Here is a 115,343-nt window from a genome sequence, read left to right as displayed (position 1 = left end):
CATTGGCACCGGTTTCCCACGGGCGGCGTTTGACCAGGCGCTGCTGGAACGACCGGACGTGATTGCAATGGACGCGGGGTCGACCGACTCCGGTCCCCATTACCTCGGCACCGGCACGACCAAGGCTTCGGCCTCGATACTGCGGGCCGAGTTGCGCGTGTTCATGCAGGCGCGGGCGGAACTGGACATCCCGTTGATCATCGGCAGTTGCGGCACCTGTGGTTCCGACGCAGGCGTCGACCTGATGCGCGGTCTGTGCGAGGAAATCGCCGCCGAACTCGGTCAGGCCGTGCGCATCGCGAGCGTCTACAGCGAGCAACCGGCAAGCGTGGTGAAACAAGCGTTGGCGCAGGGACGCATCAAGCCCTTGCAACTCGATCACATCGACGATGCCTTGGTCGAACGCTGCTCGCGCATTGTCGCGCTGATGGGCGTGGAGCCCTTCATTCATGCGCTTGAAGATGGCGCGGACATCATCCTGGCAGGACGTTCCACCGACACGGCGGTGATGGCTTCGCTGCCCATCCTGCGCGGGGCCCATCAGGGCGCCGCGTGGCATGCTGGAAAGATCCTGGAGTGCGGCGCGTCCTGCACGACCACGCCCGCCAACGCGGTGGTGATGGCCGCGATCGACGACACGGGATTCACCATCAAGGCCATTGGTGAGGGCGCCCGGCTCACCCCGCGTTCGGTCATGGCGCACATGCTGTATGAAAACAGCAACCCCCACGTACTCGTCGAGCCCGGCGGCGTACTGAACGTGGAGGAGGCGGTCTACACCGCGTTGGACGAACAGACCGTGCGAGTCGAAGGTTCGGTCTGGACGCCAAGCGAAGACTACACCGTCAAGTTGGAGGGGGCGGCGCCGTGCGGCTTCCAATCGGTGGTCATGAGCATTGTCCGGGATCCGGAATACGTCGAGCGCTTCGATGAGTGGCTGGCCTATCTGGATTCGGTCATGCGTCAGCGGATCGAAAAGCACCTGGGCATCGGCGCCGATGACTATGACTTGCAGTTCCGCGCCATTGGCAAGGATTCAGCCTTGGGAGCGCTTGAGTCACGGGTGGGCGCGCCCGTGGAAATCGGCGTCATGGCCATCGCGACGTCGGCGACCGCCGAGCGCACCCAGGACATGGTCGCGTTGCTCAATCCTTACCTGCTGCACTTTCCGTTGCCTGGCGACAAAGACCTGCCCACCCACGCGTTTCCTTTCTCGCCGGCCTCGATGGACCGGGGCGTGGTGCATGAGTTCGTGCTCAGTCATGTGATGGTCGTGGCGGATCCGTTGGCACCTTTCCGGTTTTCTATCAAGACAGTCGAGGGCGCGTGAAATGAACACACTTCAAACATTGGGTTATGAGATCCGCTCCAAGAACGCCGGGCCGTTTTCCCTGACCATCGATGTGTTCTGCAAGGACGCGGACACCTTCGCGCAACTGGCCGCGGAGCCAAAGTTGCAAGCCCCGGCGATTGCCGAGCTGTTCCGCAGGCCTGCACAGTCGATCAGCGTTTTTCCCATCGAGGCGTTGAGCGTGATCAAGATCAGCCTGCCGCGTCCAGTGGTTCAGGGCGCCTTGCAGGACCGGGACATGCACGGGGCTCAATGGGCGTTCATCCTGCTGGACGCACTTGGAACCGGTGAGGACCCCCGGCCATGAGTTGCGTTGCAAGCGGGGCGGCGGGTTCACCGCCGCCGGTTCACCCTGACCTGGTGGCCGTGGCCACGACGCTGCGCGAACAAGGGCTGCTACCGGTTGTCCAGGGGGACGTGCAACGTGTCCGGGCGCAACTGGAGCGGATCGATGCCTGGGCGGCGCGCCGCAGCGTGCCGCTGTCCTATGAGCGCACCTTGGGTTTTGCTGTCGATGGCCGAACGGTGGCCTGCAAGCTCTATTGGCCGGAGGGCGATGAGACGCCTTGCTTGATGTTCTACTGCCATGGCGGAGGATTCCGTCACGGTTCGCTCGCCGGCTGGGATGCACCGCTGCGCCAACTGGTGCGTGACAGTGGCCTGGCGGTGCTGTCCATCGATTATGCGTTGTCGCCGGAATATCGTTTTCCGGTGGCGTTCAACGAAGTGGTGTCGATCGTCAGCCGGGTGATCAAGCTCGGGGCTATCACCGATTGCCCGGTGCGCGGTTATGCCTTGGGCGGGGATTCGGCAGGCGCCAACCTGGCCTTGGGCGCTGCACTTGCGCTACGGGATGCAGGGTTTGATGGGCTGCGGCAGTTGCTGCTGTTCTATGGCAGTTACTCGCGCGACCTGGGCTCCGATTCCTGGCGAAGGCTGGGTGGGTATGGGGGGCAGAATCTGTCGGTCGAGACCATGAGCGCCTACTGGGCGAGTTTCCTGGTCGATGATGAGGATGACTGGCGGGTACAGCCGATCATCGCTGACTTGGCCGGCCTGCCACCCGTGCGATTGGTGGTGGGCGAACTGGACCCGTTGCTGGATGAAAACCGGGAGCTGGCGGATCGGTTGGAACGCGCGGGCGTGGCGACCCACCTGCAAGTGCTTGCGAACATGACCCACGGGTTTGTCCGATTCAATGAGGTGGCGCCGGTCGTGCGCGATGTGATCGGTGCGCAGGGCAGCGCTTTGCGCAGGGCACTTTGCGCTCAGGCGAACTTCCCATGAACCTGTTCCGTATCGCGAATTTTGCGCGGATCTGCCTCGGGATATTCAGCGTCATGACGGCCAACGCCTCGGCGGCAGGCACGCTCCCCGTCGGTCCTGACGCGGGAGACAGGGAGCTGTCGGCGTTTTATCGCTGGCCTGAAGCAATGCCCGCGCAGCCCGGTGTACTGCTGCGAAGCGAGACGCTGGCGGTGCCGCCGCAGATGCCCGCCGCCGGGCAGGCTTTGCGCCTGCTCTATAGCTCCACCGACGAGCGCTGGCACTCTGGACTCGTTCCGGTCAGCGGGGCGTTGTACCTGCCGGTTGGACAGCCACCGCCGCAAGGCTGGCCGTTGCTGGCCTGGGCCCACGGAACGCTGGGGATTGCCGACGCCTGCGCACCGTCCTGGGCTGGATGGCGCGAGCGTGATGGGGCGTATATCAATCGTTGGCTGGCGCGCGGGTTCGCGGTGGTCGCCACCGATTACCAAGGCCTGGGAGGGCCAGGGCCGCATCCCTATACGTTCTGGCAGGCCGAGGGACGCTCTGTCCTGGATGCGATTCGCGCTGCGCGTTCCATCAGGCCAGGCCTGATTGCCAATCGCATGTTTTTGGCCGGGCAATCCCAGGGAGGAGGGGCGGCGTTGGGTGCGGCGATCCTGGCCGGTGGTTATGCGCCGGAGCTGCCTATCCGCGGCGCAGTAGTCACGGCCCCGAACAGCACATTTCCCCATGGTCCCATTGCGTTGCCGCCGCGCCAGTCCAATACGCTGTTCCTGGCATTGGCGTCCGGCGGCTTGCGCGAGGACGGGCCACGGGTCGAGGACATCCTTACGACCAGAGGCCTTGAACTGCTAAGTGTTGCCCGGGAGGGCTGCAGTCGCGACATTACCCGCAAATCCAAAGCGTTGCAGATCGATTCGTTTGCCGAGCTTTTGACCATTTCCCCCGAGGCATTGATGGCGGTGCGCATCCCCTCGACCGACATGCCACAGGCATCGATTGGATTCCCGTTATTCATCGCCACCGGCCTGGCTGATCAAACGATCACGCCCGTGCGCCAATATGCGGTCGCCACGGCGTTGTGTGCCGCTGGCAACCCCGTCACCTGGCGGACGTATGAAGGCCTGGGGCATGACGGGGTGCTGCATGGTTCATTGGACGATGCATTTGCCTTCGTCGAGGCCCAACTCGACGGACCGGGCCATGGCTCGAACTGTTCCACACTGCAAAGGCCCGGTCCGCCGGGTGAAAGGGATGCAGCAGCGTCGTTTAACGACGACTGAATTTCCCCTGTGGGAGCGAGCCTGCTCGCGATGGCGGAGGGTCAGTTTGCAGTGATGTTGGATGTGCTGACGCCTTCGCGAGCAAGCCCGCTCCCACAATGGTCCTGAGCTGCATGCAAAGCTCAGGAACACTCAGTATCCCCTGTGGGAGCGGGCTTACTCGCGAAAGCGGTGGGGCAGTTTGCAGCGATGTTGGATGTGCTGACGCCTTCGCGAGCAAGCCCGCTCCCACAATGGTCCTGAGCTGCATGCAAAGCTCAGGAACACTCAATATCCCCTGTGGGAGCGGGCTTGCTCGCGAAAGCGGTGGGGCAGTTTGCAGCGATGTTTGATGTGCTGACACCTCGCGAGCAGGCTCGCTCCCACATTAGATCCGGGTTACGACAGGGAAGGCTTTGCCGAGGCCGCCTTGTCTCAGGAAGCGTCCTGCTGATAGGTGCAGCCCACATAAAGGTCGCTGTCTTTGTTTTCGGTGGAGACCACCCGTAGGGTCGCGCCGTTGTCGAGGTTGCGCTGGTAGTCCACGTAGCCGTCGGTATCCAGGGTCTTTTCCAGTTTCAGGGCGCTGGCGAGTTTTTCCGCATCGGCCTTCGGGTTGCTGCTCTTGGCCTGGAGGAAGAAGCTGAAGCGGTCGGTCATCACCAGGGTGGTCGACGACACGCCGTGCACTGACAGCGCCGCAGTGGCCTGCCAGGCGCCACCGCCCCACGGGGTGTGGGCTTCATCCTTGGCGAGTGACACTTGCTCGGCGTCCACCAGGCCGTTGAATTCGCTGACCTGCTGCACACTGGCCTGGCACTGCGCCAAGGCCTTGAACAGGTCGCTGTGGCTCGCGGTGGCAGCCAAGACAGGGGCGGTGGACAGGCACCCGGCCAGGGCGACGAGACCAAGAGAAATTTTCATGAGGACATCCTTGCTCAGTTGAATAAAAGTCGATGGGTACCCGAGGTGAATGGCAACGGGCATCAGCCATGAACGGCGGCATGGGCGGCTGGGCTGCGGTCGCAAGCTTGCCATTGCGCAGGTGAATAAGCCATCGGGGTGTCTTTGGAAAAACTCAGGGGGGCTCATGAACGCGTCGCGCCAGTCGTAGCCGCTCTCCAAGGAGGGCACCGCTTTTGGGCATCGGCAAAGCGTGGCCGCTAAAGCCCCCTTTCTGGCCCCGCATAACCTCAACGATGGCGCAGCGCTGCCGTAACGTGCACCTGATTGCGCATGTGGAGGGGCGTCCTGATGAACCGTAGAACCTTTATGCTCGGTACCGCGGGAGTGGGGGCCTTGATGGCAGGGGCGGGGGCGCTGTTGCGGCCGGGCGACCGGGGCGGTCCCTACAACGATTACTTCCGCGCGTTGAATCAGGAACTGAAGACCCATGGGCCGATGCGGCCCGTGATGCTGATTGACCTCGACCTGCTCGATCACAACATCAATGTGGTCATGCAATCGGTCAAACGTGCCGGCAAACACTTGCGCCTGGTGGAAAAATCCCTGCCGTCACCGGGGTTGCTGGCGTATATCGCCAAACGCACCGATACCCGGCGGCTGATGTCGTTTCACCAGCCGTTCCTCAACCACGATGCGCTGACTTTCCCGGAATCTGACATCTTGCTCGGCAAACCCCTGCCGGTACGCTCGGCCGAGTTGTTCTATCAAACCCACAAAGGCACCTTCGACCCTGCCAGGCAACTGCAATGGCTGCTCGACACGCCGCAGCGGCTGATGGATTACCGGGCATTGGCCCAGGGCCTGGGCATTCGGTTGCGGGTCAATATCGAGCTGGATGTCGGCCTGCACCGCGGCGGAGTGTCTGATCAAGCAGTGCTCGGCGAGATGCTGACGCTGATCAGTGCCCATGCGCAGCATCTCGAATTTGCAGGCTTCATGGGGTACGACCCGTTTGTCGGCATGGGCGTGCCCCGGGTGCTCGGTTCGTCCCAGGCCTTGTTCGACCAGGTGATGGTCATTTACAACGGTCATGTGAAGTCCGTGCGGGAACACTTCCCGGCGCTTTGGCATGATGGGCTCACGCTCAATACCGCCGGCAGCCCCAGCTACCGCATGCATGGACAGGAACGCTTGAGCAGCGAAGTCTCGGTGGGGACGGCGTTCCTCAAGCCGACTCACTACGACCTGCCATCCCTGGCCGAGCATGTACCGGCGGCCTTTATCGCAACGCCCGTGTTGAAGAGCACCGGCCCGGTGAATTTCCCCGCCCTGAATGGCAAGTCCCGATTGTTCTCCTGGTGGGACCCGAATCAGCGCGGGACATTCTTCATCTACGGCGGCAACTGGATGGCCGAGTTCGAGTCTCCCTCGGGGCTGCAAAGTAACGAGCTCTACGGTCGCAGTTCCAATCAGGAAATGGTCAACGGCTCGCCGACGGTGGGGCTGAATGTCGAAGACCAGGTATTTTTAAGGCCAACCCAGACCGAATCCGTACTGCTGCAATTTGGCGATTTGCTGGCCGTGCGCGGGGGGAAGATTGTCGAAACCTGGCCCGTGTATTGATCGTTGCCTGTGACGTGTTTGGCCGTGATCAAATCTTGCCTCGCAGCAGGAACAACACCAGCGCGACCAGGCAGGCCGTCGCCTGGATCCCACCCAACGTGGTCATCGGCGCGAAGCTCAAGACCGAGGCCAGCCAGGTGGCCAGCGCAGCCGCCCCCATGGAAAGAAACCCCAGCAGGGCGGAGGCCATCCCGGCTTCCTTGCCGAAAGGGCCCATGGCAATGGCCGTGCCCAGTGGATTGGCCAGGCCCATGCCCCAAAGGAACGTGACCATCGAAAGGGCATACCACCACAGCCCGGGCTCAGTCGGACCGACCAGAAGCAGGCCGCCTCCCATCATGGCGCAGGCAATGCCCAGCAACGTGACAATCCGGCCGCCAAGACGATGGGCCAGGCGCGGCGCCGCCATGCCGGCGGCGAACACCACAAAGACCGTCGAGGCGAAGTACAAACCGGTCTGCACCGATGTCAGGCCGAAGCCTTGCATCAGGATGGCGGGCGCCGCCGCGAACGAGGCGAACAGGCCACTCAGCAGCAGGCCCATGGACACGGCTGGGAGGATGAAGCGCTTATCCGCTGCCAGTCGGCAATAGGCGAGTACCACGCTCCTGGCTGAGTGGGGGGCGCGGCGATCGGCGGGATGGGTTTCCCCCAGGTCGCGCACGTAGAAAAACGCCAGTGCAACAGCGGCCAGTCCCACCAGGATGAAGATGGCACGCCAGCCGAGCGTGACGGCCAGGACACTGCCGGCCAGCGGCGAAAAGCCCGGTGCCGCGGCCGTGGCGATCATTGTCAGCGACAGGGCGCGGGCGAGCGTCTCGCCTTCGAACAGATCCCGGGCAATGGCCCGCGACAGTACCGAGGCTGCGCACACGCCCAGTGCTTGCACGACGCGTCCGGCGATCAGGACGTCGAGCGTGCTGGCAAAGCCGGCGATGACGGTGCCGACAACGAACACCGACAGCCCGCCCAGCACCAGCTTCTGGCGCCCGTAGCGGTCGGCCAGTGGCCCGACCACCAGTTGGCCCAAGGCGAAGGTGATGAAGAAGCTGGACAGCGTCAGGCCGAGTTCGCGAGCGGTCACGCCCAGGTCTTCACCGATCGCCGCGAACGCCGGAAGGATGATGTTGGTGGAGAGCATGCTGATCGCCGCCAGGCCGGCGAGCAGCGCGACGATTCTGCCGGTCAACGGTTGGCTGGAGGTGTGTTGCGTACCGGCAATCGCCAATGAAGTTCGGGCTTGCATACGTCATTTCCTGCGCGTGTGATTGACGTGGACAAAACGTTGATGCCCAACGCGCCGACTTCAGTTCGCGAAGCCGTCGTCGAGTTGATATCCACATGATGATCGTAATATTTTTCCTAAATATGATGATCGTCATCTCAATCGTCAAGCTAAATATCGGAATGCGCAGGTGGGGCTGATGAGGGGCAGTGTGTTGCCCCCCTTTGCCAGCTTCATGGCGATGTATCTAGTGGCCTGTGTGGCTAATTCGTGCACTCAACTTCGGCGCCAGAACTTGCCAGTCTGCGTTGCCATTCCTCGCCGTAGCGGGCTACGACTCGTCATGGCGCCTTGCCTGGCAAGCCCTGGCACTCGAATTTGAGTACTCGAATTAACCGTACAGGCCACTAGTCGCAGGTTATTTGTAATGTTGCTCGAACACTGCCAACTGCTCAGGCTTGATCAACTGGAAGGGCACCCAGACGTCCGTTTCCACTGGCTCGCCCTTGATCATCTTGAGCGCCGCCTGGACCGCGCTGGTCGCCTGGGCCTTGGGGTCCTGGAATACCGAGGCGACCAACATCCCGCGCTTGATCGCCGCCAGGCCGTCCGGCAAGCCGTCGATGCCGACAATCGCAACCTCGCCCTTGGCTTTGCCGGCCTGCTGCAAGGCCATGGCGGCACCGATGGCCATCTCGTCGTTGTTGGCGACGATGGCATCGAAACGACTCCCGGCCAGTAACCAGTTGCTGGTCAGGTCCATCCCTTTGTTGCGCTGCCACTCGGCACTTTGCTGCTCGACGATCTTGATCCCGGGATAATCCTTGAGCACCTGCTTGACGCCTTCGGTGCGGTCGTGGGTAGCGTTTTGCGCCAGGTCGCCCATGATGATCGCCAGGTTGCCCTTGCCGCCAAGTTTTTCGGCCAGGTAGCGCATTTGCAGTTGTCCGGCCTCGATGTCATTGGAGGCCACGGTGACGACGCCTTTGGGCAAGGTGCGCTCGTCCGGGTGACGGTTGACGTAGACCAGCGGCATCTTCGCGTCGACCGCGGCGCGGGTGATGTTGGCGGTGGCGGAGGTGTCCACCGGCAGGACAATGACCGCGTCCACTTGCTGGTTGATGAAACCCTGGACCTGGTTGAGTTGGCGCACCACATCGCCCTGGGCGTCTTCGAACTGGATCTGCACGTTTTCCTTTTTCGCGGCCTCGTCCAGGCCGTTACGTACGTAGGTCATGAAGTTGTCGTCGACCCTGGCGATGCTGACGCCGATGCGATAGTCGGCGGCGGCCCATTGGCTGAACAGCAACAGCAGGGTGGCGAAAAGCAGTGTGCAACGACGCATGATGATTATCCTTTTGTTGTTATGGGTTGAAACGTCACCAAGAACTGAAAATCTGCCGCACATGTTGAGTGCGTCGGGGCTTTATCCATCAAGCGTGAAGGCTTGCCTGAAACGCTCGAGCGCGACCTCGCTGTCACCGCTGGCCCAGCCTTCCAGGCCGACGACACCGCTGTATCCCATGCCGAACAAGGCCTTGGCAATGGCGGGGTAGTGGATCTCGCCGGTGCCGGGCTCCCTGCGCCCCGGGACGTCGGCCACTTGGATTTCGCCGATGGCGCTGCCGGCGCGCTGGATCAGTTCGATCAGGTTTCCTTCGCCGATCTGGGCATGATAGAGGTCCAGGTTCATCTTCAAGTGCGGGCTGCCCACGGCCTCGATCAGCGCCAGGGTATCGTCAGCGCGGGCGAAAGGCGTGCCCGGGTGGTCGACCTCGGTGTTGAGGTTTTCCAGCAGGAACACCCGGCCCGCGTCTTCCCCCAGGCGAGCGATTTTTTCCAGCGTCTTGCAGGCGCTCAACCACATGCGGCCGGTGGTCTGGGCCACGGGTTTGACCGGCAAGCCCTGATCGCCCAGGCCGGTGCCGTGCAGGTTCAGGCTTGGGCAACCCAATTGAGCGGCGACGGCCAAGGATTCCTGGGCGCTGTCGAGCAACTGTCGGATATCGTCGGGGTCGGTCAGGTTGCCCGACAGGTAGCCGGTCATGGAGGTGAAGTCCGCGCCCGTCGCCACGAGGGCCTGGATGTCCTTGGTCGCCCAGTTCCATATCTCGACGCTGAAGCCCAGCGCGTGGATGCGTCTGACCCGTTCGGTAAAAGGCAGGTCGAGGAAGACCATCTCGGCGCTGATCGCCAGTTTGAATGGGATGAAACTCATGACAGCGCTCCTTGCACGCGCACCGTCTTGCCCTGTTGGAAGGACTCGATACAGGCGCGGGCAATGGCCAGTGCTGCCCGGGCATCTTCACCGCTGGCCAGCGGTTTTTCGCCGCTGCGCACACAACTGGCGAAGTGATTGAGTTCGGCCACGTAGGCATCACGCAGCAAGTCGGTGTCCATGCGCTGGGTGTCGGCCTGGACCCCATTGGCCAGGTACCGCAGCAAGTCGGAATCGTTGACGTTGCCCATGGTCAGCATGCCGGCGCTGCCGAACACTTCGCCGCGGACATCGTAGCCATACACGGCCTGGAAATTGGCCTCGGCGGTGGCGATGGCGCCATTGTCGAAGCGGATCGTGACCACCGCGGTGTCGAGAAAACCTTTGTCCTTGTAGGCGGGGGCGATCAGGGCATCGGCCATCACAAAGACCTCAACCGCCTCGGCGCCCGGGTTCAGGTAGCGCAGGGTGTCGAAATCGTGGATCAGGGTTTCCAGGAAGATCACCCATTGCGGCGACGCGGCCGGGTTGTTTAGGGCCGGGTCGCGGGTCAGCGAGCGTAGCAGTTGTGGCGTGCCGATCCGGCCGGCCATCACATCCAGATGAGCGGTGCGAAAGCTCTTGGCAAAGCGTCGGTTGAAGCCGACTTGTAGCGTCACCTGTGCATCGGCAGCGGCGGCGATGGCGCGGTCCGCTTCATCCAGGGTGATGGCCATCGGTTTTTCACAGAACACGCTTTTGCCGGCCCGGGCCGCACTGATCACCAGCTCGGCATGGCTGCGCGCCGGCGCGGCAATCAGCACGGCGTCGATGTCCGGGTCATCCAGCAACTGCTGTGGAGCGGTATAGATCTTCTGCACGTCCAGTTCTGCCGCCAGGCGTGCGGCTTGGCCGGGGGTAGGGTCGGCGATGGCGGCGAGGCACGCGCCAGGGATGTGCCGGGCGGCGGTCAGGCCGTGAAAACTGCCCATGCGGCCGGCACCGATGAGGCCCAGGCGGAGGGTCTTGGATGTGCTCATGAATATGACTCCCTTTATTGTTTTTACGACTCGGCGGCAAGAATGTCCTCGTCTGTTCTGCAGGGAGCAAGGGCTGTGCCAATAGTTAACTTATTGATATTTAATGGTTTTTATTTGAATCAATGTTCATGCCGATGACATGTCTATACTGACATGTCGAAAATATGAACATATGGCCGAACCATGGATCAGCAACCCATAGCGTTGAGCGACGAAGACCGCGATTACCTCACCACGCTTGGCCCAGCGTCGTTGAACGACGGGCCGGGCACGGCGCTGGAGGAGGCCTGGCGAGCGTGCTGGCAAGGGCAGACCGAGCGCCCAGTCGGGATCCGCCGGGTGATCTGGGAATCCTGGTTGCGCAGCGTCAGTGCCGGCCTCGATCCGGAAGACGGCGCGTACCGTTTTGTCGCGCCCGCCGACCTGACCGCGACACTGGCTGCCAACCGGGAGCTGATCGCTGCGGCGGCGCAAGTCATGCGCGGTTTGCTCGCCTATAACCCCAGGGGCCATATCAACCTGACCGATGCCGAAGGCACCACGTTGTATTTCTGCGGCCTGGACCTCACCCCCATCGGCAGTCGACTGCTGGAGTCGGTGCAGGGCACCAATTGCACCGGGCTGGCAATCGTCGAAGATCGCTTGGTGTATGTGCTGGCCGAGGAGAATTTCGGGCTTGGCCTGCGCCAGCGCCGCATGCATTGCGCCGCCGCGCCCATCCGCGATGCCCAGGGCCGGACCCTGGGCATGTTGACCTTGACGGCCGAGCCAGGCTGGTTTCACTTTCATACGCTGGGTACCGTCCAGGCCGCGGCCGAGGCTGTCTCCAGGCAGATGACCCTGCAGGCCTTGCTGGAAGAACAACAGACCGTGCTTGAGGTGCTCAACGAGGGCTTGGTGGTATTGGATGAGCGCGGCTGCATCAAGGCCCTCAACCATTACGCCCGGCAGTTGTTTCGCGTCGGCCATGACCTGCTCGGCAGTCCGTTCCAGAGCCTGGGGCAGAGCGAATTGACCGATGCGGTCCTGCTCGGGGGCGGCGACGGGGTGCGTGACTTGGACTGCACCTTTGAACTGCACGATCGCAGCCATCTGGCTTGCCTGGTGTCGGTCTGCCCGTTGGCGCAAGGCGGGCGGATCGTTTCGTTGCGCGAGAACCGACGCATCCGGGAAATCACCCGGCGGATCATCGGCACCCAGGCCAGCTACACCTTTGAAACCATCCTAGGCCGCTCGCAGGCGATCCAGGATGCAATGCACTTGGCGCGGATTGCCAGTCGCAGTGATTCGACCACGCTGATCCTCGGCGAGAGTGGCACGGGCAAGGAGCTGTTCGCCCAGGCTATCCATAACGCCAGCGATCGTCGTGGCGGGCCTTTCGTGGCGGTCAATTGCGGCGCGATTCCGCGAGACCTGGTGCAAAGCGAGCTGTTCGGTCATGTCGAAGGCGCTTTCACCGGGTCGGCTCGCGGTGGGTCGGCCGGCAAGTTCGAACTGGCCGATGGTGGGACAATCTTCCTCGACGAAATCGGTGACATGTCCTTCGATGCGCAGGTCAGCCTGCTGCGTGTCTTGCAGGAAGGTGAGGTGACACGGGTGGGTGCGAAAAAATCGCTGCGGGTCAACGTGCGCATCATCGCTGCCACCCACCGCAACCTGAGCCAGGCGGTGGCCGAGGGGGCTTTTCGCGAGGACCTTTACTACCGGCTCAACGTGTTGAACCTGACGGTGCCGCCATTGCGGATGCGTCGCGAGGATGTGCCGTTGCTGGCGCGGCATTTTCTCGCGCGTTGTGCCCGGTCGCTGCGCAAGACGATGCAGGACGTTTCGCCAGCGGCGCTGGATTTGCTGGGCGCCTATCACTGGCCGGGCAATGTCCGTGAGCTGGAAAACGTCATTGAACGGGCGACGAACCTGGCAATGACCGAACTGATCCAGCCGAGTGACCTTGCGCTGGAAATCAGGCAGCGCGGGCGACCCTCGATCTGGGCAAATGTGCCAGAACCGCGGACGGCGCCGGACCTGGGCACCCATGAAATGAACGCGATCATTGCCGCCCTCAAGGAGACGCGCGGAAACATCCGCCTGGCTGCCCAACGGTTGAACGTGTCGCGCGGTGGCTTGTACAACAAGATGAATCGATTCGGACTCAAGATCGAAACGTTCCGTTCGGGGCTGGATTGACCGGTCATGACCGAGGGAATACCGATTTGAACGGACGGGAAACAGGTGGGGTCTACGCTGTTCAAGGGTCGTGACGGGAACCTATCTGATGCCTCCAATGAGTATCCAGCCTTTGCTCGAAGAATTGCTTCTGGCCCGCGGCCCCGGCGGGCAGGAAGATGAAGTCCGGGAAATATGTCTCAGGGAACTGGGCAAGCATTGTGATGAGGTCGTTGTCGACGAGGCCGGCAACATCCGGGGACTGATCAAGGCGTCGGATGAGTCTTCGCAAGCACAGCCCATCAGGGTCATGGCGCACCTCGATGAAATTGCCATGATCGTGAAGAAGACAAGGCCCGACGGTAACTTGGAAGTCGTGGCGCTGGGCGGTGCCCAGCCCATTTGTTTTGGCGTTTGTCCGGTCGACATACTCGGCGATAACCAATGCCTGCCCGGCGTACTGTCTTATGGTTCCATGCACAACACTGGTGGCTCCGCCCAAGGGCGGGATGTGCTGTCAGGGGCGGTGCAGTGGAGCGACGTCCATGTCATCACCCGCTGTTCCCAGGAGGAGCTGACCGCCGCCGGTATCCGGCCCGGCGTGCGCGTGGTGCTCAGTCGGCACTGGCGCCGGCCGTTCCAGGTGAAAGACACGGTCGCCGCCCACTTCCTCGATGACCGGGCGCCCTTGGCGGCTGTGATCACCACCGCGCAGCAGCTGAAAAACAAAAGGCACGCGCTCAAGCAAGACGTCTGGTTTGTCTGCACGACACTTGAGGAAGAGTCCAACGCCGGTGCGCTTTATGCCGCTGCCCGCGTGCCGGGCGACACCACCATCGCGGTCGAGGTGGGCCCGGTCCTGGAGGAGTACGGAACGGTGTTATCGGCAGACCCGATTATCAACACCGGGGATCAAAAGGGTTATTACACCCGCTCTGTCGTGGATGCCCTGGTCAAGGCTGCACAGCGCTCGGGCTATCACCCACAAGTTGCGCTCCTGGTCGATTTTGCCTCCGATGCGAGTGCGATCATGAGTGCGGGAGTGGCCGCGCGAGCGGGGTGCATCGCCATTCCAACGGAAAATACCCATGGCTTTGAAATGGTGCTTCATGAAGGCATCGTTGCGTGTGCGGCGACACTCACCGAATACCTGATCCATCCCATGGCGTGAAGACGCGCGCCTGGCCGGCCATGCCTACTTCGAACTGGCCGGTCGCAGCCTGCCGCGGCCCTTGCCGGACAGCCCCGAACCGGCCTGCTGACCCAGCGTCGGCTGCTTGGCGATCATTACCTCAACGGCGCTGCGTTGGCCGATGGACAAGGCACTGGTTTGGGCGGGTGAAGGTCCATGTTCGGCGGCGGAGGCAATGCTGTTCGCTTGAGGCTTGAGGCTTGAGGCTTGAGGCTTGAGTCATGAGTCATGAGTCATGAGTCATGAGTCATGAGCCTTAAGGTACGAGCCATTGTGGATGAGTCATTGTGGCGAGGGAGCTTGCTCCCGCTGGGCTGCGTAGCAGCCCCGATGCGGCCATCGAGGGTGCCAGATTACTCGGGCCAACTGGCGCGGGGGGGGCGCTTCGCACCCCAGCGGGAGCAAGCTCCCTCGCCACAGATGTATTCAGTAAGGGGGGGTGTCGACATCAAGGGTGGGGCTGGCGAATGACCACCAGGCTCGTCTCGTTGTAGACGTGGGACTATGATCACCTGAGCGGCAGAAAGAGCTCGGTTACGGCTTCGTTCTCGGCAACGTCCGGAAAGAACGTAATGCGCTGGCAATAGAGCGGGAAATCTCCCGGTTCCTCACCGCTGGCCGGCAGCCAATCCCTGTACAGGTACAGCGCGGCAGGCTCAAGGTTATCGGCGCCACCTTCGACCCGCAGCACGGCGCAACGCCCGGCAGGGATACTGCCGGCCTTGATCGCTTCGCCGTTTGGCGTGATGGGTTGGTCCGTCCCTGCGCATAGATCCAATCGATAGTTTTGCGGTGCAGTCGCGCGCGGGTCGGTATGGAAGACATTGAACGTCGGACTGATCGGTGGGATCAGGCCGACACTGCGTCGCCAGGCAATGAAGCGTTGGATCGTCGTGCCGATCATCGCGGGATCGCCTCGGTGTTCCATGATGGCGACGGGGGTCGCGGGAACGCTACGGATCCGTACATCGCTGGGCTGATAAGTCGTGGGCATGAAACGGTTCCTCGCGTTGTGCAATGGCGTGAAAGTAATGCCCCAATGCTGCCAGTCGGGCGATTTGCGGAAATTCGAGGGTTGTTGGCCCACGCGCTGTCGAAAGGCACGGGCAAAGGCGTCAGGCGCACCGTAACCGGCACCCATGGCAATTTCGGTAATCGTCTCATGTTCGCGAAACGCCAGTTTGTAGGAGGCGCGTTTCATTCGAGCGAGTTGGACATAGCGGTGCAAGGGCAGGTTGAACGTCGCCATGAACTGCCGGTGGAAATGGTATTTCGAAAAAACCGCGACGCCGCTCAATGTATCCAGGTCCAAGCAGTCATCCAGATGCAGGTCGATGTAATCGAGTACCTTCTGCATCCTGGATTGGTAGCGCTTTTGTGTGTCGGTCATGGTCTTTCCCTGTAGAGGACACCAGCATGAGGCCAGCCAGCCCGATGCGCTCGACCGATCTTGCTATCTTGAGCTCGAAACCGCCTGCCGTGCTTCGGTACCCACGACAAGCCAGATGCCGACCCCGGACACGGCCATCCCCACCGCCATCTGCCAGGAAAGTGGTTCGTTGAACATCGCCCAGGCCCAGAGCATGGTAATGGGCGGGCTGAGGTACAGCACGCTGGCGACGCGGGTGGCGGTCGTGCGGCGCAGGCACAGCCAGTAGAGCCCGTAGCCGCCCATTGTCGAAATGCCCGCTGTCCACAAGACGCTCAGTGCAAAGCCGGTGCTGGGTAGCGGGGCCAGGCTGCCATGGACGCCTTCCACCAGGGCGAAGGCCAGGCCCGACACGCAACACTGCAGCCATAGGTTGGGCAGCAGGCCCAGCGATTGTTCGGCGGGCAGGTATTTCTGCCACAGGGTCGCGACGGCGAGCGAGAGCATGCCAAGCAGCGGCAGGCCATAGGCCCACAAGGGTGCGTTGCCCCACGCCAATGCGCCCTGGGTCACCAGCATGACGCCGACCAGGCCGATCAATAGCCCCGCCCAGACCTGCCAGGCCAGCCGTTGCCGGAGTACGCCGGCGGCCAGCAGCGCCAGGCCCAGCGGCAGCAGGTCGGCGACCAGTGCGGCCAGGCCCGCCGGTACACCCAGGGCAATGCCTTGGGTGATACCGCCCAGGTAGCCCGCCATCGCCAAGAGGCCGATGCCGGCGTTTTTCAACAGCGCGACGGGCGAGGTTCGGCGTAGTTGCCCGGCGACGAAGGGCAGCAGGACGAGCGTGACCACGACGCACCGCCAGAACACCACCAGCAGTGCCGGCGCGTAGTCGATGGAAAAGCGCGCGCCAATAAAGCCGGAGCTCCACGACACCAGCAAAGCCGCTTCGAGCAAGGGCAGTGGGATCAGCCAATGCCAGGCGGGCCGGGACCGGGACGTGCAGGTCATCGCTTTATTCGGGTTCATGACCACAGGCTACGGAACCCGGCTAATCTAATAAATCAAAATGAAATGCATTAGTCATTTACGAAGATTGAATCATGACGGCCATACTCGATATCGATTTGATACGTACTTTTCATGCGGTGGCGCGGATCGGGAAATTCAGTGGGGCGGCGGAACAACTGCACAAAAGCCCGGCGGCGGTCAGCGTGCATATCCAGCGGTTGGAGGCGGTGGCGGGCGGGCGGTTGCTCAACCGGGATAATCAATCGGTATCCCTCACCGCGTTGGGCAAGCGTTTGCTCGTGGCGACGACGGAGCTGCTCAATACCCACGACCGGGTACTGGCCGACCTGCACGGCACCCGTCTGGCGGGACGCATCACGCTGGGGGTGCCGGATGAATATGCCGACCATGTCATCCGCGACATCCTCCCGACCTTCGCCGCCGCGTGGCCCAACGTCGTGCTGGAACTCAAGACCGCGCCAAGTTACGCGCTGCGTGACCAGGTGCAGCGTGGCAAGCTTCAGGCAGCGGTGGTTACCCAGCCGAAGGGCCAAGCGGACACAGAAACGCAAGTGCTGGTGTCCACCACGCCGGTCTGGGTCGGGCCAATCCACGGGACGGTGGCCTCGCTGGAGCCGTTGCCGCTGGCGGTGCATGCGGCGCAATGCCCTTATCGGCAAGCGATGATCGAAGCCCTCAGGCAAAGCGGGCGCAGGACGCGCATTGTCCTGGAAAGCCCCTCCAACCAGGCCGTCAAGGCCTGCGTGGAGGCCGGATTGGCGATCAGCCTGATCGACCGTGGGCGGGTGACGGATGCGATGCGGATCCTTGAAGGCCTGCCGGTGATCGAGGAGCATGAGGTGGTGTTTATGCGATCGCAGGCGGCACAGGGTGATGAGGCCGTGGGCCTGCTTGCTCGTGCCATGCAACAGTGTTTCCGGCTGTAGAACCGGTCTGGGGACTGCTGCGCAGTCCAGCGGGAGCAAGCTCCCTCGCCACGGTGTTGCGCCCGTACTCAAAAATGAAGTCGTACGCAGCTTTTGTGGCGAGGGCGCTTGCTCCCGCTGGGTTACGCAGCAACCCCAATGACCGGCTCAAGCCGACAGCGGCGGGGTCCGAGGCGGGACCAGGCGCTTGGAGCCGATCGACTCGAACGCCGATGCCAGTCGCAACAGTTTTGAATCATCATAGGCGCGCCCGGCAAATGTCAGCCCGACGGGCATGCCGATGTCCGCCATGACGCCCATCGGCACGGTGACCGTGGGCACGCCCAGGTGACGAATGGCGAGGTTGCCGTTGGCGACCCAGACCCCGTTGCTCCAGGCGATATCGGCAGAGGCCGGATTGATATCCGCGTCCGCCGGCCCGACGTCGGCGACGGTCGGGAAGATCACCGCGTCCAGGCCCAGCCGTTCCATCCAGTCTTCCAGGTCGATCCGGCGTGTTTCTTCGAGCCCCCGCAACCCGTCGGGCAATGTCGGGATCTGGTCCCAAGGCGTGATGCCGCGTTGGGCCATCTTCACGTACTCATCCATGCCGGCGGCCAGGTCGTCCTCGCGGTTGGGCAGGGTGCCCGGGTCGTGGGGGAAGATCTTCGGTCCATCGACGTCGGCCAGGCGATTCAACTGCGGATCACCGTTGGCCCGCAGGAAATCATCGAATGCCCAGGCCGACAGGTCCCACAATTCATGGTGCAGGAATTCCTTGGAAACCAGGCCACGGGTGAACACCGTCGGCGTGCCGGGACGATCGCCCTCGCAATTGGACACCAGTGGGAAATCCACCTCGACCACTTCGGCGCCACAGGCCTCCAGGGCCTTGCGGGCTTGCTCCCAAAGGTCGATCACCGAGGCGCGAGTGATGATGCGCTGCCCCGTCGGGCCGCCAATGCCGGGGGCCTCGGCCGTGCCGGCTTCAGGGTCGGCATTGATGTACATCCGTGGCACGCCGAACCGAACGCCGGCCAGCGCTCCGGGTTTGCTGGCAAGGCTCGGATACGAAGCGGGACGAACCGAATCGACGCTCGGTATCGGCACCCAGGGCTGCAGGCGCCACAGGTCGCCACGGGTGTCCGGGTCCTCGGCCACCACCACGTCCAGCACTTCGAGCAGGTCGGCCATGGTCCTGGCGAAGGGCACCACGACGTCCATGGTCGGCGTCAACGGCCAGTTGCCCCGCACCGAAATCACCCCACGGGACGGCGTGTAGGCGCACAGGCCGTTGTTCGACGCCGGGCCGCGTCCGCTCGACCAGGTTTCTTCAGCCAGGCCGAATGCCGCGAAACTCGCGGCGGTCGCCGTGCCCGCACCGTTCGAGGAGCCGGAGGCAAAGGGGGCAGTGAGGTAGTCGCCGTTGTACGGGCTTTCCGCCCGGCCATACACCCCGCGCTGCATCCCGCCGTTGGCCATGGGCGGCATGTTGGTCTTGCCCAGGCAGATGGCCCCGGCGGCGCGCAGCCGTTCGATGGTGAACGCATCGCGATAGGCCACCAGGTCCTTGAACGCCGGGCTGCCGGACGCGGCGGTGAGGCCCTTGACCAGATAACTGTCCTTGGCCGTATAGGGAATGCCGTCGAGTGGACCGAGGGTCTGGCCGTTGGCCCGGCGGGCATCGGAGGCCTGCGCTTCCTTCAGCGCATCCGGGTTGCGCACCACCACCGCGTTGAGGGCGGTGGGCGTGTCGGGGCCGTCGTAGGCGTCGATCCTGGCGAGGTAGGCCTGGACAAGCGCTACCGCCGTGGTCTGGCCCGATTCCAGCGCGGCGCGCAGTTGGGCAATGGAAACTTCGGTGATGTCGATCATGCAGTTACCGCCGCGGCAGAAGGATGACGGGGTGTGCGGTCCATTGACGTTGGGGCCTGGCACTTCAGGTCATCTCAAGGTGGATATTTATCGGGTTTTGACTACTGTACTACGGAAGATCGAACAAGGGCAGCCCAGGTTTGACGGGATTTTTCTCGGGCGTGCCAAAATTTCTCCTCCGTCAGACCTCGTTAAGAAACGGCTTCGGCAGGCGTAATGACTCGAGATTCCCAAGTCGCTGGCGCCGACGATGCGGTCACGCCCGCCGATTGGCGTGACGACGCAGGCAGTTTGGATCACTCAGCCGTTGCTGGACACCCCGTGCCGGGTATCCTGACAGGGTGACTGTGCGGACGACGTGTCTGTTTTTGCAAGGAGACCCGACTATGAATCCCCTGTCTTTTGCATCGCCGCCTTATGCCGATCGAGCCGCGGCCGGCCAGCGCTTGATGGAATCCTTGGCCCAGTATCGTGGACGTAGCAATGCGATCGTCCTGGCGTTGCCCCGGGGTGGCGTGCCCGTCGCCTGGGAGGTGGCCGATGCCCTGGGGCTGCCCCTCGACCTGATACTGGTGCGCAAGCTCGGTGTGCCGTCTCATCCGGAAGTGGCGATGGGCGCGATTGCCAGCGGCGCCATCCAGATTCGCAACGACGATGCGTTGCGTGCCCATCACGTCGACCAGGCTGCCTTCGATGCGGTGCTCCAGCGGGAAAGGCAGGAGCTGGCGCGCCGTGAAGCGCTTTATCGCGGCAGCCGCCCACCTATCGACCTGAAACAGCAGGTGGTCCTGCTTGTGGATGATGGCCTGGCCACCGGTGCGTCAATGATGGCGGCGGTCCATGCGGTACGCCTGCAAAACCCTCTTGCCATCGTGGTTGCCGTTCCAGTGGCGCCGGTCGAAACCGCCGAAGCCTTGCGCAGTGAGGTCGATGAGTTTGTGTGTCCGTTGATGCCCGAGTGGATGCGCTCGGTCGGCGATTGGTACGAAGACTTCAGCCAGACCCCGGACGAAACAGTGGTCGCGCTATTGGACAGGGCCTGGAGCAGGCCTCGTTCATAACCGCTGCGCGAGCCTGACGGTTATCGCCAGGGCTGACGTACGGCACAGGCGCCGTTGTCCTTGAAGAGTTTCCTGAACTCGCGCGCTCAATAGCGATCTAGAGTCCATTGAGACCCTGAGCGTTGCAGCCAGGGGGTTTGAGGATGACTGATGTCGAACATTGAAGAGCTCCCCTTGGAAGCCTGTACGCCAAGCGAATACGAAAGCCTGATCGCGATGGGGACGAATGCGCTGGATGCCATTCCCGGTGCGGTGTACCTCTGCGATCACCAAGGGTGGCTCGTGCGGTATAACAGCGAGGCGGCCGAGCTGTGGGGAAGGGCGCCGGCGCTTGGAGAGAACGGCGACCGCTTCTGCGGCGCCCATCGATTGTTCCTGGCCGACGGAACGCCGCTGGCATTCGAGCACAGTCCGACGGCCTCGGCGCTCGATACCGGCATTGCGCCGCGCAATCAGGAAGTGATCATCCAACGTCCGGATGGCTCGCGGTTCGTGGCGCTTATGAACATCCGCGCCCTCAGGGATCGGCGGGGCGTCATTCAAGGGGTGATCAATTGCTTCCAGGACGTTTCGGCGCACCACGCCATGGCCGAAGAGCTTCGGCGCAAAAGTGCCGATCTGGAAGACTTTTTTGAAAACAGCGCGGTGGGCCTGCATATCGTCAGTGGCGATGGCACCATCCTGCGCGCCAACAAGGCGGAGCTGGCGCTGCTGGGTTATTCGGCGCAAGAATACATCGGTCGCCACATCACCGAATTTCATGTCGACGAGCCGGTTATTGGCGACATTCTCACCAAGCTGGGCAGTGGCGATCGCCTGGAGAGCTATCCGGCGCGCCTGAGGGCCAAGGACGGCTCGATCAAGCATGTCACGATCACCTCGAACGGCCGGTTCGAGAACGGAAAACTCTTCAATACCCGCTGCTTCACCATCGACAGGAGCAGCGTCCATGCGGCCGAGGCGGCGCGCCAGGACAGCGATGACCGGCTTTCGGCGACCTACGAAGCGGCGACCATCGGCATTGCCGAGGCCGGCATCGACGGCCGCTTGCTCCGGGTGAACGATGCCCTGTGCAACATGCTGGGCCGGTCGCGGGACGAGCTCCTGGCGATGACCTTCCTGGATTACACCCACCCGGACTGTATTACGCAGGATGCCGGATTGTACGCCCGTCAAGTGGCCGGTGAATTGGATAATTACGTGCTGCGCAAGCGCGCGGTGAAGCCTGATGGCGAGGTGGTTTACCTCGACATCCACAGCTCATCGGTGAGAGACGCCAACGGTACGTTTCGGTATGGCGTGCGGGTGCTGCAGGACGTGACATTGGCGCGGCGCATGGAAAACCAGGTCCGCGAAAGCGAACGGCACATGCGCAATCTCCTCGAAGCGTTGCCGGCCGCGGTGTACACCACCGACGCCGAGGGGCGTATCACGTTCTTCAACCGCGCCGCTATCGAGTTGTCGGGGCGCACGCCGCAGTTGGGTGAGATGTGGTGTGTGACCTGGAAACTGTTCAATACCGACGGAACCGCGCTGCCCCACGATCAATGCCCGATGGCGGTGGCGCTGAAGGAAAATCGGCCGATACGCGGCGTCGAGGCGATTGCGGAGCGGCCCGATGGCAGCCGTGTACCATTCACGCCGTTTCCCACGCCTTTGCATGACGCCGATGGAAACCTGGTGGGCGCCATCAACATGCTGGTGGACATTTCCGAGCGAAAGCAGGCGGAAAACCGGCAGAAGACATTGATTGATGAGCTCAATCACCGGGTCAAGAACACCCTGGCCACGGTGCAATCCCTGGCGGCCCAGACCGCGCGCAATGCCGAGGATGCGAAGGACGGCTACCGGCGTTTCGAGGCAAGGCTGTTGGCCTTGTCGCGAGCACACGATCTCTTGACCAAACGGCATTGGGGCCAGACGCCGCTCGACACCCTGGCCCATGAAGTGCTGATGCCGGTCTTCGGGCATGAGCCTGGCCGTGTGGCGATCGAGGGGGCTGCCGTGGACGTCGGCACCCGCGTGGCGCTCAACCTGACGATGACCCTCAATGAACTGGCGATCAACGCGCTTAAATATGGGGCCATGTCGGTCGAGACGGGCACGCTCGCCGTCACCTGGCAGCTGCAAGCCCAAGGGGACGGAACGCTGTTGACCCTTGACTGGCAAGAGCGAGGAGGGCCAGCGGTCGCCCCGCCGGAGCGGGAAGGGCTGGGTTCGCGCCTGATGAAGCGTTGCATCGAGCGCGACTTGGGTGGCACCTTTGAGCTCACCTTTGCTTCACAGGGCGTTTGCTGTCGCTTTTCGTTCCTGATTGGGGTGGCTGGGGCATGACCCCATTGGCTGGAAACAGGGTGCTGGTCGTCGAGGACGAAGGCGCCATTGCCCTATTGATCGAAGAGATGCTGGAGGAATTCGGATGCGAGGTCGTGGCGTCGGTCGCCCGGCTCGCTAAGGCCTGTGAAATCGCTCGCGCGGTGCAAGTTGACCTGGCGATCCTGGACGTCAACCTGGCTGGCGAGCGCGTGTTCCCGGTGGCCGAGATTCTTCGTGGTCGCCACATTCCCTTTCTGTTCAGCACCGGATACGGCGCGAGCGGGCTGCCGGCCGAATACGCCGGGTGTCCGGTGCTGCACAAGCCGTTTTCGCAAAGCGAGTTGCAGCAGAAAATGGCCGTAACGCTGAAGCAAGCCCGCGCAGGCGGCGTTACATCCAGCATTGATGGCAACTGATCCACCGCTATCGCGAGCAGGCTCGCTCCCACAATGGCCGGCGGTGGACTGTGACTGAGCGGCCGCCACAAATCCCCTGTGGGAGCGGGCTTGCTCGCGAAAGCGGTAGTTCAGCCAACCACGATATCGACAAGTACGCCACCTTCGCGAGCAAGCCCGCTCCCACAGAGATTTGGGCCAGACACGACCTTTACGAATCGCTCGAAAAACTGTGGGAGCGAGCCTGCTCGCGATGACGTTGGCACAGGCAATTCATCGCTGACTGACCCACCGCCACCATCGCCAGCAAGCCCAACCCTTGGCTTTCAAGCAGACCTCTACGAGACGTCGCCGCTGGACTGTGCTAAATCTCTTACCGGCAACCCAACGCCCTAACCATTCAAGGAGTGAACATGAGTCTCCACGGTCATTACGATCCAAAGAACATCTTTGCGCTGATCCTTCGCGGCGATGCGCCGTGCTACAAGATTTACGAAGACGCCGATGTGCTGGCCTTCCTGGATCTCTTTCCGCAATCGCGCGGCCATGTCCTGGTCATCCCCAAGAATTCCCAGGCGCGCAACATCCTCGAAGTCGAGCCCACAGTCCTCGGCGCAATGATGTCGGCCGTGCAGCGCCTGACGCGGATCATCGTGGACGAGCTGCAGCCGGACGGCGTCCAGATTGCGCAGTTCAACGGCGCGGTGGCCGGGCAGACGGTCTACCACATTCACATGCACATCATCCCTCGCTGGGAAGGTGAGGAAGCGGGTGCGCATGGCCGGGGCAAGGCCGATCCCGAGGAACTGGAAAAACTCCAGGCTCGCCTGGTCGCGCGCATTGGCTCAGAGGCCTGACGCTGAGAAAAATCCTCTCGGGGCACAGGGCGTGCCCCACGCATCAGAACGGGCGATCACCCTGCGTCACGCCTGCTCCTGCGCACCGGTCAGCGTGTCATCCTTGATGTCGTTGGCAAACTTGCACATGAGCCGTACCAGGTTCTCTACATCCGCTTCGTCCCACGTGGCGAAAATGGCTCGCCCGATCCGCGCACGTGCCTCGTCGATGCGATCGGTCATCGCCTTGCCTTTTGCGGTAATGACCGACTTGCGTACCCGACGGTCGGCGGTATTTTCCCGAGCGATCAACTCCAGGCTTTCGAGTTTCGTCACCTGCCGACTGACCGTGGTGTAGTCGCGCCCGACGCGATCGGCCAGTTCACCAACGCCGATAGGACCAAGCCGCTCCACGGAGACCAGCAACGGAAACAGCGCGCGATCCAGGGATATTCCGGCCGCCTGCACCATGGCTTCGTCCCGCTGAGGTCGGTTCATCACCCCGACGATCTCCATCAGGGCGCCGTGAAGCTCGCGCAATTGGGCATTAATATGTGCGTTCCGCACATTTTCGATTGACACTGTTCCGGCTCCGTCTAAATATGTGCGTTCTGCACATATGTGGGGTCGTCATGAAAGAGCAATTCGAAATCCAGGTATTGATTTGCGGCGCGGGCGCGGCCGGTCTGGCGATGGCTATCGAGTTGGCGAGAAGGGGAGTTCCCTTTCGCCTGATCGAAAAGGCAGGCCAGCCGTTCAACGGCTCGCGCGGCAAGGGCATACAGCCCAGGACCCAGGAAATATTCGAGGACATGGGGATCCTCGACCGAATCGTCGCAGTGGGTGGAGTCTACCCGACTGAACGTCGATATCGCGACGATGGCAGTTTCACCGACGCTGTCAGCATCGAGCAAAACGAGCCCACGCCAGCGGAACCTCATCAATCGCCGTTGATGGTGCCGCAATGGCTGACGGAACAGGTCATGCGCGAACGCCTGCTTGAACTGGGCCATCGGCCGGAGTTTGGTTGCGAACTGGTGGGGTTCGAGCAGGATGCCGAGGGCGTCAGCGTTCAGTTGGTCGGTAAGGCCGGCGAAGAAACGCTCCGGGTGCGCTGGCTTGTCGGGGCCGATGGCGGCCGCAGTTTTATCCGGCATGCGCTGGGTATCGGCTTCCCAGGCAAGACGCTAGGCATTCGCGCCATTGTGGCCGATGTCTCGGCTACGGGCCTGTCGCGGGACCGCTGGCATCGTTTTGGCGACGGCGACATGCAGCACCAGATATTCCTGTGCCCGTTGGCCGGGACCCAGCTCTTCCAGATCCAGGCGCCGATAGCCCCCGACGCGGACATTGGCCTGGATGCGCAAACATTGATGGACCTGGTAGCACAGCGCACGGGGCGCGATGATATCCATATCCATTCGGTATCCTGGGCATCGGCCTACACCATGAACGCGCGGTTGGCCGATCATTACCGTGTCGGTCGAACGTTTCTCATCGGCGATGCCGCACACATCCACCCACCCACGGGTGGCCAGGGTCTCAATACCAGCGTGCAGGATGCCTACAACCTGGGTTGGAAACTGGCGGCGGTCATCAACGGTGCGCCGGCGGCACTGCTCGACAGCTACGAGCAAGAACGCCGCCCGGTCGCTGCGGCGATGCTGGGCCTTTCCACCCAGTTGCTGGACGCGCACCAGCGCGGCGACATGCGCCGTGGGCGCGAAGTGCACCAACTCGACATCGGCTATCGCGAATCCACGCTCGCCCTTGAACGACCCAACCCTACCAGCGGCCCATTGGCAGGCGATCGTGCGCCGGATGCACCGATGCGCGGGGCGGCCGGTAAACTGCAACGGCTGTTCGACCTGTTCCGGGGGGCGCACTGGACACTGCTCGGTTATGGCGCGGAACGCGATGCCGTAGCACCTCGCCCCGGGCTGCACATCCATGTCATCGGCCCAGGCGGTGATATCCAGGATGACCAAGGACATTTTCGTGACGCTTACCAACCTGCGATGGGCGATTGGGTTCTCGTCCGTCCCGACGGGTACATCAGTGCCTTCGTATCAGCCGGAGCGGGGGAGGCGCTGGAAGACTACCTCGCACGGGTAGGGCTGGACGCCGCAGAGTTGGAGGGTTGATCAAGGGCTACGGCACGCCGCGTTAATCAATGGCCGTTCGGGCAGGCGCGCAGCGATACATTCAGCATCGATGCACGCAGGCCCACCGCCATCGCGAGCAGGCTCGCTCCCACAGGGGATGTCGGGTTGATGGAAAATGGCGGCTGTCCCGGGTCCAAGTGTGGGAGCGAGCTTGCTCGCGATGGCGACAGTACATCCAATAACAGTGCACACAGACCCACCGCTTTCACGAACAAGGTTGTGCACCCCAGCACAAACCCCATCAACAATTCCTACCCAATCCCTTGCCAACCGCTACCATTGCACGCTGACCTCCCGACACCCCCGGACATTCACTTTCATGAAATTGCGCCTGCTGGCCGTTGCCTTGTTGTTCACCTGCACTCTGACTCACGCCGCTGAATCGAAACCCGTTCCCAAAGCCCTGGAAGAACAGATTGGCCGCCTGGTCGCGCTCATCAAGGACAGCTACGCCACCGGCTATCCCGAAGCGACGCTGGTGCAGACCCTGGACACCGGCGAGGACAGCCAGGTCACCCTTGCGGTTTTCACCATCGAGGGTTTCGGCATGGGCAACAACTACAGCCAATACCTGGCCGCCTTCACGCCCGAAGAGAACGAAGAGGGCGTGCCGCACTACAGCCTGTTGGACGTGATGCGCATCGGTGGCGACAGCTGGCGGGCCATCGACAACCTCGATGCCAAGTTGGTCAGCGACCCGACGGGTGAACAGACCCTGATCGACATTCCCGTGATGGAGAATACCGACGAGGATGCGCCGAATTTCCCAAGCCGAGCCGCCGTGATTCACCTGTCCCTGGACGGGTCACAGGCCGTGCGATTGGTTGAGATCAAGTAAGGTGCTTCGCTCAGTCGAATTTATGTGATTACGGTATGAGTGCTATGTAATTGGCGTGGTTTATCGATTAATACCGCAAGGGTAATTTGTTTTCCTACGATTCCCATCGAGAGGAAAGCCAAATCTCCAACTGACGCATCGCCCGGCTCAGCGCCGGTTGCGACATGCCCAACTTGGCCGCGACGCGGGTGAAGCTGCGCTCCTGGGCGACGGCGGCGAAGATGGCGAGTTGGTCGTAGCGTTCGGTGGTCATTGATCCGTCTCTGGTATGAGCAGGCCAGGATTATGGCATCTCTTGTATTGATGGGCTGAACCATTTGAAAGTGGAAAACTGCCAGGAAAATTGACTGCTATAGTTAACTCGCAGCAGCTGATGTAAGTAAAGTTCATAGCACCAAGCTCCATAAAAATGATTTGAGTTGTCTAATCGTTATATCGACAAGAAGAGGCGATATGCGTAAGGCTATAGCGCTGATGGTGCTGTTAATGGGGGTCGCAAATGCACTGTTTGCGAGTCAATTTACGGGAGAATTGAAATTGCTCCCTGAAGGTTGTCAATTTACCAAGGAGCGAAAGTGTCAGTTAGGTTCCATGCTTACGTTTAAATCGCCAAATGGCTTGGTGTGGCAAACCGATATTTGGAAAGCAGGCAATCATGAGTCAGGAACCACGGATGGCGCTTCGATCCCGAAATGGGCGCAACCTATAATAGGTGATGCTTACGACGAGTCTTTCTTGAAGGCGGCAATTGTCCATGATCATTATTGCTACGAAGAAAATCGGGTCCGGTCGTGGGTTGAAACGCATCGGATGTTCTATTACGCGCTAATCGATCTTGGTATTGATAAAACCAAGGCGAAAACAATGTATTTTGCCGTTTTTACTTTTGGTCCTCACTGGAGGGGGATTGTCGCTGGAGAGAAGTGTGGTGAAAATTGCATCAAGACTTTAGCTCCTTCTGGACTGGTTTCAGAAGAAAGTCAGCTCAACGGGGAGCGCTCAATTACGACGACACAAAACTTCAAGGCGGCTCTTGAGGCGGATCCGAGTATGAGTCTCGATGAAATCGAAGCTTATGCCGAGGCGGCCAAGCCAAATGATTTTTACGTCGGTCAGGAGAGTACGTATGTTTCTGAGGGCGTGAATGATCCCAATTTATTACAGAAGTATTAGCTTGGTCAGGATACACGTCACATCGAACCCGTCGCGCAGCGCAGCGCTCCGGTGGTGGAATGGTGAACGGGCTTGTCGTAGGAATTGACGGAGCGAATATTGCCCATTGACTTGCAGGACATTTCCTAGAAAATCCCAGTCCCTTGCGCCTGCTGATTTCGGTGCCTAGTCTTTGCTCACCGCTACCAATCAGCGGTCGGGTTTAGCAGCTCGGAATCACGTTAGGCGCACGGCAACTGCCTTCAGTGCGGGCATTTTTATTGCTCGAATTCTTATGGCGGCTGTGTGCAGGGCATCCTCGGGTGCGCCGGTTTCCTAACGTACCGGTCTGCTAACCTGCGCACGGCTGCCACCCACTCGTTTAGCAGCGAACGTGGCGGCTCCCATAACGTTAGGAGCATTCCATGGACAAACTCATCCCAGACCCACCCGTTCCACCGCTGCACCTGGACATCGCGGCCGACGCCCACGCCGAACGTGTCATCGATTCCTATCTGAACCCCAAACCCGCCCAGCCTGACAAGAAGCCACCTCCGGACCAACTGTTCACCGTCGTGGAGGGCGTCGATGCTGAAAGCCTGTTGGCCAACCTCAGCGAAACGTTAGCCTCCGCCAATGCCATGGCCAACGATTTGGCGTTTGACCTGGAGGATTCTCGACGGCATGTTGCACTGGGGCTGCAACAACTGATTGAACTAGGTCTGCTATTGGCAAACCGGGCGCTGGATGTCATCGACCCTAGGTAAGCGTTTGGTGGAATAGATTCCATTTTTCCCAAGATGGATCGGGTCGGAAGCGAAGGGCTGCTTCCGACCCGAAGCGGACATCAAAATATCTGGCGACTCACGCAGAGGATAAGGTCGTAAGATGCGTGCTTCGTTGTCGATAAGGAAATCGCGATGTCACCGAACAAGGCTTGCCCCGTAATCCTCTCCAGCATTCCTGGCACACACATCCTTCTGTTCCGCCATCCAATAGCAGGCGTACAACTGGTCAAAGGAACAATCGAGAAAGGCGAAACTCCAGTTGAGACCGCTCTGCGCGAATTAAGCGAAGAGTCGGGTATTACGGACGCCTCGGTTGTCAGCGATATGGGCTGCTGGGACGCCGAGCATCTCGACCAGATATGGTCATTTCAGCTGTGTTTCACCCAGGCAACCTTGCCGGAGCAATGGACTCATCTCACGCTCGATGATCATGGCCATTTCTTTAGCTTTTTTTGGGCTCCGCTCGATAATTTGCCGTATGCCGACTGTCATCCGGTCTTCCGTAGAGCGTTAATGTTCCTAACTGCCAGGCTGACAGCGCGAGGTTTTGTGTTGGCTCATGAGCAAAGCAGAAATATGTGATCCGAAGCTTCGACTTTATATCCTCAGACGTCTCTCGATCGACCGCTTCTGGCCGACAGTTGTCGTGGCCTAACCTTCGCGAGGATTGAGTTCGAATAAGCCAAAGCAATCCAGCAATGGCGCGATTCGCTCGACCGTCACGACCCCCGAAGGCAGAACTCTAAGGGCTAGTCGGTCCTGCCTGCTTTCTCGGCATGCGCAAGGCTGGCCGAGGAACGGTGGATTGACATCAGCGATCATTAACCCCGTCCGGTCAGATTACGGGCCACCTACGAGCCACGGATTGGGTTCGTCAAAGCGAGCCGGTGTCGGCATTTTTCCAGCGAAGAAACCCTCAAACACCATGTGGAATCTCTCGCGGGAATCGTAGATCTGCTTTCTTTTCAGGTTTCGGATCTTGAAGCGATCCTTCCGATCGAAGTGGCATCCGAATAGTAGAAAACTGTAGCTAAATATCTCGAACACCCTATGTGAGAGCGGCTGACTGAAGCTTGTCTCTGTTGCGATTTGATAGAGTGCCCACTCCAGCAGCCAGTATTCTTCACGATCCCAGAGTCCCGCTTCATGTAATCGTCCGATGAACGAGGCGTCTTCGTATGCTTCACCCCCAACGAAATTTCTTGCGATCACAGCGTGCGGATCCATGTTAAGCATTTTCCATATCGGATAAGGTCGACAGCGTACCGAGGTGCCCGCTCTCGGACAATCTTCAGCACAACTTCCGCGCCCTACATAGCGGAGCGGTTGGCTAGCCTGTCACCCATGGAGCCCAGGAAATGCAGGTTTTTGAAATCTTACCGCTCGAGGCTATTGGTCCTGTTCGTCTTGGCGCAGCACGCGCTACAGCGAGGCAAAAGATGGCTGCCATCGGATTCCCGCTCGAGCATTCCCATGACCGCGTCGATTATTTTTGCGAGTCCTGCGTGCAGGTTTCCCACGGGCCGAACGATGAAGTCAGCTTCATTGGTGTCTGCGGAAACCCGAACGTTACGTTCATGTTCAAGGGAGTCGATGTCTTTGCGCACTCTGCCACACATGTGTTTTCAGTGATGGCTGCTTCGGACAATTCCGGCCAGCACGAATTCTCATCCTATGAATACCTGTTTCCAACCCAAATCCTGACGCTATGGGATGCGGATGAACAATATGACCGCCAAGGAGGAGAAAGCCGTGAAGTCTGGGGTCAGGTCGGCATCGGAACCAGCGCTTACATGGCGGCTATTCGCGCCATCAAGACAGGCATGTGAATGGATCCCGATTGAATGAGAGATGGTTTACAGGGCCATCTTCGAGCAAAACGCGACCCGTTGGGAACGACAGCTTTCGGCCCAGGCTGTGTGAAAACACATTTTTAGAACGATTCGGCCATGGGGGCATTCGACCAGGTTTTGAGGCACCATATGATCTCTAAGAATCCAGCAGCTCGACGCAGCTCGTAAACCAAATCAGGAAGAATGAATGCCTTCCCGTCGCCGCCTCAGTAGTGTCTGTCAAAGTATTGCGCACCACGCTGCGAGCAGTCTGTCGTACGTACACCCACATCTGTTGCAAGCCCTCAAAGCGACCGGGGAATCGATCGCGACGGTGGATCTCCTGAGTGCGACCCCATACCCGAAGGAGCTTCTCAGTCATCCCCACCTTCCCACCGCCCTCTCTTCACTACGTGATCGTTTTGAACAGATTTTGAAATCTGAAGGATTTTTAATAACCGACCTCAGCGAGGCCAAGCTATTTTTCAAGCCTGATGGCCAATACAGTGACGAGTATTGTTGCGAATGCCACGCAAGGTTGTCTCATCCAAGCGGCCGTAAATACTTTGCGGCAGTCAATTGCATGGGTAAATCCATTGTTCCCCTGCTTGCCCATATCTGACCAATCCCCTCCGGTAATGTCTTCAATCCAGATGAAAAGCGAGCTTTGCTTTAAGGTCAAAAGTCAGAATACGCCGAGGATGATCTAAGCTTTTGTTCGTCTAGATCGTATCGGGGGCGATCATGAAACGATTCATTGAGGGCGAGACTCGGACGCAGGTGACGCTGCTGCCGGAGTGCTTGGACGATTATGTAGCCGAAGAAAATTCAGTGCGAGTGGTCGACGTTTTCGTCGATGAACTCGACCTGGGCGCACTTGGTTTTGGGGGCGTCGATCCTGCCGCAACGGGTCGTCCGGCCTACCACCCAGCGGTGTTGCTGAAGATCTATATCTACGGCTATCTCAATCGGATTCAGTCAAGCCGCCGACTTGAGCGTGAGGCCGAGCGCAACGTCGAGTTGATGTGGCTAACGGGGCGTTTGGCTCCGGACTTCAAAACCATTGCCGACTTTCGCAAAGACAACGGCAAACCCATTCGCAGCGTATGCCGCCAGTTCGTAGTTCTTTGCCGCAACCTCAATCTCTTCTCTCAGTCGATCATCGCCATTGACGGCAGCAAATTCAAAGCCGTCAATAATCGCGACCGCAACTTCACTCAGGGCAAGGTGAAGGCACGCATGCAGCAGATTGAGCAGAGCATTGATCGCTATCTGGCGGCGATGGATTCGGCGGATCGGGCCACGCCCGAAGTGGCCGAGGCCAAAGCAGAGCGGCTTAAAGAAAAGATAGAAACACTGAAAAAGCAGATGCGGAAACTCAAGGAAATCGAGGCGCAGCTCCACGAAAGTCCAGACCAGCAGATCTCCCTCACAGACCCAGATGCACGCTCAATGGCCACGAGCGGCCGAGGCACCGGAACCGTTGGCTACAACGTACAAACAGCTGTCGACGACAAACACCATCTGATCATTGCCCATGAGGTGACCAACGTGGGTAATGATCGTGGGCAACTGAGCAATATGGCGAACCAGGCGCGTGAAGAAATCGAGGCTGAGTCGCTAACGGTGGTGGCCGACCGAGGCTATTACAAAGGTCCGGAAATCCTTGCTTGCGAGCAAGCCGGCATCACTACCTACGTACCGAAACCCCTCATATCTGGCAGCAAAGCCGAAGGCAGATTCGGCAAGCAGGATTTCATTTATCTGATTGCGTCGGACGAGTATCGATGCCCTGCGGGACAGTTTCTAACCAGGCGGCATTCGTCGATGGAGGACGGCATGTTATTGCAATGTTACTACTTCTCGGGCTGCCAGTTCTGCTCAATGCAAAAGCAATGTACGACGGGTAAGGAGCGCCGGGTGAAGCGCTGGGAACATGAGGCGGTAGTCGACGCGATGCAGGTTCGGCTAGAACATGATCCAGCGATGATGAGGGTTCGTCGACAGACCGTTGAACACCCTTTTGGAACGCTCAAGTACTGGATGGGAAGTACCCACTTCCTGACCAAAACCCTGCCGAGGGTGAGCACTGAGATGAGTCTTCATGTGCTCGCCTACAACCTCAAACGAATGATGAGCATCTTCGGCATCGCAGCACTGCTTGAGGCGATCAGGGCGTGAATCCAGCCGCTTGGCTCGCCAGTTAGTAGCCGTTTGGGCCGCTGATGCGGCCCAAACGGCATTACGTACTTCTATGTCACTGACTAAGCTAATTCGCTCTTCCCCTCGCTGATTCCAAAGGCAACGTTCGCGACTCTCAGTTTTCGAGGTGTTTAGCGCGTTTTCACACAGCCTGGGCCAAAAGCAGCCGTTTGGAATAGACTGCTTCCGACCAATTTGGGCTTAGTACGCCAATTTGCGCTGCTAGGTCCGCAGCCAATAGTAGAGGTCGTACTTCGACTTCATGTGTTGAGGATGCTGGTTGTCGGAGTCGGGATCTGGAATGGCGACTCGGCGAGTCCAGAGTGGGAACCACTCACCATCCCGCATATCGCTATCGCTAACCATTCGCACATTCTTCAACATGGTTCGCTCGCAGGCACCGAATTGGACGAAATTGACCTGCGCCTCGAACAAGCTACATCTATTCGGTCCGTCCACCTGGTGAGGGTAATAGAGTTGGAACACATCATCCTCCCAGAAGCAAATTGGGCAAATGTCGTATGACCCTGGGTGTTCCTCGAAGACTGCATATCCGCAGCATGGGCAGGTAAACATCAGTTTTCACTTATGGGTGGCAGTCTATTCTTGGTCGATTTTAGCCACATGCTGAACGGTTGCAATGGGTCGGTGGCTGCCCTTAATGACAGGCCGCAACCGGCCAAGAACGGACGTTTAGAGCAGAGAAATAAATCTGTTCTCTTTTCCCAATGGACATCACTGCGGCGTACGCAGGGCTATCGCGTGGTGCGCGCAACGCTCTCTACAAAGGCACCTGAGCACTTGGCGCCGCGCAATGAGGTGAAGCATGGACTTCGCGTACGCTAACGTTATGCCTGAACCAATGCATTAAAGAACCACTCGTAGGGTGCCCGTGGGTTGTATTGGGGAAAATACACAACTATCACGGTTAAAGTTACAAGCAGCAGCACCACCAACAGCGCGGTAAGTAGCTTTACCGACGTCGAAAGAGGTGGATTGGGCGGGCCGTATTTATTAATCGCTTTACGCCCCGGAAGCATGAAGAGCGGAAGCGTTATCACAAAGCCGATAACAGGGACTACGCTGAGAATTCCCCATATCGGACTCCAGCCTAGATCACGTGCCCTGCGTACCAGTAGAGACACGTTGAGCAGCATGGCAGGAACGACAACGGTGACACCGACTATCAGCAAAACCACCAGTTGATGGCGCAACCCCACCATAAAGAACGTCAGCAAAATGCACGGAAGAACCAGCACCAAGGGCACATGAATCAGCCAGAAGCGCGCCAGAGAAATACGCCCGGAAAAATCCAAAATCTTGGGGGTTGAAAACGTGACAACCTCGTCGTCAATCAGTTGGGCGTCGCCCGGCTGGTATGGGTTTTCGATTTCGCTGCTGATGCTGCCGAAAACGGGTTCTATCCGGGCCATTTAGTGCTATTCCCTTATGTATGATGGTGCTATTCACGTCACAACGTTTACGCCTCATATCTAATCGAAGGCCGGCATCAAACTCAAGAGAAAAGACGCTATCGTGTAAGGGGGGCTGTATGCACCACAGCATGTGTGGGTCTGTCGCAGGGTGCGCGCAGTGCACCTTACTGAAGCCGCTAGTAAAAAGGCGGGTCATGTCCCTACTCTGAACGACGGCTTCTGGGCCGAAAGCTGCCCGTTGTGAAGGACAGCTGACGACCCAAAACACCCACCTGCAGATCCCCCCAGGCCCTTCACGCTTAAACCTGATCCATCGCCTCCGTCACCCACCGATCCTCACCCAGGAACCCGCCACTCTGGTGGTGCCACAGCCGCGCATAGATGTCGTTCTTGGCGAGCAATTGTGCGTGGGTACCCTGTTCAATGATCCGCCCGTCATCCATGACAATCAGCCGATCCATCGCCGCAATCGTCGACAGCCGATGAGCAATGGCGATGACCGTTTTCCCCTGCATCATTTCATCTAGGCTTTCCTGGATGGCCACTTCGACTTCCGAATCCAGCGCGCTGGTCGCCTCGTCAAGGAGCAGGATTGGCGCGTTCTTGAGCATCACTCGGGCAATCGCGATGCGCTGGCGCTGGCCGCCCGACAGCTTTATGCCGCGCTCGCCCACCAAGGTGTCGTAGCCGGAGTGACCTTGGCGGTCGCTCAGTTGGCTGATGAACTCATCGGCCTGGGCATTGGCCGCCGCGCGGCGGACTTGTGCGTCAGTTGCATCGGGTCGGCCGTAGGCGATGTTGTCACGAATGGAACGGTGCAGCAGGGACGTATCCTGGGTGACCATGCCGATGGCGCTGCGCAGGCTGTCTTGCGTCACGCGGGATATGTCTTGCCCGTCGATACGGATCTGCCCGCTGTCGACATCATAAAAGCGCAGCAGCAAGTTGATGAGCGTGGATTTGCCGGCGCCGGAGCGGCCCACCAGGCCGATTTTCTCGCCCGGGCGGATGTCCAGGCTCAGGCCATCGAGCACCTGGCGTTCACCGTTGTAGTTGAAGCTCACGTTGTCGAAGGTGACCGCGCCGCCGGAGGTCACCAGCACCCCCGCGTCCGGCGCGTCCTGCACCTTGGGGCCGCGGGTCAGGGTTGCCATGCCATCTTGCACGGTGCCGATGCTCTCGAACAGCGAGGTCATTTGCCACATGATCCAGTGCGACATGCCATTGATGCGCAACGCCATGGCGGTGATGGCCGCCACCGCGCCGGCGCCGACGTCGCCCTGGTGCCACAACCAAAGCGCATAGCCGCCAGCGGCCATGATCAGCCCCACCACCAACGCTTGGTTGACGATCTCGAACTGGCTGACCAGGCGCATCTGGCGAAAGCCGGTCTGCTTGAAATCCTCCATGGCCGCGCGCGCGAAATGCGCTTCACGGTTGGAATGGGAGAACAGTTTCACGGTGGTGATGTTGGTGTAGGCGTCCGAGATCCGTCCGGTCATCGACGAGCGGGCATTGGCCTGTTCCTGTCCGACTTTGCCCAAGCGGGGCACGAAGTAGAGCATGGCCAGCCCGAACAGCACGATCCAGGCCACGAACGGCAGCATCAGTTTCAGGGCGAAGCCGCCGGCCAAGGCGATGATCGCGATGAAATACACGCCGATTCCCGGGGCGATCTCGATCAGGGTGAACAGCACGTCGCGCACGGCCAGGGCCGTTTGCATCACCTTGGTGGTGACCCGGCCGGAAAATTCATCGGAAAAAAACGAAAGGCTTTGCCGCAGCATCAGGCGGTGGAAGTCCCAACGCAGCCGCAACGGCAGATTGATCGCCAATATCTGGTGCTGCACCATCGTACGCAGCGCCACCAGCCCGACGCTGGCCACCATGACGATACCCATGCCCCACAGCACGCGACTTTCCTGCGCTGCCGCGTCACCCCCGGCTTGCCAGGTCGAGAGCAGATCCACCACCTGGCCGAGGAACGAAAACAGCCAGGCTTCGTAGATCGACACGCCGGCGCTGAGCAGCGCAAACGCCAGGATGTAACCGCGGGCGCCCCGGGTGCAGGCCCAAAGGAACCGAGCCAGGCCGTTGGGCGGCGGGGGGACTTCGTCGGGTGGGAAGGGGTCGAGTCTTTGTTCAAATACGCGAAGCATGGTGGTCTCCGAAACGATCAATGACGGAGATTCTGCCATTTAAAGACTGCTTTGAGGGTTATGTGAAGTGGTGGGTATGGCTCTCTTGGCATGTCGCCCAGGATGTTGGGGCCAGGGAAGGGGCTAAACAGCGTATTGACATATCGAAAAATCTCGATATTCTCGGGGCATGGAATTGATCGAAATATTCAAAGCGCTCTCGAACCCTACACGCCTGCAAATCTTGAAAGGCTTGAAGGATCCCGCAAAGAACTTCCCTCCGCAGGATGAAGGTGACGTTCTCACGGTGGGCGTCTGCGTCAGCAGTATTCAAGAAGGTATCGGACTGTCGCAGTCAACGGTGTCTGGTTACCTTGCAACGCTGCAACGAGTGGGCTTGGTCGAAGTCCGGCGTATCGGTCAGTGGACCTACTACAAGCGCAATGAAGCAACCATCAGCGCGCTTGCCGAGGTCATAGGGAAAGAACTGTAGTTTTTTTTACCGTAATATATCGAGATATCTCGATATTCCTTTTTATAGATGTGAGGAACTACGATGAAAGCAATGGTACTTAAATCATTCGGCGGCTCGGGATCGTTCGAACTGCGCGAGGTGCCCAAGCCTGTACCGCACGCCGGACAAGTCTTGGTCCGAGTGCACGCAACCTCCATCAATCCGTTGGATTACCAGGTTCGTCGCGGCGACTATCCCGACTTGGTGCAACTGCCGGCCATTACCGGACACGATGTATCGGGCGTTGTCGAAGAGGTTGGGCCGGGAGTGACCACCTTCGCTCCAGGGGACGAAGTCTGGTACACCCCGCAAATATTTGACGGGCCAGGCAGCTATGCCGAGTACCACGTTGCCGCCGAAAGCATCATCGGGAAGAAGCCAGCCTCGCTGAGCCATCTCGAGGCGGCAAGCCTGAGCCTGGTTGGCGGGACGGTGTGGGAAGCATTGATCGTGCGTGCGGCGCTCAGGGTGGGGGAAAGCATTCTGATCCACGGCGGCGCGGGGGGTGTCGGGCATGTGGCGATCCAGGTGGCAAAAGCCATGGGGGCAAGGGTGTTCACGACCGTGCGTGAGGCAAACGCCGGGTTCGTGCGAAGCCTGGGAGCCGATGTGGTCATCGACTATGAAAAGGAGGACTACGTCGACGCCATCATGGGGGAAACGGGTGGTCGCGGAGTGGATGTGGTGTTCGACACCATCGGCGGCAATACCTTGTCGCGCAGCCCCGACGCGCTGGCACAGCTTGGCCGCGTTGTCTCGATCGTGGACATTGCGCAGCCACAAAATCTTGTCCAGGCCTGGGGCAAGAATGCGAGTTACCACTTCGTTTTCACCAGGCAGAACCGCGGCAAGCTCGATGACTTGAGCGCATTGGTCGCGCGAGGTCAGCTGCGGCCACACGTTGGCGCCGTCTATTCGCTTGCCGACATTGGGCTGGCCCATGCACGGCTGGAGAGCCCCAACAACGGTGTTCAAGGAAAAATCGCGATAGCGGTCGAGCCTTCGCTGATCCCGTAATTGCGTCCGTTTAACCGTTCAAGCCATTTTCGAGGAATACCATGATTTATGAGATCGCTCTGCTCCCCGTTCACAAAGAACGCACTGAAATGTTCAGGCGTGCATTTGCCGAGGTCGCTCCTTTGCTCACCCGGGCAAAGGGTTACGGCGGTCACTTGCTGGCGCAAGGGATCGAGACCCCCGAGCAATTCAACCTGATCGTGCGATGGCAGTCACTTGAGGATCACACGCCGGGTTTCGAAGCGAGTGAAGACCATCGGGTGTTCATGATGGGCCTAGAGGAATATTTTTCGGAGGAGCCGAGGGTCTACCACATCGAGGGGGCCGCCTCCTGTTCACCGTTTCTGACCGAGCAGTGGCCGAATTGACCACCCTCAGGGATTGGAACTCATCCGGCCCTGGATCGCCGTGCGCAGACAACCCCAGGCGATGAATCCGAGGATCAACACCTCGGCCATGCCCACCAGCATGTGGAATGAAAAGGTCAGCGGTTGTTCGGCCCAGTAGAACGTTGTCATGCCGGTTCGACCGCCGCCGACGCGCAGCCGCCCGCTAAATAGCGCAGGGACCAAGGTGATGACGTGACTCAGCTCCAGGACTGCCAGGAAAACACCCAGTAGAAGGAGCAGGGCGCGTGCGGGCGCGCCGAGTTTTTCAGTGGGCTCATGGGCAGGCGCGAGTTCCTGGGTTCTGCGCTGCCTGGCTTCCCTCACTGCCTTGCCGCTGGTTGGGGCTGGAGCAGGTCTGTAGGCTGGCTTCACAGCCGCCGTCGAACCCGCGACGACTTCAGTAGGCACTGCCACGTTCAGATAGTCGGCCAGTTCACGCAGCCACACGTCGGTGGGTTTACTGCCCGGCACTACCGGAACGTTGTCGGTGGTCAGGCGGTGCTCGGTGCCATCGCGCATCACCAGCCACAGCTGGGTGTAGGCGGGCTCGGCCTCTTGGCGACGACGAAGTTCGAGGCATTTGGGGGTGTCGATTCTAAAGACCGAATGCACACGCTCGCGGCGTCCAAAAAAGTTTCGGGTGCGGCGCTTGCCTTCACCCTCGCGTCGCGATAACAGCAAGGTCTCGCGGACGCCGGTGTACACCATCAAGAGGAGGCCGAGGGCAGGGATCAGCAGCAGTCCCAGCACAATCAGCAATGCGAACAATGGATCGACGTCAGTCTGAGGGAGGCCTCCGTCAGCGATCACAAACACGGCGAACGCCACCGGTGCAATGAAGGCAAGCGCGCCTGTCAGCAGCACGAATGCGCTTTGTACGAGGTTACGGGAGTGGATGTGCAGGTCATCCTGCGCGGTGCGCTCGAACCGATGTCCAATCAACATGCAGAACTCCTGGTGCGTCGCCTTCAGAACGATCAAAGGGTCGTGACAAGCAGTGGCACGCCGCAGGCCTGGATCGTGTTTAACACCGCGCAGAATACCTCATGCCCAGACGTACCCACTGACTTCAATGCGCAGCAGGAACGTTCTGTCTTGGCATGAAAAAACGAGCAAACAGCTCGGATTGGGACTTGATATTCAGTTTTGCGTAAATATTGCGGCGGTGCACCTTTATGGTTTCCGCCGAGAGGGAAAGCTTTCCGGCTATTTCTTTGTTGGAGAAGCCGCTGAGTAATAAACGAAGGACATCACTTTCACGTGCCGTTATCTGCGTGCCCAGCTGGTTGACCGTTTCTGGCCATAGAGGCGGCTCAGCCAGCGTTTTCTCCACGTCAATTTCAAACCCCATGCGCTGATGCATCAATGCAGTCACCCACGGTTTGATAATGTCGAGCAAGGTTATTTGTTCTTGGCTGAAACGGGCTTTGCTGCCAATAGATAGGCACAACGTTCTGTCGGGGTCGAGCTGGACATTGTATTGTGCTTCGTCCATGGAAATGTATTGGGCGAAATACTTGTGGTAATACTCGGTTTCAAGAAAGTATTCCGGTGCAATATCCAACAGGTGGAAGAAACCGCTCTGCGGGTTTTCCCGATTGGCTATATAAAATGGATCCAGTAAATAAAGACCTTTCACGTAGCGATGAATGAAAGCGTCAACTTCTTCCGCATCGGCCACTTCGGGAAGACTGACGACCTGTACCTGTTGGTTGCTGAAAATCAATACCACCCAATTATCGATCTGCACGTATTCATTTAATGTGCGAACCAGTGAACTCCAGAACTCTGGACGGTTCAGTTGCATGATCAGCTTCCCGATCGATCGATGCCAGGCCAGGCTGTGAAGGTCAAACGGCATTTTCTACCCCTTTAGGGTTAGGGCGTCGCAGGTCAAAGGTAAGTATTCGTAGGTATTTACTATTCGGTGGCAGCCGGTATATTCGCTGCCAGGTTTACGATAGCCATGAGGGCATGTCGTCTTGACAAGGATGTTGCATGAGAAAGTCACATTTGCGAACCCTTTTTTCGGCCTCGCTTCTCTGTGTCGGGATAAGCACATCCGTGGCGGCTGTAGAGCCTGGGATGTATCTCTATAACTGGTTCGGGTTGCTGGCGCCTGAGACGCCAAAGGAGTTTGAACAGGAAACTGGCACGCGCGTGCACATGGATGCGTTCGACAGCGCTGAGATCATGCAGAGCAAGGTCATGGCCGGGCGCACTGGGTATGACGTGGTGGTGGCGACCTCCAATGTGTTGCCAGGCCTGATCCAGGCGGGCGTCCTTCAGCCTTTGGATCGTGATCAGCTGAGTAACTTTTCACATATTGACCCTGACATCCTCGCTCAGCTCGCAGTCAATGATCCAGGTAACCGCTACGCCGTGCCTTATTTGTGGGGCACCACTGGCATTGGTTATGACGTGGACAAAGTCAAAGCGGCATTGGGCAATGATGCGCCGGTCAATAGCTGGGATCTGATCTTCAAAGAAGAAAACATCAGCAAACTCCAATCGTGTGGAGTGGCAATGCTCGACTCTCCCAGTGAGATCATCTCGATTGCCTTGAATTACCTTGGACTCCCTAGCAACAGCAAGAACCCGGATGATTACCAGAAAGCCCAAGCCTTGCTGTTGAAAATCCGCCCCTACGTCCTTTATTTCGATTCGTCCAGAATCGACGCCGACCTGGCAGACGGCAATATCTGTGCTGTTGTGGGGTGGGCCAATGGTGCCCTGGCGGCACAGGCCATCAACGAAAAGGCTAACACCGGACGCAAGATTTCCTACAGTCTTCCTCGCGAAGGCGCGCTGTCCTGGTCGGAGAATCTGGTGCTGCTGAAAGATGCGCCCCATCCCAAGGAAGGCATGGCGTTCATCAATTATATGTTGCGACCAGAAATTATCGCCAAGACCTCAAATCACACGCTGTACCCTAACGCAAACAAAGATGCCGCTGAGTTTGTCGAGCAGAAGTTGCGAGACAACCCTTGGATCTATCCCGACAAAAAGACGGTCGCGACACTTATTCCCCTTGAGCCACTGCCATTGAAACTGGAGCGAATCCGCACGCGGATATGGACCAAAGTGAAGAGTGGTGTGTGACCTGACTTGATTGTCGCCTGTTGCTCGTTGCGTGCCTTGGTTATAGGCGGGCGTCGGACGAGCAGCAGGTTTAAAAAGAGAACAGCGGATGTTCAACCCAGCCAATCAAACGCACTTCAGTTTGACCATCGACGGTTTTGCCCACGACTTTCAAGTGCTCGCCTTCACGGGAGAAGAGGCGCTCAGCAGGCCCTACCTGTTCAGCGTGGATTTTGTTAGCGAACGGTCTGACCTGGCGCTTGAAAGCCTTTTCGATCGAGAGGCTTTCCTGACCTTGGACGCGAAGGGCAACGGCATTCATGGACGGGTCTATCACATCGTTCATAGCGCTCATGGTCAGCACTTGATGCGCTACAGCCTGGCCCTCGTCCCGCAGTTGTCCTACTTGCGTCACCGCATCAACCGAAGGATCTATCAACAGTTCTCGGTACCGAAAATCGTGGCCTTGATATTGGAAGAACACGGCGTTGTGGGCGACGCTTATCGGTTTCATCTGGGGGCGACCTACCCAGACCGTGAATACTGTACTCAGTACAACGAAACGGACTTGCACTTTGTTCAGCGCTTGTGTGAAGAGGAGGGTATTCACTTTCACTTCCAACACAGTGCTCAAGGCCATGTGCTGGTCTTTGGTGACGATCAGGCGGCTTTCCCCAGGATTGGACAGCCCACTGCTTATGGGCAAGCGCGCGACAGGGTGGCCAACGAGCCACTGATCAAGCGCATCAACCTGCGTCTGGGACAGCTCACCCGTCGTATCTCACAACAACCGCTGGACATTGAAACAGATGACAGGCTGGAGCGTTTCACCGGTCATGAGCACGGAAAACAGATACGTCTTCGGACCATGGAACGCCGCCACGCGGCTTATCGACAAGCCGAAGGGCAGAGCGACCAGACTCGGTTGGTCAGCGGTCAAGTACTGGACATCTCAGGCCATCCGCGCCAGGAGTGGAATGCCCCATGGCTACTGACCCAGGTCGTCCACGAAGGCCGGCAACCACAGGTAATGAGTGAGCACGTCGCCAGTGGCAACACGGGGAACGAAGATGACTTCCGCCAAGGGTACCGCAACCGCTTTATCGTGCTGCCATGGAATGTGTCCTATCGTCCGCCGTTGGCTCACAAGAAACCGCAGGTACTACGCAAGCAGACCGCTGTAGTCATCGCCCTGGAGGACGAAGAAATCCAGGGTGATCGGCGCTTCGCAAGGATCAAGGTCGAGTTTCCCTGGGACCGTGAAGATCGATTTGACGACAAGAGTCGTTGTTGGCTGAAGAGGGCGTCCGATTGGCGTTGTGAGATGGGGCTGCCCCGGACGGGCATGGAAGTCGTGGTTACATTTCTTGAGAACGATCCTGATCAGCCGGTGATCAGTGGTTGTTTGTGTTGTCGTTAAGGACATCCAAAAAACCATGTCTTGAGCCGTTGCGGACAATCCAGGCCAGGGGCCCGATGATGTCCGCACGCAGCCTGATTTACGCCATTCAGGTCAACCGGTGTGGCGTTTCAGGAAACCCTCGATAACAGTTGCGAAATAAGGCGGGCACTCCTGCATCGGGTAATGACCGCAGTTCGGGATAACGTGCAGTTCTGCGTTCGGATGCCACGCCAGAAAGGTTCGGGCCATAGCCGCGGTATCAAGTCCGGGGTCCTTGTCGCCGACAATAATCAAATACGGTGTTTCAAGGCCTTGAATGTCATCGACGAAATTTGCTGTGACCATCATTTCGAGGTACCTCGCCCGGCAGGCAGGTGAGACTCTGTCGCGGCTTTGTCGGACCTTGAGATCAACCCATCCATCGCAAAGACCTCCGGTCACGAATTTGAACAGCCGTCGAAGGGCCTCGTCGTCTTCTGCCGTGCTGGCAAAGAACGCCAGAGCTTCTGGGCTCAACCGATTGCCAGCGGCAGAAACGGGGCACACCGCTATCGCGCTTGCGACGCGAGACGGGGCATCCGCAGCGATACGTTGCGTGATCATCCCGGTCATCGAGTGGCCGACTACGTGGAAGCGCGTCCAACCGAACTGGTCGGCGAGCATGAGGCAATCGGAGGAAATCTCCTCCACTGTAAATTCGCCAGCCAATTCAATGGATTGTCCGTAGCCACGCACATCAACGAAAACATAGGTAAACGCGCGACCGTCAAGACAGGGCATGACGGCATCGTAGCTGGAGTGGTCGCCCAGCCAGTCATGCATGACCAGTACGTGAATGGGGCCATTGCCGTACCGCACATACCCTAAGGTGGTGTCAGCTCCGAAGCTGATTTCAACGGATGCTTTCATTTCATGGTTCCTTTGTGGTTGGGGGAACCAAAACGAAAACGCCCTCCCGGCGAACCGGGAGGGCGTTTTGAAAGAGAGGCAACCCTATCAATCTCTTGAGTCAGGTTCAATAGGCGAGCCAACCCATCGCAGCAAGCCCGCAATAACCCGTCTAGACTCCATGCGCACTCATTCACTCTCAACCCAGCGCAGGTCGCCGAAGCCTCTTGCTCTGAAGGAGTCCGTCATGCGCTATCGCATTTTCGGCAATACCGGCCTGCGGGTCTCTTCCCTCGCGCTGGGCACTGGCAACTTTGGTAAAGGCTGGGGCTACGGAGCCGACTTGGACGAGGCCCGTAGAATCTACGACGGTTACCGTGAAGCAGGGGGCAATTTCATCGATACGGCCGATCAATATCAATTTGGCCAATCGGAATCCATGCTCGGCGATTTCATGGCGACCGAGCGCGATGAAGTCGTGTTGGCGACCAAATTTTCGCTGGGTGATTCACCTGGTGCCGGCGTCCTGCGCTCCGGCAACAGCCGCAAAGCCATGCGCAGCTCGGTGGAGGCCAGCCTCAAGCGCCTCAAGACGGATCACATTGATCTTTTGTGGGTGCACATGCCCGATGGCGTAACGCCTATCGACGAAATTGTGCGGGGGCTGGATGACCTGATCCGCGCTGGCAAAGTGCTCTATAGCGGACTGTCGAACTTCCCGGCTTGGCGTGTCGCAACGGCCGCCACCCTGGCGGAGCTTCGGGGTTGGTCGGCGATATCGGCGGTGCAATTGGAGCACAGCCTGGTGGAGCGCTCGGCCGAACGCGAACTCCTGCCGATGGCCGCTGCCTTCAATCTGGGAACCGTCGGATGGTCACCGCTCGGCGGTGGTTTGCTGACCGGTAAATACCGCAAAGGGGAAACCGGTCGTGCGCAGGGTTTGGGGGCGGTGATCCACGATGAGGACAGCGAGCGCAAGACCTCGACGGTGGACGCGGTGTTAGCGATCGCCGAAGAGACCGGCCACACGCCGGGCCAGATCGCAATCGCCTGGGTGCTGGCCAAGGGAACACTCCCGATCATCGGTCCACGCACGCCGGAGCAGATGGCCGATAACCTGGCGTCAGTCGAAGTTCAGCTGACGGCGGATCAACTGGCACAGCTGGACGCTGCCAGCGCCATGCCCCTTGGATTCCCACACGATAAGGTGGCTGCTTCAGCACCTTCGCTTGCCGGCGGCAAGGCAGACCTCATTGATGCAATGAACCGGGCCGTTCGATGAATCGAGTTTCCAGGCAGTCCGCCCATTTACCCGCAAACCGGTAGAGGGGCATGCTGGGTCGCGATCGCGGTGGGGCCGTTTGCATCAATGTTGAATGTACCGACGCCATCGCGAGCAAGCTCGCTCCCACAGTTGATTGGGGCGCCGTGGCGGTCGTGAAGTTTCAATTGCACAAACTGAGTCGGGCCAAAAAGCCCGATTCGAGGGTGTCGCCGTTGCGCGCGCTGATCCTGCAACAGCTCGCCCTGGCATTTCGCACCCGCCAGTATCGGCTTTGGGTGGAGAAGCGTTCGCCCAGAAGCGGACACTAAGCGCCACGTATTTGCCTAAGGCCTATCGCCTGAGTAGAATGCGATTAATTATCAATCATGTACTTGCCGGGATTCCGATGCGCAGCGATGAAACACTAGGTACTGCAGATCTAGGGCTGCTCTATCGAACCCACCACTCGTGGTTATACGGCTGGCTAATCCGACGCATTGGATGTCGCGATAACGCAGCAGATTTGGCGCAGGACACCTTCGTACGCCTGCTCAAGTCCCGTCAGTCCAGCCCCTTGCGCGAACCACGCGCCTATTTGAGCAGTATCGCCCGCGGACTGCTGATTGATCAGTATCGTCGTCGCGAACTCGAACGTGCCTACTTGGAAAGCATCATGTTGCTGCCTCAACACGAGGTGCCCTCGGAAGAAAGCCGACTGATGATTCTTGATGCGCTCGAGCGCATAGATCGCATGCTCGGTATGCTTAAACCGAGAGTTCGCCAGGCATTTTTATTTGCCCGACTCGACGGCCTGACGTGCGCGCAAATAGCCGAAAAGCTGGGTGTTTCCCGCGCGACGGTGGAACGCGACCTGGCCACGGCCCTGCAACACTGCTATCGCTTGCGTTATGTCGAGTCGTGAGCCGCAGACGCTGGATCCGGCCATTGTCGAGCAGGCGATCCAATGGCTGGTGCGCCTTCGCTTCAATCAAGCCGATGAACAGACACAGCGCACTTTTGAGCACTGGCTCCAGCAGCGCCCGGAGCATGGGTTGGCGTGGCAGCGTGTGGAAACGCTTGGGGATGAATTCGCCGGCGTGCCCGCTCAACTGGCGCGACACACCCTTAATGGCACCCATCATGGAATGCGGCGGCGCGAAAGCCTGAAGCTGCTGGGCCTATTGGCGACTGTCAGCACGGCAGCCTGGCTCGGCCGGGACTACACACCCGTACCCGCCATGCTTGCGCAACAACGCAGCAGCACCGGCGAGCAACGACGCTTCCAACTCGATGATGGCAGCCTTATCCAGCTCAATAGCGATAGCGCCGTCGACAGCGATTTCGACGCCCAGCGACGCCTGATCATCCTGCGACGGGGTGAAATCATCGTGAATGTCGGTGCGGATCAACACTCGCCTCGAGCGCGACCGTTCTGGGTGCAATCCCGTGACGGGATCATGCGCGCCCAGAGCTCCCGCTTTCTGGCACGCGAGCTGGACGATGGCACTCTGGTCGCGGCTCAGGAAGGATCGGTCACGGTTTTCCCCGGCTCCAGTCAAACGCCTGCGAGCCGCAGCGTCCAGGCAGGCAATCAGCTGCTGTTCACATCAAGTGGTGCCCGAACGTTCAAAGGCAATGGCCTTGATCTATGGAGCTGGGGTGACGGGGTGATCAGTGCACGCAATATGCGCCTCAATGATTTCATCGTGGAGCTGTCGCGTTATCGCCCCGGGGTACTGCGCTGCGCCGAAGAGGTCGCTGATCGTCGCGTTTCCGGCACCTTCCAGCTCGCCGACAACGATCAGGTCCTGGCATTGATTGCGCAATCACTGCACTTGCACATTGATTATCGGACCCGCTATTGGGTGACCGTGACCGCTGCCACCTGAGCCCATCGGAACTTTGCGCTGCCTGAAAAAGAATGAGGTGCTTTCTCATTCTCGTTCGACCTCTAAGGAAGGCCGGAATACAGGCCAGTCTGCCGATGTCCTTTCTTGGAGCGAGAAAATGAGTTCGTCCCCGGTTTCACAGCGCCATCCATTAAATCGTGCCTTGCACGGTGCGATTTTGGGTTTGATCGTGAGCAGCTACGCATTGCCATCGCTGGCGCAAACCTCGAGCGCTGACCACAGCAACCAAGTCAAGCAGTGGAACATCGCTGCCGGCCCACTGGCGCCGGCGCTTGATCGTTTTGCGCGGGAGGCTGGCATCAGTCTTTCCTTCGACGCGTCGAGTGTAGTGAACCGCACCACGGCTGGCGTGAATGGCACGCTCGATACATCGGCAGCGCTGTCATCGTTGCTGCAGGGGAGCGAATTGCAAATCGAACAGCAAGGCCCGAATGCCTATCTACTGTCCCCTCGACCAAAGCCCGCCGGCCCGCTGGAGCTCGGCGCAACGGACGTCGAGGACTACCGCCTTGCACCCCTCATCATCAATGCCAAGGTCAGGGTCAGTGCCGACGACGACGCCAACTCGGTGGTCGCCCAGGAGCTCTGGGTTGGCGGCAAGGTGGCAACCAGCATTCTCAATACACCGGCATCGGTGTCGGTGGTTACCAACAAGGAAATGGAGCAACGCAGCGTCAGCACCACGGAAGAGGCGCTGCAATACACGCCGGGCGTGGTCAGTGACTTCTATGGTACGGATGACCGCAACGACTATTTCCAGATCCGGGGCTTCCAGGCCACTACCTACCGTGACGGCTTGACCCTGAGTTCGATGCGCGGGGTACGCGAAGATCCATTCGCTTATGAACGCATCGAGATTTTGCGTGGCGCCAACTCCACGCTGTTTGGCCCCGCGGACCCGGGTGGTTCGGTGAACTTCGTGACCAAACAACCGCGCTTCGAGCAGTTTGGCCAAGGCTATGTGACCTACGGGTCGTTTGACCATGTCGAGACAGGCATCGATGTGGGGGATGCGCTGAACGACGAGAAAACCTTGGCTGGCCGCTTTACTGCCAAAGGCCAAAACAGCGACCGCGAGTACGATCACTCACAGGACGACAACCGGTTGGTGATGGGTGGCCTCACCTGGGCACCCACGGATTACACGTCAGCCACCGTGATTCTGGACTATCTGAAAACTGAAAGTTCGCCCAACAGTGGCGGCTATCCGCTGGACAAGGAATACGACCGCAGCAAGTTCTATGGTGAGCCCAGTTACAACTTCCACGATGTCGAGCGCACCAGCCTCAGCGGTAACGTCACCCATGACTTCGACAACGGCTTTGTACTGCGCAGCAATCTGCGTTACAGCAAGTTGACCGATGATTTTGGCTACGTTTATCTCAGCGACAGCGCCGCACGTGTCGGTACTACCGTTGACCGGTATCTGTTTGGAACGGACAGTGAGGCCGACCAGTTCAACGGCAATCTTATGCTGCAATACGATGCCCGCTTCGAGAACATCGACAGCAGCAGCCTGGTGGGCGTGGAGTATCTCGATTCGACCACCAAGGAAAGCTCGGTCTACACCCTGACCACCCCGATTGACATTGCAAACCCCGTGTTTACTGGCGTTCCACGCTCAATCACGCCGTATGCCGTCAACAAGCGAGACGCGACCACCAAGGCCGTGTTCCTTCAGCAGAACCTATCGTTCTACGAGCGTTTCATCGTCACCGCGGGTATGCGCAACGACTCGATGGACCTTACCAGCAAAGGCTTGATATCCACGGAAAAAGACAACTTCTCCGAAACCTCCTACCGAGGTGCGTTGACCTATATCGTCAACGATGAGGTGTCCACCTATGTGAGCATGGTGGAATCCGTCTCGCCGCCTCAGGTTGGCGTAACACCGCAGACGGGCACGCAGTACGAAGTGGGCGTGAAGTATGCGCCGATGGGGATGGACGCACTGTTCTCCGCAGCCGTTTATGACCTGACCCAGGAAAACGTCACCATCGCCGTGGTGCTGCCGAGCGGCATCATTGAACAACAGACGGTGGGCGAATCGCGGGCCCGTGGCCTCGACCTGGAGGCCAAGGCGCAGGTGACGCAGAACCTCAGCCTGATCGGTGGCTACTCCTATATGGAGTCCGAGGTACTGCGCGGTTCGTTGTACGACGGCAGCTCCCTGAAGGGTAATGAGTTCTCCACGGCACCCAAGCATTCCGCTTCGCTCTGGAGTTATTACGACGTGCCCGGCACGGATGTCAGCGTTGGCTTGGGGGCACGCTACGTCGGCTCTTATTACTTCGATGCAGCCAACTCCGGCAAAAGCGATGGCACCACGCTGTTCGACGCCGCCTTCAACTACGAGATCGCCAAGGGCACCGACCTTGCGGTGAACGTCAGCAACCTGCTGGATGAGCAGCACGTGGTCGGTTCCGGCACGGCGAACTTCTACAACCCGGGTCGCGAGATTACCGCCAAAGTGAGTTACAACTGGTAAGCAGGCGTGTAAGCCCAATGCTGTAAGGCAATCGACAAACCCGTGGCGAGGGAGCTTGCTCCCGCTGGGCCGCGAAGCGGCCCCAAAACCTGCCAAGTGCGGCGTATCAGACACACACCGCACCCGCCGGTTTACGACTGCTTCGCAGCCGAGCGGGAGCAAGCTCCCTCGCCACAGGGCCATCATTTTTCTTAAGTGAACGGCATGGGGTATAAGCCTTTTTTCCATAGTCGTGCGCTGTCCAGCGTCCGTTTCTGGGCCGAAAGTCGCCTGTTGCGGCACAGTCCATGGCCAGATTTCTAGATGTTCACAGCAACCCAGAGGGGATGCACCTCCCCAGCACTCCGAAATCTGCCCACCGCCAAGCTTTGCTTTCATCAGTACTTCCCGCTAAAGTCGGTCCCCGGGCGTTTGCTGCGCCTGCGGTCCGCGCGAAGGGGTCATCCCCAAGGCAGGTTTTTCGAGTTTTTCATTCCAACTCCCGGCTTGTCGGCGGACCGAGCCCTGTAAGGAGTTGGCATGCCCGCCACCAACGCTTCCCGTCATCACGGTCTCCTCGATTTACCCTTCCTGCGTAAGCGCGCCAAGCGTCTTTTGAAGGCACTGAAAAACCATGAAGCCGACAATGTGCGTGAGCAGCTGCGCGCAATGGGCTTGTCTGGCCCGGACTATCGACTGGCCGACACACAATGGCTGGTTGCCCGTGAGGCTGGTTTCGCCAGTTGGCCCAAGCTGATTACCCACACCGATGGCGTGACGTTCGCCGCACGTCATCCGGGGTTCGTTGCGACTAACGAAGCGGCGGTCCAGCATTGGCGATGCGGTAACGACATCGAGCACAGCCTGCGGGTGGCTGGTTTTTCAGGTTCGTTTCATATGTTTGATGATCCGATGGTGATGGGTCCGGTCCCCGCATTACCTGACGATGATTACTGGTCAGTGCGAGCCAATTTCTTGGAACAGGCATTTGGGTTCTCTCGCCGTGATATTCAACAGCGCCAGGCCTTGCAGCATGACGCGCTGGCAAAACTGGACGCGGACAGTGAGCTGGTATTGTGGTGCGAGGGCGACGCCTACGATCAATTGTTTCTGATCCGGTTACTGGCGAGTTTGCCGGCCTTGCCGCGCAGGCTCGAATTGATTGAAATCAGCCGGGTACCCGGCGTGGAGCGCTTTATTGGCATTGGTCAGCTTGCCCCGGATTTGCTCCCCTGGCTCTGGTCGCAACGGCGCTCGCTCGGTGAGGACGCGTTGGCACTGGCGCGCGAAGCATGGGCCGCCTACACCGCAGCGGACCCAGGCGACTGGGCAGGCCTTGCAGCACACTTGCATCCCGCGCTGCCGCTGCTCGGGCCTGCTTTGGCGAGACAACTGCAGGAGCTTCCCGGGGCAGGCGACGGCTTGAGTCTGACTCAGCGGCTGGTGCTGCGTGTGCTCGCCGATCATGGCGAGCTGCCTGCTGGTAAGGTGTTCAGCCATCTAATGATGAGCTACGAGCCTCTGCCTTATCTGGGCGACCTGATGTTCCATGCGCTGCTGCGACCGTTGATCGATGCACCACACCCCTTGGTGCATGAACAGCCGGGACGTGAATGGCAGAGGCGCCTTGTTCGTGTGACGGCCTTGGGCGAGCAAATGTTGCTCGGGCATATCAACTGGCTCGATTACGCGCCAGCAGAGCGTTGGGCCGGCGGGGTGCGTATCGTTGCTGATCGGTCACCTTGGGTAGTGAATAGCGACGGGCGGGTGTGGCGTCGCTGAACAAGTCTTCACCTCACGGCCACACCTCAATATCCACCACAACAAAGGAGCCTCAAATGCCTACCGCTCACGTCTTCATCGCCACCAGCCTGGACGGTTTCATTTCTCGGCCCGACGGTGACATCGACTGGCTCTTGCAACGCGACGACCCATCCGAGGACCACGGCTATCAAGACTTCATCACCGACAAGGACGTCATCGTGATGGGGCGCGGGAGCTATGAAAAGGTACGGACCTTCGACACCTGGTTCTACGACCGGCCCGTGGTGGTGCTGTCCAAACAGTTGGCCGATTCGCCGGTGCCCGAGGCGTTGAAGAATAAGCTGCGTTTCTCCAACCTGGCACCGAAGGCGTTGATGACGGAGCTGGCAAGCCAAGGCGTGCAGCGCGTCTATGTGGATGGCGGGCGGGTGGTGCAGTCGTTCCTGCGCGAGGGCTTGGTGACCGATATGGTGATTACCACCGTTCCGGTGTTGATTGGCTCGGGGAGGCCGTTGTTTGGCGGGCTTGAGCAGGATGTGGATTTGAAACTCGTATCCAGCCGCAGCTTTGCGTCGGGCTTGGTGCAATCCACTTACCGATTGCTCCCATGACCCGCCGGTTCAACGCACACGTTCACGGCTTTGCGCCGCCAAATCCAGGGCCTTTTGCATGTCCAGCCGTGCCGAGCGGCCGACGTCCTTGTCGTTGAGTTGGTAGCGGCGTTCCGACGGCAGGATGGGCGCGGTGAGGTCTTCGCCGTCCATCGGTTCGAAGTCGTGGTTTTCGCCGATGGTCATGGCGCTGCGGCGTAACAGCATGCGCAATTGCTCGGGTTGCAGTTGCGGGTTGATGGACAGCATCGCCGCCAGCAGGCCCGCGACCATGGGCGTGGCGTAGGACGTGCCGCAATGCACGGCGCTGTCCTGGCCGGCGCTGCTCGTCGAGGCGTGGGCGCAAGCGGCGGCGGTGATGTCGACGCGCATGTCGATGTTCGAGGAGCTGCGCTTGACCGCATAGGCCGGGTCGTCGACGGCAACGCCAGTATGCTCGCTGCGCTGGTGCCCGCCGACCACGAGCAATTGCTCTGTGATGAAGGAGGAGGGCAGGCGATATTCGTCGCTGCCCGAGAAGGAAGAACCATTGCCGGCGGAGTTCACCACGATCACGTCGGGATGCGCCTTGCGCAGCCAAAGGAAAAACTCTTCCAGCAGTTCTTCGTAGCCACCCATGGCGAGGCCCGAGCGCAGCAGCGAGTCGACGTCATCGCCCTTGATGTCTTTGGCGCCGACGCGGTGGATGCCCCAGCTCCAATTGAGCACACGCACGCCGTCTTCCACGAGGTTGACCGAGGCGGCGATGTTGGCGGTGATGCCAGCATCGGAGTTACGTTCGACGATGACCTCGAAGCCACCGCTGGCCTTGTCCAGGCCACGGAGGAAACCGGTGTTGCCGCTGTCATCCCAACGTGCGGCGAGGATGCCGGCGACGGTCGTGCCGTGATTGTCCGGTTTGTCTGCATCGCGGGCGTAGACGCAAGTGCGCGGCGGCGAGCAGGCGCCGAGGTCGTCCGCGAAATCCGTCGTGTCGAAGTCCACATCGCGCTCGATCAGGCCAATGCGCACCGGTTGCGGCTGGATGGGTGGCTGACGGCCGGGGATGCGCCGTTGGTAATAGTTCACCGCGTCGAGAAAGCGATTCGCGGCCCATTCGTCGGAGTCCAGGGCGGGTTTTTTCGGTTCTTCAGGATGGGCAGCGGCCTGCTCGGTTTCTTCGGCAGAGGACTCCTCGATCACCACGGCATCCACGCTGGTCTCGCTGCCCAGGCGCAGCACCAGTGCATCGCGCTGCACCAGGTCCTTGGCGGGCAAGCGAAGTTGGTACAGGTTCAGCGGCGCGATGCTGCCGACCACCTTCGCGCCGTACTTGTGGGCCAGGCGCTCGGCTTCCTGGCGGCCATCACGGTCTTCTTCGATCAGCACGCTGACCAGATCGACGTAGGTGGTCAGGCCGTCCATGTTCTTTGCTACTTCGTCCGGCCCGGCGGCCAGCACGTGACTGTTGCGCAAGGTCAGCCAGGCGGCATTGCTGGTGCGTGAGCCGTCTTGCAGCCAGAGCGGGCCGCTTTGGTAATCGGCGGCGACCAGGCGCACGCGCAGGTGGTTCCCTTCGCGTTGGACCGTGTCTGCGGGTATTGCCTTTGCCGCCAGTTGCAGTTGCGGCGTTGCATCACCCAGCCCGCGCGCTGTCAGGCACCAATCCTGGTGCTGGCTTTGCAACAGGTCGCCGCAGCGTTTCAAGCTTTCCAGGCGCAGCGGTTCCGGTGCCGCGGCCGCTGTGCCGGCAGCCAAGGTGAACAGCGTAGCGAGGGCAGCAAGTCGTAGGAGCATGGGCCAGGTTTCTTTGTCGAGGGTCTTGTTGCTCCGACTGTGATGCGGCGTGCTTCGTTCAGCGGGATAACGAGATTCAGCGAATACCCATTCCGGTTCAAAAGCTCTCGAGGCGCACTGCAACACCTGCTTGCCGTGCGAGTTCGATCATGGCTTCGACCTGGTCGGTATCGGCAATGAACCCGACATATTCGTCGCTACCAGCGTCCAGGTGCAGGTAGCGTTTGTCGAACGCCATGAGCCATCGGTCGAAATTGGCCAGCGTCTCCGACATCGGCAGCGTACCCTCATAGCGGTAGGGGTAAGTTTCTTTTACCCCGCTGGCGCTGACCAGATAGGGTACCAGATACTCGAAACCATCAAAGCCTCTCCAGTCGACGCCTAGCAACGCCAAGTGTTCGAGCTTCTGGCCTCTGTCTGCATCCAGCAAGCCTTCCACCAGCGCGGTGGCCGGCTCCTGGCCCGAGCCGTAAATGCGCAGCACGCGCCTGACCAGCCTGGCACGTTCGGCGTCTGGTATACGGGCCAGTAGGGCTTGGGTAAACGCCTTCAGTTCGGCGCGATAAGGATGCAGCTCCCGCATGATCGCCGCGTCGCTGAGCGTCGTTTCCTCCGGTGGCGGCAGGGTAAAGCGGCCGCCGAACAAGCGATCAAGAATGCCCATTTTCTTTCCGTTCCTTGGGTTGCCGATCTTTTCCAGTCTACTGTTATACGCATCCCACATGAACGCGATACCGGATATCCCGATCAAAAGGGTCGTCCGGGTTTTCGTAGGCTTCTAGTATTTCCAAGAAGCCCATTCGCTCAAGGCTCGCCAGATCTTCGAGGGTCCAATCGAAAGGGAAGTCGCTGGAAAAGCTTTCGCCCTGGTGTTCAATCCAATGAAAAACCGGGAAGGGCAGGTAACCGAGCCATTCCGATCGATAGGTGATCTCGTCAGATTCGCCACCGATCACCATGGCGCGGATCTGGTTCTTGATGATTGTTTGGCGTTCATCCATGGTGTTTCGATCCCGATTAATGATTGACTGCGTATTCTGTGTAGAATCCGTTTTCTCCAGAATTCAAAGGATTGAGCCTGTTAATCACTTGCCATGTCCGGTACGTTATTGACTCCTCGCAGTTTCCTGCACCCGGTTCTTGATTGAGCGGTTGGACGCTTGAATCAATGCAATATTTCACATCACATCACCTCACAAACAGACATCACAACGACAAGGAATGTCACCTCATGAAAACCATCGATCGTGCTTTGCTAGGCTTCGGAATATTGATTCCATTCTGGCTGCTTTTGGGTGTCGCACTGACTGCCCGGGCCTACCCAGGCTATAGCCATCTGGATCAAGCCATGAGCCAACTAGGCGCCGTTGGATCGCCAACCCACAGCTTCTCTGCCTGGGTGAACAACTTTCCCCTGGGTGTGATGTTCGTGCTTTTCGCTCTAGGCGTGGCGAGACGGTTCAAGGCATCGCGGATGGCCTTGCTTAGCGCCGCACTGATTTTCGTCCACGGTTTGGCAAGTTTCGTGGCCGGCTATTTTTCCTGTGACCAAGGTTGTGCGCCAATTGAACCGTCGGTTTCGCAACAGAACCACAACCTTGCGGGATTGGTGATGTTTATCTCGCTTACCCTGGCGGGGGCGTTGTGGGCGTTCCTTGGCAAGTCGCTGCTTTCGTCGTCCAGGTTCGCCATGTTCTCGGCGATCTGCGTAGTCCTGGCCATTGTGACCGTTGTGCTGATGGCGACGGCGTTGGCCGACGGGCACTTGTTTGGCCTGTACCAGCGGCTCAACTATGGGGTTTCGGTGGTCTGGGTTGCGTCGTTGGCCGCTGTTGCCCTAAAGGGTGATGCCGATATGAAGGTTGCGTACGCCCGTTAAAGGCAGCAAAGAAATCTCCTAGTGCTGGCCTACGTGATTTTTCCACGGCAGATAATCCACCCGGACCACGCGCTTCGCAGTGCCGTCAGCTTTCACTTGAAAGTCAGGCATCTTTGCGACGTTCAACTCTAGGCATTGCTGGGTGAGTGTCTGCCGTAACTCAGGATTGGGTTGAAAGTATTCCGGGCGCAGGCTGTGTTTTTCAAGTTCTACGTCGCACCGAATGACCTCACCCTTCGCGTTCGCCGTGAAGTCGAAGCGGGCGGTGCCGAAAGCGCTCAGGGACTGCTTTGCAACGACGTTGTCCCAAAAGAAACGACTTTCAACGGCATCCCGTTGGCGTAGACGTTCGTGATCAGCCATTGACGGCGTCTCCCCTGATGCGATCAAGGGCGCGATGATTTCGAGGCCGCCATCCTTTGGACTCTGGAGATTTTCCGGGAGGGGGCCCCACGCTCTACTCCAGCAAACGTCGGCCATGAGGTTCACCAAACGGGAGGGGGTGCCGGCTTCAGCAGACTTAGCCTCGCAAAGCCGCACATCTCCCTGGCGATCCAGCTTCATCGTTAACTTGACACTTCCCCGCAGACCTTCGGGATTGGCGTAGAGCGCGTCGCGAACCAAGGTGGCACGCAGAACCCTGATGTAACGTCTTTCTTCCAGCCGTTTGATTTCTTCCGAAGTAAGGAATGTCGGCATGGACTTCCCGCCGCTGTCGACCCAGGCGTCCATTTTCTGTTCATAGGTCGCCTGATGGCAGCCAGGAAGAACGGCCAAGGCTGCCGCCCCTATCAGGATGGGGATTGTGCGACGGCGGTAGGTAAGGGGGCTCATTCATGCGCTCCTTGCGGTTCAAGGGGCGTATCTTGCCTTGAATGAGCAGCGCTTCAAAGAAGGGGCGCGACGTGGCTCAGCTTTCCGGGGACGTAATGGGCGCGTCATTGGCTTCAGCTGCCAATTTCAGGCGGTCGGCTTTGCTGATGTATTGATTCTTGTTTTTGGGCGCCAGCTTGGCACTGGCTTTCTTGGCGTTAGCCTTCAATAACTGGTTTATTTTCTTGCGGCGATTCATGTTGTTCTGCTCAGCGTGTCAATGTCCGGATGGTATCAGTTTTCCGTTTTCTCAGGATTGTTCCTGACGTTGGCGACAGGCCTTGTGGGAAATGACCGTTGCTCAATAAATAACTGACGATGCACGTGCCGCCAATCAGTCATCCGATTCGACGTCGACATGAAGCTGCCTCAGGTCACGCTGACCGCGATCCAATTCGTTATAAAGCCGTAGCTGTCGCAGCCTTTCTTGACATCGGCGTAGTACTGCATCAGCTCCCATGGCGCGTAATTATCGACTGAATACTGGCCATAAATGGGATCAAAAAATACCAGCTCCCTACCTTTATTCGACGCCGCTACAGCGTGCGCTCCTCCACCGGAGAAGATAAAGGCTATTACATAGTGCCCTTCTGACTTGGTGACCAAGTCGAGCCAGCCGTTGTGGTCGCTCAAAATAGATCCAACATCTTTGCCAACCTCCGCTGCGCTAACGCAGAATGCAGCCGCCATCGCTTGGTAATAGGCCTCGCCCAGCATGCCCTCTGCTCCGTAGGCGCCCTTTTTGTTCTGCCGCACCTGCTGCGACTGCATCGCTTGCGCTGCGACCATGAGTGGCATGTGCGTGATTAGCTCATTCTTGCTCTGAAGCTTGCGGTTCAACTTTATGCTTTGACGGCACCAGAGCATCGAGTAAGCGAAGCAGTTGCCGTTTTTCTTTTGATCCTTCAGTGCTTTTTGAAGAAAAGGATTGGCGCTGGCGCCAAACTTGGTTCCAAAAGAGTGTTCTACGTTATTCAAGCCCAACGCTGGCCAGTCTAGGTTCATGCTTACTCTCCTTGTAACGCTATGAATTTTTGAAGGTTAACGTTGAAACATACCTTTCCTGCCTATCGACAGGGATGCTCTGACTGGCTGTTGGTTTACGCCAGAAACGATTCCAACCTCGAAGAGGGTATGCGTTGAGAAATGGTAGCCAAGCAAGCAGCATTCTGCCATCAACGCCAGGCGAACATTTTCCATCTGCCATGAGCGCTGGCGAGGCACGATCACGCTACCCGTATTCTTGCAACGCGTAGGTGCTGTTTCGGGTAGCAATCGGTCCGAGGGAGGCGACGTCCCTACTGGCCTCGTAATTGCGGCGTACCACCGGGTGGCCGAGGTAGCGCAATGGATCGACCACATCCTTGCGAATCAACGGGCCGCCGGGGAGTCTGGCCACGCCCCACATCGACTGGGCCAGATATTACTTCAGATTGCTCTGGAAGAACGTCGTCAGCTTATCGAACGGAATGAGGTCGACCCGATCATAAAGATCGACATGGCCAGCTCCGGGAATGATGACCAGTTCCTTGGGCTGACCGGCGAGCTTATAAGCCTCCTCGCTGAATTCCCGGGAGTGCGCATCGGCCCCAGCAATGAACAACATCGGATGCGGTGAAATGGTCTCGATGTCATTGAGCGGGTAGAAGTTCATGAACTTGATGTTGCTGGTCAGCGTCGGGTGCGTGGTCAGGTCTTTCGACGAGCCGGATGGCGTGAACTCGCCGCGCGGGGTGCGGTAAAAATCAAAGAATTCACGTTGGATAGGATGAATGTTGGCGTCCAACTGGTGCACCGTACCGCTGGTATAGAGCGTTTCACCGCCAGCGAACTCGACGTTACGCTGCTGGGTGGCTTGGGCAATGATCGACCGGCGCTGTTCGAGCGTTTGGGAATGCTTCAACCCGTTGCGATTGACGCCGCCCATGTCGTACATGCTCACCGTAGCAATGGCTTTCATGCGTGGGTCGATCTTGGCTGCGCTGATCACGAAGCTGCCACTGCCACAGATGCCGATCGCGCCAATCCGCTCCTTGTCGACGAAAGGCTGGGCGCTGAGAAAGTCCACCGCGGCGCTGAAGTCCTCGGCATAGATATCCGGCGAGACGGCATTACGCGGCCGCCCCTCGCTTTCGCCCCAGAACGACAAGTCCAGGGAAAGGGTCACGAAGCCTTTTTCCGCCATTTTCGTGGCATAGAGGTTGGCGCTCTGCTCCTTGACCGCGCCCATCGGGTGGCCGACGACAATCGCCGGGCTTCTGGTCTTGCCATTGAGTTTTTTCGGCATGAACAGGTTACCTGCCACGTTCATTTGATATTGGTTCTTGAAATTGACCTTCTGTACGGTCACGTCATCGCTGGTATAAAAGTTATCTGCGCCGTTGGACATATCGGCTCCTATGGCTGTGAGCGAAGTGACAAGAAGGGTGAGTAAAACGAAGATCTTTTTCATTGGGGATCCTGTCGATGGGGCGTTATCAGTGTTGGGAAAACATCACTTGCACATCTCGCCGGCCCAGCGCTTGAGCCAACTTCGCGGTGTCGTCCACTTGCCCAAGGCGGGTGTAGGCGTAGGTCGAGTTGAAGCTCGAATAAAAGACGACCAGGGTGTCCGTGCCGTACAGCATCAAGTCGCCGTTGCGGATCGTTCCCGGCTTGCTGGCTTCGGCAGGTAGCGCTTGGGGAAGGGTGGCGTATTTCTCGTTACGGTTGAGATCGCTCATCGCCACCGTCAGCGGCAACAACGTGACAAACGCGCGGGTGGCCGCGTTGTCGGCCAAGGTGATGGCGAAGCGGTGTTCGCCGACGGTCATCCACATCACCCTGTTCTCCGTTTTCGAGGGCGCCGACGCGGCACCACTCATCGTTGCGTAGCCGCCAAACACGAGCATTACCGCCAGCAAACCACGCCGGGCCGATCGCATCGCAGTTGTGCATGGGTCTCTGTTCATAGGGTTCATGGTGACTTGGGAACAGTGATGCGACTAGCTAATGAATGCTTAACAAGGCTATAAGCATGGCTAATCAATTTGCTTGAAGTGCTGCTGCCATGGTCAAAAGAAACCTCAACGATCTGCTGTCTTTCGTCACGGTGGCGCGCGAAGGCAGCTTCACGCGAGCTGCCGGGGCGCTGGGCGTCACCCAATCGGCGCTGAGCCAGGCAATCAGCGGGTTGGAAGCACGCTTGCAGATCCGCTTGCTGACGCGGACCACCCGCAGCGTTTCGCCGACCCTTGCGGGCGAACGGCTGTTGCACGCCATCGGTAATCGCTTCGATGAAATAGAAGCCGAGCTGGATAGGCTCACGGAAATGCGCGACAAGCCCGCGGGCACTGTGCGCATCACCTGCGGCGATCATGTCCTGCGCACGACCTTGCTGCCCAAACTGACCGGGCTGCTGCACGATTACCCGGATATCAATGTCGAGTTCGACGTCTGCTACGGATTTCGGGACATCGTGGCGGATCGTTTTGATGCGGGCGTGCGGCTGGGCGACACCATCGACAAGGACATGATCGCGGTCCCGATCGGCCCTGCGTTGCGGATGGCTGCCGTGGCTTCGCCAGCGTACTTTGCCAATCGTGCCGTTCCCGGGCACCCGCGTGATCTGGTGAACCATCGTTGTATCAACCAGCGTATGCCAACATCGGGCGGGCTCTATGTGTGGGATTTCGAGCGGCGGGGCAAGCAGGTGAACGTACGAGTGGACGGCCAACTCATTTTCAACACGTCGACTCATATCGTGCAGGCGGCAGTCGCTGGGCTGGGCGTCGCCTACCTGCCGGAAGAGGAGTTTGAACCCCATCTTCAAGAGGGGCGGCTGGTGCGCGTGCTGGAAGATTGGTGTCCGCCATTTTCAGGCTACTATTTGTACTACCCCAGCCGGCGGCAGCCTTCGCCTGCGTTTACATTGGTTGCCAATGCGTTGCGTCAATCCGATTAAGGGCGAGCGATGGTTCACATAACCACAGTGGGCGCATGTCGATTTCGTTCAGGCGGCGCGGATTAACGGGCAGGGCTTTCAAGAAGTCGCTTTCAGAACACGTTTCGTCGTCCATGTGCAATCGCCAACCCCCGGGAGTGGCAAGCTGTGAGGATGCCCCGGACCAGGTGCGCCAAAGACACCTGGCCGGAGAGCGAGAATGGCGATCGGATGTGCCACGCTACCGTGACGTGGGCCGGACGCCGCAGCCAAGACTCCGGACGGCTGCCGCTATGCGGCGGTGTCGTTCGAGATGCCGAGGTACGTTTATGCCCGATGAGACGCTTCACCTGCCCATGATCCACAGCGTGCTTGCGCGCGAAAAGGACACCCCCGGTGCCTTGCTGCCCATTCTCCATGCCATCCAGGCAGGCTGCGGGTATGTCCCCGACAGCGCCGTCCCGGAGATCGCCCACGCCCTGAACCTCAGCCTGGCTGAAGTGCGCGGGGTCATCAGTTTCTACCACGATTTCCGTACCACGCCGCCGGCGCGCCATACCCTGCGCCTGTGCCGGGCCGAGTCCTGCAAGAGCATGGGCGCCGAAGCCCTGGCTGCGCAGTTGCGCGAGCAACTGGCGCTGGACGATCACGGCACCAGCGCCGACGGCAGTATCAGCCTGCGGCCGGTCTATTGCCTGGGCGCCTGCGTCTGCTCGCCGGCCCTGGAACTGGACGGGGAGTTGCATGCGCGGATCACGCCCGAGCGCCTGCGTCAGTTGGTGAATGACTGCAGGGAGGAGGGCGCATGCTGACGCTCTGTATCCCCCGCGATTCGGTGGCCCGTGCCGTGGGCGCGGACAAAGTCGCGGCTGCGTTGACCGTTGAGGCTGAACGTCGACAGTTGCCGTTGCAGGTGTTGCGGACCAGTTCCCGTGGCCTCTATTGGCTGGAGCCACTGGTTGAGTTGGAGACGCCTGAAGGGCGCTTGGGTTTTGGCCCGGTCACGGCCCAAGACGTGCCGGCCCTGCTCGATGCGCTGGCCCATGATCCGGGCAGCCATCCTGCTGCCCTGGGGCTGGTGGAGAACATTCCTTATCTGAAAAGCCAGCAGCGCCTGTTGTTTGCCCGTGCTGGCATCACCCGGCCCTTGTCCCTTGATGACTATCGTGCCCAAGGCGGGTTTCTCGGCCTGGCCCGGGCGATCCAGATGGATGGCGCCGAGGTGGTCGCCAGCGTGCTGGATTCCGGCCTGCGCGGCCGCGGCGGCGCGGCGTTCCCGGCGGGCATCAAGTGGCGCACTGTGCGTGACGCGCAGGGGCCGCAGAAGTACGTGGTCTGCAATGCCGACGAAGGCGACTCCGGCACGTTTGCCGACCGCATGCTGATGGAAGGCGACCCCTTCCTGCTGATCGAAGGCATGATCATCGCCGGCATCGCCGTGGGCGCGACCATGGGCTACATCTACGTGCGTTCGGAATACCCGGACGCCGTCAGTACGTTGAACGACGCGCTGCACATCGCTCGCGAGGCCGGTTACCTGGGCACGAACGTGAGCGGCAGCGGTCGCGCCTTCGAGCTGGAAGTGCGAGTCGGCGCCGGCGCCTATATCTGTGGCGAGGAAACCGCGCTGCTGGAATCCCTCGAGGGCAAGCGCGGCACGGTGCGCGCCAAGCCGCCGCTGCCGGCGCTGCAAGGCCTGTTCGGCTTGCCGACGCTGGTGCATAACGTACTGACCCTGACCTCGGTGCCGATCATCCTGGAGAAAGGCGCGCAGTTCTATCGCGACTTCGGCATGGGCCGCTCCCTGGGTACGATGCCGTTCCAACTGGCCGGCAACGTCCGTCATGGCGGCCTGGTGGAGCGCGCTTTCGGCCTGAGCCTGCGGGAGTTGGTGGAAGGTTATGGCGGCGGTACCGCCAGCGGTCGGCCGCTGAAGGCCGCGCAAGTGGGCGGGCCGTTGGGCGCCTGGGTGCCGCCTTCGCAATTCGATACGCCGCTGGACTACGAAGCATTCGCCGCCATGGGCGCGATGCTCGGCCACGGTGGTGTGGTGGTCGCCGACGACAGCCTGGACATGGCCCAGATGGCCCGGTTCGCCTTGCAGTTCTGCGCCGAGGAATCCTGCGGCAAGTGCACGCCGTGCCGGATCGGCTCCACCCGTGGGGTGGAAGTGGTGGACCGCTTGATCGCCAGCACCGAAGCGGGTGACCGCCAGGAACAGGCCCTGCTGTTGCAGGACCTGTGCGACACGCTGCAATACGGTTCGCTCTGTGCCCTCGGTGGGATGACGTCCTACCCTGTCGCCAGCGCCCTCAAGCATTTCCCCGCCGACTTCGGTCTGGCGACCACGGAGGCTGACCAATGATCACCATCTTCGATCCCAGCACCGATATCGACCTGGGCACCCCGGCGCGTGACAGCGACGTGCAGGTCAGCCTGACCATCGACGGGCGCGAAATCAGCGTCGCCGCCGGCACCTCGGTCATGCGCGCCGCGGCCATGCTCGGCACCACCATTCCCAAGCTCTGCGCCACCGACAGCCTGGAAGCCTTCGGCTCCTGCCGCATGTGCCTGGTAGAAATCGACGGCATGCGCGGCTATCCCGCGTCCTGCACCACGCCGGTAACGGAGGGCATGGTGGTGCGCACGCAAACCTCCAAGCTCGCCACGCTGCGGCGCAACGTGATGGAGCTGTACATTTCCGACCACCCGCTGGATTGCCTGACCTGTTCGGCCAATGGCAACTGCGAGTTGCAGACCGTGGCGGGGCAGGTGGGCCTGCGCGAAGTGCGCTACGGCTACGAGGGCGCCAACCACTTGGCCGAGGCCAAGGACGTTTCCAACCCGTATTTCGACTACGACCCGAGCAAGTGCATCGTCTGCAGCCGCTGCGTACGCGCCTGTGAGGAAATCCAGGGCACCTTCGCCCTGACGATCACTGGGCGCGGTTTCGATTCCCGGGTGGAAGCGGCCGGCGGTGACAACTTCCTCGATTCCGAATGCGTGTCCTGCGGTGCCTGCGTGCAGGCGTGTCCGACGGCGACCCTGATCGACAAGAGCGTCGTGGAGATCGGCCAGCCGGAGCGCAGCGTCATCACCACCTGCGCCTATTGCGGCGTGGGCTGTTCGTTCCGCGCGGAGATGAAAGGCGAACAACTGGTGCGCATGGTCCCGGACAAGAACGGCCAGGCCAACCACGGCCATTCCTGCGTCAAGGGCCGCTTCGCCTGGGGCTACGCCACGCACCCGGATCGCATCACCAAACCGATGATCCGCAAGCACATCAACGACCCGTGGCAGGAAGTCAGCTGGGACGAGGCGGTCACCTATGCCGCCAGCGAACTGCGCCGGATCCAGCTCAAGTACGGGCGCGATTCCATCGGCGGCATCACCTCCAGCCGCTGCACCAACGAAGAAACCTACCTGGTGCAGAAACTGGTGCGTACCGCGTTCGGCAATAACAACGTCGACACCTGCGCCCGTGTCTGCCACTCGCCTACCGGTTACGGTCTCAAGCAGACCCTGGGCGAGTCCGCCGGCACGCAGAATTTCGATTCGGTGATGAAGGCCGACGTGATCATGGTGATGGGCGCCAACCCCACCGACGCGCACCCGGTGTTCGGCTCCCAGCTCAAGCGCCGCTTGCGCCAGGGCGCACGACTGATCGTCATCGACCCACGGCGCATCGACCTGGTGGATTCGCCCCACGCCCGCGCCGAGCTGCATTTGCAACTGCGTCCGGGTACCAACGTGGCGATGCTCAACGCGCTGGCCCATGTGATTGCCACCGAAGGCTTGATAGACCAGCCTTTTGTCGAGGCTCGCTGCGAGGCGGCGGACTTTGCCCGCTGGCGCGATTTCGTCAGCCAGCCGGAAAACTCGCCCGAAGTCCTCGGCCCGGTGTGTGGCGTGCCTGCCGAGCAGATCCGCGCCGCCGCACGGCTCTACGCCACTGGCGGCAACGCGGCCATCTACTACGGCCTCGGCGTTACCGAGCACAGCCAGGGCAGTACCTCGGTCATGGGGATTGCCAACCTGGCCATGGCCACCGGCAACATCGGTCGCGAAGGTGTCGGGGTGAACCCGCTGCGTGGGCAGAACAACGTCCAGGGCTCCTGCGACATGGGCTCGTTCCCCCACGAACTGCCCGGCTATCGGCACATCTCCAACGAAGCGGTGCGCGCCGAGTTCGAGCAAGCCTGGAACGTGACCTTGCAACCCGACCCGGGCCTGCGTATCCCGAACATGTTCGAGGCGGCGCTGGACGGCACCTTCAAGGCGCTTTATTGCCAAGGTGAAGACATCGCCCAGAGCGACCCCAACACCCAGCATGTGACGGCCGCGCTGTCCGCGCTGGAATGCGTGATCGTCCAGGACATCTTCCTCAACGAGACGGCCAAGTTCGCCCACGTGTTCCTGCCGGGCAGCTCGTTCCTCGAGAAGGATGGCACCTTTACCAACGCCGAACGCCGCATCTCCCGCGTTCGCAAGGTGATGGACCCGTTGGCCGGCAAGGCCGATTGGGAAGCCACCATCGCCCTGGCCGACGCCCTGGGCTACAAGATGCATTACAACCATCCTTCGGAAATCATGGATGAAATCGCCCGCCTGACGCCGACGTTCTCCCGCGTCAGCTACGCCGAACTGGAGCGCCACGGCAGCCTGCAATGGCCGTGCAACGATGCCGCGCCGGACGGCACGCCGACCATGCACATCGAGCAGTTCGTGCGCGGCAAGGGCCGCTTCATGCTCACCGGCTACGTGCCCACCGAGGAGAAGGTCAACAACCGTTATCCGCTGCTGCTGACCACCGGCCGCATCCTCAGCCAATACAACGTCGGCGCCCAGACCCGGCGCACCGAAAACGTCGCCTGGCACGAGGAGGACCGTCTGGAAATCCATCCGACCGATGCCGAGAACCGCGGGATCGTCGACGAAGACTGGGTCGGCATCGGCAGCCGTGCCGGGCAAACGGTACTGCGCGCGAGGGTGACCGAGCGAGTGGCACCGGGCGTGGTCTACACCACGTTCCACTTCCCGGAATCGGGCGCCAACGTGATCACCACCGACAACTCCGACTGGGCCACCAACTGCCCGGAATACAAGGTCACGGCGGTGGAGATCGTGCGGGTCAGCCAGCCTTCGGAATGGCAGAAGCGTTACCAGGCGTTCAGTGATGAACAAGGGCGCCTGCTGAGGGAGCGTCGTCATGCCGAGAAAGCGGAGGTGCGTCGATGAGCTCTGAAAGCCTGATCAAGATGGCCAACCAGATCGGTCAGTATTTTGCCAGTGAGCCAGACCACGCCGTGGCGGTGCGTGGTGTATACCAGCACATCAAGAGCTTCTGGACGCCGACCATGTGCCGCGACTTGATGGCCTGGCAAACGAAACATCCCGACGCTGTCCTGCACCCGTTGGTATTGGCGGCATTGATGGAGTTTGCAGAAGCGGCTTAGGAAGGAAATGCTGTAGAACCTGCACACAGCCCCGGCCGGCGCCCTTGTCAACGACGAAGGGAACCGACCGGGGCTGTGTGCATTTCAGTTATTGAAGAATCAGTTCCGGGATGGATGAGCCGCCCAGTGTTTCATTTCTTCGGCAGTGAAATGATTCACCAGGTCGCTGTACATTTTTTCGATGGCGTCCGGACTCAGGCCCTCGGCCTCGGCCCATTCCCGCCGTGTCGCCAGCATCGCCTTGAAACGCTCCGGCGCCCGTACCGATGTCGTCGACGTCTTGAACTTCGAGGCCGCGAGTACGTATTGAAAACGTTTGCCCAGCAGTTTGATGACGGCCTGATCGAGAGCATCGATTTCGCCTCGGATGTCCTCCATGTTGATGCATTCCGAGGGTTGTAGCCGACTGCAGACTTCCATGTGGATCACTCCTTTGGTTTGAGCAGGATCGGCCCAGCCTGGGCCGATGTTCTGATGTGGGGTTAAAAATCCCAGTCCTCGGCGCTGATGACCCGGCAAAAGGGCCCGGCCAGCGTTGTGTTGTGATGGGCAATGATCACGGGCGCCTTCACGTCCAGCGTGTCGGCACACGTGTGACCATTGGCGATCAGCACGGCATCGAAGCCCAGGTCCCGGGCGGCACGGCACGTGCTGTCGACACAATACTGGGTTTTCATGCCTGCAATCACCACACCTTCGGCGCCACAGGCCCTTAACTGCTCGGCCAAACCGGTCATGGCAAAGGCATTGGGACGGGTTTTTTCGAAGATCACCTCGTTGCCTGCCAACCGCAATTGCGGCAGCAGTTGCGTCAGTGGACTTCCCGGTTCGATGGGCGAGCCAGGCGGACCGACATGGCGAGCCAGGAAGACAGGAGCACCGGCGCTGTGAGCCTTGGTCAACAGGGCATTTAACGTATCCAGCAGCGCTTCACCTGCCCAAGGTTTATCCGGACCGTGAAACAACCCAACTTGCATATCGAGAATCAACAGTGCGTGCATCGTGCTTTCCTTGCGTTTGGGCCAGCGACGCAAGGGCAAAAGAAAAGGCCCTTACCATCGACTGGCGGGCCTTTGAGATACGTGTGTTATTCGCTCACGACACCTCACGACCCGCCTGGGCGGTCGTGGTCGTGGTGGTCGAGGTGATCTTTGGGAGATTCATGGTGCTGACAATATCGGCACGCCGTTGGGTTTGGCAAGCGGGGGTGTGAACTTGCTTGTGAAAGCGGTGGCGACTGTGCCGCCGCCATCGCGAGCAGGCTCGCTCCCACAGGTGGCTTGGACTGGTCGCAACATTGAGGTACCACCGATCAACTGTGGGAGCAAACCTTCGAGAATGCGTTGCTTGATGACGCCGAACACACCTGTGGCGAGGGAGCTTGCTCCCGCTCGGCTGCGCAGCAGTCGTAAACACCGGGCGCTGCGCTGTGCCTGACGAAACACTGTGGCTGGGTTGGGGCCGCTTCGCAGCCCAGCGGGAGCAAGCTCCCTCGCCACGGGAAGTAAATTCCCAGGAGATTTTCAGACCGCCGTTGGTCCCGCTACAAAGCATCGAAAAGGCGCTCAGCCTCTCAGGCAGATTGCCAAAGCTGGATGTCCCAGGCCAATGCGATTTCCCTGTGGGAGCAACTGTCTTGGATGGTTTATTTAGCCACCGCCTTCGCGAGCAGGCCCGCTCCCACACTGGATTTTCAGCGGACACAAACTTCATGTGCACCCAGTTCCTTGTGGGAGCGAGCCTGCTCGCGAAGGCGGTGGTTCAGCTTGCACAGAGGGGCGACTGTGCCGCCGCCATCGCGAGCAGGCTCGCTCCCACAGGTGACTTGGGGGGGCGCCACATCGAGGTACGCCACCGATCAACTGTGGGAGCGAGCTTGCTCGCGATGGCATTTGACCCGTCAACCAAGATCTCAAAACCGCCGGACTAGTCGCCCGAGTCTTCTGGTTCCAGCGCTTTCAGCCAGCGGTTCTCCGAACGGCTCAGATGCTGGCGCATCGAGGTTTGGGCACCGAGTACATCCTTGTGGGCCACGGCGCGCAGTATCGCCTCATGCTCGACGACCGCAGCTTCCCATGTCAGGGCATTCTCCGCATGCTTGCTCAGGTGCGCCGAAATCGGATTGTGTCGTTCATCGAACAGGGCCGTGATGATCCGCACCAGGGCAGAGTTGCCGCTCATCTTGGCCAGGCGCTGATGGAATTTACGGTCATCCTCCAACGGCGGCAGGCCGCTGGCGATGCTTGCGCGCATGGCGTCGATGCAGTCCTGCAGATAGCGGTAGTCACTTTTCTTGCCATGCAGACACGCCAGGATCACTGACTCACCTTCGATCAACGCCCGCGCCTGCATCAGTTCCGAAGGGCTCTCGCCCAAGGTCATGCTCGGGTGCCTTGCATCCTTGGAGATGGCGCGCACGTACACGCCGGAGCCCATCTTGATTTCGATGTCGCCGTCTATTTCCAGGGCGATCAGGGCCTCGCGAAGCGACGGCCTGGAGACTCCCAACAGTTGGGTCAAATCACGCTCGGGAGGAAGCCGAGCACCTGGTTTGAAATCCCCCTGGGCGATGTAGCTGCGCAGTTGATCGGCGATTTTCTGATAAGGCTTGCGTTCGGCGGCGTTGATCGGCGAGACCATGGGGTGAGCGTCCATCGGAGAGTCCGCAAAGGCTACCATAGCGGCTGAGGTGGGAGCGGGCTTGCTCGCGAAAGCGGCGGTACATTCAGCATTGATGCAAGCTGACCCGCTGCCTTCGCGAGCAAGCCCGCTCCCACAGAGAAAGGTGCAGTGACGGCCTCAATCACATCACCGCACCGATCTGCCAGGGCAGGAACTCGTTATCGCCCAAGCCATTTTCCTCGCTGCAGGTGCGGTGCCCGGACGCGGTCGCCAGCATCAGTCGGAACAACCGCTCGCCCGCCTGTGCAACCGATTCCAGGCCATCGACGATGCCGCCGGCGTTGAAGTCCATGTCCAGCTCCATGCGCTGGAACAGCTGGGTGTTGGTGGCGATTTTCAAGGAGGGCGTGGGCTTGCACCCATAGGTCGAGCCGCGGCCCGTGGTGAAGCAGATCAGGTTCGCGCCGCCCGCCACCTGGCCGGTCGCCGACACCGGGTCGTAGCCGGGTGTATCCATGAACACCAGGCCACGGGCATCGATCGTTTCAGCGTATGGGTAGACGCCCATCAGCCCGCTCGCACCGGCTTTCGCCACGGCGCCCAGGGATTTCTCCAGGATGGTGGTGATGCCCCCGGCCTTGTTGCCCGGCGAAGGATTGTTGTTCATGTCACCGTCGTTGTGGCGGACGTAGGCTTCCCACCAATGGATCCGCGCCATCAATTTTTCGGCGATGTCGGCCGACGCGGCACGGGCCGTCAGCAAGTGTTCGGCCCCATAGATTTCCGGTGTTTCCGAAAGGATCGCCGTGCCGCCCTGTTGCACCAGCAAGTCCACGGCCGCGCCGAGTGCCGGATTGGCCGTGATGCCGGAGTAGCCGTCCGAGCCGCCGCATTGCAAGCCGACGCATAAGTGGCTGGCGGCAACGGTCGTTCGCTGGCATTGGTTGATGAGGGGCAGCATCGCTTCAATGTGGGCGATGCCACGTCGCACGGCGTCGCGAGTGCCGCCTTCGTCCTGGATGACCAGGCTGGCCTTGAGCGCCGCGGGGCGATCCCCCAGTTCATTCATCAACGGGGTAAGTTGATTGACCTCGCAACCCAGGCCGATCAACAGCACACCGGCGAAATTGGCGTGATCGGCATAGCCGCGCAAGGTTCGCTTGAGAATATCGATGCCTTCGCCCTTGGCACCCATGCCACAGCCGCTGCCATGGGTGATCGCAACGACGCCGTCGACGTCGGCGAAATCTTTCAAGCGCTCGGCAGAAAAGGCGTTGGCAATCTGCTTGCAGACGGTTGCCGAGCAGTTGACGCTGGAAATGACCCCGATGTAATTGCGCGTGCCGACGCGTCCATCCTCGCGGACGTAACCTTCGAAGGTCGCGGGGTTGTCGCTCAACGACGTTGGGACATAAACATTCCGTACGCTGTGTTCGGCAGTGGCAATGGGCATGTCCAGGTTGTGCACGTGGACGTGATCGCCGGGCTCGATGGCCTGGGTGGCCTGGCCGATGGTCTGCCCGTACTTGAGCACCCGCTGGCCGGCCAGCACCCTGCGCAAGGCGATCTTGTGGCCGGACGGAACCGTCTGCCGGGCGATCAGGGTGAGGCCGTCGGCACTCACCGGCTGGCCCTCGAGGATATCGCCTCGGGCCACCGCGACATCATCACCCGGTGTCAAAACAAGCAAAGCATTAGGCGGGTTCATGGGGCGTCCTCCGATTCCTAGCACTCGATGATTGCCTTGACGACACCTTGCTTGGGGTCGAGCAAGGTAGCGAACGATTGGGGCACGTCGTCCAGCGTCAATCGGTGGGTGTTCAGGGCCGCATCCGGAATCAAGCCGTCGCGCAGGCACTGCTCGACGTACCGGAAGTCTTCCTGGGTGGCGTTGCGGCTGCCCATCAGCGTGGCTTCGCGCTTGTGGAATTCAGGGTCGGAGAAAGTGATCGAGTCCCGAACCACCGAGATCATCACGTAGGTGCCGCCGTGGGCGATGAACTCGAACCCGCGCTCCATGGCCCGTGCATTGCCGGTGGCGTCGAAGACCACGTCAAAAAAATCGCCCTCGGTCAGATCGGCCAGGGCCTGCTTGTCGCCGTCTCCGATGTGCACGGCGGCGTGGATATTCAGGTGTTGCCTGCAGAACGACAGGCGATCCTCACGCGTATCCAGGACGGTGACTTTCGCACCGCGCAGGCTGGCGAAGATCGCCGCCGCCATGCCGATCGGGCCGGTACCGACCACCAGGGCGTGTTTCTGCGCCTGGATGTTCGAGCGACGCACGGCGTGGGCGCCGATCGAGAGGAATTCGATCATCGCGGCCTGGTCCAGGGAAATCCCCGCCGCCTTGTGAACGAACGCGTGGGGAACGCTCAGGTATTGGGTGAACGCGCCGTCGCAGTGGACCCCCAGCACCTGGATCTGGGTGCAGCAGTTGGTCTTGCCCTGGCGGCAGGCGATACAAGTCCCGCAGGACAGGTACGGCATCACATAGACGACGTCACCCACAGCCAGGCCGCTGGCCTCGTCGGTACCTTCCACGACCCCGGAGAACTCGTGGCCCATGACCCGCGGATATTCGAGGTACGGTTGGTTACCGGTGAAGATGTGCAGGTCCGTGCCGCAGACGCCGACGCGCTTGACCCGGATGAGCACCTCCCCGGGTTTCCTGAGGGGGCGCTCACGCTCGATGGCGGTGAGCGAGCCGGGTTCGTTACAGATGATCGTCAGCATGTCGATGCTCCTTGGCTGGCGTCCAGGCAGTCACTGCCTGCAGGCGGGAGGAGGGGTGTGAACACGCGGTTGCCGGGACCGGGGTGCTCTTTTTTGTTGTAGGTGAGCGGTGACCTGCACCAATGACCTAGGCCCGAAACTACAGGCCGAAAAAAATATTGGCAAGACCAATTAAAAAAAAACAAATTGGACTGACCAGTGGGGCGGGGCTCGTCTGACATTGCATCATTGACTGAACCCAGGTCCATTTCGACAGGTCACTGGTTTGTCAGGAATGAAAAACAGGATGGACCCTCTGATGCGACCTATTGCCCTCACCAGCCTCTCCTTCGTCGCGCTGATGTGCGTGGCCTGTTCAAGCCAACCGCCTGCCACCTGGAGCTACGCCGACGCCCAGGGACGAGCCAATCTCCCCCCCGACCAGGCCTACCCCGAGCTTTTTGAAGCGGTGCAGCGTGGGCAGGTATTCACCGACCAGAAGCATTTCGTGGACGCATTGCCCAACCGTGATCCGGCCCGGATCCGCGCCGATTACCTGGCCCAACGGGGCCGCGACGGCTTCGATATCAAGGCCTTCGTGAAAGACAACTTCATCGAGTCCGGCGCAGCCGAAAGCCCGGCCCCCAGGCCCGGCGCTCCGATCAAGGAACACATCGACAACCTCTGGCCGGTGCTGAGCCGCTCCTACAGCCAGGTGCCGGCCTATAGCAGTTTGTTGCCATTGCCGCAGCCGTATGTGGTGCCCGGCGGACGCTTTCGCGAGATGTACTACTGGGATTCGTATTTCACCATGCTCGGGCTTGAGCAAAGCGGCGATAAGGCCCAGGTCCGCCAGATGACCGATAACTTCGCCTACATGATCGACACCTACGGTCACATCCCCAACGGCAATCGCACCTACTACCTGAGCCGGTCGCAGCCGCCATTCTTTGCCTACATGGTGGAGTTGCAGGCGCGTATCGAAGGTGACCAGGCCTATGGGCGATACCTGCCGCAGTTGCAGAAGGAGTATGCCTATTGGATGGAGGGCGCCCAGGCGCTCAAGCCCGGTGACGCTGCCCGACACGTGGTCAAGCTCGCCGATGGCAGTGTGCTCAACCGCTACTGGGATGCCAGCCCGACACCTCGACAGGAGTCCTGGTTGCAAGATGTCAGCACCGCCGAACAGGTGCCGGAGCGGCCCAAGGAGGAGGTTTGGCGTGATCTGCGCGCCGGCGCCGAAAGCGGCTGGGACTTCAGTTCGCGCTGGTTGGACGACGGCCAGAACCTGGCGAGCATTCGCACCACGGCCATCGTGCCCGTGGACCTCAATAGCCTGATCTATCATCTGGAGCACACCATCGCCAAAGCCTGCGAGACGGTGCAAAACATGGCCTGTGTCCAGGCTTATGGCCGGCGCGCCGAACTGCGCCAGCGGGCCATCGAGAAGCATTTGTGGAATGCCGACAAAGGCTTCTACGTGGACTATGACTGGCAACGCAACCAGCAACGCCAAGGCCTCACGGCCGCGACGCTGTTCCCGCTGTACACGGGCCTGGCCGCTGTCGAGCATGCCAATCGCACCGCCGATGCGGTGCGTGACGGCCTGTTGCGCCCCGGGGGTATCGCCACTACCCAGGCCAGCAATGGCCAGCAATGGGACGAACCCAACGGCTGGGCACCGCTGCAATGGGTCGCGGTGGAAGGACTGGAGCGCTACCAGCACACCGCGCTGGCGCAACAGATCGGCAGTCGTTTCTTGCAGCAAGTCGAGAACCTCTACGGCAAGGAAAACAAGCTGGTGGAAAAATACGACCTGTCCGGTCGCGGCGATGGCGGGGGAGGCGGCGAGTATGAATTGCAGGATGGATTCGGCTGGACCAACGGTGTGACGCTCATGTTGCTGGGCAAGTATGGCGAGACGTCTCAAAGCCTGGTGGGTAAGTAAATGCCACACACACATCCCCTGTGGGAGCGGGCTTGCTCGCGAAAGGGGTGGTTCAGCCACATTGAAGGTTGCTGACACGCCGTCTTCGCGAGCAAGCCCGCTCCCACAGGGGATGTGTGGCGTGTCTCAAGCCTCACCATCGCCTCGGAAAAAACTGTGGAGGGCACAAATCTCCTCTACCCGAATCGAGACGTACTTGTGGCGAGGGAGCTTGCTCCCGCTCGGCTGCGCAGCAGTCGCAAAAGCGGTGTGCGCGGTGTGCCTGGCGAAACGGTGTGGCTGATTTGGGGTTGCTTCGCAACCCAGCGGGAGCAAGCTCCCTCGCCACAAGTGCCGGTGTTGGATGGACTGGGTGTGATCGGGTACTGAGCCGTTGCGGGCTCGCTACTCATGCGCCGTCACCCGGTTGCGCCCGGTCTTCTTCGAGGTATACAGCGCCTGGTCCGCCCTGGCGATCAGGTCGGCGTGGTCGTTCGCGGGCTGGCTCAGGTCGGCCACGCCCAGGCTGATGGTGAAACGGATGGCCTGGTCGTTGTACTGCACCTCCAGCGCTTCGACGGCCTGGCGCATACGCTCGGCAAAGATCTGTGCGCCGGCCTTGTCGGTGTCTGACAGCACCACGCCGAACTCTTCACCACCATAACGTCCCGCCACGTCGGATTCGCGTACATGCTCGCGCAGCAGCCTGGCGACATGCTCGATGACCTTGTCGCCCGCCTGGTGGCCGTAGGTGTCGTTGACCCGCTTGAAGTGATCGATATCGAGCATCACCAGGCTCAACGCATTGCCGTAGCGCTGGTGCCGGGCGTAGGCGGCTTTGAGGTTGCTTTCCCAATGACCGCGGTTGTACAGCCCCGTCAGCCGATCGGTGCTGGACAGGAGTTGCAGCTGTGCGTTGGCGGCTTGGAGCTGATGCCGGTTGGTGGCGACGTCGGTGACGTCATAGATCACCAGGCAGATGTGCTTGATGGTGTTGTCCGGCGAGCGCAACGGCAACAGGGTGGTGTTCTGGTACATGAACGCTTCCTGGCCGGTGATCGGCTGGTAGCTCTTGAAGCGCATCAGGTACGGACGCTGCTCCCAGACCGTGAACGCCGGCGTGCCCAGGGTCGCGACGCTTTCCACCTTGCGGCTGAACCATTGGCGATCGATTTCAGGGAACAGGCTGAAAAAATGCTGGTTGTGGGCGTCCTTGGGCTGCACCCCGGAGCGGTTCTCCATGAAGGTGTTCCAGACTTGCACGCGGTACTCGCGGTCGAGCACCACCACCCCGACGTCGATGCTCTGAACGATCGCCAGCAACCAGTGGAACTCGTTCAGATCGATGGATTCGCTCATGGCTCAGTTCATCAGGTAGGCAAGTTTATGGGTCAACCGTTCGATGGAGTCCTCCGTGAACAGCAGCAACAGGTCGAAACGAATATCGTGCCCCTCCAGGCTGTAGCTGATTTCCACCGCCAGGGTCTTTTTCCAGTGCTTGCTGTTGTCCCGGATCAATTCCTCGATGGCGGCGTGCTGGCCGAGAATCTGCGGGTGGCCCTGGGAAAATACCACGTCGATCTGTTCGGCAATGCTGCTCAGGCACGCGCCGATCAGGACGCTGGAAAGGTCCAGGAGCATTTCCAGGTCCGAATAGTCGGCGCTCTGGCGCTGCATCAATTGCGCGATATCGGCGATTTCCGAATCGTGGAAGATCAGCAAGGCTTCGCCGGCGATGCCGCTGCCGATAAACCCCTGGCAAATGGCGGTGAGTTGCTGGGAGCTGCCGACGTCGTTCAAGGCCATGTGCAGTTCCCCGACCTCAAGGAGGTTGACGTTCGGCACCGGCAATTGCACGAAGACCCCCAACACCTTGGCGATCAGCGCCGCCGCCCGGCCGATGGCCACGTTGACGGTCTCGCGGAACGCATCGTGGAAACCGATGGCCACGTTCGTGGCCGAACGATTCTGCGGCGGCACCTGCCCGGGTTGGGCCAGTAGCCCCAGCCGCGCCAGCGTCTGGCGCAGGTCGTTTTCGTCGAACGGTTTTTTCAGGAACGCCAGGGCGCCCAACTCCAGCACGCGGCGCACCGCCTCATCCTGGACGTCACCGGAAATCACGATCACCTGCGCCTTCAAGCCCTCGTCGCGCAAGGCGCTCAACACTTGGTAGCCATCCATCTCCGGCATGGTCAGGTCGAGCAACACCACGTGGCCCAGGCCTTGGCGTATGGCGTCCATGGCCTGGCGCCCGTTGACCGCCTCGGTGACCGAAACCGGCCAGTCCGCCGGCAGGGCACGCAACACCTGTTTGCGCGCCATGTTGGAGTCGTCACACACCACCAGAGGGATCAACGACACAAGGACATCCATCGAATTTCAATGGCTGGAGAGGAGGTGTTGCGTACTTCATTCATAGGCTTGCAAAGACCCTTTTGGTTAACGAATCGGGTTTATCAAGCGTGGTGTCCAGCACCAGACACCGCTGGACACGGTTGTATTGAAACTGGACCAATAAGTCAGGGACGTCAACTGCACTTCGTCATCGAATCCTGGGCAAAGCCACGGTCGGCGCGCGATTGGGCGTGGCAGGCGCGGTTTGTGGTCTATAGTTTTCAGCAGGCGGTCGGTGACCCGCAGTCCGTCAGTGGGAACAATGCAGGGAGCACACCATGGCGATCCAACGGGCGAGTGTCATGACGTCGGCCCCGAGTGTCGTCCATCGAGAAAACGCCCAGGCCGATGTGACGAACAATCTGTTTCGGCGCGGTTTCGACCAGGCCAGGGAAGCCTATATCCTGTTCCCGTTGCTGGCGGTCCTGCTGCTGTTGCTCATCTGGGCCGGCACCCTGTACCTCATCAAGGTCGAACACGCTCGTGCGCAGCAGGGAATTGCCGAAGCGAGCCTGGAGATCGGCGCAACCTACGAAGCGCAGATCCTGCGGGCGGTGCGTGAAATCGACCAGACCCTCAAGCTGGTCAAGTACACCTACGAGTCCGAGCGGGAGCCCAACCCGTTGCCCAAGCTCAAGGCACGCGGCTTGCTGCCTTCTCCCTACTTGTTTGACGTCAGCGTTGTCGATGCCAGTGGCCGGGTCGTGGCCAGTACCCAGCCGAGCGAGGCCGGAAGCAGGATGGCCAAGGACGCGCTGCAAACACCAGGGCCGGACACGGCGCTGTCGATTGGCCGCCCGCGGAAAAGCCCGGCGACGGGGGAGTGGACATTGCGTTTCAGTCGGCGGCTCGATGAAGGAAATGGCGGGTTCGCCGGGATCGCCATGATCGAGGTCGACGCGGCCTATTTCGTCAGCAGTTATGACCCCTCGAAACTGGGCGACCACGGCTTGCTCGGCCTGCTGGGCATCGACGGTATCTTCCGGGCACGGCGCAGCGGGGAAACGATCTCGGCCGGTGACCCGATCGATTACGCCAGCGTGGTGCCGGATACGGAAAACACCGAGGCCATACGCGCGATCAACCCATGGGACGGTGTGCGGCGCTATACCAGTGCCCGCCAGCTCTACGACTTTCCGCTGGCGGTGATCGTCGGTTTGTCCGAGGAAGAACAACTGGCTGCGGTGACCCGGCAGGCGCAGCGCTATCTCTGGCGCGCGGCGGGCGCCAGCCTGCTACTGGTGTTGTTGGCGGGACTTCTCGCGCGGATGAGCTGGCAACTGGCGCAAAGCCGCTTGCGTGCGGGCGAAGCGAAAATTGCCTACGCGGAAAGTGTCGAGTACCTGGCCTATCACGACGGCCTCACGGCATTGCCCAATCGCAGCCTGTTCAGCAAGTTGTTGAGCCAGAGCATCCGTGAGGCCGACCGTTACGATCGGCAATTGGCCGTGTTGTTCCTTGACCTCGACCGTTTCAAGCAAGTCAATGACACGCTGGGCCACGATGCCGGCGATCAACTGCTCATGGAGGTGGCGCAGCGCCTCGAGGCGTGTCTGCGCAGCAGCGATACGGTGGCCCGGTTGGGCGGCGACGAATTCGTGATCCTGCTGCCGGAGCTGTCGCAGGACAACGACGTGGCGAGCGCCGCGCAGAAAGTCCTTGGTGCGATTGCCCGACCTTTCAACCTTCAGGGCCAGGAGTTTCGGGTGACTGCCAGCGTCGGGATCAGCGTGTTTCCACAGGATGGCCTGGACGAGCAGACCCTCACGAAAAACGCCGATATCGCGATGTACCAGGCCAAGCAACGTGGCAAGAACAACTTCCAGTTCTACTCCGCGAAACTGAACGCCGATTCCCTGGAACGGCTGACCCTGGAGCTGAGCCTGCGCCACGCGCTGGAGCGCCAGGAGTTCCAACTGCATTACCAGGCCAAGCGGGACATTCGCAGCGGCCAGATCACCGGCATGGAAGCACTGCTGCGCTGGAATCATCCCGACCTGGGGATCGTGGCGCCCATGCAATTCATCCCCATTGCGGAAGAGACCGGTTTGATCGTGCCGATCGGCAAGTGGGTGCTCAAGACCGCTTGCCAGCAAAACGTCGCCTGGCAACGACAAGGCCTGCCGCACCTGGGCGTCGCCGTGAACCTCACGGCACGGCAGTTTGCCGATGAGGACCTGCTGGCGGATTTGGCCGAGATATTGGCCGAAACCGGTATGGATGCGCGCCTGCTGGAACTGGAAATCGCCGAGCGCCTGCTCATGCAGGACGTCAAGAGGGCGCTGAGTGTGTTGACCGGGCTCAAGCGCCTGCAGGTCCGTATCGCCATCGATGATTTCGGTATCGGCTATTCGTCGCTCTCTGCCCTCGAACAGTTCCCGTTGGATGTCATCAAGATCGACCGTTCGTGTATCTGCGACACCAGCAGCGTGTCGGAAGACAAAGCCCTGACCGAGGCCATCATCGCGATGGGCCGCACCCTCAGCCTGACCGTGGTGGCCCAGGGCGTGGAAACCAAGGAACAGGCCGATTTCCTGCGGGACAATGCGTGCGATGAGTTCCAGGGTTTCTACTTCAACAGGCCGATTCCCGCCGATCAGTTCAAGTTATTGCTGCAGGCCCAGGCAACTGATCCAAACCTCGATCCGTAAGGGCTCGCCATTCATTGCGGCTCGAGCGGCAGTGCCCGGACGCTGTCATCCAGCTCCCGCGCGTCGATATAGCCGATGGTGTCGGGGTTCTCGGCAATACGTTTCTTGACTTCCGTGCCGCTTGAAACCGCCAGTGGCGGCTGGCCCCTGCCGGTGAAGATGATTTTTGACCAGTGCGCCTTGAGCTGGGCTGCGGACTTGCTGGTTATCGTTGTGTAGAACTCATCGCGGGTCGGGGAGTCTTCTGTCTGGTCAATGGGAATCGCCTGGCCGCCACCGGGAAAACGACTGGCCTTGCCCAGGAAAATATCCGCCACCTGATTGCGCGCGAGTGTCTTCACCGGGCTGGACGTGGCGACGACCACCACCACGTCGGCCTTGACGGCAGCGCTGGCGGCGCCCAGGGCGAGTCCCGCCACAGCGAATCCGATGAATCTCACAACCCACATGGCCTGCTCCATCAGAAGACAAAATCCACAGCCAGGCTGATGACGTTGAGCGAGCCCCCCGACGTGAAGTCCGGTTGGGGATTGATCAACGGACCGACCGAGTTGCCCTTGAAACGCGTGTGATCGAATTGCACTTTGGCATCCATGTTCCTGGTGAAATCCCAGCGCACGCCCAGGGAAAGGGTCTGCTGGCCTGCGTTCGAGCCCAGGACGCTGTTGAGCGCACCGTTGAGCTCGGCGGCCGTGCCCGCCAAGGCGGGTGGCAACGCCGCTATCGTCAGGCCCGGGCTGGAAACTTCGGTTTCGGTCCGGGAGCGTGCGTAGGTGACGTAAGGCGTGAACGCTTCGATGCGGTACCCGCCGCTGATGTACCAGGCACTGGTGCGGCCCAGGCCGGAGCGGCTATCGAGACGCCCCCATTCACTCATGACGAACCAGTCGCCCGGATCGTAGCTGGCGCCCACGCCGAGAAATTCGACGGGGGTGTCATCGGAGTCGTAGCGATCGGCGATGGCGATGCCTTCTGGACCGAACGCCCTGAACGTATCGAAGAGTGAATTGAACTGCTCCAGGGTCAGGTCGGCTTTCATGTAGGTGATGCGCGTGGTGAGCACGTCGAACTCGGTGGTATTGGTGATTCCCCAGAAGTTTCTCGTCAGTGCCTTGCCGGCCCCGTCGGGCTGCCGGCTGTCGGTCTGGCCGTAGTGAGCCTGCACGGTATTGATGATCGCATCGACATGAAACCGGTAGCTGCCATCGATGCCGTCGCTGCTGGAGATCGGCATCAGGCTGTAGACCTCCATGGGCGCGCGTACCCAGGGCAGGGTATAGCCCACTTTACGGGTGTCGGACACCAGGAAGGTCGGCAACACAGTACGGCCAATGCGTGCGTTGAAATCCGGCGTGAATTGGTACTTGATGTTGGCCCACTCGACGAAGGGCCGGTAGCTGTTGTCGTAGCGCTGCTCGGAAATGACCTGCACCACGGCCGAAAGCTGCGGGGTGAAGGTGGCGGTCAGTTGGGCGCCTATCAGGCTGTCGACATCGGCGCTCCAGTTGCGCGAATGCCCGGCGCCGTTGGGCTTGAAGATGCTGGACGTGAAGTCGGCTTTTTTCTCGCTGGAATGGACGATCCCCACCGTGCCGAAACTGCTCAGCGAGAACATCTCGGTAGCGTCGGCACTGGCGCCGCCGGCATACAGCGTCACGACGACCAAGGCCAAGGTATTGGGTCTTTTCACCATGGGCTCAAGGTGACCTCGTTGCGTGGATCGCCATTCGTCTGTTCCTTGTACGTCGGCTGAAACTGCGCGCCATTACCCACCGAAGCCTAGTCTAGATGGCCAATTTGAGCGTAAAGGTCGCCCCTGTTCCCGGCCCATCGCTATGGGCCTCCAGCGAACCGCCCATCTCCATGGCCGCCAGGACGCAACTGTGCAGGCCAAAGCCATGGCCATCCTTGCGTGTGGTAAAGCCGTGGGCAAAGATCCGCGTCAGATTCTCGGGCACGATGCCTTCGCCGTTGTCGATGACTTTGATGACCAGGGTGTCGTCTTGGGGAATCTCGCTCTGAAGGATGATTTGAGGGGCCGGCTCCAACCGGTCACCCATCGCCCTGCTGGCGTTTTTTATCAGGTTGATCAGGATCAGCAGCACCCGGTGCTTGTCCAGTTGCAGCAAGGGCGTATCGGCCAGGTTTCTCACCACGGTGATCCGATGCGCCGCGATGATGCCGGCGTTCATGCGCAGGGCATCCTCGATCAGTTCCTTGACCTGCACGGTTTCGGCGAGGCTGGATGGACCTGCATAGGATTGCTGGGCGGCGACGATTTCCTTGATGTGGTCGACGCTTTTGCTCAGTTGGCCGAGTTCTTCGGTCATGCTCTGTTGCTCGATCGCCAGTGCGTCCACCAACTGGTTCAGGTAGCCGGGCAACAGCTTGCCTTTGTCGTCGTGGGAGATGAAATCGCCGAGGTCTTCAGCGTGCTCGTTCATCATTTGCACCGCCTTGCCAAGCCCCAAGGCCTTGCTGGTGCGCAGTTTGCGGGTGACCAGGTCGGCGGAGATATTCACGCTGTTAAGCACGTTGCCGACGTTATGCAGCACATTGGTGGCGATTTCGGCCATGCCGGCCTGGCGTGCGGCCGCGGCCAGTTGGACCTGGGCTTCGGCGGCGCGCAAGCGGCTTTGCGCCAGCTGCCAGCTCATCCGGGCGAGCAGGCCCACCAGCAATACCAGCACCAGGCTGCCGCCCGTGGCACGCCACAGATAGGTACGCGCTTGCTGGTTCACCGCGGCCAGTTGTTCTTCCTCGGACAACCCGACGATCACCGCCAGCGGAAAATCGTAGAGCTGGCGGGCACTGGTGTAGCGCCGCACGCCGTCCCAACCGTTGATCGAGAGCTTCGCCTCGGTGTTTTCAGCGTCCGGCACCACCGCCGTGTAATTGACCGCATCGCCGGCCGATAGCGTTTCCCCGGTGCGCCGTACGCGAAAGATGCCGTCCGTGCCCAGCAGCCCGAGCGCACCCTGGTCGCCGAGTTTCGAGGCGTCGTAGCTGCTGACGAAATAGGCAGCATCCACTTCGACCCTGGCGATCCCGGAAAGCCTGCCATCCGCGGCATCGAGTCGCCGGCTGAAGCGCAAGCGCCATTCGCCAGTGATTGGGCTTTTCCATGGATGGCTGATGGACAACGAATCGCTGTGCCGCAGCGTTTGCTGTTCATCCGGGTCAGCGATGTTTTCCCGGTCGTTGACCCGCGTGCTCGCCACGAACCGGCCGTCCGGATTGACCACACTGACATCGAACACCAAGGCCGGCGGCAACAAGGCCCGTTCCTGGAGGCGGCGCAGGGGATTGGGCTCGTCCTCGGTCTCAAAGGTGTATTTGACCAGCTTGAGGGTCTGATCGATTTCATGGATGGCGCGCAACATTTGCGCTTCGTAGGTAGCACCCATCTCCAGGCTGGCCGTCGCGGCGCTCTGCTGCGCGCGAAGATGTTCAACCTTGATCAGGTAGAGGGTGGCGCTCCAGACAATCAGCAACAGCAGGGCGGCCAGCAGCGGGAACAGGATGTAGGCTTCCTTGGCCTGGTCGAAGAAACGCCGAAGCGTGCTGGCTTCGGTACCGCCATCGGCTTCTGCACAATGAGCGGTGCCAGGGGCCAACCTCAGTGTCTCGGGCCGCTGGATCGGCATGGCTTGCTCCCTGCATTGTCCGACCGAAGGCTGGTGAGCATCCGACACGGTTACGGCTCGAAGGGGTGTTGCTCCTGAAGGCCCGAGCGAAAGAGCCTGGATGTGTCTGACTATAGACCACAAACTCTGCATGCCAATTATGCGAAGAGGGATGGAGTGTCGGGCAGGTCATTTGCGCTTTTTCAGGGATCTGATTGCGCGGGAAGAGGGCACATTGTGAATTGAACCCTGTGGCCCAAGTGCATCCTGTGGCGAGGGAGCTTGCTCCCGCTGGGCCGCGCAGCGGCCCCAAATCAGCCACACCGTTTCGCCAGGCACACCGCAGACACCGCTTTTGCGACTGCTGCGCAGCCGAGCGGGAGCAAGCTCCCTCGCCACAGATCTATCTTTCCCATGCTCTATTTCATAGGCACAGGATGCGGGTTCACACCGCTTGCTTGACCTTGCGATGCACCCACTGCGCCTCGTCCTTCAGCTCCAGGACGTGCCAATGGAAGTGCTCCAGGGAAGCGCTGTGCCCGACGCTGATCAAGATCGTGTCCGGCAGTGTCTGCCTGAGCAGCTGATAGCAACGCGCTTCGTTTGCCGCGTCCAGCGCCGAACTGCTTTCGTCGAGGAACAGCACCGTGGGCCGGGCCAGCAGGGCCCTGACGAACGCGCAGCGTTGCTGTTCGCCGATGCTGAGGGTCTGTGCCCAGTCCCGCTCCTCTTCCAATTGATCGGCCAGGTCTTGCAGGCCGACTTGCTCCATGACCTGGCGTAGCGCGGCATCCTCGTCGCGACGGGGCGGGTTGGGGTACCAGAGCGCTTCGCGCAGGCTGCCCAGCGGCAAGTAGGGTTTTTGCGACAGGGTCAGGGCGCGCTCGCGGTCATAGCTACTCGAGCCGCGAGCGTGATGCCACAGCCCGGTGATCGTGCGGATCAGCGTCGATTTGCCGTAGCCGGACGGCGCGCTGATCATCAGGCTGTCGCCGGGTTTGAGTGACAGGTTGAAACCTTTGAACAACGGCCGGCCATTGGGCAGCCAGATGTCCAGGTCCTTGATATCAAGACCGCTGGCCTGCTGTTCGTGCCTGACCTGGGACTTGACCTCGACGTTATCCAGGCGCTCCTGGAAGCCGACCAAGCGGTCGATCACCGATTTCCATTCCGACAGTTCCGGGAACACGCTCACCAGGTAGGCGATGGCCGCGTGCACTTCGCCGAAGGCCGCGCTTATCTGCGTCAGGCGGCCGAGGGGAAAGGCGCCGGCAAAGAACTGTGGCGCCATGATGAACATCGGGATGACCGTCGCGCTGCGCAAATAGAAGGTCGAGTAGCCCATGATCAGCTTCTGTTTCTTCACCAGCGCCCAGAAGTTTTCCAGCGCCGCGTCCAGGCGACGGTTGAAGCGTTCGTTCTCCACGACTTCGCCGCGGTATTGCGCCACCGAGTCAGCGTTCTCCCGCAGGCGGATGAGCGAGAAACGAAAGTCCGCCTCACGCCGCTGTTGCATGAAATTGAGGCTGGGCAGGGCGCGGCCCAGCCAAAAGGCCAGGCCGGTGCCCAGGAACGCATACACCAGGGCGATCCACACCAGCAGTCCCGGAATGACGAACGACTGATCGTTGAATGGCACGCTGACGAGGCTGGAGGCTTGCCAGAGGATATGCAGGAAGGAAAACAGCGACACCACCGACGTCAACAGGCCCAGGCTCAACTTGAGTGACTTGACGATGAACAGGTCAATGTCTTCGGCGATCCGCTGGTCGGGGTTGTCGACATCGGTTTCGGTCAATTTCAGCTTATGGTAGCGCTGGTTGCCCAGCCACTGATCGAGCATGTTGCGGGTCGCCCAGCGCCGCCAGCGGATGGTCAGTTTTTGCTGAAAGTGAAACGCACCCACGGTAAAGGCCGCCGTGCCGATCTGCAGCAGGATGAATTGCAGGCTGCCGATCAGGAAGCCGTGGTAATCCAAGGCTTGCAAGGCGTTATAGAAATGCAGGTTCCAGAAGTTGGTGAGGATGTTGACACCGACCAGGCACAGGGTCATCAGCACGGTGGCCAACAGTAGCCACAGGGCCGGGTACTTTTCCTCGGAAGCCCAGAAAGGCCGCGCGAGACGCCAGAAGTTGCGGAGTGTGTGCATGGAGTCTTGATGAGCCTGGTCGCTAACGACGTTGAGTTTGCAGGGGAGGGAGGATAGGATCAGCCAATGCTAATCGTTTGCATTAATTAGGGAAAGCCACGGGAGCCCCGTTATCGAATTTCCAGAATGGCTTAACCAGGCCTGGCCGCCGATACAGCGGGTCATCCGGCAGGCACCTGGCGAGCAGCCTTCCGTCGCGTTGAGCCAGCTTGCCGATCCTGCCGTGCTGCAACCCTTGCTGACTCGATTCGCCCTGCGTTACCCGGGGGTGAACCGTGCCGCCGTGGTGTCGCAGTGGTCGATGAACTACATGAGCATTGTCTTGCCCGCCACCCTGGCCTGTGTGCTGACGCGTCACTGCGCCATCGAGTTCTGGGGCGAGGACGCGCTGCTGTGGCACGACGACGGCCAACCGGCGGCGCTGGGCCTGGCTGCCGGGGTGTCGGACTTGGCCGCGGATGACCGGGCGGCTTACTGGTCGCGGTTGGTCCATGAGCACCTGGCGCCACTGTTCGGCACATTGGCCGCCGCCGGTGGCCTGGCCCCGAAAATATTGTGGGGCAACTTCGTCGCCATCTGGGACGGCGCCTTCGCCAGGATGGACCCGGAGCTGTCCAGGGATGGTTTCGCCGAGGCGCACCAGTGGCTGGAGCCCGTCACGGTGAACAATGGCCGCTTGAAGCTGCGCGGCCTGCAACGCATGGTCGAGTCACCGGCGCCGCAGATTTGCCCCAGCTTGCCCTTGCGCCGGCATTGCTGCCTGCATTACCAACTGCACGAGCCGGTCGAAGGCCAGCCGCCCGTGCTCTGCGAATCCTGCCCCAAGCTGCACCGCCTGCCGGTGGCGGAGCAGGTGAGCTACCTGCATTACATCTATGAGTAGGAATGAGCGCAGGTTTTGAACAGCCTTCGGGGTACTTGCCGGCATTCCATGTGGCTGAGCCACCGCTTTCGCGAGCAGGCTCGCTCCCACACTGGATCTGTGGTGAACACAAAATTCATGTCCGACACAGGACCACTGTGGGAGCGGGCTTGCTCGCGATGAGGCCGGCACATCCAACATCACCGCAAACTGACCCACCGCTTTCGCGAGCAGGCTCGCTCCCACACTGGATCTGTGGTGAACACAAATTTCATGTCCGACACAGGACCACTGTGGGAGCGGGCTTGCTCGCGATGAGGCCGGCACATCCAACATCAATGCAAACTGACCCACCGCTATCGCGAGCAGGCTCGCTCCCACACTGGATCTGTGGTGAACACAAAATTCATGTCCGACACAGGACCACTGTGGGAGCGGGCTTGCTCGCGATGAGGCCGGCACATCCAACATCACCGCAAACTGACCCACCGCTTTCGCGAGCAGGCTCGCTCCCACACTGGATCTGTGGTGAACACAAATTTCATGTCCGACACAGGACCACTGTGGGAGCGGGCTTGCTCGCGATGAGGCCGGCACATCCAACATCAATGCAAACTGACCCACCGCTATCGCGAGCAGGCTCGCTCCCACACTGGATCTGTGGTGAACACAAAATTCATGTCCGACACAGGACCACTGTGGGAGCGGGCTTGCTCGCGATGAGGCCGGCACATCCAACATCACCGCAAACTGACCCACCGCTTTCGCGAGCAAGCCCGCTCCCACAGGGGAAACGCGGACTCACCAAGCCCGTTTGGAAAAAGGCGCGTAGATTTTTCAAAAAAAACGGCGCTTTTCATTTCTGAAACAAGCGCCGTTTTTCCTGAGTGAACAGCATTACCTACAGTGTTCAGGGTTTGCTCAAGACAGCATTTCGGCCAAGGGCGCGGCATCAGACTGTGGGGCAACTTCGCTGAGCTTACCGTGTTCGATGCGGATCAACCGGTCGGCCAGGCCGAAGTAGGCGTCGTCATGGGAAATGACGATCAGCAGTTTGCCGCGCTCGCGCAGGTCCGGCAGGATCCGGGTGTAGAAAAAGTGCTTGAACACCGGGTCCTGGTCGGCGGCCCATTCGTCGAACAGATAGCAGGGGCGGTCGTCCAGATAGGCGCTGAGCAGCGCCAGGCGCTTGCGTTGCCCGGTGGACAGCGCCAGCGTGGTCAGCTTGCCTTCCTCGATTTGCACCTTATGGTCCAGTTGCAGGTGGACCAGGTAGTCCTGCGCCTGTTTCACCAAGTGCGGATCGTCGCCATCGAACAGGTTCTCGAACAGGCAGAAGTCGGTGAAGATCGCCGAGAAGTGCTGCCGGTAATGGTGGTTGTCATTGCTCGAGGACACTTGCTCGTCGAGCATGATCTCACCGCTTTCCGGTCGGTACAGCCCGGTCAGCAACAAGGCCAGGGTGGTCTTGCCGCTGCCGTTGCCGCCGGTGATGAACACCACTTCGCCGGCATTGAGGGTGAGGTCGATGGGGCCCAGGGTGAAGTGCCCGTCCTCGCGCTCGCGGTAGTAGGTGTGGGTGACCTGGCGGCACACCAGGCTGCGGACCTGGGTCGGCGAGATCGTGTCGAGGGTCTCGTCGGCGGTTTGCATCTCGCCTTCCAGGGCGCGGATCTTGTTCAGGGCCACGCTGGCCCGGCCGAGGGTCGGCAAGGCATGCATCAGTTCCGACAATGGCGTGATCATGTAGAGGATCGCCAGGATATAGCCGGTGACCAGGCTCACGCCCAGGTCGATGAAATGCGGCGCGGCGAACAGCACCACGCCGATCAGCAGGTAGAACACGGCATTGCCCCAGTTCAGGACCAGTGCATAGATGCTCATGCCCCGGACAAAATCGCGGCGGTATTGCTGGCTCACGGGTATCAGCAGGCGGGTGAAGAAGTGCTGCCGGCGCGGATGGTTGAGTTGCAGTTCCTTGCTGCCATCGGTGAGCAGGCGGTATTGATTGAACAATTGGTCCTTGAGCTCACGAGCACGGGAGATCGAGGTCAGGGCCCGGCGTTGCGGCCAGTGAAAGCTCAGGCTGCCCAAGGCGATCAGCAGCAGTGTCAGGCCGAGCAGCGGCATGCTGAGCCAGCCCAGGTAGGCGAGGCACGCGGCGATGATTCCGACGTTGACCAACAGGATCGGCACCAACTCCACGGCCTGGCTGATGGTTTGCGTATCGTCGGTGAGCATCGCCAGCAGGCGATGCTTGCCCAGGCGCTGCAATTGCGCGTAGGGCGTGTCGATCAGCTTGGCGCTCAGGTGCAGGCGCATGTCGTTGACCGCCGCCTGGCCCAGGCGCAGCAGGCTGATGTCGGAGATGATCCGCGACACCGCGACCAACACCACCAGGCCGGCGAAGAACAGGCCATCCACCGGGCGCAGCGTATCGAACATCTCCAGGCTGTGGTTGATGTTGGCGATCAGGCCGGCTGCCGCGAGGCCGCAGGTCAGACCCGTGAGGGTCGCCACCAGCAGTGCGCGCCAGGAGCGTTTAGCCATGAGTAACAACAGATCCATTTCAAACCGCTCCGTGTGTAGCAATGGCCGTGAGGCGCGCCGCCAATTGTTCGTGCAGGGCGCGTTGCTCAAGGATGGTCAGGTGTTGCGCTGCGATGACCTCGCGGGTCAACGGCCCACTGCTGAGGTTTTCCCAATGCGGGTCGGCGAATTCAGCCTGGGCCAGGGTATCGCTGGCCCACCAGACATGCACCGGGCAGCTCAACCGTACGGGCTTGAACGTGGCCAGCAGGTGCTGCGTATGCTGCTGGTAGCGCAGCCGTGTGTGTAAATGTTCCCAACTGTCGCCATCGAGTTGCAGGCCTTGTTGCCGTGCCCACTGGACCAGTTCCGGCAAGCGTGCCGCCGGGGGCAGGGCGTCCAGTTGCGCCAGCAACGCGGTCATGATCGGCGTTGACAACTGGCGTAACACGGCTTGGCTGTCCAGCGTCAGCGCTTGGGAGGCTGATTCCAGCAGCGCTTCGACACTGTCTTCCGGCGCTTGATGCTGGTATTGCGAGTCGATGATACCGAGAAACGCCACTTCTTCGCCCTGGCTTTCCAGGCGCGCGGCCGCGGCAATCGCGAGCAGGCCGCCGAGGGAGAACCCCAGCAGATGATAAGGCCCCTGGGGTTGTTGTTGGCGCAGGTGCTCGACGTAGCACGCGGCGAGGCTTTCGATATCGCCGCCCAGCGTCGTGCTGTCGTCGGTCAGGTATGCCGCCTGCAAGCCCCAGAGGTGCCAGGACGCAAGTGGCGTCAGCAGCGTGCGGTAATCCTGCACGTGGCCGGTGGAGGGGTGGAAGCAGAACAGATTGGCGGCTTCAACGGCGTTGGGCGCCGACAACCGCACCAGTGGCGAAAGCTTGAGTTCGGCCTGCACCAGTGCGGCAAATGCCGAGACGCTCGGGGCGTTGAACACCGCATTGACCGTCACCGGTGCCGACAGCGCAGTCTGCAAGCGGCTGGCAAGCGTCACCGCCGCCAGGGAGTGGCCGCCCAGCTCGAAGAAGTCGTCGTCGATGCCCACCCGTTCCAGGCCCAGCACCTGTGCCCAGACCTCGGCGAGCAGGGCTTCCAGCGGTGTGCGCGGCAAGGCGCTGCCGACGGTATCCAGCACTTTGTCGGCCCATTGCTGCAAGGTCTTGCGGTCGAGCTTGCCGTTGCCCATCAGCGGTAATGCCTCGACGATCCGCAGGGTCGGCAGCATGTAGTCCGGCAAGCAATCCTGGGCCTGGCCATGCAGCCGCGCGACCGTGGTCGAATGCCCGGGTGTCAGGGTCATGAAGGCGAACAGTTGCTGGCCGAGCTCGCCCCGGGGGATGCATTCGACCGCGGCCTGGGCCACGCCGGGAAGGCCGGCCAGTTGTGCCTGGATCTCATCGAGCTCCACGCGGAAACCACGGATTTTCACTTGGCGGTCGGCGCGCCCGGTGATCTCCAGGCTGCCGTCATGGCGATAGCGGGCCATGTCGCCGGTGCGATAGAGGCGTTCACCTGGCCGTTGGGCCAGTTCGATGAAACGTCCGGCATTTTGTTGTGCGTCCAAGTAACCGCGAGCCAGTTGCTGGCCGGCGATATACAGCTCGGCGCTCTGCCCGGGCGCGGCCAGCGCTTGCTGCTCGTCGAGCAGGTACAGGCGCATGCCGTCGAGGCGGTCGCTCAGGGGCAGGCGGCGATAGTCCATGGCCGGTTCGGCTTTGTGCATCACCACCCCCACGGTGGTTTCGGTCGGGCCGTAATGGTTGAAGACCGTCAGCGCCGGCGCGAGGCTGCGAATGCTTTGCAGCAGGCGCCGCGAGCAGCTTTCGCCACCGAGAATCAATTGCTTGCGCGGCAACACCGCAGCGCTCTGAGCGTGAATCAACCAGGCGTCGAGCAACGACGGCACGACCTTCAGGTGGTCGATCGGGTACTGCGCCTGCCAGGCTGCCCAGGCTTGGGCGTCCATCGCCGTTTCCTTGTCCAGCAGGTGCAATTCGCCGCCGCTGAGCAGCGCCGGGAACAGCAACGTGTAGCCCAGGTCGGCGGCCAGGGAAGTGACCACCGCACTGCGTTCGCCCACTCCCAGGGCCAGGCGCCGGGACACGCTGGCGACGTAGCTGGCGAGCTGCCGATGCTCGACGATCACGCCTTTGGGCGTGCCGGTGCTGCCGGAAGTGAACAGCACATAGGCCGCGTCCTGGCCTTGGACTTCGGCGTCGATTGCCGTGGCAGGCGCTTGCTGCCAAGTCGCTTCATCACTCAGGTCGAGGCTGCCGATGCCGGGCAACGCGGGGGCGCTGCCGGCCGAACCGCTAAGGACGAAGACCGGCTGGGCCTGTTGCAGGATCGCCAGGGAGCGTTGCGCCGGCTGATGCACATCCAGGGGAACGAATGCCGCGCCGCTCTTGAGCACGGCGAGCATGGCCAGGACCATCTGCGCCGAGCGATCCAGGTACAACGCCACGCGATCTTCGCGCCCCACGCCTTGGGCGCGCAGGTAATGGGCCAGTTGGTTGCTGCGCGCCTGCAATTGGGCGTAGCTCAGTGGCCCGTTGTGGTCGCGCAGGGCCAAGTGTTCGGGGAACTGCGCGGCACAGGCATCGAAATCGGCCGGCACGCTGGTAAACGGCAACGTTGCGACATCGTCCTGCAGGGCGGCCAGCGTCGCGGTGAAGCTCGGCGCCTGCAAGGACAGCTCGGCCAAGGGTTTGTCGGGGTGGGCGAGGGCATCGAGCAGCAGCGATTGGAACTGCTCCAGCAGGACCCGTGCGGCTTGTTCGCTGTAGCGGCCCGGCAGGTGGCAGAGGTTCAGGCGATAGCCGCCGGCGCTGGTCTCGGCCACCAGCAACAGTTCTATGCCCGCGGGGATGGCTTGGGCGTCCAGCACCGTGAGTGTCGATGCCAGGCTGCCCAAGGTGTCGAGTCGATCGGGCAACTGACCACCCCACTGGAAGCCGTATTGCGAAGCCTCGGCCGGCAGTGCAGCGCTGACGCCGCAATATTCCTGCCATTCCGTCGCGTGTTCGCAAAGCGCTTGCAGTTCTGCCAGCGCCTGGGAAAAAGGGCTGCCTGCCGGGGGTTGCCAGCGCAGGGGCAGGGGCTTGGCGAACAAGCCCCAGCAGTCGGCGAGTTCTTCATAGTCGTCGCGGCAATCGTGGACCCAGTTCAGGGTCAGTGCCGGGTTGTCACCGGTACTCAGGCGTTGCAACAGCACGCCCCAGGCCGTCATCAGGACCTGCTCGGGCGAGGCGTCGTGACGTTGGCAAAAACCGTCGAGGGCCACGCTCAACTGTGGATCGGCGCTCAGGCGAGTGGTCACCGGGGCGCCAGGGCGGTCGCTGCGTACCTGGCGGTAGAGCAACTCGCCGGCGGCCGGCTCGTCCGGGGCCTGGCTGGCCCAGAAACGCCGGCCAGGATCGGCGTCTTCATCGGCCTGCAATTCGTAGAGCCAGGCGCTGTACTGGGTATACGTCATGGCCTCGTCATCCACCGTCGGCGCATCCGTCGAGGCCAATGCCTGCACCAGGCGCAGCAGGGTCCCGCGATCCGCGCTCAGCGCCGGCAGTTGCAGCGTCACCCGGTGGCGATCGTCGCCGACGGCGTGCGCCTCGACGCTGATGGCGTCCGCGGCCATGACGGTGGATTCCACCACTTGCAACGGCATCAGCAAGCCCGGCTCAGGCCGCACCCGCAGGCGCAGGGCCTCGTGGCAGGCGCTCAGGGCGACGAGCCGTTGGCGCAGGCGCTCAAGGGCCAACGGGCCTGTTATTTCCAGTTCCAGGCGCACTGCGGGCAAACCCGCCAACCACTGGCTGCGTTGCTGGGGCGAGAGGGCGAAGGCTTCTTCACGTTTCTCGAAGGCGCTCATGCCTGCACCTCCGCAGTCGGCTGTGCTTCGGGCAGGCCGCCGATCAATTGTTCACGGCGCATCATCTGGCCCATGGCGACGCAGATCTTGCGCTCACCCTCGAAGGGATCCCGAGCGTGGGCCACCAGCATGTTGTCCAGCATCACCATGTCACCCTTTTGCCAACTGAAACGTACCGCGCAGTCTTCATAGGCCGCGCCGATTACCTGCATCACCGCGTCTTCGATCACGCTGCCGTCACCGTAGTAGACGTTGCGGGGCAGGTGCCCGGGACCAAACAGGCTGATCAGGTTGCTGCGAACTTCCGGCTCCAGGCAGGCGGTGTGGTGCAGTTGCACCTGATTGAAGAACGACAACTCCCCGGTCTCGGGATGCGCGACGATGGCCGGGCAATGCTGGGCGATCCGCAGGTTGTCGGCCCCCAGCCACTCCCAGCGCATGCCCGATGCCAGGCATTGGCGCTCGACTTCCTCGCGCTGTTCGGTCTTGAAGAAGTCCTGCCAGCGCACATCCAGCTTGTCGGTGAAGTGCCGCACGTAAAGCAGGCCCAGGGCCTTGAAGCGGGCGACGATATCCTCGGGCAAGCGCGCCAGCACCTGCCGGCAATCGACGATGGGCGTGCAGCCGCCACGTGGCGCCGGTGTTTCGCAGTAGAACCACTGCTTGCGTGGCCACTGCGGCAGATGGGAGCTCTCGTTGTGGAAGAGAATCATGTGCTGTTCCGGGTACGGCGTGGAGTGGTAGATGTTCTTGCCGGAAGTGTTCTTCGGCAGGTCGCCGTAGGTCCCGTACAGGTCCGGCTCGATGGCCTGGGCGAACTGCTCGAAAGCGGCGGCATCCGGCAGGTTGAAGCCGCGGAACAACAGGCCGCCGTGGGTCAGCAGTTGGGCGTTGATCCATTCCCGAGCTTGCAGCGCCCAGTGCACCGGGTCCAGGTCGCCGAGCAACGGCTCGATCACCAACGGCAAGGCTTGCCCGGCGTCGAGGGTGCGGGTACGGACCTGCTCGTGGGCCACCTGGCTCACGGCGGTTGCGCGGGTCTGCTTGAGCTTGCTCAGTTTCGACTGCTTGCGCGCGCTGCGGGCCGAGGCCTCGTCGAGCGACGCTTCAGGCTGGGACGGTGCGCTGGCATTGCCGCCCCCAAGGCGCCACGACCATTGGTCCAGCGCTTGCGCCGGGGCCACGACGAGCTGCTCCAACAGGTGCTCGAAACCTTGTTCGAGGCGCTGGATGGTCTGCTCTTGCAACACGCTGGTGCGATACACCCAGCGCACGTTCAGCCCTTGTTCCTCGTCTTCTTCGACAAACACGGCGAGGTCGAACTTGCTGCTCTCCTGGGGCGATACCAGGTGTTCCACCTCAAGGTCCGGCAGGCTGGCATTGCCGCTGGGCGTGTTCTGCATGACGAACAACACCTGGACCAGCGGATTGATCCCTGGCGTACGCGGCGGCTGCAGTTCCTCGACCAGTTTGTCGAACGGCACTTGCTGGTGCTGGAACGCCGACAGGCAATCTTCGCGCAAGCGCTGCAGGCGGGCGTCAAAGGTTTCGCCTTCGCTCAGGCGGGCACGGATCGGCAACACGTTGACGAAGAACCCGATGAGGTGTTCCAGGGCCGGATGTTCGCGGTTGGCCAGGTCGGTGCCGACGATAAAGTCATTGGCCCCGGTGGCCCGCTGCAACAGGCTGTTGAAGGCGTTGAGCAGGACCATGAACAGCGTCGCCCGTTGTTCCTGCGCATAAGCCTTGAGCACCTGCGTCTGGGCTGCGGTGAAGCGTTGCTCCAGGGCCGCGCCCTGGTAGTCGGGGCGTGCCGGGCGTGGCTGGTCAAGCGGCAGCGGGATCACCGTGGGCGCGCCGTCGAGCTGGCGACGCCAGTAATCGATGGCCCGGCCCAGCAGGCGCTGTTGCGCTTCGCTGCGTTGCCAGTAGGCATAGTCGGCGAACTGGATCGGCAACACTGGCAGCACCGGCGTCGAGCCGCTGGTGCGGGCCTGGTAGCCGACGATCAACTCCTGCATCAGGATGCCCATGGACCAGGCGTCCGTGGCGATGTGATGCAGCACCAGTTGCAGCACGTGATCGTCGCTTCCCAAGTGCAGCAGGTTGGCGCGCAGCATCGGCGCCTGTTGCAGATCGAACGGACGCCCGGCCTGTTCATCGATCAGGCGTTGCAGGGTTTGCGCCTGTTCCTCGCTGGCGAGGTGACTCAGCTCGGTGGGTGTCAAGTCGACCATCGGCGCCGGGCTGATGACCTGGCAAGGCTGGTCGCCGTGGAGGTGGAACGCGGTGCGCAAGGACTCATGGCGTTCGAAAACCGCTTGCAAGGCTCCTTGCAGCGCCGTGATGTCCAGCGCGCCACGCAGCCTGACGGTGGTGGTCATGTTGTAGGCGGCGCTAGGGCCTTCGAAGCGATCCAGGAACCACAACCGTTGCTGGCTGTAGGACAGCGGCAACGGCTGGTTACGCGGCGCCAGGGCGATTTCGCTGTCGCCGTCGGCCTCGCTCTGGGCGTCGCGCTGTCGATCCACCGCGTCGGCCAGTTGCTCGAGGGTGCCACGCTCGAACAGCGTGCGCAGCGGCAGGTTCACGTTCAACCGTCGACGAATCCGCGACAACACCTGGGTGGCCAGCAAGGAGTGACCGCCGATGGCGAAGAAGTCGTCGTGCACACCCACGTTGTCGAGGCCGAGAATCTCTTGCCAGAGTTCGGCCAGGACCTGCTCGGTCGGCGTGCGCGGTGCCATGGATTGCCCCTGCGCCGTTTCGTCCTGGGGCACGCCCAGGGCGACGAGGGCACGACGGTCGACCTTGCCATTGGCGTTCAGTGGCAATTGCTCAAGGGCCAGCCAACGAGCCGGGACCATGTAGCTTGCCAGTTGCTGGCCCAGGTAAGCGCTCAAGGCCTGTTGCGTGGACTCGCCGTCCAGGTCGGCCGCTTCGTCGAGCACATACCAGGCCACCAGTTGCAACGCGCCACGGGCATCGGGCAGCGCCAGCACCGCCGCGCTGTCCACTGCCGGGTGCTGCATCAGGCGGTTTTCGATTTCGCCCAGTTCGATACGGTGGCCACGGATCTTCACTTGCTGGTCGCGACGGCCGAGGTATTCGATCACGCCATCGGCGCGCATCCGGCCGATATCACCACTGCGATACAGGCGCGCATCGGCCTGGAAGGGGTGCGGGACAAAGGCTTCGCGGGTACGTTGCGGATCGCGCAGGTAGCCGCGACCGACGCCGACACCGCCGATGCACAACTCACCCGGCACGCCGATGGGAACCATGCGCAGGTCTGAATCGAGGACGAACACCTGGTTATTGGCGGTCGGCTTGCCGATGGGCATGTGCAGGCAGTCGTCGGCTGGCGCTTCGGTGATGGGGTAGAAGGCGACGTCGTCCGAGCACTCGGCGGGACCGTAGGCGTTCATCAACGCAATCGCCGGGAAGCGGGCGAACCAGTCCCGCGCCAGGGCCGGTGGCAATGCCTCTCCGGTGGGCAGGAGCCAGCGCAGGCTCGCCAGGGCGTGGTGTGCCTGGCTTTCCTGGAGCATGCCGCGAATCAGCGCCGGCACGGTTTCCAGCAGGGTCAGCTGATGTTCTTCAACAGCATCGAGCAGGGCCACGGGGTCGTGGGCCTGGGCATCGGGCAGGATGTGCACGGTGGCGCCGAGCAGCGGCGCGGCGAGGAACTGCCACACGCTGATATCGAACGCCGCCGAAGCGGTCTGGGCAATCCGGTCGTGCTCACCCAGGCCCAGGCTCGGGACCTTGCCGAACATGTTGTTGAGCATGCCTCGCTGTTCGACCATCACGCCTTTTGGCGTACCGGTGGAGCCCGAAGTGAAAATCACGTAGGCCAGTTGCTCAGGGGTGTGGGCGTAGGTGACCGGTGGCTGCTCGTTGCCTTGCCAGAGCGCCTGGGCGATCAGGCAGGTGGGTTGCTTGCGCATTTGCGGCAGGACGTTGTCCAGTGTCGAGGCTGCGTGCTCGCACACCAGCAACAGCGGCGCTTCACCCAGGTCCAGCAGTTCCGCCAGGCGGGCGTGGGGCTGTTGGATATCCAGCGACTGGAACGCCGCGCCGACCTTGAGCGTGGCGATCATCATCGTCAGCAGCGCCAGGCCGCGCTCGGCGAACAGCGCCACCAGGGTTTCCGGGCCGGCACCGGCGGCTTGCAACGCATGGGCGATGGCGTTGGCGCGGCGGTCGAGTTCGGTGTAGGTCAGCGATTGCCCCTGGCAGATGGCGGCCAGGTGTTGCGGGCGACTGCGCACTTGCTCGGCGAACAGCGCCGCATAGCCGCGCTCCAGGGGGAAGTCGACGTCGCTGCGGTTGCAGTCGATCTGCAACTGCCGACGTTCGGCCTCGGGCAGCATGTGCAAGCTGCCCAGGGGCGCCTGTGGTGTCTCGAGCATGCCCGAAAGCAACTGCACCAAGTGCCCGAGCATGCGTTGCACGGTGTCCGTGGTGAAACGCTGGCTGTCGTAGGACAGGCGAATGCCCAGGCGGTCGCCGGGGTACAACACCACCGTCATCGGGAAGTTGGTGTGCACGCGGTCTTCATAGATGTCGATGCTGAAGGCATCCAGTTGCACGCTGCTGATGTCCAGCGGCGCGTTCTCGAACACCACCAGGCTGTCGAACAACTGCTGGCCGCGCGGCACTTGGCTGCAACGCTGGATGTCCACCAACGATGCGCTTTCGTGTTCGCGCAATTGCGCGTTGTGGGACAACAGCGCTTGCAGCCAGTCGGCCACGGGCGCATCCGGGTCGACATCGATGCGCAGTGGCAGGCTGTTGATGAACAGCCCGACCATTTCTTCTACACCGGCGAGGTCGGTCGGGCGGCCGGCGACGGTCACGCCGAACAGCACGTCGCGGTTGCCGCTGTAGCGCGACAACAACAGCGCCCAGGCGCCCTGGATCCAAGTGTTGGGTGTCAGTTGGTATTGCTGGCACAGCTGCTGCAGACGCTGGGTCTGGGCGATGCTCAGGGTCTGGTCGAAGTCGCCGACCTGTTCCGGTGCCTGCTCCGGGCGGGCGACCGGGCTGTCCACATGCAGCGGCGTTGGCTCGCTGAAACCGGCCATTTCGGCTTGCCAGAACGCGTGGGCGGCAGCCATGTCATGACGTTCCAACCAGCTCATGTAGCCGCGGAACGAGCGCAGGCGTGGGCGGGCCACCGGCTCCTGGCGCACGATGGCCTGGTAGATCGCCAGCAGGTCTTCCATCAGCAGGCCGAAGCACCAGGCGTCGGTCAGGATGTGGTGGAAGCTGCGCACCACGGCGAAGCGTCGCTCATCGAGTTGGAACACCCGCAGGTGGGTCAACGGCGCACAGGCCATGTCGAAACCTTGCAGGCGTTGTGCTTCGAGGGCCTGGTCCATCGCCAGGCGCTGTTGCTCTTCGTCGAGGTGGCGCAAGTCCTGCCAGTCGAACGCCCGGTGGGTTTGACGATACACACACTGCAGCGGCTCATGGTCGTCCTGCCACCAGAACGCGGTGCGCATCATCGGATGGCGCTCGAGGAACAGCTGCCACGCGGCTTCCATCGCCGGGCGCTGCAAGGCCCCGTCCCAGCTGTAGCGTTGCTGCATCAGGTAGATGCCGCTGTGGGGTTGCAGCAGGGTGTGCAGGAGCATGCCTTGTTGCATCGACGACAGCGGGTAGACGTCCTCGATGTTCAGCCAGTCCAGCGGTTCGGCCGCCAGGGTCGCCGCTTGCTTGTGGCATAGCGGGAACGCCTGGCTGGCAGGGCGCAGGTCGGCTGCGGTGGCCAGCCCGGCGAGTTCGCCCAGGCGTTGTGCAAGGCGTGGTGCCCAGTCGGCGGCGAGGGTGCCTTGGCTGCGTACGTGCAGGCAGTCATCCTGCCACCAGGCGTCCAGGGTCAGCGGGCAAGTCGGCGTCGTCAATGGGCTTGCGGCTTCGACCTGGGCCAGGATGCCGCGTTCTTCGCGGTGGCTGTCGAGGTTGCCCAGCCAGCGGATGGCGACCGATGCCGCGGGCAGGTCGCGCAGCGGTTCTTGCAGGTAGGTGTTGTCCGACAGGTAGCGCAAGGCACCATAGTCGACGCCGTGTTGCGGGTAGGCGCGGATCTGCGCGGCCAGTGCCTGCAAGCGTTGCAGGAGGCTGTCGCCTTCGGTCTGGAGAAAGTACGGCACGGCCAGGGCCAACGGGCCCATGATGCGTGCCGGATCGAGGTCGGCCACGGCAATCGGCGCATCGACCGGCAGGCGCTCGGCGCTCGGCCGCGCATCGTGCACGCTCAGGGCGACCAGGCCATTGCCGCACGACTCGCGGCACTGTTCGGCCACGGCAGCGGCCAACAGGCTGTTCCAGTCCAGTTGCAGCACTTCGCCCAGGCGCTTGAGTTCGCCTGAGGTGACGGCTGGCAGGGTTTGTTCGTTCACGCTGGCCGGCTGTTGGCTGTCAGGCAGTTGCAGCGGTTCCACGCCGGCGTATTGCAGCCAATGTTCCCAGGCCTCGTCCAAGGCATCGCCCTGGGCATGGGCCAGTTGGTGCCGCGTCCACTGGGTGAAGTCGCCACCGGCGTAGGACAGGCGTACTGGCCGCTGATAACGCAGTTGCGCCAAGGCCAGGTTGAGGTCGGTCAGCAGCAGCGACCAGGACGCTTCGTCCAGGCACAGCGGATGTGCGGCCAGTAGCAGGGAATGTTTGCCGTCCACTTCCAGCAGACGGGCATGCAGGCTTTGGCCAGCCTCCAGCTCCAGCGCGTCGACACCGGCCTGGGCCAGGGTTTGCAGGTGTGCCGGGGCGCAGGTCGCCAGTTTCTCGGTGGCGATCACCGGGGCCTTGGCCGCGACCAGGACCCGTTGCTGCCACTCGCCCTCCGGCAGGGCCTTGAGCGCCAGGCGCAGGGCCTGGTGATGTTGCTGCAAGGCGCTGATGGCCTGGGTCAGCAGCTCGCTGTCGATGGCCTGGGTCAACGCCACGCAACGCCAGGTGGCGTGCAATGGCCCTTGTTGCAGGCGCGCCAGTTGTCCGGCGGCCAACGGCAGTTCATAGCCATTGGCACTCTCGTGCGCCACGCCCTGGCTGGCATCGGCGCCCAGCACGCGGGCGATGTCGGCGATGGTGCGGTTCTCGAAGAGCTGGCGAGGCGTGAGTTTCAGCCCTTGCTGGTTGGCGCGGGCAATGATCTGCAAGTTGATGATCGAGTCGCCGCCCAGGGCGAAGAAGTTGTCGTGCACGCCGACACGTTCCAGCTTCAGGACGTCTTGCCAGATGGCGGCCAGTTGCGCTTCGACTTCATTGCGCGGGGCAACGTGGGTGGCGCTGTCATCCGTGGGTTTGTGCGGGAGCGGCAAGCGCTGCACATCGACCTTGCCGTTACGGGTGAGGGGCAGTTCGTCGAGGGTGATGAAGTGCGCCGGCACCATGTAGTCCGGCACCCGCGCACCCAGGTCGTTGCGCAGTTTCGTGGCGGACAGCGACTGGCTGGCGACGAGGTAAGCCACCAGGCGCAGGCTGCCGTCCAGTTCCACGGCGCGGACCAGTGCTTGTTCGATCAGGGGCGACAGGCGCTTGATCTGCGCTTCGACTTCGCCCAGCTCCAGGCGATTGCCACGGATCTTGACCTGGCTGTCGACCCGGCCGAGGAACGCCAATTGGCCGTCCACTTGCCAGCGCACGCGGTCGCCGGTGCGGTACCAGCGTTGCTGGTCCGCGTCGAGGTGGAAGCGTTCGGCGGTCAGGTCCGGGCGGTGCAGGTAACCCCGGGCCAGGGCGCCGTTGATCAGCAGCTCACCGGACACTCCGGTGGGCACCAGGCGACCGTGGGCGTCCACGACTTGCAATTGACGATTCGGCAGTGGCCGGCCGAGGGCGATGCTGCGCAGGCCGGCGGGCAGTTCGGTGGCAATCGCCCCGACTGTCGCTTCGCTCGGCCCATAGTGGTTGAACACCCGCAGCCCTGGCGCCAGGCGGTTGACCTGCTCCAGCAGCGCCGGGCTGAGGGCGTCGCCGCCGAAGACCAGCAGGGCGCGCGGCAACAGGCGGGCATCGGGTAGCGCCTGCAACAGGCCGGCCAGATGGCTCGGGGTGATCTTCAGCACATCCACCGGGTGTTGGGCGAAGAGTTCGGCCAGTGCCAGGGGGCTGAAACCGCTGTCTTCATCCACCAGCAGCAGGCTGGCGCCGCTGCACAGGGCGCCGAACAGTTGGGTGTGGCCCAGGTCGGCGGCGATGCTTGACAGCAAGCCGTAGCGGGCCGCCGGCGGCGGGTTGAGTGCCGCGTGCACCGCCGTCAGATAATCGACGATGGACTGGTGCTCGACCACCACACCCTTGGGGGTGCCGGTGGAGCCCGAGGTGTAGATCACGTACGCGGCATCAGTCGGACTGTGGGGCACGGTTGGTGGTGTGTCTGGCTGGGCGGCGATGGCGTCGGCCTGTTCCGCCAGCCACAGCGTCGGCGTGTGCTCGGCCAGGCCGTTGAGCAGGGGCGAGGCGGCAGCGCCGACCAGCAGCGCGGCGCGGCTGTCCACCAGCACGTCGGCCAGGCGCCCGGCGGGCTGCTTGAGGTCCAGCGGCAGATAGGCGGCGCCAGCCTTGAGGGTGGCCAGCAGGGCGATCACGAACTCGGCGCTGCGTTCAAGGGCCAGTGCCACGACGCTGTCCTGGCCGATGCCCTGGGTGCGCAAGTATTGGCTGAGGCGGTTGGCCTGTTGGTCCAGTTCACGGTAGGTCAGGGCAACCTGACGGTCGCGGACCGCCAAGTGTTCCGGGTAGGCGGCCACTTGTTGTTCGAAGCGCTGGTGCAGGCATGCGGAAGGCACCGGCAGTTGCGCGCCGCGCCCCTGCGCGAGCAGTTGCTGGCGTTCTTCAGGGCTCAGCCACTCCAGCTCGCTGACCCGGCGCTGCGCTTGCGCCGTCATCGCCAACAGGATGGCGCGCAACTGTGCCGACAGCACCGCGACCTCGGCATCGCTGAAGCGACTGCGGTCGTAGCTGATCAGGTAGTGCAGTTGCTTGTCTGGCACCACGATCAGCGACAACGGGAAGTGGTTGCGGCCTTGGGTAAGGATGATGCCGTCGACCTGCTGGTCGTTGCTCGGGGCACTGAAGCTCAAGCCGCCGGTGTCCTGGTTAAGCGCGTCGGTGACCGGGAAATTCTCGAACACCAGGATCGAGTCGAACAGCGCCTGTTCGGCGGCGATGCGCGTCATCGACTTGAGCTTGCCCAGCGGCAGGTAGGCGTGGTGGCGCAGGTCGCTGTTGGCTTGCTGCAAATGTTGCAACCAGGTCACCAGCGTCGGCGCATCGGCCCATTGCACGCGCAGCGGCAGGGTATTGATGAACAGCCCGACGGTGCTGTCCACCGCCGCCAGGTTCTCCGGACGACCGGCGACGGTGACGCCATAGACCACGTCGTCACGCCCGGCGTGTTGGCCCAGCAGCAATGCCCAGGCGCCCTGGATCAAGGTGTTGATGGTCAGGTCGTGCTGGCGGGCAAAGCTTGCCAACTGCTCGGTTTCGCCGGCCGTCAGCAGGCTTTCCCGCTCGGCGAAGGGTGCCCCTGCCGGTGCCGGCTGGCGTACGGCGAAGGTGGGTAGCGGGGTCGGCTCGCTGACGTCTTGCAACTGCTCGCGCCAGAAGCCTTCGGTGGCGGCCATGTCCTGTTCCGCCAGCCAGGCGATGTAGTCCCGGTAAGGGCGGGTCGGCGCCAGGTCGGCGGGGCGGCCATGGGCGTGTTCGTAGTACAGCGCCAGCCATTCCTGGACGGCAATGCCGACGCTCCAGCCGTCCATGAGGATGTGATGGAAGGTCCAGATCAGGTGCCAGCGTTCGGGGGCCAGGCGCACCAGGCACACACGCATCAGTGGCGAGTCATTGAGCTCCAGCGGTTGTGCCCGCTGCTCCAGCGCCAACTGTTCCAGCGCGGCCTGGGGCTCGGCGCGGTCTTGCCAGTCCAGTTCGGTCAGGGGCAAGGGCACGTCCTGTTGCACCACCTGATAGGCGTCGTCCAGTTCTTCCCAGAGAAATGCACTGCGCAGCACGGCGTGGCGCTGCATCAGCGCCTGCCAGGCGCGGCGAAACGCGCTCAGTTGCAGCGGGCCGTTCATGTCCAGGCTCAATTGCTGGTAATAGACCCGCGAATCCGGTTCATAGACGCTGTGGAACAACAGGCCGTGCTGGGTCGGCGAAAGGGAGTAGATGTCTTCGATGTTGTTCATGCTTGCTTGGTCCATTTCAAAGTCTTGAAAACTCAAGTGAGTCGATCCAGGCGCCGCGCAGGTCTCAGACCTGCGCAGGCGCGGCGGCGCTCGCTAGCTTTGGGAATCGGGTTTGGTCTTGAGCTTGCCCAGCAGTTTGTCCAGGGATTTCTGGTTCAGCGCCTTGGCCAGCGGGAAATCCGCCGGCATCAGCGAACCGGCCTGCGGGTCGAGGCAGTGTTCGACCAGCGCCTGCAAGCGTTCCAGCAGGCGAGCGGGCAAATGGCTGTCGGCGTTCGGCGTGACGCTGTGCCATTCGACACGCAACACGCCGCCCTCCAGCCAGGCCACCACTTCCCGGGCATGGGTCACGCGGTTCACCGGGGCCACTTCCGGCGGCGGGGTCAGGGCGCTGGCGCGCAACCAGCCCGCGGGCGTTTGCTCATGCCCCAGGTAGTTGAACAGCACGTCGCCGTGGCTGGCCGGCAACTCACCGCGCTGGCGCAGCAAGCCGTAGCCCAGGCCCAGGCCGGGGACGTCACGCAAGGCTTGCTTGGCGTTGCGCACCTGATCGCCCGCGGCACCGCTGGCGCTCACGCGCAGCGGGTAGAGGGTGGTGAACCAGCCGACGGTGCGGCCGACGTCCAACCCGGTAAACGGCGCGTCACGCCCGTGGCGCTCCAGATCCACGACGATGTCACTGCGCTGTTCGACCTCGGCCAGGGTCGCGGCGAGGGCGGCGATCAGCAGTTCTTCCGGTTGCGTGCGGTAAGCCGCGTGGGATTCGGTCAGCCATTGGTGCGTGCGGCTGGCGTCCCAGCGGGCCGACAGGGTCTGGCGCTCGGCGACCGTGGCCATGGGCGGTCGGTTCGCAGAGGCCTGGGCACTCCAGTAGCGATGCTCGCCGGCAGCCTTCGTGGCATGGGCTTGCAGGTGCTCGGCCCATTGACGATACGAGGTGGTTTTCGCCGGCAACGTCGGCTGCTCGCCGCGCTCCAGGGCCGCGTACAGCTGTTGGAAGTCTTCCAGCAGCGGCGTCCAGGACACCGCATCGACCACCAAGTGATGGGCCACCAGGTACAGGCGCTGCGGCGTGCCTTCCACCAGGGCTGCGGCAAACAGTGGGCCGTGTTGCAGGTCCAGGCTTTGCGCGATGTGCAGCAGTTGGTGCGGGTGTTCGCAGCAGGTCAGTTGGGCCGGCGCCACTGGCGCGATGTGCGCTTGCCATTGACCGTCGACCTCGGTGAAGCGCAGGCGCAGCGCGTCGTGGTGGGCCACCAGCCGGTCCAGCGTGGCTTGGACGATGGCCGGTTCCAGGCGACGGTCGCTGTCGGCCAGCACCGATTGGTTCCAGTGTGCGGCCTGGACCTGTTGCTGGTCGAAGAACCACTGGTGCAACGGCATCAGCGGCATCGGCCCGGTCACGTCGCCTTGTTCGGCCTGGGTCAGCAGTGCCGTGGTCACGTGGGCGAGGGCCGCCGGGGTCGGCGAGCGGAACAGGTCCCGTGGCGTGAGTGAATAGCCCTGTTCACGCAAGCGCGAGATCAGTTTCAGGCCGAGGATCGAGTCACCGCCCAGGGCGAAGAAACTGTCCGAGGTGCCGACTTCACGGCCGCCGGTCAAGGTTTCGCCGAGCAGTTCGCCGAACAACTGGCAAAGCAGGCGCTCCAGGTCGTTGCGCGGTGCCGCGTAGTCTTTCTGGGTGTTGGGCAAGGGCAGGGCGGCCAGGGCCTTGCGGTCGATCTTGCCGTTGGTGCTCAGGGGCAGGGCCGGGATGTGCACCCACACCGCTGGCACCATGTAGGCCGGCAGCTCGGCCGCCAGTTGTGTGTCGAGGTCCGACTGCGTGGTGGCACTGCTGTAGAACGCGACCAGGCGGTTGTCGATGACCAGGGTGCAGGCACCAGTAATGGCCGACAGGTTCAACAGGGCTGAGTCGATTTCCCCCAGCTCGATGCGCTGGCCGCGCAGCTTCACCTGGTGGTCGAGACGCCCCAGGTATTCGATATTGCCATCGGCCAGGAAACGGCAACGGTCGCCGGTGCGGTACAGCCGATCACCGGCCACGAACGGGCTGGCGAGGAAGCGTTCTTCGGTCAGGTCCGGGCGTTTCAGATAACCACGGGCCACGCCGACGCCGCCGATGTACAGCTCGCCGATGCTGCCAATCGGCAACGGTTGCAGGGCTTCGTCGAGGATGTACAAGCGCAGGTTGGCGATGGGCTTGCCGATCGGCACGATCATGTCGTTGGCCGAGCAGCGCCAGACCGAAACGTCGATGGCTGCTTCGGTCGGGCCGTACAGGTTGACCAGCGCCGCCGGGTGTTGGCCCATGAAGCGCCGCACCAGGTCCACCGGCAAGGCTTCACCACTGGCGAAGACCTGGCGCAGGCTCTGGCAATCGACCAGGCTCGGCTCCTCGACAAAGGCACGGAGCATGGACGGTACGAAGTGCAAGGTCGTGACCCGTTCCTGTTGGATCAACTGGCTGAGGTAGGCCGGGTCGCGATGACCGTCCGGACGGGCGACCACCAGGGTCGCGCCGGTGATCAGCGGCCAGAAGAACTCCCACACCGAGACGTCGAAGCTGTATGGGGTCTTTTGCAGCACACGGTCGTTCGGGCCAATCGGGAAGGCGTCCTGCATCCAGTGCAGGCGGTTCATCAAGGCGCCGTGTTCGTTCATCACGCCTTTGGGTTGGCCGGTGGAACCAGAGGTGTAGAGCACGTAGGCCAGGTCGTGGGCTTCGACATTGATCGGTTCGAAGGCGGGTGCTTGGGGTAGGGCGTCGAGGGTCCAAGCCTGATGCCCGGCGGGCAGGCGCGACAGCCATTGCGCTTGGGTCAAGGTGACCTTGGCATCGGCGTCTTCGATCAGGAACGCCAGGCGCGCGGCAGGTAGTTCGGGATCCAGCGGCAACCACGCGGCGCCGGCATGGACGATGCCGAGCAAGGCCACCACCATCTCCACCGAGCGCTCCATGCACAGCGGTACGATGCTGTCGGTGCCCACGCCGGCGGCGCGCAGGGCCCGGGCGACGGTTTGCGCCCGTTGGTCGAGTTCGGCATATGTCAGGCGCTGGCCTTCGAACACCAATGCCGGGGCGTCGGGGCTCAGGGCCGCTTGCTGGCTCAGGGCGGTATGCAGGTTGGTCGGGCCGCTGTAGTGACGGTCGGTGGCGTTCCAGCGGTCGAGTTGCTGCTGGTCCTGCTGTTGCGGGAACAGCTCGACCAGGTTGCGCCCAGGAGCGGCCACCAGGGCGTCGAGCAGCGCGCACCATTGCGCGCTCCAGCGTTGCATCGTCGCTTCGTCGTACAAGGCCGATTGGTATTCCAGCGCCAGCGTCATGTCGCTGCCGTCGTCCTGGACTTCCCAGCTCTGTTCGAATTTGGCGTCGATCACCGGCAGCATCTGCTCTTCGACGTTCAGCCCCGGCCACTGGCTGCTGTCGACCCGGCCGTAGTTGAGGGAGAACAGCACCTGGAACAGCGGCGTACGGTTCAAGTCGCGATTCTGCGCAATGGCGCCGACCAAGGTGGCGAAAGGCAGGTCGGCGTGGGCCTGGGCGGCGCGCAGGTCGGCCTCGAGGCTGGCGAGCAGTTGCTCGGCCGGGGCCCGTTGGTCGACGTCGCTGCGGATCACCAGGGTGTTGACCAGGCACGCCAGCAAGGTCTGGGTCTGGGCGTGGTCACGTTGGTCCGCCGGGGTGCCGAGGCGAATCTCCCGCTGGCCGCTGTAGCGGGCCAGCAGTGCGCTCAGGGCCGTGGCCAACACCACATAGGTGGTGGTGCCACGCTGACGGGCGAACTGTCGGATGGCTTCGGCGCGCTGGCTGCCGAGGCGGACAGTCAGTTGCCGGGCGCGACGATCGGCTTCGGCGCCACGTGGATGGTCGATGGGCAGGTCGAGCTGATAGTCGTCCTGGCCCAGGTGGTTTTTCCAGTAGTCGAGGCTGGCACTGCGCCGGGCCTGGGTGTCCGGGTGCTGTTGCCACAGGGCGAAATCGACATAGTCGATCTCCAGCGGGGTCCAGGTGGGCGACTGCCCGTTCAGGCCGGCGGCGTAGGCCTGGGTCAGCTCGTCGATGAGCAACTGCATGGCCCAACCGTCGGTGGCGCTGTGGTGCAGGCACACCAGCAACAGGTGTTCGTCACTGCCCTGGCGTTGCAGCAGATGCGCACGCCAAGGCGCGGCGGCGGCCAGGTCGAAGGGTGTCATCAGTTCGTCTTGGGCGTTGGCGCAGGTCGCGGCCCAGTCCTGGCTTGCAACGCCAGTGACCGTAAGCGCCGGGCCGTGGTTGTCGATCAGCAATTGCGGCTCGCCGTCGACCTCGACAACCCGGCTGCGCAGCACCAGGTGGCGCTGGCTGACCTGCTCGAAGGCTTCACGCAAGACCTGGACTTGCAGCTCGCCGCGCAAGCTCAGGGCGAATGGCATGTGGTACTCGCGGGACTCCGGCACCAGGCGGCTGAGCATCCAGAAGCGGCGCTGGGCCAGGCCCAGGGGCAAGTGCGCCGGGCGCGGTTGCGCGGTGATCGACTCACCGGGCATGGCCGTGCGCAGATGCTCGGCCAGGGCCGCGACCGTTGGTTGGGCGAACACCAGCGGCAGGGGCAGGGAAACTCCCAGGCGCTCACGCACCCGACTGACCAGGCGGGTGGCCAGCAAGGAGTGACCACCGAGTTGGAAAAAGTTGTCCTCGATGCCGACTTCCGGACCACCCAGCACTTCGCTGAACAGTTCGCAAAGCACGGTTTCAGTCCCGTCCCGTGGCGCGGTGCGTGGCTGGTCGCTTGGGCTGTGTGGCAGCGGCGTGGCAGCCAATGCCTTGCGGTCGAGCTTGCCGTTGCTGTTGAGCGGCAGGTTATCGAGCTGCACGAACACACTTGGTTGCATGTGCACGGGCAGACTGTCGCTCAAGTCGGCACGAAGGGTGACCTCATCGGCGTCACCGCACCAGAAGCTCACCAGGCGTTGGTCGAGCAACAAGGTGGCGGCGTCGCGAACACCGGCCTGGGCCAGCAGTGCCGCGTCGATTTCACCCAATTCGATGCGCTGGCCGCGCAGCTTCACCTGGTGGTCGAGACGCCCCAGGTATTCGATATTGCCATCGGCCAGGAAACGGCAACGGTCGCCGGTGCGGTACAGCCGATCACCGGCCACGAACGGGCTGGCGAGGAAGCGTTCTTCGGTCAGGTCCGGGCGTTTCAGATAACCACGGGCCACGCCGACGCCGCCGATGTACAGCTCGCCGATGCTGCCAATCGGCAACGGTTGCAGGGCTTCGTCGAGGATGTACAAGCGCAGGTTGGCGATGGGCTTGCCGATTGGCACGATCGTATCGTGCGCCGAGCAGCGCCAGACCGAGACGTCGATGGCCGCTTCGGTCGGGCCGTACAGGTTGACCAGCGCCGCCGGGTGTTGACCCATGAAGCGCCGCACCAGGTCCACCGGCAAGGCTTCGCCGCTGGCAAAGACCTGGCGCAGGCTGTGGCAGTCGGCCAGGCTCGGCTCCTCGACAAAGGCACGGAGCATGGAAGGGACGAAGTGCAAGGTCGTGACCCGTTCCTGCTGGATCAACTGGCTGAGGTAGGCCGGGTCGCGATGACCGTCCGGGCGGGCAACCACCAGGGTCGCGCCAGTGATCAGCGGCCAGAAGAACTCCCACACCGACACGTCGAAGCTGTACGGGGTTTTCTGCAAGACGCGGTCGTTCGGGCCAATCGGGAAGGCGTCCTGCATCCAGTGCAGGCGGTTCATCAAGGCGCCGTGTTCGTTCATCACGCCTTTGGGTTGGCCGGTGGAACCGGAGGTGTAGAGCACGTAGGCCAGGTGGTTGGCTTCGACGCTGATCGGTTCGAAGGCTTCAGCGTCTGGCAACGCATCCAGCGTCCAGGCCTGATGCCCGGCTGGCAGGCGCTGCATCCACTGGGCTTGGGTCAAGGTGACCTTGGCGTCGGCGTCCTCAATCAGGAACGCCAGGCGCGTGGCCGGCAACTCCGGATCCAGCGGCAGCCATGCGGCGCCGGCATGGACGATGCCGAGCAAGGCCACGACCATCTCCACCGAACGCTCCATGCACACCGGCACGATGCTGTCGCTGCCCACGCCGGCGGCGCGCAGGGCGCGGGCGACGGTTTGCGCCCGTTGGTCGAGTTCGGCATAGCTCAAACGCTGGCCTTCGAACACCAGCGCCGGGGCGTTGGGGCTCAGGGCCGCTTGCTGGCTCAGGGCGGTGTGCAGGTTGCTCGGGCCGTTGTAGTGACGTTCGGTGGCGTTCCACTCGATCAGTTGGCGCTGACGCTCGGCCGCTGGCAACGGCGTCCAATCACCGAGGCGGGTGTGTGGCGCGTCGAGCATGGTTTCCAGCAGTTGTTGCCACTGTTCCAGCCAACGCCGGGCCGTGGTGTCGCTGAACAGCGCGGCGCGGTATTCCAGCAACACCGACAGCACCTCGCCGTCGTGCACTTCCCAGTTCAGGTCGTACTTGGTGGCCTGGGCGGTCACCGCGCGTTCGCTGACTTGCAATTGCGGCCATGGTTGGCTCGATACGTCGGCGTTCTGCATGGCGAACAGCACTTGGAACAGCGGTGTCTGGCCGAGGCTGCGCGACGGTTTCAAATGCTCGACGACCTGGTCGAACGGCACGTCCTGATGCTGTTGGGCATCCAGCACACGGTTGCGCACCTGGTCGAGCAAGCCTGCGAAGTCCAGCGCCGGATCCAGGTCGGCACGCATGACCACGGTGTTGACGAAGCAGCCGATCAGCGGCTGCAGCTCGGCGAATGGACGCTGGGCCACCGGGCTGCCAACCCGCACGTCGCGTTGGTTGGCGTAGCGGCCCAGGAGCAATTGCGCGGCACTGAGCATGAGCATGTACAGCGTGGCGCCGCGTTGCTGGGCGAACTGCCGCAGGCGTTCCACCAGGGCGGGCGGCAATTGCAATTGCACCGCGCCGGCCGTCGGGTCGAGCTGGTTTGGACGGCCCTGTGCGGTCGGCAGGTCCAGCAGGTAGTCGCCGTCCTCCAGTTGGTTGCGCCAGTAGTCCAGTTGGCTGCTGAACGCGGTCTGTTGACCGGGTTCGCGCTGCCAGAGGGCGTAATCGGGGTATTGCAACGCCAGCGCCGGCAGTGTCGCCGGGGTGCCTTGGCACTGGGCGGTGTAGCACTGGCGCAGTTCCTCCAGCAGGTTCTGGCTGGAGGCGTCATCGGTGGCGCAGTGGTGCACGTTGAGCAACAGCAGCGACTGAGCTGCGCCGCTGCGTTGCAATAGCGTGGCACGGACGGGTACTTCGGCGGCGAGATCGAAGCGGCGGCCGGTTTCTGCGTGGATCGCCGCGTCGGTCAGTGCCTGCCATTGCTCGTCACTGGCGGCTTGCAGGGTCTTCACCTGCACGGTGATGTCGACCTGCGCGTCGATCACCAACTGCAATTCGCCGTCGCTATCGCGCACGATGCGGCTGCGCAGGATCTCGTGGCGTTGGACCACGCTGTTCAAGGCCGTTTGCAGGGCCTGGGCATTGAGTTCGCCGTCCAGTTGCACGGCGCTGACCACGTTGTACTCGCCACCACCGGCGCTCAGTTGTTCCAGGAACCACAAGCGTTGCTGTTCGAACGACAGCGGCAGGCGCGCCGGACGAACCGCCGGGACGAAGGTCTCCGCCGGGGCTTGCAGGGGATCGCCCAGCAGCGCGGCCAAGGCCTCGAGGGTCGGGTGCTCGAACACCGCCCGCAACGGCGGCACGCTGGCGAAGCGTTGGCGCAGGCGGGCGAACAGCGCCGCCGCCAGCAGCGAGTGGCCACCGAGGTAGAAGAAGTGGCTGTCACGGCCGATCTGCGACGATGGCACCTTCAGCAACTCGGACCAAAGGTCGGCCAGTTGCTGTTCGGCGGCGCTGCGCGGCGGGTCCAGGGCGTCTGGCGCGGCTTGGATATCCGGGGCCGGCAAGGCCTTGCGGTTGAGTTTGCCGTTGTCCGTCAGCGGCAGCTCATCGAGCACCACGAACGCCGAGGGCACCATGTAGTCGGGCAGGGCGGCGCCAATGGTTTTGCGCCAGGCGTGGATGTCGGCCTGCTGGTCGCACGTCACGTAGGCCACCAGGCGCTTGTCGCCAGGCACGTCTTCACGGGCCAGCACCACGGCCTGGCGCACGCCCGGTTGGGCGCCGATCAGGGTTTCGATTTCCCCCAGTTCGACGCGGAAGCCACGGATCTTCACTTGATGATCCATGCGCCCCAGGTATTCGAGCTGGCCGTCGGGCAACCAGCGCACCAGGTCGCCGGACTTGTACATCCGCGCGCCTGGCTGCGACGCGAACGGGTCTTCGATGAACACCTTCGCCGTCTGCTCGGCGCGGTTGAGGTAGCCCAGGGTCACGCCGGCACCGCCGATGTGCAGTTCCCCCGGGACGCCCACCGGCATCGGATTGAGGAAGGCATCGAGCACATAGGTGCGCACGTTGGCGATGGGCCGGCCGATGATCGGCCGCTGCGGGAAGTCATCCACCGCGCAGCCGGTGGCATCCACGGTGCATTCGGTCGGGCCATAGGTGTTGAAGAAGCGGCTGCCGGCAATCGACGGCAGGCGTTGCCACAGCTGCGCGTCCACCGCGTCGCCACCGAACAGCACGAAGCGCGGCAGGTACACCTCGCCCCGGCGAACGCCGTCGCTTTCCAACAGCGCCTTGAGCTGTGCCGGGGTGCACTCGAAGGCCTCCAGGCGGGTGTCGCGGAAGAAACCGGCCAGGGCCTCGGGGTCGTAGCGCACGTCTTCCGGGGTCAGGTACAGGCTGTGGCCGTCAAGCAACAGGATCAGTTCGGCCACCGAGCTGTCGAAGGCGAACGAGTAGTTGAAGCTGGTGCGCATCGGCTGGTCGGTGTAGCGGCGATACAAGCCATGGATACGTGCCCAGGCCAGGTTGACCACCGAGCCGTTGGTCACCAGGGTGCCCTTGGGTTTACCGGTCGAACCGGAGGTGTACATGATGTAGGCCAGGTCTTGCGGGCCGGCGAGCGGGGCGGGGTTGCTGTCCGGCTGGTCGGCGAACAGCGCCGCGTCGCTGTCCAGGCGCAAGCGTGGCAGTTCGGCCCCCAGCTGTTCCAGCAGGCCCTGCTGGCCGAGGAACAGCGCCGGTCGGGCGTCTTCGAGCATGTACGCCAGGCGATCCACCGGGTAGGTCGGGTCCAGCGGCACATAGGCGCCACCGGACTTGAGGATGCCCAGCAGGCCGACCAGCAGCTCCAGCGAACGCTCGACACACAGTGCCACCGGGCTGTTCGCCCCGACGCCGCGGCTGCGCAGGTAATGCGCAACTTGGTTGGCGCGACGGTTCAATTCGCCGTAGCTCAGGCTGCGGCCTTCGAAACACAGCGCGTCTCGCTCCGGGGTGCGCTCGGCCTGTTGTTCGAACAACTGGGCGAAGGTCAGGTGCGTCGGCACCGCCATTTCGGTACGGTTCCACTCGACCACGGTGCGTTGCCATTCCGTGTCCATCAGCAGCGGCAAGGCGGCGACCGGACGCTGGGGTTCGGCGAGCATGTGTTCGAGCAGGTATTCCAGGCGGGCGAGGGTCTGGCGAGCACTGTCTGCGACGAACAGATCGAGGGCGAACATCAGTTCCAGCTGAATCGGCGCATTGGCCGGGCACAGCACGTGCAGGTCCAAGTCGCATTCGGAGTGTCGCAGCGGTGTGTCCAGCGCTTCGAATTCCAGGCCGGGGAAGCGCAACCGCGACTCCATGGCCAGTTGCTGGGCGACCATCACTTGGTACAGCGGCGCATGGCTGAGGCTGCGTGGCAATTGCAGGCTGTCCACCAATTGCTCGAACGGCAGGTCCTGATGTTGCAGGCCACTGCGCAGGCGTTCGGCCACTTGTTTGACCAGGACAGTGAAGTCCGCTTGCGGCTCGAAGTCCGCGCGGATCGCCAGGTTGTTCAACAGAATGCCCAGCAGGCCTTCGGTGCCCGGCTGTTCACGGTGGGTGACCGGCGTGCCGACCAGCACCGTGGCGTCGCCGCTCAAGCGGTGCATCAATACGGCGAAACCGGCGAAGAGAACGGTGAACGGCGTGGTGCCGAGGCGACTGGCGAAAGCTTGCACCCGGCCACTGAGGTCGGCGCTGAGTTGACGCTGGACGATCCCGGCGCGGTAGCTTTGCGCCGAGGGCCGTGGATGATCGGTGGGCAAGGCCAGCAGTGGACTGGCATCGCTGTCACGACGGTCGAGGGCGGTGGTCCAGTAATCGAGCTGGCGCTTGAGTTCGGCGCCTTGCAGGTGCTCGCGCTGCCACAGGGCGAAGTCGGCGTATTGCAGCGGCAGGGCCGGCAGTTCGGCGGGGGCGCCGTTGCAACGGGCTTCATAACCCAGGGCCAGTTCGCGCAGGGCGATGGTGGCCGACCAGGCGTCCGAGACCAGGTGATGCAGGGCGATGCCGAGTACGTGCTCGCCCGGCGCGAGGCGCAGCAAGCGCGCCCGCAGCAACGGTGGGCAGGTCAGGTCGAACGGTTGCTCGAAGGTGTTTTGCAGGGCATTGAACTGCGCGCCTTCGCGCGCAGTGGCGGTCAGGCCCGACAAGTCTTCGAAGGGCAGTGCGATGTCGAGCGCCGGGCTGATGCGTTGGCACGGTACGCCGTCGTTGCTGTGGATGCCGGTGCGCAGGATTTCGTGGCGCGCCAGCAGATCGTTGAGGCTGGCATGCAGCGCCTCGACATTGAGTTCACCCTTGAGGTGCAGGGCGAACGGGATGTTGAACAGCGTGGTGCCTGGCGTCAGTTGCTCGATGAACCACAGACGCTGTTGCGAGAACGATAGCGGCAGCAACGGCGGGCGTGGTTGGGCCTTGAGCAGGCTCAGCGCGTTGGTTTGCGGTGCGGCGGCCTCGGCCTGGCGGGCGCCGATGGCCTCGGCCAGCAAGGCCACGGTTGGCTGTTCGAACAACACCCGCAACGGCAGGTCGAGCTTGAACTGAGTGCGCAGGCGGGCAACGATCTGGGTCGCCAGCAGCGAGTGTCCGCCGAGGGTGAAGAAGTTGTCTTCCACACCAACGGTGTCACGCCCCAGGACCTCGGCCCAGATGGAGGCCACGGTGGTTTCCAGCGCATTGCGCGGGGCGATGCTTTCCTGGGTGTCGGCCTGCCAGTCCAGCTCACGGGCGGCCAGGGCCTTGCGGTCGACCTTGCCGTTATTGTTCAGGGGCAGTTTGTCCAGGCAGACGAAGGCCGCCGGCACCATGTACGGCGGCAGTTGCGCTCGCAAGTGTTCGCTCAGGCCATCACTGCCCACGTTCTGGTCATGGGCCGACCAGTACGCCACCAGCCAGGCTTCGCCGACGGTGTTTTCCCGCAGCAGGACGGCGGCTTCGCGCACGTTCGGGTGCTGGGCGAGACGGTGTTCGATTTCCGTCAGCTCGATCCGGTGCCCACGCAGTTTCACCTGTTGGTCGCGGCGGCCGAGGTACTCGATCACGCCGTCTGCTCGCCAGCGTCCCAGGTCGCCGGTGCGGTACAGGCGACCTTCGAGTTGAGGATGGTTGATGAAGGCCTCAGCGGTGCGCTGTGGATCGTGCAGGTAGCCGCGGCCAACGCCGACGCCACCGACACAGATTTCCCCGGCCACGCCCACCGGCACCGGGCGCAGGGCCTCGTCCAGCACATACAGGCGGTTGTTGGCGGTCGGCTGGCCGATGGGCATGTGGCTGACCTCGGCCCCCGGTGCGGCGAAGATCGGCTGGAAGGCCACGTCGTCGGCGCATTCGGCCGGCCCGTAGGCGTTCATCAAGGCGATGTCGGGGAAGCGCGCGAACCAGTCCCGGGCCACGGTTGGTGGCAGGGCTTCACCGGTGGGCAGGACCCAGCGCAGGTCCGGCAATTGCAGGTCGCACGGGCACAGCGCGAGCAGGGTACGCATCAGGCTCGGGACGATTTCCAGCACGTTCAAGCGCTCGCTGGCGAGCACCTGCAACAGGCGTTGCGGGTCGTGGGCGACTTCATCCGGAAGAATGTGCACGGTGGCACCGAGCACCGGCGCGGCGAGGAACTGCCACACCGAAATGTCGAACGCCACCGACGCGGTCTGGGGAATCCGGTCGGCAGCGCTGAGCCCCAGGGCCGGTACCTTGCCGAAGATGTTATTGAGCATGCCGCGTTGTTCGATCATCACGCCCTTCGGTGTGCCGGTCGAACCCGAGGTAAACAGCACGTAGGCCAGGCTGTCGGGGCGGGCGAGCACCGGCAATGGCACGTCGTTGCCGCCGGTCCAGCAGGCCTCGGCGAACAGCGCCTTGGGCGCCGGGTCGAGGCCGCTGAGCAGTTGATCGAGCAGGCCGCTGCACCCTTCGCTGGCAACCAGCAATGGCGCGCGGGACAGCCCGAGGATCTCCCGCAGGCGCTCGGGCGGGTGATTGACCTCCAGGGGCAGCATCGCCGCGCCGGCCTTGAACACCGCCAGCATCATGGTCAACAGCGCCAGGCCTCGGGGGGCGACCAGCGCGACCAGTTGGTCTTCACCGGCGCCGGCTTCGCGCAGCGCATGGGCCAGGCGGGTGGAGCGCAGGTCCAGCTCGGCATAGGTCAGCGACTCGCCGGCACAGATCGCGGCGACCTGATCACCGCGCTGGGCGACCTGGGCGGCAAACAGCTCGGCGTAGCTTTGATCCAGCGGAAAATCGTGAGGGTTGAGCGCCCATTCGCCCAGCAACTGTTGACGCTCGTCGGCGGCCAGCAGTTCGAAGCTGGCCAACGGCGCGTCGGGGGCGGCGAGCATGCTGCGCACGAGGCTGGCGATGTGGCCCAGCAGGCGCTGCACGGTGGCGGCATCGAAACGTTCGCGGTCATAGGACACGCGGATGCCCAGTCGTTCGCCCGGCAGGATCACCACGGTCAAGCCGTAGTGGGTGTGTACGCTGTGGTCCATGCCTTCGAGGCTGAACTGGAAGCCGCCTTCGAGGATCTGTTCGTCGATGGGCGCGTTCTCGAACACCAGGATGCTGTCGAACAGGGTCTCGCCCCGGGGGAAATCGCTCCAACCCTGGATGTCGGTCAACGGCGTGTGCTCGAAGTCGCGCATGTCGACGTTGAGCTTTTGCAGGTCGCCCAGCCAGTTGCCGAGCGCGGCGTTCGGGTCCACCGAAACCCGCAGCGGCAGGGTATTGATGAACAGGCCGATCATTTCCGCGACGCCTGTCAGTTCGGCCGGACGCCCGGCCACGGTGACGCCGAAGACCACGTCCTGTTGCCCGCTGTAGCGCGACAGCAGCAACGACCACACACCCTGGAAAAACGTGTTCGGGGTGATCCGGCGACTGCGGCAGAACGCTGCCAGCGCCTGGGTTTCCTGTTCGTCGAGGTGAATCAGTTGGTCGTCCACCAGCACCGCATCGGTGTAGCGGTCGCGGGTCACGCCGTTGTCCACGGTCAGTGGCGTGGGCGCGTTGAGGCCTTGCAACTGGCCGCGCCAGAATTGCTCGGCCTTGCCTGCGTCCTGGCGCTGCAGCCATTGGATGTAGTCGCGAAACGGCCGAGGGCTTTTCAGCTCGGGCGTGCGGTCGTTGCACAGCGCTTCGTAGACTTTGAGGAAGTCCACGGTCACCAGGGAAATGCACCAGGCGTCCATCAGGATGTGGTGGAAGCTGCGAATGAATTCGTAGGACTCGTCGGCCAGGCGCACCAGCCGGAAGCGAATCAGCGGTGGCTTGGACAGGTTGAAGCCGACTTTCTGCTCGTCTTCCAGCAGCGTGCGGATCCGCGCTTCCTGTTCATGGGGGGCGAGCCCGCGCAGGTCGAGGGTGTCCAGCGGCACCTTGACTTGGCGATGGATGACCTGCACCGGTTGCTTCTGGCTTTTCCACTGGAAACTGGCGCGCAGGGAAGGGTGCAGCGCCACCACCTGGCGCCATGATTCGAGGAACGCCCCTTCATCGATGGCCCCGCCGATGCGGTAGCGATCCTGCATCAGGTACACCCCGGAGTCTTCGTGCAACAGGGAGTGGAACAGCATCCCTTGTTGCAGCGGCGACAGCGGGTAAATGTCTTCGATCGGGTTGCCG

Annotated in this window: 80 protein-coding genes and 2 pseudogenes (2 of these 82 cut by a window edge); 41 read left to right on the top strand and 41 right to left on the bottom strand. The window is 61.7% G+C overall.

Going from position 1 to position 115,343, the window contains the following annotated elements; genetic code table 11:
- The 4 genes in view from HU715_RS11595 to HU715_RS11580 are tightly spaced (at most 1 nt apart) and all read left to right on the top strand, a layout consistent with a single transcriptional unit that may run on beyond the window.
- Window positions 1–1,330, top strand: the 3' portion of a protein-coding gene (locus HU715_RS11595; protein ID WP_186706267.1) for an acyclic terpene utilization AtuA family protein. The gene continues 38 nt to the left of window position 1, outside the view; the window shows 1,330 of its 1,368 coding nt (coding positions 39–1,368); its start codon lies off the left edge, out of view; it ends in the stop codon at window positions 1,328–1,330.
- 1 nt (window position 1,331) lies between these two features.
- The gene (locus HU715_RS11590; RefSeq protein WP_186706268.1) at window positions 1,332–1,658 is read left to right on the top strand and encodes a DUF4387 family protein; all 327 of its coding nucleotides are present in this window, start codon (window positions 1,332–1,334) and stop codon (window positions 1,656–1,658) included.
- Window positions 1,655–2,638 carry an alpha/beta hydrolase fold domain-containing protein gene (locus HU715_RS11585; RefSeq protein ID WP_186706269.1) on the top strand — a complete coding sequence of 328 codons (984 nt, stop codon included), beginning with the start codon at window positions 1,655–1,657 and terminating at the stop codon, window positions 2,636–2,638. Before HU715_RS11590 ends, HU715_RS11585 begins: the two co-directional genes overlap by 4 nt.
- Window positions 2,635–3,903, top strand: coding sequence for a lipase family protein (locus HU715_RS11580; RefSeq protein WP_186706270.1), 1,269 nt, complete (start codon window positions 2,635–2,637; stop codon window positions 3,901–3,903). Before HU715_RS11585 ends, HU715_RS11580 begins: the two co-directional genes overlap by 4 nt.
- 414 nt (window positions 3,904–4,317) lie before the next feature.
- On the opposite strand, the gene HU715_RS11575 is transcribed toward HU715_RS11580, so the two are convergent.
- Entirely contained in the window at window positions 4,318–4,806 is a 489-nt protein-coding gene (locus HU715_RS11575; protein ID WP_186704756.1) for a hypothetical protein, read from the bottom strand.
- Between the two features lie 399 nt (window positions 4,807–5,205).
- On the opposite strand from HU715_RS11575, the gene HU715_RS11570 reads away from it, so the two are divergent.
- Window positions 5,206–6,411 (top strand): DSD1 family PLP-dependent enzyme, encoded by a 1,206-nt coding sequence (locus HU715_RS11570; protein ID WP_186704971.1) that lies wholly within the window; start codon window positions 5,206–5,208, stop codon window positions 6,409–6,411.
- Window positions 6,412–6,439: 28 nt separating this feature from the next.
- Here HU715_RS11570 and HU715_RS11565 read toward each other — a convergent pair whose 3' ends face one another.
- The 4 genes from HU715_RS11565 to HU715_RS11550 all read right to left on the bottom strand — a co-directional run bounded on the left by HU715_RS11565 (window position 6,440) and on the right by HU715_RS11550 (window position 10,873).
- Window positions 6,440–7,657 (bottom strand): multidrug effflux MFS transporter, encoded by a 1,218-nt coding sequence (locus HU715_RS11565; RefSeq protein WP_186704757.1) that lies wholly within the window; start codon window positions 7,655–7,657, stop codon window positions 6,440–6,442.
- 397 nt (window positions 7,658–8,054) lie between these two features.
- Window positions 8,055–8,981, bottom strand: coding sequence for a sugar ABC transporter substrate-binding protein (locus HU715_RS11560; RefSeq protein WP_186704758.1), 927 nt, complete (start codon window positions 8,979–8,981; stop codon window positions 8,055–8,057).
- Window positions 8,982–9,062: 81 nt separating this feature from the next.
- Window positions 9,063–9,854 carry a TIM barrel protein gene (locus tag HU715_RS11555; protein WP_186704759.1) on the bottom strand — a complete coding sequence of 264 codons (792 nt, stop codon included), beginning with the start codon at window positions 9,852–9,854 and terminating at the stop codon, window positions 9,063–9,065.
- Window positions 9,851–10,873, bottom strand: coding sequence for a Gfo/Idh/MocA family oxidoreductase (locus HU715_RS11550; RefSeq protein ID WP_186704760.1), 1,023 nt, complete (start codon window positions 10,871–10,873; stop codon window positions 9,851–9,853). Before HU715_RS11550 ends, HU715_RS11555 begins: the two co-directional genes overlap by 4 nt.
- 183 nt (window positions 10,874–11,056) lie before the next feature.
- On the opposite strand from HU715_RS11550, the gene HU715_RS11545 reads away from it, so the two are divergent.
- Together HU715_RS11545 and HU715_RS11540 are read left to right on the top strand one after the other, a co-directional pair.
- Window positions 11,057–13,057 (top strand): sigma-54 interaction domain-containing protein, encoded by a 2,001-nt coding sequence (locus HU715_RS11545; protein WP_186704761.1) that lies wholly within the window; start codon window positions 11,057–11,059, stop codon window positions 13,055–13,057.
- A gap of 97 nt (window positions 13,058–13,154) precedes the next feature.
- Window positions 13,155–14,207: a M28 family peptidase gene (locus tag HU715_RS11540; RefSeq protein ID WP_186704762.1), complete on the top strand. Its 1,053-nt coding sequence runs from the start codon at window positions 13,155–13,157 to the stop codon at window positions 14,205–14,207.
- 529 nt (window positions 14,208–14,736) lie between these two features.
- Here the strand turns inward: HU715_RS11540 and HU715_RS11535 are convergent.
- Window positions 14,737–15,618: an AraC family transcriptional regulator gene (locus HU715_RS11535; RefSeq protein ID WP_186704763.1), complete on the bottom strand. Its 882-nt coding sequence runs from the start codon at window positions 15,616–15,618 to the stop codon at window positions 14,737–14,739.
- 63 nt (window positions 15,619–15,681) lie between these two features.
- Window positions 15,682–16,626, bottom strand: coding sequence for a DMT family transporter (locus tag HU715_RS11530; RefSeq protein WP_186704764.1), 945 nt, complete (start codon window positions 16,624–16,626; stop codon window positions 15,682–15,684).
- Window positions 16,627–16,700: 74 nt separating this feature from the next.
- Between HU715_RS11530 and HU715_RS11525 the strand changes: the two genes are divergently transcribed.
- Window positions 16,701–17,555: a LysR family transcriptional regulator gene (locus HU715_RS11525; RefSeq protein WP_186704765.1), complete on the top strand. Its 855-nt coding sequence runs from the start codon at window positions 16,701–16,703 to the stop codon at window positions 17,553–17,555.
- Window positions 17,556–17,702: 147 nt separating this feature from the next.
- Here HU715_RS11525 and HU715_RS11520 read toward each other — a convergent pair whose 3' ends face one another.
- A complete protein-coding gene (locus HU715_RS11520) occupies window positions 17,703–19,409 on the bottom strand; it encodes an amidase (RefSeq protein ID WP_186704766.1) in 1,707 nt (568 codons plus the stop codon).
- Between the two features lie 386 nt (window positions 19,410–19,795).
- Between HU715_RS11520 and HU715_RS11515 the strand changes: the two genes are divergently transcribed.
- From HU715_RS11515 to HU715_RS11500, 4 genes are all read left to right on the top strand, one after another.
- Entirely contained in the window at window positions 19,796–20,470 is a 675-nt protein-coding gene (locus HU715_RS11515) for a phosphoribosyltransferase (RefSeq protein WP_186704767.1), read from the top strand.
- 150 nt (window positions 20,471–20,620) lie between these two features.
- Window positions 20,621–22,804 carry a PAS domain-containing sensor histidine kinase gene (locus tag HU715_RS11510; RefSeq protein ID WP_186704768.1) on the top strand — a complete coding sequence of 728 codons (2,184 nt, stop codon included), beginning with the start codon at window positions 20,621–20,623 and terminating at the stop codon, window positions 22,802–22,804.
- Window positions 22,801–23,202 carry a response regulator gene (locus tag HU715_RS11505; protein WP_186704769.1) on the top strand — a complete coding sequence of 134 codons (402 nt, stop codon included), beginning with the start codon at window positions 22,801–22,803 and terminating at the stop codon, window positions 23,200–23,202. Before HU715_RS11510 ends, HU715_RS11505 begins: the two co-directional genes overlap by 4 nt.
- 392 nt (window positions 23,203–23,594) lie before the next feature.
- The gene (locus HU715_RS11500) at window positions 23,595–24,038 is read left to right on the top strand and encodes an HIT family protein (RefSeq protein ID WP_186704770.1); all 444 of its coding nucleotides are present in this window, start codon (window positions 23,595–23,597) and stop codon (window positions 24,036–24,038) included.
- A gap of 66 nt (window positions 24,039–24,104) precedes the next feature.
- Here the strand turns inward: HU715_RS11500 and HU715_RS11495 are convergent, their stop codons facing one another.
- On the bottom strand, window positions 24,105–24,515 hold the full coding sequence (locus HU715_RS11495; RefSeq protein WP_202892768.1) for a MarR family winged helix-turn-helix transcriptional regulator: 411 nt from the start codon (window positions 24,513–24,515) through the stop codon (window positions 24,105–24,107).
- A 134-nt stretch (window positions 24,516–24,649) separates the two neighbouring features.
- On the opposite strand from HU715_RS11495, the gene HU715_RS11490 reads away from it, so the two are divergent.
- Window positions 24,650–26,161 (top strand): FAD-dependent oxidoreductase, encoded by a 1,512-nt coding sequence (locus tag HU715_RS11490; RefSeq protein WP_186704771.1) that lies wholly within the window; start codon window positions 24,650–24,652, stop codon window positions 26,159–26,161.
- 340 nt (window positions 26,162–26,501) lie between these two features.
- Entirely contained in the window at window positions 26,502–27,020 is a 519-nt protein-coding gene (locus tag HU715_RS11485) for a hypothetical protein (protein WP_186704772.1), read from the top strand.
- 106 nt (window positions 27,021–27,126) lie between these two features.
- Here HU715_RS11485 and HU715_RS11480 read toward each other — a convergent pair.
- A pseudogene (locus HU715_RS11480) lies at window positions 27,127–27,273 on the bottom strand (helix-turn-helix domain-containing protein); the annotation flags it as partial.
- 200 nt (window positions 27,274–27,473) lie between these two features.
- Here HU715_RS11480 and HU715_RS11475 point away from each other — a divergent pair.
- The 3 genes from HU715_RS11475 (at window position 27,474) to HU715_RS11465 (ending at window position 29,542) form a co-directional block, all read left to right on the top strand.
- Window positions 27,474–28,193, top strand: coding sequence for a DUF1353 domain-containing protein (locus HU715_RS11475; RefSeq protein WP_186704773.1), 720 nt, complete (start codon window positions 27,474–27,476; stop codon window positions 28,191–28,193).
- Between the two features lie 404 nt (window positions 28,194–28,597).
- Window positions 28,598–28,939, top strand: coding sequence for a DUF6124 family protein (locus tag HU715_RS11470; protein ID WP_186704774.1), 342 nt, complete (start codon window positions 28,598–28,600; stop codon window positions 28,937–28,939).
- 153 nt (window positions 28,940–29,092) lie between these two features.
- Entirely contained in the window at window positions 29,093–29,542 is a 450-nt protein-coding gene (locus HU715_RS11465; RefSeq protein ID WP_186704775.1) for an NUDIX hydrolase, read from the top strand.
- A gap of 258 nt (window positions 29,543–29,800) precedes the next feature.
- Here the strand turns inward: HU715_RS11465 and HU715_RS11460 are convergent, their stop codons facing one another.
- On the bottom strand, window positions 29,801–30,187 hold the full coding sequence (locus tag HU715_RS11460; protein WP_186704776.1) for an Imm41 family immunity protein: 387 nt from the start codon (window positions 30,185–30,187) through the stop codon (window positions 29,801–29,803).
- A 131-nt stretch (window positions 30,188–30,318) separates the two neighbouring features.
- On the opposite strand from HU715_RS11460, the gene HU715_RS11455 reads away from it, so the two are divergent.
- From HU715_RS11455 to HU715_RS11445, 3 genes are all read left to right on the top strand, one after another.
- On the top strand, window positions 30,319–30,789 hold the full coding sequence (locus tag HU715_RS11455; RefSeq protein WP_186704777.1) for a hypothetical protein: 471 nt from the start codon (window positions 30,319–30,321) through the stop codon (window positions 30,787–30,789).
- A gap of 211 nt (window positions 30,790–31,000) precedes the next feature.
- Window positions 31,001–31,414, top strand: coding sequence for a hypothetical protein (locus HU715_RS11450; RefSeq protein WP_186704778.1), 414 nt, complete (start codon window positions 31,001–31,003; stop codon window positions 31,412–31,414).
- A gap of 122 nt (window positions 31,415–31,536) precedes the next feature.
- Entirely contained in the window at window positions 31,537–32,973 is a 1,437-nt protein-coding gene (locus HU715_RS11445) for an IS1182 family transposase (protein ID WP_186704779.1), read from the top strand.
- A gap of 243 nt (window positions 32,974–33,216) precedes the next feature.
- Here HU715_RS11445 and HU715_RS11440 read toward each other — a convergent pair whose 3' ends face one another.
- The 3 genes from HU715_RS11440 to HU715_RS11430 form a co-directional block, all read right to left on the bottom strand.
- Window positions 33,217–33,570: a CPCC family cysteine-rich protein gene (locus tag HU715_RS11440; protein WP_202892769.1), complete on the bottom strand. Its 354-nt coding sequence runs from the start codon at window positions 33,568–33,570 to the stop codon at window positions 33,217–33,219.
- Window positions 33,571–33,842: 272 nt separating this feature from the next.
- Window positions 33,843–34,427 (bottom strand): DUF805 domain-containing protein, encoded by a 585-nt coding sequence (locus tag HU715_RS11435; RefSeq protein ID WP_186704780.1) that lies wholly within the window; start codon window positions 34,425–34,427, stop codon window positions 33,843–33,845.
- A 302-nt stretch (window positions 34,428–34,729) separates the two neighbouring features.
- Window positions 34,730–36,589: an ABC transporter ATP-binding protein gene (locus HU715_RS11430; protein ID WP_186704781.1), complete on the bottom strand. Its 1,860-nt coding sequence runs from the start codon at window positions 36,587–36,589 to the stop codon at window positions 34,730–34,732.
- Window positions 36,590–36,758: 169 nt separating this feature from the next.
- On the opposite strand from HU715_RS11430, the gene HU715_RS11425 reads away from it, so the two are divergent.
- From HU715_RS11425 to HU715_RS11415, 3 genes are all read left to right on the top strand, one after another.
- Entirely contained in the window at window positions 36,759–37,061 is a 303-nt protein-coding gene (locus HU715_RS11425) for an ArsR/SmtB family transcription factor (protein WP_186704782.1), read from the top strand.
- A 63-nt stretch (window positions 37,062–37,124) separates the two neighbouring features.
- A complete protein-coding gene (locus HU715_RS11420; protein ID WP_186704783.1) occupies window positions 37,125–38,099 on the top strand; it encodes a zinc-dependent alcohol dehydrogenase family protein in 975 nt (324 codons plus the stop codon).
- A 41-nt stretch (window positions 38,100–38,140) separates the two neighbouring features.
- Window positions 38,141–38,467, top strand: coding sequence for an antibiotic biosynthesis monooxygenase family protein (locus HU715_RS11415; RefSeq protein ID WP_186704784.1), 327 nt, complete (start codon window positions 38,141–38,143; stop codon window positions 38,465–38,467).
- A 6-nt stretch (window positions 38,468–38,473) separates the two neighbouring features.
- On the opposite strand, the gene HU715_RS11410 is transcribed toward HU715_RS11415, so the two are convergent.
- Window positions 38,474–39,433, bottom strand: coding sequence for a hypothetical protein (locus HU715_RS11410; RefSeq protein WP_186704785.1), 960 nt, complete (start codon window positions 39,431–39,433; stop codon window positions 38,474–38,476).
- Between the two features lie 124 nt (window positions 39,434–39,557).
- Window positions 39,558–40,349 (bottom strand): helix-turn-helix transcriptional regulator, encoded by a 792-nt coding sequence (locus tag HU715_RS11405; protein WP_186704786.1) that lies wholly within the window; start codon window positions 40,347–40,349, stop codon window positions 39,558–39,560.
- Between the two features lie 137 nt (window positions 40,350–40,486).
- Between HU715_RS11405 and HU715_RS11400 the strand changes: the two genes are divergently transcribed.
- Together HU715_RS11400 and tssI are read left to right on the top strand one after the other, a co-directional pair.
- Complete coding sequence (locus HU715_RS11400; RefSeq protein ID WP_186704787.1) at window positions 40,487–41,590, top strand: polyamine ABC transporter substrate-binding protein; 1,104 nt, start codon at window positions 40,487–40,489, stop codon at window positions 41,588–41,590.
- Window positions 41,591–41,678: 88 nt separating this feature from the next.
- Entirely contained in the window at window positions 41,679–42,989 is a 1,311-nt protein-coding gene (tssI, locus tag HU715_RS11395) for a type VI secretion system tip protein TssI/VgrG (protein ID WP_186704788.1), read from the top strand.
- A 93-nt stretch (window positions 42,990–43,082) separates the two neighbouring features.
- Here the strand turns inward: tssI and HU715_RS11390 are convergent, their stop codons facing one another.
- On the bottom strand, window positions 43,083–43,880 hold the full coding sequence (locus HU715_RS11390) for an alpha/beta fold hydrolase (protein WP_186704789.1): 798 nt from the start codon (window positions 43,878–43,880) through the stop codon (window positions 43,083–43,085).
- A gap of 226 nt (window positions 43,881–44,106) precedes the next feature.
- Here HU715_RS11390 and HU715_RS11385 point away from each other — a divergent pair, with 226 nt between their 5' ends.
- From HU715_RS11385 to HU715_RS11355, 7 genes and pseudogenes are all read left to right on the top strand, one after another.
- On the top strand, window positions 44,107–45,141 hold the full coding sequence (locus HU715_RS11385; RefSeq protein ID WP_186704790.1) for an aldo/keto reductase: 1,035 nt from the start codon (window positions 44,107–44,109) through the stop codon (window positions 45,139–45,141).
- A 146-nt stretch (window positions 45,142–45,287) separates the two neighbouring features.
- A pseudogene (locus tag HU715_RS11380) lies at window positions 45,288–45,452 on the top strand (2,4-dienoyl-CoA reductase); the annotation flags it as partial.
- Between the two features lie 77 nt (window positions 45,453–45,529).
- Window positions 45,530–46,045, top strand: a complete 516-nt coding sequence (locus HU715_RS11375; RefSeq protein WP_186704974.1) for a sigma-70 family RNA polymerase sigma factor — start codon at window positions 45,530–45,532, stop codon at window positions 46,043–46,045.
- Window positions 46,032–47,012 (top strand): DUF4880 domain-containing protein, encoded by a 981-nt coding sequence (locus tag HU715_RS11370; protein WP_186704791.1) that lies wholly within the window; start codon window positions 46,032–46,034, stop codon window positions 47,010–47,012. The genes HU715_RS11375 and HU715_RS11370 overlap by 14 nt, the downstream gene beginning before the upstream one ends.
- A 118-nt stretch (window positions 47,013–47,130) precedes the next feature.
- Window positions 47,131–49,521 carry a TonB-dependent siderophore receptor gene (locus HU715_RS11365; RefSeq protein WP_186704792.1) on the top strand — a complete coding sequence of 797 codons (2,391 nt, stop codon included), beginning with the start codon at window positions 47,131–47,133 and terminating at the stop codon, window positions 49,519–49,521.
- Between the two features lie 519 nt (window positions 49,522–50,040).
- On the top strand, window positions 50,041–51,282 hold the full coding sequence (locus HU715_RS11360; protein ID WP_186704793.1) for a DUF1835 domain-containing protein: 1,242 nt from the start codon (window positions 50,041–50,043) through the stop codon (window positions 51,280–51,282).
- 56 nt (window positions 51,283–51,338) lie between these two features.
- The gene (locus HU715_RS11355; RefSeq protein WP_186704794.1) at window positions 51,339–51,875 is read left to right on the top strand and encodes a dihydrofolate reductase family protein; all 537 of its coding nucleotides are present in this window, start codon (window positions 51,339–51,341) and stop codon (window positions 51,873–51,875) included.
- A 9-nt stretch (window positions 51,876–51,884) separates the two neighbouring features.
- Here HU715_RS11355 and HU715_RS11350 read toward each other — a convergent pair whose 3' ends face one another.
- The 3 genes from HU715_RS11350 to HU715_RS11340 all read right to left on the bottom strand — a co-directional run bounded on the left by HU715_RS11350 (window position 51,885) and on the right by HU715_RS11340 (window position 54,652).
- A complete protein-coding gene (locus HU715_RS11350) occupies window positions 51,885–53,651 on the bottom strand; it encodes a S8/S53 family peptidase (protein ID WP_186704795.1) in 1,767 nt (588 codons plus the stop codon).
- 97 nt (window positions 53,652–53,748) lie between these two features.
- Window positions 53,749–54,315, bottom strand: a complete 567-nt coding sequence (locus tag HU715_RS11345) for a DUF6630 family protein (RefSeq protein ID WP_186704796.1) — start codon at window positions 54,313–54,315, stop codon at window positions 53,749–53,751.
- 43 nt (window positions 54,316–54,358) lie between these two features.
- Window positions 54,359–54,652, bottom strand: coding sequence for a hypothetical protein (locus HU715_RS11340; protein ID WP_186704797.1), 294 nt, complete (start codon window positions 54,650–54,652; stop codon window positions 54,359–54,361).
- A 230-nt stretch (window positions 54,653–54,882) separates the two neighbouring features.
- Between HU715_RS11340 and HU715_RS11335 the strand changes: the two genes are divergently transcribed.
- Window positions 54,883–55,530: a DUF998 domain-containing protein gene (locus HU715_RS11335; RefSeq protein WP_186704798.1), complete on the top strand. Its 648-nt coding sequence runs from the start codon at window positions 54,883–54,885 to the stop codon at window positions 55,528–55,530.
- An 18-nt stretch (window positions 55,531–55,548) separates the two neighbouring features.
- Here the strand turns inward: HU715_RS11335 and HU715_RS11330 are convergent, their stop codons facing one another.
- The 6 genes from HU715_RS11330 to HU715_RS11305 form a co-directional block, all read right to left on the bottom strand.
- Window positions 55,549–56,364, bottom strand: coding sequence for a hypothetical protein (locus tag HU715_RS11330; RefSeq protein ID WP_186704799.1), 816 nt, complete (start codon window positions 56,362–56,364; stop codon window positions 55,549–55,551).
- A gap of 76 nt (window positions 56,365–56,440) precedes the next feature.
- Window positions 56,441–56,602 (bottom strand): DUF2986 domain-containing protein, encoded by a 162-nt coding sequence (locus HU715_RS11325; RefSeq protein WP_186704800.1) that lies wholly within the window; start codon window positions 56,600–56,602, stop codon window positions 56,441–56,443.
- Window positions 56,603–56,772: 170 nt separating this feature from the next.
- The gene (locus HU715_RS11320) at window positions 56,773–57,408 is read right to left on the bottom strand and encodes a YopT-type cysteine protease domain-containing protein (protein ID WP_186704801.1); all 636 of its coding nucleotides are present in this window, start codon (window positions 57,406–57,408) and stop codon (window positions 56,773–56,775) included.
- 226 nt (window positions 57,409–57,634) lie between these two features.
- Entirely contained in the window at window positions 57,635–57,802 is a 168-nt protein-coding gene (locus HU715_RS11315; RefSeq protein ID WP_225917589.1) for a hypothetical protein, read from the bottom strand.
- Between the two features lie 24 nt (window positions 57,803–57,826).
- Window positions 57,827–58,855, bottom strand: a complete 1,029-nt coding sequence (locus HU715_RS11310; RefSeq protein WP_186704802.1) for an alpha/beta hydrolase — start codon at window positions 58,853–58,855, stop codon at window positions 57,827–57,829.
- A gap of 25 nt (window positions 58,856–58,880) precedes the next feature.
- Window positions 58,881–59,327 carry a cyclophilin-like fold protein gene (locus HU715_RS11305; protein WP_186704803.1) on the bottom strand — a complete coding sequence of 149 codons (447 nt, stop codon included), beginning with the start codon at window positions 59,325–59,327 and terminating at the stop codon, window positions 58,881–58,883.
- Window positions 59,328–59,452: 125 nt separating this feature from the next.
- On the opposite strand from HU715_RS11305, the gene HU715_RS11300 reads away from it, so the two are divergent.
- The 5 genes from HU715_RS11300 (at window position 59,453) to HU715_RS11280 (ending at window position 65,781) form a co-directional block, all read left to right on the top strand.
- Window positions 59,453–60,346: a LysR family transcriptional regulator gene (locus tag HU715_RS11300; protein ID WP_186704804.1), complete on the top strand. Its 894-nt coding sequence runs from the start codon at window positions 59,453–59,455 to the stop codon at window positions 60,344–60,346.
- A 308-nt stretch (window positions 60,347–60,654) separates the two neighbouring features.
- Complete coding sequence (locus HU715_RS11295; RefSeq protein WP_186704805.1) at window positions 60,655–61,137, top strand: formate dehydrogenase subunit gamma; 483 nt, start codon at window positions 60,655–60,657, stop codon at window positions 61,135–61,137.
- Entirely contained in the window at window positions 61,131–62,690 is a 1,560-nt protein-coding gene (locus HU715_RS11290; RefSeq protein ID WP_186704806.1) for a formate dehydrogenase beta subunit, read from the top strand. Before HU715_RS11295 ends, HU715_RS11290 begins: the two co-directional genes overlap by 7 nt.
- A complete protein-coding gene (gene fdhF, locus HU715_RS11285; RefSeq protein ID WP_186704807.1) occupies window positions 62,687–65,563 on the top strand; it encodes a formate dehydrogenase subunit alpha in 2,877 nt (958 codons plus the stop codon). Before HU715_RS11290 ends, fdhF begins: the two co-directional genes overlap by 4 nt.
- Window positions 65,560–65,781, top strand: coding sequence for a formate dehydrogenase subunit delta (locus HU715_RS11280; RefSeq protein ID WP_186704808.1), 222 nt, complete (start codon window positions 65,560–65,562; stop codon window positions 65,779–65,781). The genes fdhF and HU715_RS11280 overlap by 4 nt, the downstream gene beginning before the upstream one ends.
- Window positions 65,782–65,880: 99 nt before the next feature.
- Here HU715_RS11280 and HU715_RS11275 read toward each other — a convergent pair whose 3' ends face one another.
- From HU715_RS11275 to HU715_RS11255, 5 genes are all read right to left on the bottom strand, one after another.
- Window positions 65,881–66,201, bottom strand: coding sequence for an isochorismate lyase (locus HU715_RS11275; protein WP_186704809.1), 321 nt, complete (start codon window positions 66,199–66,201; stop codon window positions 65,881–65,883).
- A 62-nt stretch (window positions 66,202–66,263) separates the two neighbouring features.
- Complete coding sequence (locus HU715_RS11270; RefSeq protein WP_186704810.1) at window positions 66,264–66,782, bottom strand: cysteine hydrolase family protein; 519 nt, start codon at window positions 66,780–66,782, stop codon at window positions 66,264–66,266.
- Between the two features lie 925 nt (window positions 66,783–67,707).
- Window positions 67,708–68,421: a FadR/GntR family transcriptional regulator gene (locus HU715_RS11265; protein ID WP_186704975.1), complete on the bottom strand. Its 714-nt coding sequence runs from the start codon at window positions 68,419–68,421 to the stop codon at window positions 67,708–67,710.
- 163 nt (window positions 68,422–68,584) lie between these two features.
- Window positions 68,585–70,111: a UxaA family hydrolase gene (locus tag HU715_RS11260; RefSeq protein ID WP_186704811.1), complete on the bottom strand. Its 1,527-nt coding sequence runs from the start codon at window positions 70,109–70,111 to the stop codon at window positions 68,585–68,587.
- A gap of 17 nt (window positions 70,112–70,128) precedes the next feature.
- Entirely contained in the window at window positions 70,129–71,139 is a 1,011-nt protein-coding gene (locus HU715_RS11255; protein ID WP_186704812.1) for a zinc-binding alcohol dehydrogenase family protein, read from the bottom strand.
- 298 nt (window positions 71,140–71,437) lie between these two features.
- On the opposite strand from HU715_RS11255, the gene treA reads away from it, so the two are divergent.
- Complete coding sequence (treA, locus tag HU715_RS11250; protein WP_186704813.1) at window positions 71,438–73,066, top strand: alpha,alpha-trehalase TreA; 1,629 nt, start codon at window positions 71,438–71,440, stop codon at window positions 73,064–73,066.
- 384 nt (window positions 73,067–73,450) lie between these two features.
- On the opposite strand, the gene HU715_RS11245 is transcribed toward treA, so the two are convergent.
- Together HU715_RS11245 and HU715_RS11240 are read right to left on the bottom strand one after the other, a co-directional pair.
- Window positions 73,451–74,404 (bottom strand): sensor domain-containing diguanylate cyclase, encoded by a 954-nt coding sequence (locus HU715_RS11245; RefSeq protein ID WP_186704814.1) that lies wholly within the window; start codon window positions 74,402–74,404, stop codon window positions 73,451–73,453.
- 3 nt (window positions 74,405–74,407) lie between these two features.
- The gene (locus tag HU715_RS11240; protein ID WP_186704815.1) at window positions 74,408–75,418 is read right to left on the bottom strand and encodes a response regulator; all 1,011 of its coding nucleotides are present in this window, start codon (window positions 75,416–75,418) and stop codon (window positions 74,408–74,410) included.
- A gap of 299 nt (window positions 75,419–75,717) precedes the next feature.
- Here HU715_RS11240 and HU715_RS11235 point away from each other — a divergent pair, with 299 nt between their 5' ends.
- Window positions 75,718–78,090, top strand: coding sequence for a bifunctional diguanylate cyclase/phosphodiesterase (locus HU715_RS11235; RefSeq protein WP_202892770.1), 2,373 nt, complete (start codon window positions 75,718–75,720; stop codon window positions 78,088–78,090).
- Window positions 78,091–78,101: 11 nt separating this feature from the next.
- On the opposite strand, the gene HU715_RS11230 is transcribed toward HU715_RS11235, so the two are convergent.
- The 4 genes from HU715_RS11230 to HU715_RS11215 form a co-directional block, all read right to left on the bottom strand.
- Window positions 78,102–78,539 carry a type 2 periplasmic-binding domain-containing protein gene (locus HU715_RS11230; RefSeq protein WP_186704816.1) on the bottom strand — a complete coding sequence of 146 codons (438 nt, stop codon included), beginning with the start codon at window positions 78,537–78,539 and terminating at the stop codon, window positions 78,102–78,104.
- Window positions 78,540–78,550: 11 nt separating this feature from the next.
- Entirely contained in the window at window positions 78,551–79,783 is a 1,233-nt protein-coding gene (locus HU715_RS11225) for a porin (RefSeq protein ID WP_186704817.1), read from the bottom strand.
- A 91-nt stretch (window positions 79,784–79,874) separates the two neighbouring features.
- Window positions 79,875–81,737: an ATP-binding protein gene (locus HU715_RS11220; protein ID WP_186704818.1), complete on the bottom strand. Its 1,863-nt coding sequence runs from the start codon at window positions 81,735–81,737 to the stop codon at window positions 79,875–79,877.
- A gap of 424 nt (window positions 81,738–82,161) precedes the next feature.
- A complete protein-coding gene (locus HU715_RS11215) occupies window positions 82,162–83,865 on the bottom strand; it encodes an ABC transporter ATP-binding protein/permease (RefSeq protein WP_186704819.1) in 1,704 nt (567 codons plus the stop codon).
- Window positions 83,866–84,064: 199 nt separating this feature from the next.
- Here HU715_RS11215 and fhuF point away from each other — a divergent pair, with 199 nt between their 5' ends.
- Entirely contained in the window at window positions 84,065–84,748 is a 684-nt protein-coding gene (fhuF, locus tag HU715_RS11210) for a siderophore-iron reductase FhuF (protein WP_186704820.1), read from the top strand.
- Between the two features lie 900 nt (window positions 84,749–85,648).
- Here fhuF and HU715_RS11205 read toward each other — a convergent pair.
- The 4 genes from HU715_RS11205 to HU715_RS11190 form a co-directional block, all read right to left on the bottom strand.
- Window positions 85,649–87,295 carry a cyclic peptide export ABC transporter gene (locus tag HU715_RS11205; RefSeq protein WP_186704821.1) on the bottom strand — a complete coding sequence of 549 codons (1,647 nt, stop codon included), beginning with the start codon at window positions 87,293–87,295 and terminating at the stop codon, window positions 85,649–85,651.
- Window position 87,296: 1 nt separating this feature from the next.
- Window positions 87,297–91,127 carry a non-ribosomal peptide synthetase gene (locus HU715_RS11200; RefSeq protein ID WP_186704822.1) on the bottom strand — a complete coding sequence of 1,277 codons (3,831 nt, stop codon included), beginning with the start codon at window positions 91,125–91,127 and terminating at the stop codon, window positions 87,297–87,299.
- Window positions 91,124–101,323 (bottom strand): non-ribosomal peptide synthetase, encoded by a 10,200-nt coding sequence (locus HU715_RS11195; RefSeq protein ID WP_186704823.1) that lies wholly within the window; start codon window positions 101,321–101,323, stop codon window positions 91,124–91,126. The genes HU715_RS11200 and HU715_RS11195 overlap by 4 nt, the downstream gene beginning before the upstream one ends.
- A 93-nt stretch (window positions 101,324–101,416) precedes the next feature.
- On the bottom strand, window positions 101,417–115,343 hold the 3' portion of the coding sequence (locus HU715_RS11190; protein WP_186704824.1) for a non-ribosomal peptide synthase/polyketide synthase. Its footprint extends 20 nt past the window's final position; 13,927 of the gene's 13,947 nt are visible here — the last part of the coding sequence; the start codon falls outside the window, past its right edge; its stop codon occupies window positions 101,417–101,419.

Source organism: Pseudomonas zanjanensis (assembly GCF_014268745.2).
GTDB classification, from domain to species: Bacteria; Pseudomonadota; Gammaproteobacteria; order Pseudomonadales; family Pseudomonadaceae; genus Aquipseudomonas; species Aquipseudomonas zanjanensis.
The sequence above is the reverse complement of the archived record's forward strand: the minus strand, read 5'-3'. Positions and strand labels throughout refer to the sequence as shown.

Bases quoted from the DNA above. Each gene is read 5' to 3' on its own strand.
- HU715_RS11545 (WP_186704761.1), top strand. From the start codon at position 11,057: ATGGATCAGCAACCCATAGCGTTGAGCGACGAAGACCGCGATTACCTC.
- HU715_RS11585 (WP_186706269.1), top strand. From the start codon at position 1,655: ATGAGTTGCGTTGCAAGCGGGGCGGCGGGTTCACCGCCGCCGGTTCAC.
- HU715_RS11235 (WP_202892770.1), top strand. From the start codon at position 75,718: ATGGCGATCCAACGGGCGAGTGTCATGACGTCGGCCCCGAGTGTCGTC.
- HU715_RS11445 (WP_186704779.1), top strand. From the start codon at position 31,537: ATGAAACGATTCATTGAGGGCGAGACTCGGACGCAGGTGACGCTGCTG.
- HU715_RS11320 (WP_186704801.1), bottom strand. From the start codon at position 57,408: ATGAACCTAGACTGGCCAGCGTTGGGCTTGAATAACGTAGAACACTCT.
- HU715_RS11260 (WP_186704811.1), bottom strand. From the start codon at position 70,111: ATGAACCCGCCTAATGCTTTGCTTGTTTTGACACCGGGTGATGATGTC.
- HU715_RS11270 (WP_186704810.1), bottom strand. From the start codon at position 66,782: ATGCACGCACTGTTGATTCTCGATATGCAAGTTGGGTTGTTTCACGGT.
- HU715_RS11230 (WP_186704816.1), bottom strand. From the start codon at position 78,539: ATGTGGGTTGTGAGATTCATCGGATTCGCTGTGGCGGGACTCGCCCTG.
- HU715_RS11220 (WP_186704818.1), bottom strand. From the start codon at position 81,737: ATGCCGATCCAGCGGCCCGAGACACTGAGGTTGGCCCCTGGCACCGCT.
- HU715_RS11520 (WP_186704766.1), bottom strand. From the start codon at position 19,409: ATGATCGACATCACCGAAGTTTCCATTGCCCAACTGCGCGCCGCGCTG.
- HU715_RS11300 (WP_186704804.1), top strand. From the start codon at position 59,453: ATGGTCAAAAGAAACCTCAACGATCTGCTGTCTTTCGTCACGGTGGCG.
- HU715_RS11450 (WP_186704778.1), top strand. From the start codon at position 31,001: ATGCCTTCCCGTCGCCGCCTCAGTAGTGTCTGTCAAAGTATTGCGCAC.
- HU715_RS11455 (WP_186704777.1), top strand. From the start codon at position 30,319: ATGCAGGTTTTTGAAATCTTACCGCTCGAGGCTATTGGTCCTGTTCGT.
- HU715_RS11215 (WP_186704819.1), bottom strand. From the start codon at position 83,865: ATGCACACACTCCGCAACTTCTGGCGTCTCGCGCGGCCTTTCTGGGCT.
- HU715_RS11430 (WP_186704781.1), bottom strand. From the start codon at position 36,589: ATGCTTCGCGTATTTGAACAAAGACTCGACCCCTTCCCACCCGACGAA.
- HU715_RS11290 (WP_186704806.1), top strand. From the start codon at position 61,131: ATGCTGACGCTCTGTATCCCCCGCGATTCGGTGGCCCGTGCCGTGGGC.
- HU715_RS11515 (WP_186704767.1), top strand. From the start codon at position 19,796: ATGAATCCCCTGTCTTTTGCATCGCCGCCTTATGCCGATCGAGCCGCG.
- HU715_RS11465 (WP_186704775.1), top strand. From the start codon at position 29,093: ATGTCACCGAACAAGGCTTGCCCCGTAATCCTCTCCAGCATTCCTGGC.
- HU715_RS11365 (WP_186704792.1), top strand. From the start codon at position 47,131: ATGAGTTCGTCCCCGGTTTCACAGCGCCATCCATTAAATCGTGCCTTG.
- HU715_RS11330 (WP_186704799.1), bottom strand. From the start codon at position 56,364: ATGAGCCCCCTTACCTACCGCCGTCGCACAATCCCCATCCTGATAGGG.
- HU715_RS11195 (WP_186704823.1), bottom strand. From the start codon at position 101,323: ATGAACAACATCGAAGACATCTACTCCCTTTCGCCGACCCAGCACGGC.
- HU715_RS11350 (WP_186704795.1), bottom strand. From the start codon at position 53,651: ATGCTCCTACGACTTGCTGCCCTCGCTACGCTGTTCACCTTGGCTGCC.
- HU715_RS11440 (WP_202892769.1), bottom strand. From the start codon at position 33,570: ATGTTTACCTGCCCATGCTGCGGATATGCAGTCTTCGAGGAACACCCA.
- HU715_RS11560 (WP_186704758.1), bottom strand. From the start codon at position 8,981: ATGCGTCGTTGCACACTGCTTTTCGCCACCCTGCTGTTGCTGTTCAGC.
- HU715_RS11490 (WP_186704771.1), top strand. From the start codon at position 24,650: ATGAAAGAGCAATTCGAAATCCAGGTATTGATTTGCGGCGCGGGCGCG.
- HU715_RS11565 (WP_186704757.1), bottom strand. From the start codon at position 7,657: ATGCAAGCCCGAACTTCATTGGCGATTGCCGGTACGCAACACACCTCC.
- HU715_RS11425 (WP_186704782.1), top strand. From the start codon at position 36,759: ATGGAATTGATCGAAATATTCAAAGCGCTCTCGAACCCTACACGCCTG.
- HU715_RS11390 (WP_186704789.1), bottom strand. From the start codon at position 43,880: ATGAAAGCATCCGTTGAAATCAGCTTCGGAGCTGACACCACCTTAGGG.
- HU715_RS11470 (WP_186704774.1), top strand. From the start codon at position 28,598: ATGGACAAACTCATCCCAGACCCACCCGTTCCACCGCTGCACCTGGAC.
- treA (WP_186704813.1), top strand. From the start codon at position 71,438: ATGCGACCTATTGCCCTCACCAGCCTCTCCTTCGTCGCGCTGATGTGC.
- HU715_RS11255 (WP_186704812.1), bottom strand. From the start codon at position 71,139: ATGCTGACGATCATCTGTAACGAACCCGGCTCGCTCACCGCCATCGAG.
- HU715_RS11355 (WP_186704794.1), top strand. From the start codon at position 51,339: ATGCCTACCGCTCACGTCTTCATCGCCACCAGCCTGGACGGTTTCATT.
- HU715_RS11225 (WP_186704817.1), bottom strand. From the start codon at position 79,783: ATGGTGAAAAGACCCAATACCTTGGCCTTGGTCGTCGTGACGCTGTAT.
- HU715_RS11360 (WP_186704793.1), top strand. From the start codon at position 50,041: ATGCCCGCCACCAACGCTTCCCGTCATCACGGTCTCCTCGATTTACCC.
- HU715_RS11205 (WP_186704821.1), bottom strand. From the start codon at position 87,295: ATGGATCTGTTGTTACTCATGGCTAAACGCTCCTGGCGCGCACTGCTG.
- HU715_RS11335 (WP_186704798.1), top strand. From the start codon at position 54,883: ATGAAAACCATCGATCGTGCTTTGCTAGGCTTCGGAATATTGATTCCA.
- HU715_RS11305 (WP_186704803.1), bottom strand. From the start codon at position 59,327: ATGCGATCGGCCCGGCGTGGTTTGCTGGCGGTAATGCTCGTGTTTGGC.
- HU715_RS11265 (WP_186704975.1), bottom strand. From the start codon at position 68,421: ATGGTCTCGCCGATCAACGCCGCCGAACGCAAGCCTTATCAGAAAATC.
- HU715_RS11500 (WP_186704770.1), top strand. From the start codon at position 23,595: ATGAGTCTCCACGGTCATTACGATCCAAAGAACATCTTTGCGCTGATC.
- HU715_RS11325 (WP_186704800.1), bottom strand. From the start codon at position 56,602: ATGAATCGCCGCAAGAAAATAAACCAGTTATTGAAGGCTAACGCCAAG.
- HU715_RS11415 (WP_186704784.1), top strand. From the start codon at position 38,141: ATGATTTATGAGATCGCTCTGCTCCCCGTTCACAAAGAACGCACTGAA.
- HU715_RS11310 (WP_186704802.1), bottom strand. From the start codon at position 58,855: ATGAAAAAGATCTTCGTTTTACTCACCCTTCTTGTCACTTCGCTCACA.
- HU715_RS11550 (WP_186704760.1), bottom strand. From the start codon at position 10,873: ATGAGCACATCCAAGACCCTCCGCCTGGGCCTCATCGGTGCCGGCCGC.
- HU715_RS11510 (WP_186704768.1), top strand. From the start codon at position 20,621: ATGTCGAACATTGAAGAGCTCCCCTTGGAAGCCTGTACGCCAAGCGAA.
- HU715_RS11345 (WP_186704796.1), bottom strand. From the start codon at position 54,315: ATGGGCATTCTTGATCGCTTGTTCGGCGGCCGCTTTACCCTGCCGCCA.
- HU715_RS11340 (WP_186704797.1), bottom strand. From the start codon at position 54,652: ATGGATGAACGCCAAACAATCATCAAGAACCAGATCCGCGCCATGGTG.
- HU715_RS11495 (WP_202892768.1), bottom strand. From the start codon at position 24,515: ATGAACCGACCTCAGCGGGACGAAGCCATGGTGCAGGCGGCCGGAATA.
- HU715_RS11245 (WP_186704814.1), bottom strand. From the start codon at position 74,404: ATGAGCGAATCCATCGATCTGAACGAGTTCCACTGGTTGCTGGCGATC.
- HU715_RS11475 (WP_186704773.1), top strand. From the start codon at position 27,474: ATGCGTAAGGCTATAGCGCTGATGGTGCTGTTAATGGGGGTCGCAAAT.
- tssI (WP_186704788.1), top strand. From the start codon at position 41,679: ATGTTCAACCCAGCCAATCAAACGCACTTCAGTTTGACCATCGACGGT.
- HU715_RS11540 (WP_186704762.1), top strand. From the start codon at position 13,155: ATGAGTATCCAGCCTTTGCTCGAAGAATTGCTTCTGGCCCGCGGCCCC.
- HU715_RS11575 (WP_186704756.1), bottom strand. From the start codon at position 4,806: ATGAAAATTTCTCTTGGTCTCGTCGCCCTGGCCGGGTGCCTGTCCACC.
- HU715_RS11525 (WP_186704765.1), top strand. From the start codon at position 16,701: ATGACGGCCATACTCGATATCGATTTGATACGTACTTTTCATGCGGTG.
- HU715_RS11485 (WP_186704772.1), top strand. From the start codon at position 26,502: ATGAAATTGCGCCTGCTGGCCGTTGCCTTGTTGTTCACCTGCACTCTG.
- HU715_RS11405 (WP_186704786.1), bottom strand. From the start codon at position 40,349: ATGCCGTTTGACCTTCACAGCCTGGCCTGGCATCGATCGATCGGGAAG.
- HU715_RS11580 (WP_186706270.1), top strand. From the start codon at position 2,635: ATGAACCTGTTCCGTATCGCGAATTTTGCGCGGATCTGCCTCGGGATA.
- HU715_RS11240 (WP_186704815.1), bottom strand. From the start codon at position 75,418: ATGGATGTCCTTGTGTCGTTGATCCCTCTGGTGGTGTGTGACGACTCC.
- HU715_RS11555 (WP_186704759.1), bottom strand. From the start codon at position 9,854: ATGAGTTTCATCCCATTCAAACTGGCGATCAGCGCCGAGATGGTCTTC.
- HU715_RS11435 (WP_186704780.1), bottom strand. From the start codon at position 34,427: ATGGCCCGGATAGAACCCGTTTTCGGCAGCATCAGCAGCGAAATCGAA.
- HU715_RS11375 (WP_186704974.1), top strand. From the start codon at position 45,530: ATGCGCAGCGATGAAACACTAGGTACTGCAGATCTAGGGCTGCTCTAT.
- HU715_RS11200 (WP_186704822.1), bottom strand. From the start codon at position 91,127: ATGAGCGCCTTCGAGAAACGTGAAGAAGCCTTCGCCCTCTCGCCCCAG.
- HU715_RS11280 (WP_186704808.1), top strand. From the start codon at position 65,560: ATGAGCTCTGAAAGCCTGATCAAGATGGCCAACCAGATCGGTCAGTAT.
- HU715_RS11535 (WP_186704763.1), bottom strand. From the start codon at position 15,618: ATGACCGACACACAAAAGCGCTACCAATCCAGGATGCAGAAGGTACTC.
- HU715_RS11530 (WP_186704764.1), bottom strand. From the start codon at position 16,626: ATGAACCCGAATAAAGCGATGACCTGCACGTCCCGGTCCCGGCCCGCC.
- HU715_RS11410 (WP_186704785.1), bottom strand. From the start codon at position 39,433: ATGTTGATTGGACATCGGTTCGAGCGCACCGCGCAGGATGACCTGCAC.
- HU715_RS11295 (WP_186704805.1), top strand. From the start codon at position 60,655: ATGCCCGATGAGACGCTTCACCTGCCCATGATCCACAGCGTGCTTGCG.
- HU715_RS11400 (WP_186704787.1), top strand. From the start codon at position 40,487: ATGAGAAAGTCACATTTGCGAACCCTTTTTTCGGCCTCGCTTCTCTGT.
- fdhF (WP_186704807.1), top strand. From the start codon at position 62,687: ATGATCACCATCTTCGATCCCAGCACCGATATCGACCTGGGCACCCCG.
- HU715_RS11505 (WP_186704769.1), top strand. From the start codon at position 22,801: ATGACCCCATTGGCTGGAAACAGGGTGCTGGTCGTCGAGGACGAAGGC.
- HU715_RS11590 (WP_186706268.1), top strand. From the start codon at position 1,332: ATGAACACACTTCAAACATTGGGTTATGAGATCCGCTCCAAGAACGCC.
- HU715_RS11460 (WP_186704776.1), bottom strand. From the start codon at position 30,187: ATGGATCCGCACGCTGTGATCGCAAGAAATTTCGTTGGGGGTGAAGCA.
- HU715_RS11370 (WP_186704791.1), top strand. From the start codon at position 46,032: ATGTCGAGTCGTGAGCCGCAGACGCTGGATCCGGCCATTGTCGAGCAG.
- HU715_RS11275 (WP_186704809.1), bottom strand. From the start codon at position 66,201: ATGGAAGTCTGCAGTCGGCTACAACCCTCGGAATGCATCAACATGGAG.
- HU715_RS11385 (WP_186704790.1), top strand. From the start codon at position 44,107: ATGCGCTATCGCATTTTCGGCAATACCGGCCTGCGGGTCTCTTCCCTC.
- HU715_RS11420 (WP_186704783.1), top strand. From the start codon at position 37,125: ATGAAAGCAATGGTACTTAAATCATTCGGCGGCTCGGGATCGTTCGAA.